Raw genomic sequence first — 108,704 nt, forward strand, 5'->3', positions numbered from 1 at the left:
AGATTATTTCTTTAAAATCAACGAGTTAATTTTAAGGCTGAGGGCTCATAATCCGTTGGTCCTAGGTTCAAGTCCTAGTGGGCCCACCAATAAAATCAAGTAGTTACGAGTAGTTTTAAAAAAACTATAACCTCCGTGGGACACTCACGGGGCACTTAGAAATAAAAAATAGCAACAACTCACAACTATTCAATATTATTTTTGCTCATCGTCCAAACCATATTGATGTCTTCTCAGCGCTTCATCTTCTGATGTACGTTGTTTTTCTGCCTCAATTTGCCTCTTAAGTGATGCTATGTAATCTTTAGCGAAAAGAACGACTTCACGATTTTTATCCTCTAGCCACATTTCGATTTCTTTCATTCTTTCTTCATAGATGTATATAAAACCTTCTGCACCCTCAACAACTCCCGTTGATTGCAAAGCAATGGCTACAGCATTAAGTAAATCCTCGTTGTTATTCGAAACCTTGATCAACTCTTTGCATATTGGATATATGGACTTATTACCATCATAACCACGTAATATATCGGCAATAAAAAAGAGAGTAAGGTCATCACCCGTATTCACAAGCTGAATCAGCGATTTTTCAAAAGCAGGATGTTCTTCAAGCTTTGGAAAAATTAAATTTAACAGCCTCGCAGCATTATAAGTAAACAATCTATCGTTAAATTTCTTATAAGATAGAATCAATTCAATTATCTGCTCTGGAACCTTAGAAAGAGGCTCAGAAAGCGCGCTAAATTGAAATGGAAGAGCCTCAAATCTATCGTCAGACTCCATAGGGAGGATGATGCGTTCACAGAAAAATTGCACTATCCTTCGAGGTACCTGTTCAGCAATGGGTAATAAGATCTCTTCAGCTTCATGACCAATTTTTTTTAGCCAAAGTAGATTTGTTAAAACAACATTATAGTTACCTGCATCCATTTTATCGAATACACTGACATATTCTTTACTGAACCACAGATCATATATCCAATTTGGGTATCGTAGTTCTGTGCATTTCTCAATGGCAGGTATCATAACCTTACTAATGAGTTTATTATCACTGTTTTTATGTTGTGCAGCTGAAGTAGCAATTATTTGACTTAAAAGATGAGTATTATTTAAAGGATTGGCTTTATCAAATAGCTTTTTTAGAGTCGAGTATTTAAAGCTCGTGGTAAACTGTAAGAACCTTGCAACAGCAAGAAAAAAAACACCTTCTTTAATCCAAGAGGTAATAAGTTGAGAAAGCTCATTCCTTTTAGAGCTTTGTTCAATTCCTCGAAGAATTGGTACGCTAAAACCTTCAAGATCTTGAGGAAATTCTGATAGCAGCTGTAACGCTATATCAGGTGATTCTTTTCCAAAATATTCTAAAAATTTCCCAAAAGAAGGAAAGGTTGCCATATCATTTGAACGAATGGACGCGTATTGGAAGATTCGCCTTTTCCATATTTCATAATTCTGTTCATTAATACTACGAGCCAATTCAATAGTCTGATCTTCCCTAATTTTTCTTCCCTCTTCAAAATAATCTTTTCCCCGCTCTCCTTGCCAGTCATGAAAAATACTTTCAAACCCAATAAGTACACGAAATATTTGAAACTCTGCATTACCATCCAGTTTCTTTTTGATTTTTAATGCCGCTGCCTCAATATCAGGACTCAAGCTAGCTAAATGATAATAAAACCAGTAGGCATCATGCTCTATAGTCTGTAATAATTGAAGATCTTCTGATTCAACAATACAGTCGCTCATAAATTGAAGAACAAACGTTGTATTATCTATTATCATTTGCTCTATTTCTTTTGTTCGCTTTGAGGCGCTAGAAAATCTTGTAGCTGTTTGCATTACATCCAATAATTTTTTTTTGGTCTCAAGATTAGGAAGGTCGCAGTAAATTTCTTTTAAAAAATTTAATGCATTCTGGCGTAATTTGATTAATCCTTCTTCTGGGGGTATAGGTGCAGTTTGGAATGCGACAGTATTATATCCCCACACAACTCCTTCAATTGAAGGAGATAGAATTTTTTGAATACACGTAAAAATAGCATTCAAATATATTTTTCTTTCATCTTTAGAAAAAGATTGAATTTTTTCAACGGTTTTTTCTTGTGGCCACCATCTTAACCTATTAAAGACATCTAAATTATATTGAGCGATGGCTTCAAGTCCTTTAATTGCTTGCTTCCTAACCTCTTCATCTTCATGAATAACATATTCAAAAAGGATATTTAGAATTTTTTCAATGTCATAATAACGTACAGTTTCTAAAGCATTAAATACTTGAGTGATTAACTTTTCCTTAGTGTATATGCTTTTTAATGTATCTAATGGAACATTAAGGATATCTTTATAGCTTAACTCAATGGAATTTAAGCGAGGAAGTAATTCAAGATATATCGATATGACTTCTTTAGGGAGGCGCTGAGCTATAATCTTTAGGAATGCAATTTGTTCTGATATAACATCAAATTCAATGCTCGATCTTAACTCTTTATCGGCTTTTTTTAGCTCATTTTGAATTGCATCAAGAGCACGCAAGTCTTTATCTGCCTTCGTAATCAGAAAATTAATAATTTTCTTTTTTTGTTTAAGATCCATGATCACTCGTACTCCAACAGTCCAATGATTTCATCCATTACTCGTTCACTAGCAGCATGACAAACTTCTTTATCTCCGACGATGTAATGAGTGCCGAGATCTTTTATGTACGGATTGGGCTCCCCAGAAAGCATCACAGCACAAGCCTCTACTCTCTTGGGATTATATCCCTTCAAGCTTACTGCCTGTATGAGTGTGTCATGTGTTGGAGAGTCAAATGCCACTAGATAACCGAGTAGCCTCAAATAAATTTCGCTATCTTGTTTATAAATCACTTGTTCAAGTAGCCGATCAAGAGAAGTCATTTCTACATTATCCTTCTCCATCTGAACATTTAACTCTAATTCTTGAGAAACTATATCTATTTCTGGTTGTGATATCCCTGCTTCTTCTTTATGCAAAATATCAAGGAGCTCCTCAAGCTTTATAGGGTGATAACCCAAGCTTTGGAGAGCCTCTGACATAGTATTATCATTAGATAAAGAGTATCTTAACTCATATCTTCCATGCTCTGGTGTCTCTAAAACATTCTTCGCAGCCTCATATATCCACGCATCTGGTATATCATTCCGATTCTTTATCCCTTTAAATGGAGGTCTGCCGTGAAAATAAGCATCCCAAACCGGATCAATATGTTTTTCTAATGGTGGATAATTTTTTATACTATTTTTTTCTAGAAACTCCTGAACAATGTTTTTACTTTTTTCGGTAAGGTAGGCAATATCATCAAGCTCTTCAAATATAATTGTATTCAGTAATAATTTTGAGAAATAATTTGTACCTTGATGTGAGGATATAGTGTGCCTAAACGTACGTAGATTATTTTCCAAATCCCTTATTTTTTGTGTCCGCCATTCTTCAAGACATAAGCTGGATGTACATAAAATAATTCCACCATTCTTAGCATAATTAAATAAAGTGTTATACCCCTCATCTGTAGATTTATATCTTTTGAAAAAACCAGTCTCTAAAAATATTATACAGTTTCCCAACAATGGCATATGTCCCTCATACTTTCTCAAAGAGTGCACTGATTAAGCGTCTATAGTTCAAAATGTTATTAGCCCTATAGGATAATGCATTAAATTTTAAATCACGATTATTGAGTTTTTAAAATTACTGTCCCACTAGTGCCCCATGGCTTCTTGTATATGAATATATATTTCAATTTTTCATAATCTTACCACAACTATCCATAGGATTAACAATCTTATGTTGCCAGGATCTTACATATGTTGTAATGTGCATCTATTAAACTGTATTGATCAATATTTCATATGGCTACTATAGAAGAACGAATTAATAAAGATGGCAAATCTAGTTATCGAGTTAAAATTAGACTCAAAGGTTTTCCAACTCAACAAGCAACTTTTGAAAGAAAAACTGATGCACGACGATGGGCTCAGCAAACTGAAGCAGCGATTCGTGAAGGTCGACACTTCAAAACTACAGAAGCTAAGCGTAGGACCCTTAGCGAAATGGTTGAACGATATATTAAAGAAGTTATTCCTCTCAAACCTAAAAATAGTAAAAATACTATTCTTCATCTTAAATGGTGGCAAGAAGAATTAGGACAATATAGTTTAGCCGACATTTCTCCCGCCCTCATTGCAGAAAAAAGAGACAAGTTATCTTCTGGTATAACAGCACGTAATAAATTGCGATCACCCTCTACTGTTGTTCGTTATATGGCTGCTCTATCACATGCATTTACTATGGCGGTAAAAGAATGGGGATGGATTGACGATTCTCCTATGCGTCGCGTTACAAAACCCAAAGAGCCCAGAGGACGTATTCGTTTCTTGTCCGAAGATGAACGTCACCGTTTATTGGAAGAATGTAAAAAAAGTGAAAGCCAATATCTTTATATCGCTGTTGTACTAGCTATATCAACTGGTGCAAGAAAAATGGAAATTCTTGGCCTAAATTGGAAGGACATCGATTTTAATCGCAAAATTATTACACTACACGAAACAAAGAATGGTGAACGACGCATATTAGTTTTAGAGGATCTTGCCTTGGAGTTAATTTTAAAACTGTCGAAAATTCGCCAATTAAACTGTGATTTAGTTTTTCCTAATCACAGCCTTAAAAAACCAATTGATCTTAGGACTCCTTTTGAAAATGCTTTAAAACGCGCCGGAATTAGCGATTTCAAATGGCATGATTTACGACACAGTTTCGCATCTTATCTTGCAATGAATAATGCAAGTCTCGCCGAAATAGCTGAGCTATTAGGCCATAAAACTCTTCAAATGGTTAAACGATACACTCACTTATCAGATACTCATATCAGCATGGTAGTGAAAAAGATGAATAAAAAAATTTTTAATACGACGAAATAAGGATTTGAAATGGAGCCAAATCAAATAGAATCTTCTCTCACTTGGAAAAGAGATTTTATAAGGTCAATAGAAAAAAAATATGCCTTTGTTGACTCTTTTATAAATAAATCTGGGATAGTAACTGACCAACAAGCCCCCATATCTATCTGCACAGCAATGATATCAAACCTTGTCAAATTGGAAGATTTATGGTCTGACTCCATTCAAAAAGAAATAATCGCTCCTTCTCCTACTCTTGAAACTAATTCACAAACACCTCAAAAGAAACCCAAACATCGTCGACAACATTATTTACTTGAATTTATCAAGGAGATTTATATAGAAACGCCAAACAAAGCATATACAGTATATTGGTCCTACTTAGGAAAACTTGCGAGAGAAGGACATCCAATAATAAAGAAAGTGCCTATATTGACAGATACATTACATGAAAAAATCACTTGGTTGTCTCATACGGGAAAAATAAGACACACTGGATGTAGACGATTTCAAAATATTATTTCACAGCTAAGTACAGAATTTAATAAAAATCACGCCTAACTCAACAAATTTCACAGCTTAAATTAGCCGTGAATTTATTTGTGATATTCCTCTGTTAACACATAAGAATTCACTTATGTGCATAAAATCAACAAGAGGCATATATGAACAATACTCCATTAAATCAAATTCAAAATACTCGTTACATCCCAGTCCCTAATTGGGAAAAGCATCACGAATGGCCACGGATTGGAGGGCTACGAAATCTTATCTTCAATAAAGATAAAAATGGATTTGATAAGGTTGTAAAAAAAGTTGGCAAGCGCGTTCTTATTGATGAAGCAGCCTTTTTTGAATGGGTAGCAAACCAAGGGAAAGGGGTATAATCATGATTAAAAAGAATCGCCCAGTCAAACCGGGCAACCCTTCTAAAAATTGTCACGAATATAATAATTCAAAATCCAATAATCAACAAACAAGAATGCTTAAAGCTTTCAAAGAAAATCCAAGGAGATCTACATTTGCCTTTCATAACATGGGAATTGTAAGCCCGCCCCCTCGTATAAAAGAGTTAAAAGAAAAACACAATATCGCCAAAGAGTGGACCAAGGAACCGGATCGGAATGGCATTATTCATAAAATTGCTTTGTATGTTTATCTAGGTCTTATTACTCAGGGGGATAATTAATATGTCTCGAATTAGAACAATTAAACCCGAATTCTGGACAAGCGAGCAAATTTTATCTTGCTCACTTAATGCCAGATTACTTTTTATCGGTATGTGGAATTTTTGTGATGATAATGGCGTACATACTGCATCCTACGTGCGTCTTAAAACAGAAGTTTTTCCAGCAGATGATTTCTCTCCTGCTGAAATAGAAAAACTCATCAATGAGCTTATTCAAAATAATCTATTATGCGAATATGAGAAGGATAATGCCCTATACTGGATGGTCACGGGCTGGAAAAAACATCAGCGTATTGATAAACCAACATCACGTTACCCCCTTCCTCAATCTGAGTTCAATAAATTCGCCGATCATTCTTCGAGTACTATTAGAGGAATACACGAATTATTAGATAGTCCTCCACAACTCCTCTATGAGCCTTCGACTACGGAATGGAATGGAAAGGAAAGGACTAGAAAGGATATCAATATATGTGAGGTCGAAACCTCACAAGTTGTTGCTTCTCAAGTTAGCTCTATGGAAGAAATTTTCCAACATTGGCAAGTTACCATGGATCGCCCAAAAGCAAGACTGGATAAGAAACGCCAATATATTATCAAATCAACTTTAAAATTAGGTTATACCCCTGCTGAGCTTAAACAAGCAATTGATGGCTGTGCTAAAACACCTTACAACATGGGAAAAAATGATCGGAATCAAACCTATAACGATATCAGCTTAATTTTTCGTGATGCGGATCATATTGAGCGTTTTATTAATAATGCCAAAGAATATAGCACGTGGCATGGAGTTCAAAGCACAGATGACTTAATGGCGGGGGTAATTTAACATGGTAATGGCTAAAGAAATTTCACAACAACTTGCGCAACGGGTAGAGGAGGTTGCCAGATATTTACTGCCTAACGGTAAGAGGTCTGGGAATCAATGGCTTGTTGGTAGCATTCATGGTGAATCTGGAGAATCACTTAAAGTATGTCTTAAGGGTGAGAAAGCTGGTATTTGGTCAGATTTTGCAGAAGGTAGTAAAGGTGATTTACTTGATCTATGGGCATTGACGCATAATTCAACGCTATCTAACGCAATTAAAGAAGTAACTCGTTATCTAGGTATACCGTCCCAACAAAAGTTTGAAGGTCATAAGAATTCTAGCTTTGCTAAACCTAAATTAAATAATATTGGAGAATTAGCTTTATCATCCTCTGTTATGAGCTATTTGGTTAATGAAAGAAAACTTACAGCTCAAACCCTTCGAACTTATCAAATTGGCGAACGGAATGGAGATATTATTTTTCCCTATAGGCGTAGTGGAGAGCTTATATTAGTAAAATATCTTAAATTACTCAGAGTGAACAATAAAAAGAAAATTTCTGTTGAACCAAATTGTGAGCCTTGTTTATTTGGTTGGAACCAGATACCAACTAATGCTCGCAAGGTAATTATTTGTGAGGGGGAAATTGATGCAATGTCCCTATACCAATATGGCTTACCAGCTCTCTCAGTGCCATTTGGAGGAGGCGGTGGTGATAAACAACGTTGGATTGAATATGAGTTTGATAGGTTAGCTATTTTTGATCAGATATATCTCTGTTTAGATAATGATGATGAAGGTCACAAAGCTAAAGTTGAATTGATTGATAGATTGGGGCGTCATCGTTGCCACATTGTTACATTACCATATAAAGATGCAAATGAATGCCTGCAATCTAATGTTTCTAGAGAAGTTATTCATCAATGTTTTGATGAAGCAAAAACTCTTGATCCAGAAGAGCTAAAATCAGCTCGTGAGTTTGTTAATCAAGTAATTGGTGAATTTTACCCATCTCCTGATGTTCATATTGGATATGATGCTCCTTGGGAAAAAACAAACGATATAATTCTGTTCCGTCCAGGTGAGCTTTCAGTTTGGACAGGAATTAATGGGCATGGGAAAAGCCAATTTTTAGGCCAAGTTATCCTTCATATGATGAAACAAGGAGCTCGTGTTTGCATTGCCAGTTTAGAAATGAAACCCAAACGTCTATTGATGCGCCTAACCCGACAAGCCAGTGCTCTAGCTGAACCATCCATTGAATATATTCATGCTATTCATGAATGGCTTGGAGACAAACTATGGCTATTTGATCTAGTTGGTACAGCAAAAGTAAAGCGGTTATTAGAGGTTTTTCAATATGCTCGTCAACGCTATGGCGTAGATGTTTTTGTTATAGATTCACTGATGAAATTAGATATTTTTGAAGACGACTATAAAATGCAAAAGGCTCTCATTGAGCAGCTCTGTGATTTTAAAAACCAACACAATTGCCATATTCACCTTGTCATACATCCAAGGAAAACCGAGGACGAATCAAAAGCTCCAGGAAAACTAGATATTAAAGGAACAGGGGCGATCACTGATTTGGCCGATAACTGTTTTAGTATTTGGAGGAATAAGAAAAAAGAGAAATTAATTCAGAAACACTTAACAGGTTCAAAATTAGATTATGACGAACAAAAAATTGTTAAGGCTTCAGATTGTAAATGGATTTGCAATAAGCAACGTAATGGCGATTGGGAAGGAACGATTGGTTTTTGGTTCGACCCAGCTTCACTACAATACTTATCTCAACCCGATTGCAAGCCCAGTAGAATTGTTGAATATTCAAAAATAATCACAAGTTCTATTTAACTACTATAATTTTTGATAATCGATTAGAAAGGAAAATAATGAGCTTCGTGTTGACTATATTTTCAGCAGTTATTATATTCATTTTAAGTCAATTTATTTTACGACTTATCTTAGAACCAGTAATTGAATTAAAGAAAAACATCGGACTTATCAGCTATACGCTTCTTTATTTTCACAGTAAGTTAACAAATGCTGCAGCTGATAATAAAATTTCAAATGAAATTAAGATATGCTCCTCAAAGCTCCTTGCTGCATATAGCTCTATTCCTTTTTATAGCTATCTTCACAAGATACTTTATCTGCCTCCTTATAAAGATTTATTAGAAGCATCTCGAAATCTTAATTTAATTCATGCGTATATGTTAGAGGGGCATAAAGAATATATGAAATCTTGTAATCTTAAAAAACCCATACATTTCCCTATTGAGATATCTAAAGCTATGGATAAAATAGGTGAGTTATTAAGCATTACAACCACATACCAAGAAAAAGCAAGCGCGTAATTAAGTAAAATCAATGGATAACGCCTAATTTCTTTATGCTCTATATATTATGCTATAATTGGTGCTATCTATGAGGAGAATAAATGAACACTGTATTTCAAGTTGCTGATTATTTTTTAAATAAAGCATCTAAAGAAGAAGATGACAGCGAAATTATATCTAACCTCAAACTGCAAAAGTTGGTTTATTATGCGCAGGGGTTTCATTTAGCAATGTTTGATGAACCCTTATTTGAAGAACCCATAGAGGCATGGACACATGGCCCTGTTTGCCCTGCTCTATATCATGCTAAAAAGCAGCATAAAAATGGTGCTGTAGATCCTAATCCTGACTTTGACGCGTCTGTTTTTAGCGAAGAACAGCTAGACTTACTTAATGAAATTTACGAAGTATATGGTCAATTTTCCGCATGGAAATTACGAAATTTAACTCATGAAGAAGCTCCGTGGCGAGACAATATCGACACTGATAGCAATAATATTATTTCTCATGAAGATTTAAAGAATCATTTCAACTCACAACTCAATTAAAATGGCAAAAAATAGAAAGATTAAATCTCCTTCTATACAGCAAGGAAAAAAAATCTCTGTGAAGAGTGAAGTTTCTTCATTTAATAAATTAAAACCAATTTTTTCCTTGGAGCATATACAAAAAAATTACTGTATATCGAATTGCACGAAAGACCAAAAAGCAGCATTTGCAGATGCATTAAGAAAACGTAGTCAAATGACTTGGAATGAAATAACTCAAGCTCATCGTCATGGCTTGGGCCAAGAAAAAATTGCACAAACAGCTATAAAAGCACCTCTTCCCAAAGATATAACTCCAGAAACAAATTTAATTGCATTGAGATTTGATGGAAAAGCAGCTATGGTTGGTCGAAAAGAGGGTCGGCTTTTTATTATATACTGGCTTGATCACGATTTTAGCTTATATGATCATTAGGCTGTATCAGAGTAATAATAATTTAGCATAACAGATTTAGTTTTCAATAAATCATCCATAGTGGTTAATATTCAACCTATACTAATTGGATCACTGTGAGCCGGGTTTTGTAACTCATGTAATGGCGGAATAAGCTCTCCTACACTTACATTTAGAGCAAATGCAATTTGGATTAAATTTTGAATAGAAATATTTTGCTCACCTCGCTCAACCCTACCCATATATGTACGTCCCGTAGATGAAGCATCAGCAATACTCTCTTGCGAGAAGCCTTTTGCCTTTCTAAGATCTCTGATTCTATCCCCTATTTTTATAAGGTTTTGATGTTTTTCTTTCATTTAATGAGTTAAAACGATCACACCCTATAAGTTCCACACCCAATAAGTGGCATTAATTTATGTTAATCGATATAATCCGGTTCCCATTGAAAATTTGGGATCTAAGGAATCAATAAAAATAAAAAGGAGTGGAAATAACTAATAATTAGCGGAGTTGTTGTATGAGTTCTTCAAACGAAAGTGTTCTATCCAAGCCTGAAATATATATTTTGCTCAGCATAATGAGCAGCCAATCAGAATCTGGCAGAGGTGTATTAAAGGACATTATCAAAGACAATTTGAGATCTACAGGTGATAGTGACTTTCTAAATTTTATCGATTTTAAACTCAATCTAAATATAGAGCATTTAATAGTAAAAAAACTAATTGAGCGATCAAATGATTCGCATGATCCTTGTTATGCAATTACATCTGCAGGAACAAACTGGTTATTTACAAATGAATACCGCCTAAAGGAGCTAGAAGTAGAGGCTAGTAGCTCTCATATAAGCTTAATTGAATCTTGCCCCTAAGACGAACGTTCATTTCTTTCGTCGACGATTACTATCCCTAATTGCTTGCCGACCCGCTTCTGTTTTAGGCCCCGTTGACAGCCCGCCATGCAGTTTACAACGCCCATTAACTGCCATGTCTCTTATGTTGTCCCAAGAAGGCGGAGCCTGACACAAGCTATTTTTTCTAGTTTGAGCATTACATGTACCCCGTTCAGATTTTCGAAGCTTCGGAGAATTAGCAAATAATGAAATGCAAACATTAAAGTTCTTATCAAAATACACTGCTACCATATATTCTACCCCCTCAATTTTTCTTTAAATCCAGACCCCATGATGCGCGCGTGTATAGTGTCACCCTTCATTGATTATCTTAAACCATTAGCCCAATTCATCTACTGCAAACTAAATATTCAAGTTTCCAAGAGCTGTTAAACATCGTTGTTCTGCTGCCGCGTAAATTTATAAATTCTGTTTAGGTTGAAAATTCGATTCAATAATTACTTCACCTGTAGTTTTGTTAAGGGATGTAACTTTGGCCTCTATCATCCCACTTTCAGCATGTTTAGTATGAATTTCTATTAATTTAATTTCTGAACCTTTTGATATTGCTTCGAGGAAACTATTATTTTTTGTTTTAAAAGTAATTTTGAAATTCTCTCTATTCAAATCGTATATATCAGAAAGATAGTAAATATCACTTTCAGTTATGATCTTTGTAAAATCAGCATTCTTTTTAACCCGACAATTATCTAAATGATTTATAAATGCTTTTTCATCAATTAAAGGAGAGCGATTTTCAGCGTATACAGATTTATCCGCATTCAAACACATCTGGGTATTTAATTGATTAACATAAATTTGCCCATTTTCTCTATCTAGCACCGCACTTTTTTCTATAAAATCACAGGAGATAAAAGCCCAAGATCTGATGAGATTGGCATATAAAACAGGGGTTTTTCTATTGAATTATCATACGTACTAATTAAGAAATCTTTTCCTATTAGATTTGACGCTTGTCTCCAATTTATTATTTTTCGTACAACAGGGTTATCTGAAGTAAGGAAAGCTTGCCCCGTATTATTTGAAAAGATTAAAGATGCTTGATTTAATATCACATTATCTTCGCTTATGCCTCCTATAATTAATTTTTTGGAAAGATCTATCACTTCTTCTGTAGCATCATTATTTCCACTAAAATCATCTACGCATTTTGCAACTTGTGAAAATGATTTTTGCATCATTGACATAAAGCTTGGTGCTCTGATGAATTGAAAATAAAGAAAAATTTTAAAAATAGTTATATCATTTTCCGTAATTTCACCTTTTTTTATATTATTTAGCGTCTGATCGTAAAAATGCTCAATTTTAGAAAGGTATTTTTCTACAACTAATCTATCATTTTCATCTGCTACTTGTAGGCTATAAAAATACGAATGTGTAAATATAGGATTGTCTAATCCCTTTTCTTTCCACTTTTCCTTTAATGATTTGTTATTTACAAAAATTCCGTTTTTGTGATGCGGATTTGAAGTGTTATTTTTTGGGCTAACAAAATTTTTTAGATAACACCTTGGAACAATATGTTGATTTTTATGAGCCATATGAGAGTTCCTTGTTATGATTAGAAATATTCTTCCCTTGGCAAGATGTATTCAAATTCGTCAAGACATAAATCGATTATTTTTCATAGTTCATATCGACCGATTGGATAAAACCTCAAGGATTGTCGTCTCAATTTAGTAACAGCGTATTTTTAAGTAGAAAGGAACTAACGTGTTTATAGCAGTCACACTTACTTAGCTTTGTGGGGCACTGGTGGGACACTCAGAGATAAAAAGTAGCGATGATCTACAATAGACAAGAACAACCGTTTTGAGCTAACCTCTTGATTGATTTATTGTTATTAGTTGGCAGCGATGGTCATTTGTTAATCACATATAACTCATAATCCGTTGGTCCTAGGTTCAAGTCCTAGTGGGCCCACCAATAAAATCAAGTAGTTACGGTAGTTTTCCGAAAGTTCGAAAAAATCATGTAGACGCAATGTAGACAGATTATAAAGGGATAGATGCGAAATGGATGTCAAAATATACTTTTCTGATATTTTCGATGTGTCCCCAGAAGCCATGGAAGAATATGGCGCCTTTAATATATCACTAATTAACGATTTGCCTCTTTTTATAGATCCTTTTCTTTTATTTAACAGCGATCTAAAAATTTATCGCGATCTACATGACAAAATAATTCAATACGTTCATTTCTTAAAGCAAGTTTCAGAACGAGAAGGGATAAAACCGGGCCTGCTCAGAGCATGGTTTCATTTTCCTGAAATAAAACAAACATGGCTCGGCTACAGCAAGACTGGAAATAAAGGAAGTGGGCTCGGAAAAAAATTTGCAGAATCATTGAACAACAATCTTCATACTGTCTTCAATAATTTTGGATCGGAAGAAATTACAAACGGAAGTCATTTAGAGAAACTCTGCTTAATCAGAGAGGGTGTTGGACGTGATAATATAAGTGACTTTACGAGCAATCTTATAAAAGGTTATCTTTTAGAATACACTCAGGTGTTTGCCCAAAAATATATTTCTCCTAAGTATATTCAGTCACACACAGTAAGTCATGTGGAATTCAATTATCAAACACAATCGTGGGTAACTAAAAAATTTCAATTACCAACATTTTGTGGTGACTATGTTCTATTAACTCCTAAAGACATTTTAACTAAAGATAATACATGGATTAATAAACCAGATATGATAAGTGACTTCGATAGGGTAATTGAAAGCATTCCAAATGAGCAGCTTCGTGCGCAATTAAATCAATATTTTATAAAAGTTTTGCCTACAGAGCCTGAAAAAGATGACATTACAATCGCAAAAACTCAGACTATTACGAAGTTCCCAGAGTTCATAGACTATTTTATAAAGCTTAAAGAAGAGACCGGAGATCAAGCATCAGCAATTAGTAATTCAAGAGTTCAAGAAATAGAACATATATTCATACAAAAAGTTCGTGAACTTGTTGATTATTTGAGCGAACAAAGCGACTTCTACGAATATGGTTATGATTCTTTAGAAGCAGCACATAGGAGGGTACAATTTCTTAAGGATGTCATTGAAAACAATGATGGTTATAAAATATTCTACAAAGATGGCCATCCAATTAAGAGAGAATCAGATCTCCAATTGTTATTTAAATTAACATGGTATGGTACTAAATTTGATGTTAATGCAGAAGTAAATAACGGTAGAGGCCCTGTCGATTTCAAAATATCTTTTGGAAAAGCGGATAAATCACTTGTTGAATTCAAGCTAGCCAGTAACTCTAAATTGAAACAAAATTTACAGCATCAAGTTAAAATATATGAACAGGCAAACAAGACGAATAAATCCATAAAAGTAATTCTTTACTTTTCCGATAACGAATATGAAAAAGTTATTAAATTATTTAATGAACTTAATTTATACGAGAATGAAAATTTAGTCCTAATAGACGCAAGAGCAGACAAACCTTCCGCATCAAACGTTAAAAAGTAAGTATCGTAGCGGTATAATTAATTCAGCCATTCTCATTTTTATAAATTATTGTAAGAATGTCTGGGCCCCTTTATTGGGTCTTTCCCAATTTAGAGCCAAATCTTAATTAGGAATACTCCTCCTTTTTCTTGATTTTTTCACACTCGTAGTTTGCTTTTCATCTTTGACAAAACAAAATTCTGCATCTATTCCCATACAGCTCAGTTCCTTGATTGTTCTTTTAAGACTTATTCTTGAAAATAGGGGTAAATTAGAACTTAAACCATTCTGCCCTTTTGAAGTAATAATTTGGAAACTGACTTTGAATTTTTGTTCTCTAGATAGATTTAGATTATTTTTATATCTCAAACTCGAATTCAAAATTTTTTTCTTCAAATTGTCATACGCGTCATCATCACTTCGGATTAATCGAATGGAGTTTAATCCTTGGTTAAATAAATGGCTAAGAGATGAAGAGGAAGTACTTCTTTTTACATGATGCAAAATTATAATTTCGCCACTAACTTCAAGAATGTCACATGGCTCAATTTGTGATTGTCTCCTGGGAGAAATGTTGCCTTTGTCTAAACATAAAAAGGAAGAAGATAACCTATGAGCACATTCCTTATTGTAATGTCCTTCATCGTCATGATTGAAAGGAGGCAGCAATGTATCTTTACAAAATTTATCTAAGTATGTATTAAGTTCCGTCACGAAATCTCTATTAACTAGATACCAACTCCCCTCACATAAATGATACGTTTCATTTTCAAGCTTAATATCAAAAAGCAAAGATTTATAAACACTTAAACGAACACCACGAGCAGCTCCTTCCTCATTTGTTAAACACAAATGGTGCTTTTTTAAGGTATCAATATCCATATTATCAAAATCGAAATTTCTGCTTCTTAAATATTCATAGTATAAATTTATTTCCAAATCATCATGAATTTGATCTGTGCCCTCTCCAGAAAATGTAATATAAAAACCCTCTTTATAATCGATAAGTTCTGGAAAAGCTAAAATAATTGCCTGATTTCTAGTTTTAATCTCATCTACAAGATTTTCATTTAATCTTTGTATTTCAGTGGGATCTTTAATTGGGGCTATATTATTAATCTGGGGAAACTCTTCAATATATGAGTCATCTTGATATAACGTTAAAAGCTCTTTACATAGAAATTGTAAACTTTGTGGTCCCCGATCCGAACTGATTCTGATATTGTGAGATCCTGTAGAATGTTTAAATAAATGTTTAAATTGATCCTTCACATTACAAGTAAGGCTTTTCAATATTGTATTATCCCGATCAAAATCAAAATATGTAAGATCAGAGTTTGAAGGTAACTGAATGCGTTGTCGCTTAGAACTTGCTGGTTCAACCATATCTAAACTTTTAAGTTTTAATGAATCAACAGAGTTTAATGTTATTCTTATCCCAAAATCATATTCATAACTTTCTTCTTTTAAATTGTGTGATACATGACCGAAAGTTATTGCAAACCATCTCATTTCTACGGGTATGAATACAATAGCCCCTTTTAAAACCTGTGTAAGTTCTTTGTTAATTCCAAAATATTGTCGCCACCAAGGCGGGGTTGGTTTGCTGTCAAGAAGGTAAAATTTAGCATCTGGTGGTAAAAAATCACAATCTTGTTCCTCTAAATTATTTTCCTCTTTTAAACAATTTGTATAGTCAAAATTTTGTTTCAATAAAAAAATGGAAAATGGCCTTGATTTACTCATAACTAGTTATCCCTACTTTATAACTAAGTGTTTAAGTATAGTAACGTTTTGATATTATATCGTATTCTCATAGGATTGAATTGCCTCAATTGGTGTATCAGAGTTACTGATCAAATGTTAGCCACAAAGATGCGAGCATAGACTATAATTAAGTAAAGACTTTCAAGGATGAATTATGGTCAGATTCCATTTACCAGCACAAAAGCTTTATCATACACTCGATGCATTGGAGTTCTCTGAAAAAACTTTCCATCTCTTAGGCAATTTTAGATCCTGTAAAACCAAAAAGGAATTTGGAGAAAGAATTGAAAATCTTGGGGGTAAGATAAGAGGTGAAGGCCAAACAAAATCTTTAAATTTTAAAGTTACAGATTATTTTGTGGTCGGTGATAATCATTATAAAGAAGGTCAAAATGGGAATAAAATCTCCAAAGTAGATGCGCACAATTCTCGACATCCACCCCAAAATCAAATTCCCAAGATATCAGAATCACACTGTAATGAACTCATGGAGAAATATCTGCAACTAAAACCCAAATAATTCATTGCAAATCAATTAGATAAATAGAAATTATACTTTTATTGTAGATTGCAAAAAATGCTGTTACAAATACAGGATAGCTTCATATGGAAAATGAATTAAAAAATTGGATAGAAGATAGAGTTAAGTATCGGAACTCAATACCACTAAATTCTAATAATTTTCTAGCTACCTCCTCTTTCGGGCAACATGATGAAAATAATCTACTTTTTGATTTTTCCATCACCTTAAAGCGAAACAATGCAATAATTGATGGAGAATGGGAGGTAATTGAAGATGTAATTTCATTCAGAAATCCCTCTATATTTATAAAATTAATGTCGAAATATTCCAGTACAATAATATTGGAATCTTAATCATCTCAAACAGCACAAATCCAAAGGTTTAGTTAAGACTATTTAGTATTCTTATACTAAGATTAATTAATCTAATCATAAATAAAGACAAAAGCATGGTTAAATATTATATACCGAAAAATCAACTTCCAGACTTAACTAATGAATATGTGTGTTGGTTAGATCTTATGGGTACAAAATCATTGATGGATAGGTCTCCAACAACTTGTACTATAAAAATTAGTCAGTTTCATTTATGCCTATCATCTTCTAAAATTGACGGAATCAAACTCTATCCAGTTATGGATGGAGCCTTTATAACTACTCGAAGTCAAAATAGTCTAAAATCTTTCTTAAGAACTGTTTTTGAATCCATGTCCAATGATTTTATAACTGAGGGAGAAAAGAATAATCATTTATATCAATCAATCATTAGAGCATGTATTGCCTACGGTCCTTTAGGACATGGGAGTAACATTCAATCAGATAAAATTCCGGTGGAATACAAAAACTCTCTTCTTTTTGGTTTGCCAATGACTCAAGCTTATTCTTCCGAAAATAAAGCACCACCTTTTGGTATTTACGTAGACAAATCGGCTAGAGCATTTTCTTCAAGTGGAGAAAAACCATTTAGTACAAGATGGCACACTTGGTTTGATACAACCTATAACCCTGAAAAACTTATAATAGAAATGAATAAATTTTATGACTGGGCTAAAGAAATGTCATTTTGCTTACCTTATGATGAAGATAATATCAGCTTACATCAAAAAATTAGTCAACAGTATTTAAATTATTATAAAATCAACCCTACTAAAAATAGCGCTGAGGGAAACTAAAAATATTTTTCTAAGCACTTATAAATACCTTGATGTCTCACTATAGATCAGATACATGAGTCCCCTGAACGATTGTATTGAATTAAATAATAACTAAATAACCTTTTATCAATATTGGAAATCATATACTTTTAAAGGATAACTAGAATAATCTAAAAAATTTTAAGTTAGGGCACTTACAGATGGATCTATTATCAAACTTTATATCAGGGATGGCGGGTGTTCTATTTGCAATATGTTGGGATAGCTTAAATAAAAAAGCATATTTTTCAAGGGAAGTAATTTGTTCTTCACAAAACGGTACTAATCCTTATCCATATTTAATTCTTACTAATGCAGGTAATAGGAATGCTACTTATTTAGAAGTTTCTGGTTTTATTAAAAAGGGGGATAAAGAGATTCCGCTTTTTGATAAATATCGAAAAAAAATTACGTTCACTATAAACATTCCTCCACAAACTAATGTTGCTTTAAGATTTAATAAACTCTTTGATGAGTTAATGTCATCAAAAGAAATCCATCTAATAACTATTACATTGAAATATAAATATAATTTTGGACCATTTGGAAGATGCTCTACAGAAACGATTAAATTTAAGTTAGATAAACATGCACTGTACAATCTTAATAATGCGATTATATATGATATTGAAGTTGTTAAATCTCTGGATTAAAACAAAATGAATTAGTTCTTATTTGACAGCAAGTCTGGGTGTAGGCCCAACAGGGGTAAAGGGTATGGTTTACTATGAAAAAAGGATTGGAATGACAGACTTAATAAAAATATTAGATGATTATTTTAACAAAGCACGAGAGCTTGAATCGTATACTATAAATGATCTTGAAAAACATTTATGGTTGGTTAACGCTTCTGCAGCCACTATAACAATAGGATTTATACAGTCAAAAGATGGGGTAGGTTATTTGCAAATTTTAGGTGCTTGGTCATTTGTATTGGGCATCATATCTCTTTTATTAATGAAGTTTGTATCAGCAATCAATAGCTCAAGAGATAAGAAAAGATTTCTTGAGGCCACTCTCAATATATCTGCAGAAAATGCTGCAGAAAAAATACGCGGAATAAAAGATAAAAAATTTAGTTGTTTGAGAATGACATACCTAATTTTGCAGTATGGGGCTGGGGTTCTTTTTGTAGGCGGGTGTATTTTAACCATACTGAGTGTGAAATAACCACTCACCATCCTTGCCTTTATTTATCAGCAAGCCCGTTTGCTTGCAATCGGGAAAACCAACCTATCATTCCCAAACAAAATAATAATTTATTTGCAAACATGTAAAAAATACACGGGACAATCGGGACAACTAGAACACGCTCATAAACAAAGGAAGAAATGCGTCCCCAACTTATAAATTGAAGAAGGGGCATAAGGGACAAGTAATTGTTTCGGTATATTAATAAAAGCTCTGTTCTTTTAGCACAAGACCAAACGATCACAATAAATCTTTCATATTGGGGATAGGATTATATGTAAATGAGGGTATGGTGATATCTCTTTTCCTACTGGATTGATTCTCTACAGACCTGTTAGTTCCAGCTCCAACAGAATCCTTTGGAGAATATCCGAGCTTTTGACCATTCAAGTATTTCAATACATATAACCTAAATGTATTGTAAGTTGCTGTAAAGCTCCCCTCATCCCTAAGCGTTTCCCATATGATGGTAATTGACCACCCCTTTTCCAAGGCTTCGGAAATGTCTTCGCGCATAGCCAGGAATGTCACTTTATTTTTTCTAGCGCTCGTTCTTTGTTGACTCTGTTTAGAGGTCATTATATTTTCTGTTAAGGATTTTTTCATGGTCTACTCTCTCCATATTACTGGTTATTCAATCCTTTGATTTTTATCGTTTATTTTTATTTATTTTCGACCTTTTCAGTAACTGTCAAAGCCCTTCTTAGGTATTTTCTGTAATTTATTATTTATTTCTGTTTATTTTTGATTATTTTCGTTACTAATCGTTATATAACGAACAATTACGAATAATTACCAAATTGCGGTTCCTAAATAAATTTCAAAATACAGGGCAAGATAGGTGAAGTTAGCTAACCTGCAAGCAGGTTACCTAATTCACTTAGCTTATTCGCACCTGCGGTGCTCAATGTATAAAACATAAAATCCTCCCAAAAAGTGCCTAAATAATTAACTATTCAGCATCCAATACTTTATTTGAGAAGACGTACAACCGTGGCGTACCTACCCCTTTGATTCTTGGCTTGTGGGATGCTTTACCGTCATTGGTTGGAATCAACCAACCGCACTCTAATAATATTTTGGTTACTGTACGTTGATCAAAGCCCTGACAAAGCTCATTTTTATACACTTCAGTCAATACCATAAAACGGCGAAAACCTTCATCATCAGTTCTATAAAAGCCTGCTCGATTAACTACTTTCTCATTATTAGGAGCGTTAGCGTTATCAAACCGGCTGGCACCATGTAGCTCAAAGAATGCCCTTACCTGCGCTTTAATGGCGCGGTCTTCTCGATTACCCTTATCACCAAAAGCAAGCAACCATGCTTTAAAGCATTTCTTTGCCGCGGCGTAGGATTCCCCTTTCTGCCAACCAGTCAGATTAAATTGTGTAGCAAGCTCACCCGCAGCGCCCACCAAAGCAAAACGTCTGGCAACGCGGATGACTTGACCGGTTACATCTGAATCAATAACAGTATCGACAAACTGCTGAATCCCTTGGTTAAGCAACCGAGCAAGAACATCTTGGTTTGTGACCACTTGCTGTAGCCATGCGTCACCCACTGCCCCATAATACTTGCTTGAATAGTTCTTCAGCGTTAGCGCAAGGCTAGCCGGGCTTAGTTGTTGATGTAAGGTTTCAAATAGTCCCATGCCGCAACCAGCATCAGCTTCAATATCCGCTAAGCGAATTTCTTGCCCTGCATTACAACGCTTGCCAATTCGTGCCATTAAGGTAGCAAGAGATTCTTCACCTGCTGATAGAAATATCAAAGCCCACTTATTCGCGGCTTTGATCGTACCTAACTTTGAAGCTCTATTTTTACCTTGGCCATTTGCAAGGAGATAAGCCGCTTCACCCGCCTCACGAGGATCGAGCTGACTGAGCTCATCAAGAATCAATAAGCCATCGTTATGCATTGCCGCCAATCCTTCTAAGCCATTAGCAGTGGCACGCCATAAGCGTATATATGAATTAGGTTTACCCCATACCGATGCAGCCACATTCAGTGCCGTACTTTTGCCAGAAGATGAAGCACCCCGAAAATGAAAACCACCAGAGTCTTCACCAGCAAGTCGTGCAATGGTTGGAGCAAAGGCACTGGCAATAGCAAACACCAGTCTTGAATTACCTATGGCAAGCTTGGCTATAGAGTTTTTCCATTCTTCAGCACTCCCTGATATTGATAATGATGATTCAATGGCATTGGTATTTTGAAAAACGATTTTTTCTTCCGATTGGCCAATAGCATGCTTAGGTGTAACAAATACTTTGTTATGCCAACCTAGCTTATCTACACAACGTGCTCGCGCTTCTACCGGAAAGACTTGCACATAAGATGTTAATAAATCCCGTGCATGATGACCTGGCGAAATGGTTAAACCTAATCTAACTAACTCACGCCGTACATCTGAGGCATCCCCTTGTAATAAGGCTAGTGGCATTGCCCATTGGTGGGTTATACCATCATCATCTTGCCATTCTAATAAGCGACCCCATTCACCATTATGCGTATCACGAGTTTTTGCAGTTACGTATAGTGGCGAGCAAATCCACCGTGGTGCAAGTTCATTGCCATCTTTATCTATACCCAAATAAAATACGCCCTGATTGTTTATATGAAACTTGCCACCGGCATAGTCACAATAGGTTATTTGCGATTGATGGTCTGCTTGTTTGGCTTTTGCATCAAAAGCGATGATTTGATTGTTGCTCATAATATTCTCCAACACATGCTTGCAAAGACGACACAAGGCAACCTTTGCTGATATTTACTTCCAGACAAGTTGATGTGTGCTATGAATAGCTTTGTTGGCTAGTTGAGCTATAAATTTTCTGTTGAATATATTCGAGAACATCGCTTTTGCGATATAGAACTTTACGACCAATTTTGATGTAGGGGACACAGCCACCAGCCCAACGATTACGTTCAAGCAAGTGAGTAGAACAACTAAGAACCGCGGTAATGGTTTGTTGATTGAAAAGAGCTGATTGGGGGGCTAATTCAAATTCATTTAATAGGTGTAACCGAGATGTTTTTTGTGTAGACATGAATACTTCCGTTTCATAATACATTCAGCATAGAGCTGACTTTTTAATGTATTTTTCATTATGCAATCCTTTGATTAATATTATTCAACAAACACAGCACACCGTATTAAACAGTTGAGCGATGCTTGCGACTCTTTCCTGCCCATTAGGAATGGGTAGCAGGTCTGGCTTTAACTTCAAGCTCGACCAGAGTATTGCTGGTTTGCTAAAACTCTGTGAAGCAAAAAAGCTCGAATTAAAAGAGGTGTTATCAAATGATATTGATTGATACTGAAAATCTCTTTAAAAATGAAGGTGTCCCATGCGTCCCATGGTTGAAAAATAAGATGGGGACGTGTCTAGCCCAGTAATGACGCGGATGCCCTACTTGTCCCTTTCGCCCCAAGTATTTTTTAATTGAACCAAATGTATTTGCAATCCATTTTGGACGAACCTATAATCCATATTAGACGGACTTATAATCCATTTTGGACGAACCTATAATCCATAATGGACGGAATCATAATCCATATTAGACGAAATTTAGGATACCTCATTGAAAATGAACAACAATAATTTTCCAAGACCACTTAAAAGTCGAATGGAAATTGCCATGAAGGATACACCCGTTGTTTTAATAAACGGGCCTCGGCAATCAGGAAAGACTACTTTAGTCAAAGAATACTCACCGCCCTTACCCTACTACACATTGGATGATGACAATATCCTTAATGCAGTAAAACAAGATCCTGTAGGCTTTGTTAATCGAATCGATACAGCAATCATAGATGAAATTCAACGCGCTCCAGAATTACTACGTGCGATAAAACGTTCAATTGACGAAAATAGACAGCCCGGCCGCTTTTTATTAACTGGATCAGCCAATTTACTCGCATTACCTCAAATTGGAGATAGCTTGGCTGGTCGAATGGAAATATTAACCTTATTCCCACTTTCTCTGGCTGAAATCCAACGTAGAGAAAATCACTTTATAAAATATGCCTTAGATCAATCCTGGCCAAATCAAGCAACACTTTCAGAGCAATCAGACATTATTTCACAAGCTCTGACAGGTGGATATCCCGAAATGTTAACGAGACCAACTTTTGAAAGACGAAATGCTTGGGCTAAATCTTATATCAAAGCAATAGTAGAACGAGACGTAAAAGATATCTCATCAATAGAAAAATTAGTGGAAATGCCGCGATTACTGGAGGTATTGGCTCAACAATCAGGAAAATTAACCAATTTTACTCAAATTGGTGGGCAATTAAATTTAGATACCAAAACAGCGCAGAAGTATGTCGGGTTACTGGAAACACTATTTTTAGTGCATCAATTAAGACCTTGGCATGACAATACCTTAAGCAGGATAGTTAAAACACCAAAAATTCATTTTATTGATAGTGGTCTTTTAGCATGTCTGAACAGAGTTACCATCGAAAGCATTGAACAAGATAAATCTTCTTTTGGAGCTTTACTAGAAACTTGGGTATATAGCGAATTACTGAAAATGTGCACTCTAGCAAATGAGCCTTGGAATATTTATTATTATAGGGACAAAGACCAAGTGGAAGTGGATTTTATTCTTGAAAATCATGCACGCAAGATTATTGGTATTGAAGTTAAAGCAAGTCAAACTATTCTTAATCAAGATTTCCGTGGTTTGAGAAAACTGGCTAGTTTAGCTGATAAAAATTGGGTAAGCGGTATAGTTCTATATAGCGGAGATAAATGCCTGTCATTTGGGGATAATCTTTGGGCAATACCATTTTCATTTCTTGATTGAGACTAGTGAGGAAAATATTGAATGCTTGAGCATGTGAATCAAATACACAAAGTCACAACTTTAATTCTTGTACTCTTTGTTTTTGCATTATTTGTTTTTAGCAAATTTACATTAGTAGCACTACATCCCTTGATAGTACTGATAATATTGTCTGCGATTTTTATACCAGCAATGATTAGTAGTGCATTATTTGCAATAGCGTATGTTAGCGGCTTAATACGAAATAAAAATATGTACTTAATTGGCTGTTACTCTATCTTCTGCCTTATAAATTATCAAATATCAACTGTTTATACAAAAGACTTAATCTATGAGGCACTAGGATATAATCCGCAGTATCTACCCCATACAACGTCTCTTATCTCTACATTTATACAATTACCGATAGGGTTATTTCTAATCGCTAATTTAACAATTTTTTTTTGTAATGCAATGTTTCTTTTAGTAATGCTAATACCACCTTTGGTAAGGTTATTTCCTTTTTATGAGAAGGAAAAATCTAAAGAATGTCGAGATAAACTCTTTCATATAGGATTTGGAGCAACCACTTTGGCTGTTTCTGTTATACTGGTGTACCCTCTAGTAGGCTTAATTAACCATAAGGCTACAATTCGCAACATTGCACTTATGGCAGATTATTATCCTGTTTATCAATCTACATATATATGCAAAGAAGCAAGAGCATATGAGCTGTTTAATTATTTAGACAAAAATATGATTTCTGTTTACAAATACGATGAATATACCAATGAGCATATTTTTAAAACACTAAATTGCGATAATGTTTAGAGATAAAGATAACGAACACCACTGATAAACACTATACTTTATGCCTAATATTGAAATGGGATATAGTAGAACATTAGGCGTGGGGTAGATTGCTATAAATTTTTTAGGTAAAGCCAGCATTTCATCAACTGTTGCTGGCAAAACCAGTACGCCCCTCTATCTAGTCATTTGGATTATCGGATTTTAAGTATGAACTGGATTAGCAATATAACCAAAATATATCGTGGTAGCAGTGGCGGCAAGTTATCAATGCCCGTATGGTGGGGTATGGCTGCCGTTTTTGTGAATTCATTTGGTACAATGGCAATGTTGTTCCTATCTCTTTATTTTGTTACAGAGTTGAGTCTCAGTGTTTCAGAAGCAAATGAGTTAATCAGTTTATATAGCGTTGGGGCAATATTCGGTGCTTATCTTAGTGGTCGGTTATGCGAAAAATATTCGTCAAAAACTGTTTCCAGTTGCTCGTTAATATTGAATTCTATTGCTTTGATGTCAATACTACTTTGAGAAAAATTTTATTTTTTACTATGTGTGACAAGTGTTATGGGTGCTGCAAACTCATCATTTATTCCAGCTAATCGTATTTGGTTAATGAAGCAATGCAAAGAAAAGCAGAGAGCTAGGGTGAATAGTCTTCGTTTTATGATGGCCAATCTAGGACTGGGTATCGCTGTTGTTATTGGAGGTATTTTAGCCAAATTGAGTTATCAAATTTTATTCATATTCAATGGTACAGCATTCCTGCTTTCCGCGATTATATTGTTGTTATTGAAAACGAATAATGGGGAATTAAATGTGGTGCAGAATAACAACTCTGTACTAAAAGCAAATAAGAAATTGTTGACTATTCCCCTCTTTTTCGAAAACAAAGGGTTTTTCTGGATTTACCTGTTACTATTATTAGCAACATTAACATTTTCCCAGTTATGGGTGAATTATCCTATATACATGCGCAATAAATATCACCTTGATGAACAGGGATTCAGCAGTATTTTTTTGATTAACACTCTGCTGATTGTTCTATTTCAAGTCGTTATTGTTGATCTCACTAGCAAACATAATCTTTTTGTTAGCGCCGCTGTTGGGGCATTTCTTATTGGTTTTGGCATGTACCTACTTATTATGGGTAGCTCATATTTTCTGGCAATAATATCCTGTTTTATTTGGACAACTGGGGAGATATTAACGTTCCCAATTCTACAGACCCTATTGTACAACAAAGCTAAAGACGATAATAAAGCCAATCATATGGGACTTTATCAAGCTGTCTATGCTTTCGCTAATGTCACAGGCCCGATATTAGGCAGTATGGCGTATCAATACAGGTCTGGTGACGGTATATGGTTGCTTTGTGGTGGGATGGGAATTATTTGCCTTTGCATTGGTTTGATCCAATTCAAAGACAAAACATGGGGCCAATTTGTTAAAGTAAATTAACAAACTAATTCACTACTTCAATCATTGAACACATGTTGCCCAATCGATATACACAATCGTTCTATGCTTCTGTGATTGTTTCGATTACTGGTGGTAAGCTAATACGTTTACTATTCTTATTCTCGTAAAAGCCCGTCCTGTAGATTTTCTTTAATGTATTCATTTTGGTTTTGATTTATATATTTATTGTTTTTGTAATCTACAAGCGAAAAATGGGGTTCAAGTTTTAAATAAACTGACACAGACAAACGGTCTCGACACAAAGGTGGACTAACTCTATGCAAAACAGATTGATATTCTCCGCCTGTAATTACTTCTAGGATTTTCCCTATTATTAAGACTATATGACCTGATTTAGGCACTATACTATGCCACATTCCATTATTATAAACTTCAAGACCAGGCTCAGAAGAAAAAATCATTGTAAGGAGCGTGATGTCTTTATGCGCTACTAATTTATTTTTAGGTTCAGAAAGAGAATACTTATAGAAGTTATATACTAAAGTAGGTGAACAATTATTTAATACCTCCGGGCAGTATTTACTAATGCCCTCTTGTTCAAAGATTTTTTTTATTAAAACAGAAGCTACTTGAGATTTTAATTGTTCTTTTACGTTATCCATAGTCGATTGTTCAATCAATAATGGTTCAGTTAATGGGCCACCTCTATAGGCATAGCGCTGCAGAACCATATTTTTTTCTTCACAATTTTGGAAACCTTCAGATTTTTCATCAGTAAAAGCAGACAGTAGTTTTAGGTTTTCAGTTTGATTGAAAAACCGGTGTCCAACATCTAAAAGTCGTATTAGATTTAACTCTGCCTCTTGATTTATTTTTACATAACAATATCCATTTTCTTTCAGACTATTAATTTGCTGTGTAGAAATCTCGTTCAGTGAGATAGTAACGGGGGTAGTAAAGTCATTCATGAATCAATTCTCTTAAGCCATATTCTTAAAAAGTTATAGGTTGTAGTAATCTGGAGGTTGCCGCTTAATTTATGCGTTAAAGTTGGGATGCTATCATAGGTTAAGCTAAGTATGTATCAAATATAATTATTGATACACATTAAGGTCTTATCAAAATTATGTTTAAAAATCATTGGATGGATATAGCGAATTTTGCACAGATAAATAGTTTACGTAGTGATAATCTTATATAATGTGCTTTTTATCTGGGGGGCGTAAAGTAAATGGCAAGCAAAAAAATATTACTAACAGGCGACACTCCGACAGGACAGTTACATCTTGGTCATTGGGTTGGCTCATTAGAAAATCGTGTGCAACTGCAAGATGATTATGATTGCTTCTTTTTGTTAGCCAATATGCATGCGTTCACAACTCGACATGAGCGCCCCAGTGACATAAGGCAAAGTGTATTGGATATCACCTTGGATTACTTAGCTGCGGGTATAGATCCTAACAAAAGCCATATTTTTATACAATCTGAGGTGCCAGCCATTTCCGAGTTAACATTTCTCTTTAGTATGTTAATTCCTTTTGCTCGAGTTATGCGCAATCCAACGATTAAAGATGAGATCAGAGATAAGCAATTAGGCGAAAGTTATTCTTTTGGATTTCCATTATATTCTGTGGGACAAGTCGCTGATATATTGGCGTTTCGTCCTGAAATTGTTCCTGTTGGGGAAGACCAAATTGCTCATCTTGAAATGACCCGTGAAGTTGCTAGACGGTTCAACCAACTCTATTGTGGTGTGGACTCTCATGCGACTGACGATGAAAATTTAGCACTAGGGGGATTGTTACCGATTGTAAATGCGAAACTTGGAAGGGTAAAAAAATTAGTGGGTACTGGTGGACCTAATGATGAGGGGCGTTTATTAAAAATGAGTAAATCGCTTAATAATGCCATCTTATTATCAGATGACAGCAAGACTGTACAAAAGAAAATCATGGGCATGTACACTGATCCGAATCGGTTAAGCGCTACGGACAAAGGCACTATTGAGAATAACCCTCTGTGGATTTTTCATGACGCATTTACACTAGATAAAGACTGGGTTGAAGAAGCTAAACAAAAATATCAAGCCGGTACAATAGGTGACGTTGAATGCAAAAGAAAACTAATCGACTCCATTGAACAAATATTACAACCTATGCGACAACGACGACAAGAGTATGCTGATCATCCAAAAGAAATTCTACGCATTTTACAACAGGGAACAATCAACGCAAATGAAGTGGCAAATGAAACACTAAATCTTGTTAAGAAAGCCATAAAGCAGGATTTTTTTATTTGAGACAAGAAATTTGAATAAAATTAAGTTTGAGCAGGTTGTTAAAACCTGTCCAAGACTCAAAATTAACTTAAAGCATAAGCTAAAGTTAATGTAACACATCGAATAAAGTCAGATGAGACACCTCTTCGACCTTCCAAATCAACACATGAAGAAGTTCCATATTTTGATGCAAGAGCATAAAGCATATCTGGAGAAATATCAGCTCCAAATGATCGCAAAACAGCAGATGCTGTTTCTGGATTAAAATTCATCTGAGCTGTATATTCGGGTAGCGCTTCCCTAATACGTTGAAAAACATCTTGATGTGCATCTAATATGCTTTGTATATTCTCGTTAGAAAAATCGGACAGCGCGTGATCAAGATTGGTTGCTCCTCTCAAAGCAAGCAAAGTCGCATCAATGGCATGCCAAGTCGCAAGAGGCTCATTAAAAGTTGTCTGGCTCTCTGTCGTGGCATACTTCAATTTCTTAATTTCTTTGTGGATATTTTTTGCAATTCTTATATCAAAGCCCACAGCAGTAGCAACTTTCTCAACTACTTCTTGGCTTAAGACGAACATCACACCAGCCCATGAATCAGTCAGCTCCATAGCCTTTTTGCTTATTGCCGATGCATTTTCTTCAATTAACCTGATGTCACTTTCAATAACTGCGCGAGGTCTTACCAAATTAACATTTATTCCATGCTTCAAAAATACATTTTCCATAAGTAATCCTTAAAAATAATTACAGCTGCGGCATTTTAATGTCGATAAAAACTAAATGCAAGCTGAATCTTATACCTTCCATGTCTACTTTATAATTTGCATTAATGTCCTGATCTCGCTAATTAAAAGTGTTGTCTGCTTTGCAGTACTTTCAACCGCTTTTAATATAAAGAGTATCCAGGACTCCCAATCTTTCTAGATGCCAACGACAAGTGATCTCATCTTGCATCGAACGATAAAACCCTTTCTCTTTTAGTTTTTCCTCAAACTTATAATACTGGCCTAACGACAAAACATCGATGATGCAGTCAACATCCAATGTTGTGCGAACATCTAATGACAATGGATCATTGATAAACAAAGCCGTGGTGCAGCCACCAAGATAGACAACTTCATCGTTCAATTCCCCGAGTTTCCTCGCAACCAACTCCAGCATTCTTAAATTTGATGTCGCTCTTTCGTTTCTTTGATGCATAAAACTCCCTTAATAACTCTATTGCTATTTTGCGCTCTCTTGCTCGACCTGAGCGAATTGAATCAATGAGAACCAGTAGTTCGTAAAAGGTTTGATCTGGATGTTTCGCTAAGGCCTCAGGCACGGATCGATATAATGGTTCCAAAGCTAACCCTCGATGATCGCCCTCAGCATAAGGCCATACTGGTATAGGATCATCTCCTAACACAATATGTTGTTTAAATAAGGGAGCTGCATAACTTGTAGGGATACCCCTTGTATACGATCCTAGTTGCACTGGGAAGAAGTATTTTACCCCATAAATTAAGCACTCCTCACAAGCAGCGTGTATGGGCATCCGAATGACTTTACTTGAATTGGAATTTTCAGATTTACGATATACAGGTGCAATCAATCCAGATAAATCCAAACGCTTCATCCCTTCATGAACTTCAGATGCACTCATACAAAGATAGGTTGCCAAATCTTTTTGAAGTAATTGATCCGGATGCTCACTAGCTAATATTTTTAAAAGTATCACGATGTCTTGTGGCTTTAACATGTATCGTTCCAATGTGACTTCTCTAGATAGAGTATAGCACAAATTCGCAATTCGCGAATCGCGAATTAACGATCGCTCTTTGGTATTATTATTTAAGTGAAGAAATGTGCTTTGCCCATGTTAAGAAAATTCGATTTCTTTAACATGAAAAGTAAATCATGTTAAAATTCTAAGTTTTCTTAACATGAACATTTTGTTAACTATAGGTAACAAATCTATCCTTATTACCATTCCGTAGGTTTATTGAATACCTGTCCCTGGGATGTTTTCTGGAAGTAACGACTTACTTAAAACATTAGTACGAATATGCTTAATAAAGTTTGCATATTGAGATAGTTCTCGAGAAGGTTTCCGTTTGCTGCTTGTATTTGGAAATATTAGACCTATTGTCTTATTATTTTGGCTCTTAACTAAACGCAGTGATTCCGCTAGATCGCTGTCATTTGAAACAACAACCGCGCAATCATATTCATTCAACCATGCGTCATTTAGAACATGTAAGCTAAATTAACATCAGATCCTTTTTCTTCTGTTTTATAGACTTTTATAAAATCAGGGGGTGGTTTTACCACTTTTGCAATAATTTAATGTGTTAAATAATGTCCATAATAAATTTCAAGTTCAGGAATATATTTTTGTATTGCTTGAAGATAATACTTTTGCCTCAACATTGAGTCATTTTTACCTGAGCGACTGGAAATATGGGCAGTGTAATATTTTATCTTAACAATTTCATGCGATGAGTCTAATAAATTAGAGAAAAGGGATTTTAGATCTAACCACTTATAAGGACTATTTTTTAGGCACCCATAATACAAATTAAATCCATCAACATATATAGTAGTGCGTTTTTTATTCATTTTTGAAGGCCAGAAAAAACAAGAGCCTCCGAAGAGGCTCTGCGCCCTAGGAGAGAAGTCCTAGGGGAAGTAGTAAGTTAATTATACTAAACAATAAGCATTTTCGTCAAATCACTATGACATTTCGAATCAAGAGGAATACGCCCCCTCCCTCACTGCTTGATTAACCACTTGCTAGATAAATATCAAACAGCTTATTCCAGGATACTCTTTGCCACTATAGAATTAGCGCGAATTTTGCACTTCATGAGAAACATATGTCGAAAGCCATCAATGAAAAATTAAATAACCTGAGCAAAGAAGCGCTTATTGAGATCATCGTTAATATTGCCAATGAAAACAGCGAAACCAGAAAACTTGTAACAACGTTTGCAGCAGCCCATGATCCCAATGAAATATATAAAACCTTAAACAAGGGCATCACCAGTATAAAAAACGGGAAACGATTTATTTCTTATTATGAGGCGAACGCATTTACAACTCATCTAGATTCAATTTTAACTAAGGTTAATGACTACCTGGCAACACAAGCCCCCGATTTAGCAATTAAACTATGCAAACGATTTATTGAAATAGATGAAAAGCTATTTGAGCGAATAGATGACTCTAATGGCTGTCTAGGGAACTTTTACCTGGATGTATTTGAGGTATTAGACAAGGCTTTTAGCTATTCAAGCGAAGTACCACAAGCAATTGCTGATTACATTTTATCTATTTACTTTAATGATGCCTATGGCAATCGAGGGGCAATAGTCGATTGCTTGAAGCTGTGTTTAACAGAGCCAGTAATAAAAGCATTAGAAACGACATTACCAGATATAAAATCACCCGATACCACACCAGAATTAAATCGTGATCATTCCAGTTGGGATTTTGACGCCTATATGCATAACCATCGAGTCATCAGCATACATAAAAAAATTGCTGATAAACTGCAAGACGTGGATCGTTATATTGAGCTTATAAAACTGGAAAGAGTCGATGAGAAGGACATCTGCAATATTGCTAAACGATTGAATGCCGCATTTAGAAGTGAGGAAGCCATATCTTGGCTGAAACAAATAAGTGACAACAGTTTTGAGTCATACAAGCGTGATAATCTACTTATAGAAGCCTATATGCTTGAAGGCGATGTACAACAGGCAAAAAACGTACTCTGGAATAACTTCAAGAAAAATTTAGCAGTTGAAACCTATTTCGAGTACCTGAAACTGGCCAATGATAATGAAAAAGAACTTGCAATTGAAGAATCTTTACAAATCGCAAAAGATAGCCCAAACCTTGCCAGTGCATTCAAATTCTTACAAGACATACAAGAATTTGATGCTATTGAGCAATTGTATTTTGCCCGGGAAGAGGAAATCAATGGTAATGATTACTCGATTTACCGAAAATTATCAACCGAGCTGAATAAACAAGGCAAAAGCTTAATCGCAACGTTATTAAGAAGAAAACTTGTTGAAGACACATTGTCAGCAGCACGATCCAAGTCATACAAATATGCAGCAAGTGACTTAAAATTAGCCTCAGAATTTGCAGCGAATATATCTGACTGGAGAGGTTACCCTACTCATGCTGATTTTCTTAGTCAATTAAGATCGCAACACGCTAGGAAAATAAGCTTTTGGTCTTTAATCAACAATAATAGTTATAAGTAGCATGCTTTGATTCGCAGTCGCTGTCATAATATATATTACTCACCTTTTGTCACGAACTATATTATAAAGCGTGACAAAATTAAAAATTAAGTTCGAGAATGATACGCGCCCCCCAAGTCCCAATATTGAAAAGGCAGGTGGGGACAGAACTAGTCCAGTAATAATGCGGATGCCCCACTTGTCCCCTTGGCCCCAGATATTTTTATATATCTGCATATGGAGTATTTAATTACTGAATTTAATTCCGCTAGAATAGGTCTCTAGGGAAAATTTATCATCTTTCAAAATTAAAAGAGCGTGTCCATCAGCCACATCAGGAAGATTAATATTCCACAATTTTTTATACCAAGAATCATCCTTATCGATAGGCTTTTTAATTAAATCATAAGAGGCTATCCGGAAAATCCCTCATTCTTGCAAGAGGTCTGTTTGAGAACCTCAATAAGGCGCATATTATCACATAATTGCTGAAATTTGATTCAGTCCGGCAATTCAGATGCAAAGAAAGCGCTACGCCAGTGATTTGACAGGCGGCCAATGGGCTTTGATAAGCCCGCACCATCCTGCAGAAAATGACAGGGGTCGTCCACGGGAAACTAGTCTGCGTGAGGTAGTTAATGCCCTGCTTTATATTTCCAGAACAGGTTGCCAGTGGTCCATGCTGCCAGGGGATTTTCCTCCCCGCTCAACGGTTCATGACTATTTCAGTGCATGGAGGGATGGCGGAACGCTGGATGAAATATCCAGGGTACTGCGTGAAAAATATCCGGGAAAAAGCCGGTCGCAACAGACTTCCCTCTGCGGCAGTCATTGACAGTCAATCTGTAAAAAAGGCTTCAGTAGCAGAGCAGATTGGCTATGATGGGGCAAAGCAAATCAAGGGATGGAAACGCCATCTGGCTGTGGATGTACTGGGTCTTGTACTGGCCGTGGTGGTACATTCTGCAGGAATTGATGAAAGCAGTGGGGCAAAACTGTTGATGCGGCGTCTGTCAGTCTGCTTTCCAGGCATTCTGAAGGTATGGGCTGATGGAGGATACAGTGGCAATCCATTGAAGGAATGGTTTTTATCCCTCTTTCAGTGTGTGCTGGAAATTGTCAGACGCCCGAGAAAAAGATTCCAGATTGTGAAATGGCGATGGATTGTGGAACGTACCTTTGGCTGGTTTAACTGGCAGAGACCACTCAGCAAGGACTATGAATATTATGAATCCAGTGCGGAGGCATGGGTGAAGATTGCCTCCATCAATGTCATGGTGCATCGATTGCGGCCGGGATAGATCCTGAACGGGAGAATCCATAAATGGCGTTTAACCTGCAATACAGGTTGAATCCCCACACCTGAAATACAGGAACACATCAACAACAGGGGGTATTTTTCTGGACCATCACGGGGGGGGGCGAGGGAATGGAAAAAACCACAGCCTGAACCTGTTTAAAAAAACAGATCTGCGTCTGGCTGGCGAAGCCAGGCATTTATCGGATAGCCTCTTAATAAAATAATCACTTTTTGCCTGTTCATGCCAACATTTTTGAGCTTTTTTACATGAGGCATTTATCTAAAACAATATAGCTTTAAAATTAATCAATAAAAGTAGCTGGTGTAACATGAAATCGCGCTGCTAATTTCTTGATATGAGAAAGATTGAGCTGTCGTTTACCGTTTAATATTTCAGAAACGACCCCCTGACTTCCAATTTCATTTTTAAGAGCATTTTGATCTAAACCGTGCTGTTCCATGAGAAATTTTAATGCATCAATACCGCTTCCTTTTTGAAGCTGTTCATCATGGTTTTCATCATACTGAGTTATCATATGGCTGATTACATCAACTAACCCAATTAACTCATGAGATTCATTGTCACCAACGATATCCAATAATTGATCGAGCATACTGGCAAGCTTCTCATACTCATCGTCATTTTGAGGAACATGAATAACGGGAGAGATATGTTTCCAATGCTGGATTGTCTCTTCTAAATAATGATTGTGTGCTAAAGCAGTCATATTTCACTCCTTCCACTTATTTTTGTCATATTCTTGATGGGTCAAGATATGACGTATATACAATTTTTGTCGATTAAAATGGATGCTTGTTATTAAACGGAGTTTATTACCCCCTATATCAAAAACATACAAATCACCCACTTTATCAATGATGTTAAAAGCAGCCTTTAACTCAGCAAAATTTTTAAAGTCATTCTCTTCGATAACCTTCAACCACCCTGCAAGAGCAGATGCACATTGAGGAAACAAAGCCTTTGCCTCTGTAATTCTTCTTCTAGTTATTATATGCATAGCAAATACATATCCTCGTTAGATTAAATTATATCTCATTTTGAGATATTTGCAAAATAATCATTGTCCCTTCTGCCAAAACATCATGTGCTTATGAGTGAAATTAGCAAGTGTAGGTCGGGCTTTTCGTCCTTAGATTGAGGGTTATTGGCGAAGCCCCTGACCTACGCTTACTTTCTTTCGTTGGAAGACATTGAGTCATTATACCTGCTTACAGTTATTTGATATGTACTCATTTAGGACCATGCATGCTAATAAAGCGGTTTAATAGTCAAAATATTGGATAAAGAACACCACTGATGAACACTATACTTTATGCCTAATATTGAAATGGGATATGGTAGAACATTAGGCATGGGTCAAATTGCTATAAATTTTTTAGGTAAAACCTAAATTTTATCACCTGTTGCTGGCAAAGCCTGTACGGCCCTCTATCTAATCATGTGGATTATCGGATTTTGAGTATGAACTGGATTAGCAATATAACCAAAATATATCGTGGTAGCAGTGGCGGCAAGTTATCAATGCCCGTATGGTGGGGTATGGTTGCCGTTTTTGTGAATTCATTTGGCACAATGTCAATGTTGTTCCTATCTCTTTATTTCGTTTCAGATTTGGGACTCAGTATTACGGAAGTAAGTGAGCTAATCAGTTTATTTAGCGTTGGGGCAATATTCGGTGCATATCTTAGTGGTCGCTTATGTGAAAAATATACAACAAAAACCGTTTCCATTTGCTCGTTAATATTAAATTCGATTGCTTTGATGTCAATACTTCTTTGCAAAGATTTTTATTCCTTACTATGTGTGACTAGTCTTATGGGCGCTGCGAACTCGTCATTTATTCCAGCTAATCGTATTTGGTTAATGAAGCAATGCAAAGAAGATCAGAGAGCTAGAGTGAATAGCCTACGTTTTATGATGGCTAACCTGGGAATGGGTATCGCTGTTGTTATCGGCGGTATTTTAGCCAAATTGAGTTATCAAATTTTATTCATATTCAATGGTACAGCATTTCTGCTTTCCGCGATTATATTGTTGTTATTGAAAACGAACAATGGAGAATTAAATGTGGTGCAGAATAACAGTACTGTACTAAAAGCAAAGCAGCAGAAATTGTTGACTCTTCCCCTCTTTTTCGAAAACAAAGGGTTTCTGGATGTACCTGTTACTATTACTAGCAACATTAACATTTTCCCAGTTATGGGTGAATTACCCTATATACATGCGCAATAAATATCAACTTGATGAACAGGGACTCAGCAGTCTCTTTTTGATTAACACTCTGCTGATTGTTCTATTTCAAGTTGTTATTGTTGATCTCACTAGCAAATATAATCTTTTTGTTAGCGCCGCTGTTGGATCATTTCTTATTGGTTTTGGCCACCTATTACAACTGGAAAGCTAAATATGGCGGGATGGAGGCCTCAGATATTAAACGAATGAAGCAACTTGAGGAAGAAAATGCAAAGCTGAAACGGATGTTCGCTGATTTGTCGCTGGAAAACCGTGCGTTGAAGGATGTGATAGAAAAAAAGCTTTAAAGCCGGCAGAGAAAAGGGAAATGGCTGATTATCTAGTAAATGAATACGGCATGAGTCTTAGACAGAGCTGTGCCGCTTTAAGCCTGAGTCGCACAGGTTACTATTATCAGCCGGCAGTAAATAAGGATGAGACGGTGATTAAAGAGCTGATGGAAGTTACCGAACGCTATCCGCGTTATGGCTTCAGGAAAGTGTTTGTCAAACTGAGGCAGGCGGGTTTACATGGAATCACAAAAGGGTTTACCGGGTACTGTGAATTGCAGTTGAATATCCGCCGTAAAGGAAAGCAGAGATTGCCTACACGCAACCCGGAGCCTCTTGCGGTTTCCGCTACAGTTAACCATACTTGGTCTGCTGATTTTTATGAGCGACGCATTGAACTGTGGCAGACGATTCAGGACATTTAATGTGGTTGATGATTTCAACCGGGAAGCACTGGCCATTGAAGTGGATCTGAGCCTGCCTGCCCGACGGGTTACCCGGGTGCTTGACAGCATTGCTGCCAGTCGAGGATATCCGGCAAAACTGCGGCTTGATAATGGGCCTGAGTTTATCTCTCTGGTATTGGCTGACTGGGCTGAAAAACACGGAGTTACTCTTGAGTTTATTCAACCCGGAAAACCTACTCAAAATTCATTTATTGAACGGTTTAATCGAACTTATCGCAATGAAATACTGGATTTTTATTTGTTCAGAAATCTCAATGAAGTTCGGGAAATAACTAGGAAATGGATGAAAGAATATAACGAAGAAAGACCGCATGAATCTCTGGGAGATCTGTCACCATTTGATTATATGTAGTAGACTCGACTTAGCTTCGCCATGGCCCGACATTGTTCCAGCTACTTTCCAAACAACTGTAGGCTACAGAACGATAAATTTCCGACGAATAATATTTTTCTGATTTTGTAATGGAATAAAATATTTTCTGCATATTTTCCAAGGTCAAAGGTGTAATTTGCTCAGCAAATTTTTTAAAAATCTGTTCTGCCTTAATTATTTCATTCCGATATAGTTCGGTATTTGATTTATACTCCTCATCAGCATCAGGTGCGACATAGTCTATTGGCTCAAGGCTTATCATAAAATCGATTGCTTCCTCGACCAACTCTCTTGTAACAAATCCTCCATCATAACCTATGATATTTGAAGTTAAATGATGTGATTCAGCAAGTACTAAAAAATCATATTGTTTATATGATTGGCTTGGCCTTGCTTGAGTAGCTATAATAATTTTTTGGGTTACTTCTTTGCCCATTGAATACATTAAATGTATGATTTCATCTCTAATATTGTTGAAATTTGGATCGTGTCTTGGAATAAATCGTTCCAGTATGTACCCAATGACACTTCCATTAATGCTAAATTTATACCCAAGATGCCCCTCTGAAGTCAAATATTCATTCCATATATACTGCAATGGAAAAGTATTCCCAAACATTTCTGTTTGTTTTTCATTACTCAAGCCACAAATATAAGCCGGTTCTGAAAGTTTGGGATCATTTAATACAATGGATAAAACATTCTCAACTATGGTTTTACGCTTATTGGGAGGAGGACGCTTCATATCATATTTTTTATTACTAAGGCTGCGAAAAATACTTTTTACAACATCTATAACTGCCATTTGTTATCCAAACTGATTAAATTAATTTATAGTACGCCTCAAAATGGATTGCGAGTTACTCAAATTCAACTTCTAAAAAATTATCAACACCACATTCCAATCGCATATGATGAAACTCAGTTTCAAATAATCCATTAATTAGAGCTTTTTTTATTTCTTCAAAACTTACTTCATAAATAACTTTAATATCTTTGTGGTAAACCAACTTAAGGGTTTCTAGATATCCTAACCCTTGCGTTCTATCTGTCAAAACGTAAAACTCAGCGGATTTAAACATGTCCATCATAGGGATAGAACCACAAAGACCAATGTGTACAATACTGACAAAATCATTCAAATGTTCTTCAAATATCCGCTCCTGTGAAGTATCTAATCGACGTGCTTTTCGTGCCTTTAATCGTCCAGAAAAAGATTTTTCTAATATATTACTAGCGAACGAATAATCATTCCATGCATGCTCATACCAATTAATTTTCGAAAAATTTTGGACTTTATCAACAATACAATCTAATGGAGATGCCCCAGCTTCATCCAACTCTTTTGCTTCTCGAGTATCTTGCCCCTTTGTTGGAACAGCTAAGCTACTATTCGCATCAGAATTTACTAATATTTGACCATCAATTTCGAGGTCATCAATCCATTTTGCTAATCCAGTATCACATTTAAAAAGCTGCTGACAAAATTGATTAAGTAAATTACCTGCCTCATTCGAATTCTGCTCAATCTTTTCTATTGCTGTTTCTACTTCATAAGAGAAATTACAATTTAACTGTTCTTTGTCTGGGAGACTCGAAATTTTTTCATATACCGCCGCTCCATTTGAAGCTAGATATAAGAAGCTCCCATCTTTCAATAACAACTCATTTTTTACTACCGAGTTTAAGGCTTTGGCGTATGTAGATGGCCTAGCTACTTTATACGCTACCATACTATCAAGCAATGAAGAGTATGTTAGATATTTCTGAGGTGGCGTTTTTACCTGCACTGTTATGTTGGCATCTTCAGAAATGGTAAAAACTATATGTTGAATTTTTGAGCTGGAAAACAAACAATTTTTATTATATTTCGGAATTGCAAACGGCATATCTTCATAACTAAGATATGATGTCGCTCCAAAGTATACGCCAGAAAAATCTGTTGAAATTACATTACTCCATCCAGGCTCTAATAACTCTTGCCATTTTAAACATAGAGATAACTTATCACTTACTATTGTTCTCAATTGGTGGGCGCGGGTAACTGGTCCCTCAAGATTTGTAGCGATTGCTGCCCGCCATAACAGCTCATAGACTTTCAAATGATTTCCATCCAGGAAGCTGCTTGCAGTTTCTGGATCTAAATCATAATTCAAAGGTTCCAGCATGGGATGTGCATGGTTAGGATATGTCATCGTTATTCTTCTAAAGATCTATTGAGCATAAATTCGAACATGGCCTCTGGGTCGTCAAACTCTACCCATGCTGTCTCACCAATGTACTCTATTCCTTGATATATATCTGTATTGGGATTATAAATGTAAAGCTCTTCGTCTCTGTTTCCAAAATAAAAATAGTCTTCATTGAATGTTTCACGTAAGTTTGAATTTGCCTCGGCAAAGGATTCTTGAAAAAGCCAATATTTTTGGGTGGGCCATATAATTAACCCATTAAACATTACACCATTTGAATAAGATAATAACTTTTCAAATGCCAATGGGATTGTATAATTAAATTTCTCTTTAATCTCTTTTTTGAATTTAACTAGCTCTTCATCATCAGTCGGAGAAGGTATACCAGACGTTTCATATTCTTTTAATTCATCATTAATTTTATCAATTAGAATTTCTATCGACATCATATAACTCAACTAAAGTACTGTTTGGTATAGGGTCACTATAATAACCACTCTCAAGATTGGGATAAACAATTGCATTCTCAGGTGGAACAGGTAATGCAATCTGAGCTTTTTCAACCTCGGCCATTAATTTAATTTGTAATTCTCCGGGGTTGTAAAACCCATGGATCGATCGGTGTTCGACATTATCTTTTATCAAAATTAGATTATTAAAATCATTTGTTCCACCATCATCTAACGGAATTCGATGATGAACTTGATAACCTAAAGGAGCTCGCCCTTTATCTTTCATAAGATTAATCTGACTATCCAAAAACCCTGCTTGTTTTAATTCATTATAATGCGTACTTGCTATTGTTTTAAGCCACTTAACTCGATCAGTTTTTGAAAAATTAGCTCGTTCAGATTTATATATTTCTCTGTCTTTTTTCTGGTATTCAATTAGCTGATAACGAAACCCATGCAGTGCTCTTGCTCCAGTATGATGATACACAAATACTGCTGATGGATGTTGCTCATGATCTCTGCTAGCCTGCCATTCAAGAAGTCTTTGATTTAACTTTTTTAAGTACTTTTTATCATCTTTCTTTTCCATTAAGAAAAATTTCATAAACACTTGCAACCTTACCTTTAACTTTCCATTCTTTAACTTTTCTATGACTTTTTCAAAGCCAAGGCCCACAAGACTTTTTATCTCAGCAGCTGTTCTTAAGTATGATATCAATCCACTCATGCCAGTTGCTCCAGTTCAATATCACCTTTTACAGTAGACTGGCCTTCGTAAAGATCTTGAAGAATATTCATAACTTCAGTTGGAGACAGTTCCAATTCGGTGCAAGCTAATTTTAAAAACTGGGCCGTATTTAACGCCGGATATTCTGGTAATTGTTGCACAGTAGCCTGCCAGTCAACTGTTATGCCTCTTTTCATATCAATCAAACTCTTTAACTTTATAGCTGCTTTATTGGCAATTAGAGGATCATTAAAAATGATTGGTTTATTTTCATCATTATCATAAAGAATAAAACTACCTAAGTTTCTTAATTCAGCATTTGGGATTTTTACCTCAATACAATATTCATCCACTTGATCAAAATACTTTTGTGCAATATCTAATATGGAGAGCTGCACCCTGCCAATTCCAGCATGAAAACCATTGTTTACACCCAATCCTAATTTTTTCGGGTAATGACGACTAATGATTTGATCTAAAAATGATCTAAACAACGCTCCCTTAACCAATCCAGCATCAAGTCCATCACTTGCATTTACATAAGCGTTTTGAATTTCCTCCTCTCTCAAGTTATAAAATCGCATACGCTTAATAACGGGCATACTTTTTTTCTTATTAACTTGAGGTAAAAATTCTTTAACTCTATTAATAAAATGCCATGCAATACTTTCTCCCTCAGCATCTGGATCGGTTGCTATATAAAGAATATCCAAATCTGACCATAATAATGCGACTCTTTCATAGACTTGAGCTTCTTTATCAGAAATTGCTGTCCATTTGGGTTCAGTAGCTGTCATTGGATCCCAAGATGAACTGGTATCTAATTGTGCCAAATGCCCATTTGTAGCTAAAATTTCTAATTCCATTCCTTTCCCTAAAGCCTTTTGCAAATGCCCGCTTTTATGGGGCGATTCGATTAGCATTAATTCATTGGAGTTTAGTCTTTTTCCCCTATTCATTATGTGATAGAAAAGATAGTCGCTAGGTTTTTTTAATTCTTGCCGATTCAAATTATGACCATAATTTACAGCCTTCTGATCTACGGCAATAATAAATACTTCTTTTGCTCTCGAGATAGCAACATTTATGAGACTTGAGTCCTCATCATAAAAGTGTTTTTCTCCTGGATTGACTGACTCTACCATTGAAAAAATAACAATAGGACGTTCTGAACCTTGCAAAGAATGGACTGTACCTACCACAAGTTGATTTGCAAGCGCATTTTTATCACGAAGATCTTCAGAAAACTCATTAGCAATAGCTTTTCGTAATGCATAAACCTGGCCTTTAAATGGTGTTAATATCGCAACTAAGTCAGCGAGACTCTTTTGATTATTATTTGAATTGTAATGCGAGAGGATAGAGTTCTTCTGCTCTTTTAACCATTTCGCAATTAATGTTGCCTCTGCCAAATTACATCGTGAGCCACCATTCAATTTAGTTGATTCACCAGGAACAACCAGAAAGCCCAACGGTGCTCGCCACTCTTTTTTAGGCTCCGTGGCTGCTTCTACCACATTTAATGCTCCAGAATAGACCATCTCATTACATATCTGGATGATTGGATCTCTACATCTGTAATGGTTGGTAAGCATGACACCAGGAACACTTTTATTTTTATCATAAAACTCCGTGGCGTTTTGAGCCATTAACATGATGCTGCCAGACGACATCATTAAGCCATTTTTTTTGAGCATTTCTTTATCATCAACCATTTTTAAATGGCGTTGAATTAATTGATCAATCGTTTGCTCAATATTCCAAACAGGTTTTATTTGCTCTGTATCACCAACAACTATTGCTCGTTTGGCAAATGAAAATATGCAAGCCCCAATTTCAGGTGTTCCTTGCCCAGCTTCATCAACGATCAATAGATCGGCCCGATCATACAAATAATCAAACCGACGGTGACTATCATTACATTTCATCAATTTTGGCGCAGAATAACTAGTCGTTACAAACACTGGGGCCAGCATTGCCAGTTCACGAATTTTTTCTAAAGACGTTTGAGTGTGATCAGGAAATTGCATTACCTGTTTTCGATATAGAATATATCTTGCTTCCCAATAACGAGCACTTAGATGAAACAGTTTAGGTCTGACATACACATCTAAAATATCCTGTATGTCTTGTAATAATGTAATATGAAAATCGTTCCAGCTAATGGTTAAATGACTTCTCGAACAATTGATGGCATAAATAAATCGTTTTAAAATCCCAACTTGAGGTTTTTCTGTTAGATTCTCAAGTTTACAAACAATCTCTCCTTGTATGTCTTTCAAACTTAGGTGTAATTGCTCAATTTCCGATTGGGCTGCTTCATATTTAGTTATAAGGTCCGAATTCTCTTTATAGTGATTATATGAGGTATTTCTTTCCTGTATTAACTCATTTTTTTTAAGCAACAAAATTTTCGTTTTATGACGTACGAGATTAAGAATTTCATTTAAATTAACATCCTTTTCCGATAAGTTGATACCCAGCATATCTAACTTATTTAACCAATATTTATTATCTTTCTCCTCCAGCTTCTTTAGAAACCCTATACACTTCCGCCATATCCTGCTGAATAAACTGGGTTCAAAATCTCTGCAAACTTCATTCTTTAACGTCTTGAAGTCAATTAACTTATTATCTAGTATCTCAATTTCTCTATCATAGGTAGCAATTGATTGCCTATGGGCTTTAACATCAAATGCGGACTTAAGGTACTCATACTTATTTTTGAGCTTTAATATCTCATCCTCTTTCCCTGCAAATAAAACAAAACCAGATGACCATGATTTTAATAAATCAGTAATCAGCCCCATCTCTTTGTTTATTTCTTTTATCTTATTTCTAAATAATTTGGCTACTTCAGCAACTTCCAGGCTTTCATTAAAAAACTCTTTAGCCAAGGAAAGATAACTGTACTCAAGATAAGATATATTATTAACGACCTTCCCAAAGTCTTTAGCAGCAAATTCAAACTCCCAGGGTATAGATGGAGCTCTTCGCGTTATAATTTGAAAGCCCTGATATTCGACCTTATCCTTGTTCACGGAAGCAGGTTGATACCATCCATATGAAACCAAATGAGGTATCCAACGACTCTCAATACAAACTTCATTTTCAGTTCTTTCACCGTTTATATCCCTAAGAGGAGGACCCGGAACAGAGTCAAAACTTGAAATAATGTTCGTTACCGCTTGATTCGTTGCTGCACAGGCAATAATGATTGGACATTCTGGGTTCTCTTCATCGGAAATTAATGGACGTATCCATTCATCAGCTATAACCGCTCTTAACAGGCTTGTTTTACCAGTTCCCGGAGGCCCATTAACGGCCAATGTATTACCATTATTTATTTTTTTAAAAAGAGACAAACTTATTCGTTGAGATGGATCTAGTGGATAACATATTCTTTTCTTATTAGGGCTAATACTGTCCATGTGCCCTAAATAAACACTTAGATTATCCCAGGTAAGCTTTTCCTGATCGGCTGTAAATTCCTTTGATAAGTCTTTATTTTTGTTAATAATATTTTTGAATAATGGTAACAAATCATCGCTAGATTGTTTCATTACTTTTGATAAATCGCTAAAGCAATTTCGAATGTTTTTAGTTGCTCCAGATACAGCACTTCCATCAACCAGTTTAAACCTGACCTCTTTATTTCTCAGTCGCGCAACAGTATTTTTTGATTCATTATATTTTTCAATCCATGCTTTGCAACCACCTTCTCCATCAGTTAATGCATCAAAGCATTGATCAATAAAATTCAAACATTGATCTAAAGGCGCACCATCAGCCAAAATTGCTTCAACTGATGACATTTTAAATCCAAAGGCTTCTTTGTTCGAAAGCATTAATCCCTCAATTTCCGCTTCCTCACCCATTATTCTATGATTGAATAATGGAAGTTCATCCGTAGCTTTTACCCAAGAATAAGGAACTTTTTTGATCTCAGAACCTTTTGAGTCATCAAAGTTGAGAGCCAAAGGGAAAACATAAATGACTATATTGTTGGAGTTATTTGTTCTTGCATTTTCTGGTTCTAAGAGCATAACAAGGTGACGAACACATTCTTCTTGCTGTGCAGAAGATATCCCAGAGACGTTTTTACAAAAAAACTGTTCTAATACAAATTTGATCTTATCAATACTGAAGCTTTGAACATCCTGAAGCTCACTTTCTAGATTTCCATAACCGTCAAACGCCGTCCTTTCAAGACCATCTTGCCAATATTTGATTACTTTCTGTTCAAATGTATTTTTTGGGGGTTCTTGTATCTCACTCTTAATATTAGGAGGTGTAGTTTCTACATTTTTTTGCTCAGGGGTAGCAGCGTCAATTGAGCCCCTTTGAACAGTTACAGACCCAATTGCCCTATAAAATTGTACTTTATGTTTAGCAATAAAATCACCACAACCTCGGGCATCCTTTATCGCGTGAGGTGGTAATTTAATTTTAAGCTTCTCTGCAATATCTTTAGCAAATTTTAATTGATTGTCAGAGGGTAACATCCTTTAAATCCATATAAATCATAACAGCAAAAAATTGGCAGATAATACAATAAATAATCTTGCAAATCTATTGGTTACATTTACCAGACTTATCAACCCCTTACGTTTTTTTACGCCAGAAATTTCCCGTCGCACATGGTTATCAGATTGGAGTCTTTGCCGCTCCAACTGATCATGTGCATTATCCTGCAATAACACTTTACTTCTTCCGGTGAACTGAACCATATTGAGTTGGGACACGTCTCGCAAGCCGTTTTGACCTTTGGTTGGTGGGCCTTGTCTAATGCTGAAAGCGTCGGACTTTGTTGTGGGAGGAATGTCTCTATGGCTTTTCTTTCTCCAAGGGTTGTTCCAGCAACATCAGCGCCTCTTGAAGTTCTTCTTCCATCATTAAATCCGTATCGTTTTGATTGTTCATGGTGTTTCCCCTGTTCTAAACTCATTTTTTGGTGCTGAGCCTCCATCTCTGGGTCAGCAAAGGTTATTGAGATATTGTTCTGCACTGTTATTTGAAGAATGATCTTTTTAAAAAGTGGCGAGCCGTTGATATGGATACAGTTACCATATTGCTGTTTTGCCATTTCAATGGCTTTTTTCAGTATGGCAATAGAGCCCCCTTTAGAAACTTTAATTTCATTCCCGCTATTTCTGATGACTGCCTTATCCAATCTATAAATCTCTGTTCCTTCTTTGGTAATGGAGTCAATTCGCTCGATAATCGTTAAAGAAATGTCGGGCGATATTCCAGATAAGGCATAATTACTTTGTTTTTTTCGGTTTCGATAACGCAAAGCTGTTATTGCTTCTGTGTCGCCTTGCTGAGCTTTTTGTTGTAACCAATCAGCCCAGGTTTTGTTCTGATGCAAATCAATCAGCTGCTTTTGTTATCCCCCTACAAATTTACCGCGATAACAGTAATTTTTAGGTATTTATAATAAATAAATATGGGAAAATCAAAAAATCAATCAAATTTACCGCCATAACAGTAATTTATGGTAAATTAATGCAAAGAAATGCAATAATAAATTTATATTTATCATTTTTACTGCTATAACAGTAATATATAATTAATTTCTGGTGTTCCATGCCCACACACGAAATTGCCAATTTAGTCCATTACTACCGCAAACACAGCGGCTTATCGCAACAGGAATTAGCTCGGTTAGCTGGGGTCGGTAAGACGGTTATCTATGATATTGAAAAAGGGAAAGAATCTGTGCGGCTAAATACATTGCTAAAAGTATTAGATGTTTTAAATATCCAAATTAAATTTGAAACGCCTTTTCCTCAAACAATGGATAATAATTCATGAGAAAAGCATACGTATCAGTGAATGGCATTAAAGCTGGAATATTAGAGGAGTTAGAAGGTAAAAAATATCAATTTACTTACCTAAATGATTATCAGGGGGCACCTGTTTCTCTCACCATGCCGTTAAAAAATAAGGTCTATGATTTTGACGTGTTTCCCCCTTTTTTTGAAGGATTACTTCCTGAAGGCATTATGCTTGAAGCACTATTACGCAAATATAAAATCGATAAAAATGATTATTTTGGCCAATTGATACTAGTGGGCCAAGATGTCGTAGGTGCAGTGACTATTGAGGAACTAAGATGAAACGCTGCCCTATTACTTATGACGTAATTAGTGACCAAGAAAACTATTCGCAACGTGGATTGCATTTGCTTTCCCCTCAATTAAAAAACCTTAGCCCATTAGATTTAAGTGCTGATGAGCAGCGACAGGAAGCAATTGCTCGTGTAGGAAAGATGTCTATTCAAGGCGTCCAAAAGAAACTAAGTGCCAAACTAAAGATTAAAGAGGAATGTTTTGAAATCGTTGATCAAAAAGGCCAGTACATTTTAAAACCACAAAGTGATATTTACCCAGAATTGCCGGAAAATGAAGCCATTACTATGACCCTTGCAAAGGCCATTGGCCTCGAAGTTCCGGTTCATGGTTTGGTTTATTCTAAAGACAACAGTTTAACCTACTTCATTAAACGCTTTGATAGAATAGGCAATAATAAAAAGTTAGCTTTAGAAGATTTTGCACAGCTATCAGGTGAAGATCGACATACAAAATATAAAAGCTCTATGGAAAAAGTAATTGCAGTCATACAGCAGTTTTGTACATTCCCAAAAATTGAATTCGTAAAATTATTTAAGCTGACGTTGTTTAACTTCCTGATCGGCAATGAAGACATGCATCTAAAAAATTTTTCCCTGATTACTAAGGATAGAAAAATTTCCATATCACCAGCCTACGATTTACTTAACTCAACCATCGCTCAAAAAAATACTAAAGAAGAACTGGCTTTACCTTTAAAAGGGAAAAAAAATAATTTAACAAAGAGTGATTTTCTTAAATATTTTGCCATTGAAAAATTAGGATTAAACCAGAACGTCATCGATGGGATCGTACAGGAGTTCCATCAGGTAATACCAAAATGGCAAGAGCTGATTGGTTTCAGTTTTTTATCTCAACCGATGCAGGAAAAATATCTCGAATTGCTAGAGCAACGGTGCAAGCGATTAAATTTTTTTGATTAACTAATATCTTGATTTTTGTAAACCGTTTACTGCATCATGGCATATTTGTCTATGAGGTGCATACCATGACCAATCCTGTTAATCACCCTGGGTATTATTTATCACCTCATAAAAAATATGCCCTTTGTGGCTTGAAGATAGAAAATAAGGCTCGGTAACAAATTCCTTAGGCTCTGATTCCGGTCGCAAAGGATTTTTTGATAAAAGCAAACGATTTCATTATTCCAGTTTTGCTCTACATCCATTTCCGCATCATATTGGATAATCTCAATTTCATTTAATAACCTGTTGAGATCAACCGAATTAATATAATCTTTAAGAAGAATAATCCCATCTTGCTTATAACAGCTGACTGTCTCGTTTAAATCGGATTAATGATCAAAAGCTTTTAATACACCTGAATTGACAATAGCATTCATTTTTCACCCCAGAGATTAAATGATTTCGGACGGGCTAATGACTTTTATATCCAAATCAGGGTGTTTTTTTCGCTGTATGGTGTAACTCAGGGGCGTAATTGCAATTTCTGTAGATGCAGCAGCTTCTGCACTGATAAGATGGCCGCCAAAGACAGATGCTATGTAGAAATAGAAACCATTTCAGATGGTATTCATTATGGAACTTCAGAATGTCATGAGGATTCTTCATCACCTGTGAGTCAAAGATATCATGAAGATCCTGCAGTGTTTATAAACGGTTATAATTTATTATTAGAAAAAGCAATTAATCTTTCTATAAATCCTTACATTGGACCTGGAGGCATGATATCACGTCATGCCGAATGGTTGAAAATTATATATAGAGGACACACTTATTTATGCATTGTCGAAGCTTTATCAGATTCGGGTGCCGGTGCAGCTCGTGTACAATATTATATCACTGAAAATGTGATGCCTTTTGATGTTCCAACAGCCTATTATTATCTGTTTGAAACTGACGTAATGCCCTTAACAATGAGCTGGCCTGAACAACAAAAAATAATGAAGGAATTTCCTTTTTTCAAATTTTCAGAGGTGGAAACTTAAGCTAGCTAACATAAACAAGTAGTCTTGCCGCAGGCAAGCGTATCACCAGGTTTTATCCGCCTTCACATTTTGCAATGTATTATAAGTTGCTGTGAAACTTCCCTCATCCTAAGGCTTACCCATATGAGTATTGAATAAATCGAAAAAATTCATGTGCTTTCCATTTTGGACGAATTATATTACATACCCTCGTAAATTAAGCGCAATTTTTTCAATTGACAAATAAAACTATTTTTTATAACTTACAAAATAACGCTTTTCCTAAGCGAGCCCCCTTCCAGTGCAAAACTCTCAGTGAGTAGGAAATTCGATTTTTATATTTAGAAAAATAAATATTAGGAAGGGAGTGTTTATTTTTCGCTAATATGAGGATCGAAATAATGTCTTTGCCTAAAAGTATTCCTTCAATAAAGTCTCTGAAATTATCTGCAAAACAAATAGCCTCAGCTAAGAGCATTCCGCTAAGCCAATCTCTTGATCTTATTGCCAATGATTATGGATTTACTCATTGGACATTACTGCAGAAATATTTTAAATCAGTACGCATGAATAGTCTTGAGTCTATTTGGCAATCATTTCTTCCTGGAGAAATGTTATTGTTATCTGCTGCACAAGGGGCAGGAAAATTATCTTTTGCTCTTAACCTTGCTTTGTGTGCATCTCAATTAAAATTCCCGGTTAAATATTACTCTTTACATGTTAATGCATCCTTCATTTTTGAGCGTTTAAATAAAATTTCATTTTTCAATGTTGAGTGTGATTTGCAACAAGAGCAATACATAGAGATAGTGGAAAACTGTTTTGATCAAAAAACTATAATTGAAAAAATTAAAAAAGATAAGCCTGGTTCTTTATTAATTGTTGATTATTTACAAGCTATTATGTCCCATAAAGAAATGGATCCATATAATGATTTTGTGCGTGAGTTAAAATTAATTGCACAACAACATGCATTGAGGGTATTAATACTCAGCCAAGTCAATAAAGAATTTAATTTTGAATCTTTGGAGTTTATTGCAGGAGGACGTTCAATCAGCAAGCATTTCACGCACGTGATTCATATGGAGCCTCAGCAACAAGAAAATAAAGACGACCGCGAAATTGTTTTAGTTAAATCAATACATTACCAGAAGCAAAAATCCTTTTTACAGTTTGATAAAGATAATTATCGTTTTCTTTAATCCTTTAACCTGCGTGAGATTTACGCGTCTTGAGTACAACACTGTTATACTCATCTTTTGAACCCCGGAGAGGAACTGATGGGGATTTGAATAACAAATAGTGGCACACAATGGAAACAACGCGCCTCGTCCGAAACGCAACCAAAATTTTGGTTGGCATTTAATGATGGCAAGGCGCAGAAATGATTGGTTCTGGTGTAGACCCAGACAGCTCGTATTCAATTATTGGCAAAATCCCCTATGTAACGTAATATACAAAAAAATAGAACTCGCATTTATGAAACAGCATTATCAGGTGTAATGATGGACAAAACAAAGAATCCTGAAGGTATCAATGGATGGCTGATATTAGTGGCTATAGGAATGGTTCTGGCTCCGATAAGGATTGTCTTTACCCTCTTGACTACCTATCCCCAAATATTTTCATCAGGTACATGGGAAGCGCTGACCACTAAAGGAAGTGAGGGATATAACCCACTTTGGGGACCTATTATAATCGGAGAATTATCAATCAATATTATTTTGCTCATGCTCTTGCTTTATCTTGCATACCTGTTCTTTTCCAAGAGCAGAAACTTTCCAAAATGGTTTATTGGAATCGCTATTTTTAGCATAGTATTTATTGTTGCAGACGCGTTTGCAGTAAAGATGGTTGCACCAGACGAACCTGTATTTGACTCTGATACAATCAGGGAGTTTGCGCATTCGGTAATTGTGGCTGTTATATGGGTACCCTACATGCTTGTCTCAAAAAGAGTTAAAGCAACATTTATAAAATAAAACTGTCTAATAACCACATACGCTCGCTCAGAATTCTTATCTGTTAATTTCATAGATTGGAAATTCTGATATTTAAGGAAAAATATGTTTGCTGTACTGTCTCATCGATTAAGTTCACTGCCCCGACTTTCAAAAACCTGCTATTTGCTTCTTCTTTTTTCGTTCCTGGAATGTGCGGCAGGAGGAATTGCTTACTACTTATCATTATATTTAGGAACGTCTACACCATTAACAAAAATGCAAATTGGTCAAGTTGGATCAGTGGTTGGATTTGGAGCATTATCAGGCGCGCTATGCTCCACATACTTAGCAGACAGAATGAGTTGTAAAAATATTATTATCATCAGTTTTCTCGTTCTGGGGCTAAGTTTTTTCTGCCTGCCTCAAAGTACTGATTTTCTAGCAATATCTGGCTGTGCATTCATTATCGGGATTGCAACAAGTATTTTTCTCACCACGAATAATAGCCTTTTATTGCAACACGCTCCGCAAGATCAAAACAGCCTTCGCTTTGTACAAAGTATGAAAGTGGTAAGTGAAAACCTTGGTAGCAGCTGCTCTATACTATTGATTATGTTTTTTGCAGCCCAATATTATGGACAAATTTTTGAAATAATTGGTCTGTTTTTCCTTCTTTTTGCTCTGAATGCAATGAAGTATCTGCATATAGAGAAATACTCTCTTGCGAACTCGCTTCACGAAGAAAAAGAAACAAATCAGCAGCACGGCAACAATAAACGGCTTTATATTACCGTTAGCGCAGTGTTTGTAGCAGGAATTATCTACGCTCAGCAACGTATTGCTTACCCGCTTTTTCTAAATGAAAGGTTTTCAAATTTTACTATCACTGCAACCCTTTTCTGGCTGGATCCTATTATTGTTTCCTTATTTCAAGTCAAAATAACAAAAATAGCATCCCCCTTAAAAATCAATCATCAATTGGCAATTGGCGGATTTTTATTAGGTGCAGGCTTATTTGCATTGCTGATAGTAAACAATATTGCAGCAGCAATGCTGGCCTGCTTAACGTTTATCCTGGGAGAAATGTTATTCATGCCCACATCTTTTGTGGAATGCTATGAGTCTGCAGGAAAAAAAAGAAAAGGGATGGCGGCCGGTGCCTGGAGAAGCGCATATACCTCAGGCCTGATTGTTGGACCCGTCGTATCAGGTCTCTTAATGGAATATTATAGCTATAATGCATGTTGGATTTTAGCTGGTATACTTGGTTTTTTCTTATTTATTTTATTTATTTGCCAAGAAAAAGATCCAGGGTGATAAAATGTTCTGCCGAATTAAATGTCTGATGAGTTAAAAATGATTTTACTTGCCCGACCTTGCGCTCAGGATGAAACTGTATTTATTTCTACAATGAAAAATAGCCGGGATTTTCATTTCCCTTTTGTGACTGCGCCCTGTACCCCTGAAGAATTTCAAACTTATTTAAAGAAGAACAAACAAGAAACGGAACAATACTACATTGCCTGGAATGATGACCAAAAAATAATAGGCGTTTTTAATGTCAGTGGCATTATGCATGGCTTATTTAAAAGTGCTTATTTAGGGTATTACGCCAACGCAGAGTATGCTGGAAAAGGATTGATGAGTCAGGCATTAAAATTAGTACTTAGTGAAATATTCACAACATTAAATCTTCATCGAATTGAAGCGAATATCCAGCCTACAAATACGGCATCGATACAACTGGCAATAAAAAACGGTTTCATCAAAGAAGGATTTTCCCCACGTTATTTGAAAATTAATGGCATCTGGCAAGATCATTTTCGTTTTGCACTCACCTATGAAGATTGGTTGGCAAATCCGCAGTCGGCAGCAATTAACTCTTTTGTCTTAGGGTGTTGAGCCAATAATAGCAAGACACTTTCTAACCAGGTTCAAAACTTTGAATTCTTGATTTTTAATTGGCGAAGCGACTAAAAGACGCCCATGCCATCAACATTTGGGCAAGCGAAGGAACGTTAGGTGTCCTTTGCAGCGATACACATTGAAAAATGTCTGGGCAGCGCTCATTTTTCCTTAGATATAAGGGCTGCCACATTCTATACACACGGTTATCCACAGATTTTGTGGATAACTGGCAAGAGTATTTTCCCCACAGAATGCCTGACAGGCCTTTATGGTCAAGAGGTTATGAAGTAAGCGAGACGTTTGGAGAAGGTGATGAGGGCAGGATACGGAAAACTTATCCACAAAGCCAGGAAAACAGGTATATTTTGGGGAAGTGCATTGTATCTCCTTTTTTTTAGAAGAACCAGTCTTGACATTTTGACACTGTCTTCTTTAAATGCATTTACGATGTTATGCCATTGAAAAGTATTAATAAATTAATTTAAACACCATACCACTCCTCTCATTTGTTAGAAGAGAACGAAATTTCTTTATCAAAACTCTATATATCGGTATAAGATATATTTTTCTAATCGACTATTGTTGCACTATGACACCAACCAGCGAAGCGCCAGCGCACCCCGGAGAAGTTTTATTGAAGGATTTTTTGGAGCCGCTTAATTTGTCTCAAAAGCAATTTGCTGAACATTTAGGCTGGACCTATGCCCGTCTTAATGAAATCGTTAATATGCGTCGAGGAGTCACTGCTGATTCCGCTCTATCATTTGCAGAATCCTTAGGCACAGAGCCAGAGTTTTGGCTCAATCTTCAACAAAAATGGGATCTCTGGCGAGCCAGACAAAACCATACGACGGTTAGTCCTTTGCCGCAGATTGAACGTTAACCCTATCGATTCATCGGGAAGGCCATTGTCCACTCCATTAGATTTAAATCGAATATCGGTATATGATACAATCCTGTTAAGGATACACTTCTACCAATAAATTAGTGTCCCAGAATCAATTCATCAATTGTTTTATTTTAAAGCACTGTTGATGCACCCTGCTATCTTAAGGAATATCATGTTTTCGGCATTCACACGACCTAATCGAAATGAGAAAGATTTTTTTGGTGATGCTATTATTTATCGCACCAGACTCGATTTAGAAAACAAGCTAAACATTAAGTTACTCACACTATTCAAGCGGATTACCCGAGTATATTCAGAGAAATACTGATTCAGGCAGAATAATATCCTGCCTGGGTTCCAGTCTGATGTAAAAAACACCTAGGTTCAGTGCACAAATTTTTCAACAACATGCATTTATTCATATTTGGGATATTTAAGTCCAAATCAATTTGGAACAGAGCGATTCTTTAATGAAATTTGATTAACCGTGATGTAACATTTTGTTTGGCCACGTCAAAGCCTTAAGGCTCAATTTAAGCTAGCCATAATGCATAAACTTATCGGGGCCTCAAGTGTAACTGTGTGATTTCATGCACCTGTTTGCAAAAAGTCTCTTTTATAAAAAATATACTTAATATGGTTCCACTGAAAATCAATGCTATAAGTAATAAAAAGCTATTTTGATAATGGCTTAGCATTGATATACATAACGGTTTTTTCTCTAACACCCAGCCCAGTAATGGCGCACTAAATGCTGTATAAAACATGATGACTGAGTTGTTAAACGCTAATCCGATGGTAAGGTAGCTGGCTCGACAGTACTCGCTCATTACAGCAAAGCCAATACTTTGCCCACTGGCACCGAATCCAAAGATAAAAAAGCAGGCTAATAAGAGCCACTGATGTGATGAAGAATATATAATTACTAATAAACTCAATAAAACGCATAGGATACTAAATACCATGATTGGTTTTCGGAGTTGGTATTTGTCGGATAGATATCCTAAAAATGGGCATCCTAAAGCATAGCCCAACCAGGCAACAGATATTAAATAAGCCGAAAATCGTATTGACAATCCTTTGGTAACCAAAAAAGTAATTCCTTCATTTTCGGAAAAATACTCCAGTGAGAAATAAACCAGAGCCGAATAAAAACCTATATACCATACTTGTTTTTGTTTTAATAATTGACGTATGTTGAAATAAAATGATTCGACTCTTGATAAAATAATAAATGAATCATGTGGTTGCCTGTTAGATTCTACAAAATAAAAGATCAAGGCGGTCAACCCTCCCCCCAAACATGAAAGCGAGAAAAATAAGCTGCGCCAGCCTTGTAAGTTTGAGGCCAAAATAGAGCTCAAAGGACCGGCTGCGAACAGAGGCCCCATAGTACCAATAAATTGAGACAGACCAATAAACAACGCAATATTCTTTTTGGGTAACCACTCATAAACAGAGAGTAAAAGGCATACAAATCCAAAAGAGGAACCTAATCCCATTAAAAACCTAAAAAAAAGTGCTGAAACGTAGGTTTGAGAAATAGCGAATCCTAAAGTTGCAATAGAGCAAATAATAGCGGCCAAAAGCAGAGTTTTCTTTAGCCCGTAGCGAACGGCTATAACTCCTACTGGTAATTGCATAATTCCATAAATTACCTGATAAGCGGTTGTGCTCAAGATTGCAAATTGTATAGCAGACAGATTAAGCTCATTCATAAGTGGTACTTGAAATATTCCTAATACCGTCCGCAAAAAAAATTCGTAAAGAAAAAATAATGCGCAAATAAACCATATGATAAGGCCACGAACAGTCATCTCTTATCCCTTGTTAATGGTAAGTAATTCAATACTTATTTTTCATTATATTGTTCCCCCCAGGCTTCAATGACAGTTTCAGCTCTGTTGTTGTCCAGGAACGAGGCGATTTTAAAAATGGATTGACCTTCGTAAATTAATGGATGGCGGTTAATGCCAACCACAATTCCATCAGAAGGGGATTTTATAGTCTCAGCGCTTCCAGCCCCAAAAGGATCGTTAATGAAGCCAATTACTTGTTTTTTTTGAATTAATTGCCCTAACTCTACCTTAGAGGTTAAAACTCCGCTTTTGTGGGAGTAAATCCAGTCTTGATCTTCTGAAAAGATAGATTTAAACGAATCAGATAACAACTTAGGTGCAGTATGCAGCATATCTAGGGCATGTAATATTCTGTATATTCCGTTAAGCCCCACATTAATGGCTGATTCATTAAAACGCAAAGCTTCCCCTGCCTGATAAATAAGTAAAGGAATATTCAGTTTTTCTGTAGTCTTGCGTAAGGAGTTTGATTTTACGGGCGTATTGGTGATGACAGGCGCTGCGAAATGCCGGGCTAAAGTCTTACATTGAGTATCCGTAATATTACAATATATTTGAGGCAAAATGTCGTGATTTATTGCACCGCTTTGTAATTCAATGCAATAGTCAGCTTTTGTTAGTATTTCTTTAGTGAAAATATGAGCTATTCGTTCCCCATATGTCCCATCAGCCTTACCAGGAAAGCAGCGTTCAAGATGAATCTCATAAGATAAGGTTTTTAAGTGACTGACTAAGGACAATACATTAAGTACAGGGATAGCAATTAAAGTACCTTTTAAATGTTGAAGCCTCCCAGGCTCAAGTAAACGATTGATGATTTCCAAGCCATTCAGTTCGTCACCTTTTAACGCAGAAAAAACGAGAACACAGGGCCCTGCCTGTTTTCCGCGCACTACTTTGATAGGCATGAAAAAAGAGGTACATGAATAAAGTTCTGGAAGGGGTAAAGCTAGATTTGCTATTTCACCAGGATGTATTGTTGCGTCACAGATCGTTAAATTTGAATTTTTCATAACAGTAAAATAAAAGGGGCTACCTCATAAAGTTAAAGTGCTGTTGAAAATATTCTAACAAATTGAGAGGGATGGTGCAAAAAGTGGTAATTTGACACTATTGCATAATATGTTTAGCTTTGCTTTTTGTATTGATAAACGAGAGCTGGAGGTGTTTTGTGTTGATTACGTTAAAAAAATATGTGGATAATTAAAAAACATAAGGTATTAACTTTAATTTCTATAATGGCTAGACTCGTTTTAACATGTTAAGGTAAGTCTAGCTAAAAGCTTAGGAATGATTATATGCCAGAAAATAGAATAAGTACTAAGATAACGCCTCATCTTTATCTATTATTAGCTACAGTTATCGCTATCTTACTTATCTGGCATACGATTGACATATTTCTTCTAGCTTTTGCCGGGATTTTAGTAGCAATTATCATTAGATCGTTAAGCCAACTTGTTAGCAAGTATAGTAAATTCCCCCCCTACATAACAGTGACAGTGATACTTATTGCCATAATTTCGCTATTTACTGGTGTTGGCCTAATAGTGGCTCCATCTGTCAGTAAACAGATATCACAACTCTATACGGATATACCCGAAGCTTGGAATAAATTTAATAACGACTTTTTTCAGTATCTTAATATCAGTACAAACACAACTACTTCGCAAGCGCTAGATCTGCCAAAAACACTAGCTAAAGTCAAAATGTTCCATCAAAAGTAGGCACTATCTTTACCAGCACATTTGGTTTTATCGCCAATATTTTTGTTATTTTGTTTTTTGGTATTGCTTTAGCCTACCAACCCGAGATCTACACGAATGGGTTAGTCAATTTATTTTCTAAGAAAAGGCAAAGGAAAGTAAAAGAGATTTTAAATGATACAACTGAGACGTTACAATATTGGCTAGCTGGCAAAGCTTTCTCAATGTTGATTATCGGCTTATTAACTTGGGCAGGACTCTGGCTTTTAGATATTCCGCTTGCCTTTACACTTGCGCTTTTCGCTGCGCTTCTTTCTTTTATTCCTAATATTGGTCCTATTTTCTCCGCTATTCCGGCGATATTACTTGCCTTACTCAAGAGCCCAATGTTTGCGCTTTACGTTGCTCTTTTGTATGTGGTCATTCAAACTATCGAGAGCTATTTAATTACGCCACTTATTCAACAGAAATCAATTTCACTGCCAGCAGCTTTAATTGTCTTTACGCAGCTTATTATGTCCATATTAGTTGGTATTTTAGGCTTAACGCTAGCTACTCCGCTACTTGCTGTAATCAGTGTGGTCGTAAAACATACTTATTTGAGTGAAGATTAACTATTGAGATTAGTTTTTTTAGCTTTAAAATTAACAAAGTTAATGTAGGATTAGGCCAATCTCTTTACGTGTTAAAATCATAAGAAACATTATTGAAACAGCTTTACCACAATGCATTCAGCTTACATGAAAATAACAAAAGGAATGAATGTAGTGGGCGCAAGATTATTAACATTCCAGAAAGTATTAACATGTCTAATGTTATCGTAAAGTCGGTGAGGAATTAAATCAACAAACTGGACAGTACTACAGACGATATCACAAATAACGTTTAATAGTTGAAAACTACATACAATACTCTTTTTAAGCAGTCGCTTTTCTTGAATTGCTATTGTTAGCGAGTAAGTTATGCTCTTGATCTACTACTTTATGTTGGCGAACTTGTTTTTCCATTTCTTCCGTTTCACTACGAAGCTCACCTTCAGCATGGGTTGCAATAGTTTCTGATTCTTCTATTTTTGGCTCATTTTTACGCTTAGATATGGCACTATCCCCAGGCAGAACTTTAATAGCCCTATCCTTATGAATATTTAAATTCATTCCTGGTTCTGGCATTGAAATATTCGCCTCTTGAAAAGCACGTTTTATTAAGCGAATCGCTGACGATTTAACTTTTTCCCAGCTATATTTCTTGCCATTTACCCAAAAATAGACACGAATATTAATTACACCAGCTACAAAACTATCCACTAATATCGATGGCGTAGGTTCCTTTAAAACGGCTGGATGTCTGCTTAGGGTTTGCAATGCAATTTCTTGTGCTTGCGAAATGCTTTCATGACAGCTAATTCCAATTAGAAAGCTTTCACGCCGTTTAGGAATTTTAGTAAAATTCGTAATATTACTTTGATAGACTGTAGAGTTAGGAATTTGTACCTGGTGTCCGTCTTCTGTAATTAATAGTGTTGCGCGAATTGTCAATCCTTGTACATAACCCGTAATTCCTGCGACTTCAATCAGGTCATTATTACTAAATGGTTTTTGTATACTCAGTAGAATGCTTGCCAAAAGGTTCTCAGTGATGTTTTTAAATGCAATACCTAATACAATACCAATCACACCTGTACCACCAATTAAAGTAAGTGCAATGGTTGTTAGGCCGAAAAGTTGTAAAATTAAATAAAACCCTAGTATAAGGCATACAAACGCGATAGCACGAGCAGCAACATCGGCCAAGAGGGGATGCATGCCTCGAAAACGCAAGGTTTTACGAATAATTTTTGCTATAAAATGCGCTACAGCCCAAGCAATAGCCATGATCAATAAGGCAAAAATGAAGAATGGCAGGGCTCGCAAAAGCTGGCGCCATTGTTCTTGTAGACCCGAGCTAATTTGCTGCAGAATATTCCATATTGATGGGTCAACAATGTCCATTCGATTAACAACCGCCACTACATCCTGTGTCTTTCGAGCCAGATTCTCAGCCCACTTTCGATGGTCAGCAGTTGTAGCACCACCTTCCAAAAAAACAACGCCGTCATTTACACTAACTTTTGGCGCAACATACCAAGTGGTTGCTTTAAGTATCCCTTCAAGCCTTTTTTTAATTTCATTATCCCGTGCCAGGGGCTTTACATCTACCTTGTTAATATCTTCTGCTGGTTTGGCTGTTATATCTTGCCCCGGATTAGGTGACACATTCTCTTTACCAAAAGCTAATGCAGAAAAAAGAAAAGTTGATATTAAAATGTAAATTAACTTATAAATTATCTTTTGCTTTTTCAACGTTATTCCTTTAACTTAAATGAAAAAAATCATGAGATATAAATAGCGCAGTAAATATTAGGATAGTACCTAATGTCAATTATATCTAGCTTGAATATCATGTGTGGAATATCACAACGACTAAAAGGATTTATATGTGGTTCGCTAATTGGAGTGTTTTCTACAAAACTATTTTCGCAGCACTCATTAACTTTACTGCATTAGTTTTTCTTGTTCGATTAGCTGGTAAACGAGTTTTATCTAAATTAAATATTTATGATTTTATCATAACAGTGTCACTGGGATCAGCATTAGCGTCATCAATTCTGTCAAATACCGTAAGCATCACACAAGGAACTCTAGCTCTTTTTTGCTTAGTGTCTCTTCAAAGCTTAATCTCCTATATAACTACGCGCTTCAAAAAAATACGTAGCTGGGCTAAATCTGATCCTACACTACTCTTCTTTAATGGCAATTTTATTGCGGAAGCAATGCAAAAAGTAAGAATTAGTGAGGAAGATATTTTAGGCGAAATAAGGATATTTGGCATAAGTGATTTAGAAGAGGTTAAGGCGGTAGTTTTAGAAACAAATGGTAAGTTAAGTGTTTTACCCATAAAACCGAACCAATCACTTACTGCACTTTATAAAGCTAAAATTAATTACCTAGAGCGATTTAGACAATAACGCTCAGTTAGGGGTAAAGAGTCTTAATCGAAATGAGAAAAAATTTTTTTTGGTGATGCTATTATTTTTCGCACCAGAGATCGCTGGGTGAAATACTCGTCATTTGCAGGCCCCTCTCACAGTGGCAATTATATTTTATTTGCTCGAAAAAACCGTGGAAGCCCACTAAGTAAATACCAAAAGAATGTACTCGATTTAGAAAACAAGCAAAACATTAAGTTACTCACACTATTCAAGCGGCTTACCCGAGTATATTCAGATAAATACTGATTCAGGCAGAATAATATCCTGCCTCGGTTCCAGGTCTCACGTAAAAACGTCTAGGCTTTTTTCACAAACTCTGATTTGAGTTTCATTGGCCCAATTCCTTCAATTTTACAGTCTATATTATGATCTTCATCAGGAGCCAGACGGATGTTTCTTACTTTTGTTCCGACCTTAAGCACTTGGGAGGAGCCTTTGATTTTTAAATCTTTAATCACACTAATGGTATCGCCATCGTTTAACACCGTCCCATGCGCGTCTTTAACCACTTTTGTATGATCCTCTTGCTTTTGTTCCGTCTCTTGAGGCCATTCATAGGAACATTGGGAGCAAACAAATAGCGTACCACTGGCATAGGTATATTCTGAATTGCATTCTGGGCATAGTTGGGTCATTGGGTTTATCCTATTTTAAAAATGTGAATCATAAGCAAACATCGCATTTCACTCGAATGAGAGAATTTCTCATTCGCAATGAAAAAGCAGGTATTGAAAAGGTTTTCAGTGGCAAATTTCATCCTTGAGTATATCATATATCCTGTATCGATTCATGATATAGTTTTGACTAACCAATCTCGACCCGAAATTACTGTCATGGGAGTATTTATTGAAGTTTTTTTTCTAAGCGACTGGAATTTAAAACTATCTCTTAAACCCCCATACCAGACTCTCAAGATCTTCCAGACTTTGAACCTGCTCTTCCCAGTTTGCAATTCTAATCTGAACTTTCAGATTACTGTATTGGTGAAGCAGCATTAATGCGGTCAGCTGATGACTTAATTTGCCAGTTAATTCAGAGGAGGAATATCCATAAGCCATTATAAATGTCTCTAGTAATTGTTTGTCGCCTTGAATTAGAAAAGCGCCAGGGCCCAGCAAATCATATTCTGGCAAACCCAACATTGCATCGCCAAAGTCAATCAATCCACTGATATGCCACATATCATCTTTGTGATTAACCAGGAAATTCATTGGAGTATACTCACCCGTTAAAATAACTGGCTTTTTAATGGATGTGACTAATTCCTTAGCCGATTCAAGATAATCAGGAAGCTGCTTCAGCAGCACTGGTGGAAATCCCTTGTTCTGGTGGTTTGTTACGCATTGGGCAATTTGTTTTTCAATAAATTGCGGCCAATGGCAATCAATCGCCTCAAGCCCTTCTGTGGATAAAGTATGCACTTCCCGAATGAGTTCTCCCAGCTCATGAAGAATCACGATTTTATTATTTTTGGACATCGTTTCCCAGAGAGTCTCTAAAAGCGTTCCCTCAAGTCGGCTGATAATCAGATAAGGCCAACCGAATAGCTCTCCCTCTTCTTCAAGCCTGGGTGTTCTTACTGATAACTTTCCATCCAGATGCTTTAATATCAGGCGTTCACTTTCAAACTGAGTTTGATGTACAGGCGGAAAAATTTTAATGACCTTAGCCCCGAACGAAAAAACAATATTGGTTCCATCAGGAAATAAAGTTAATGCAGCCTCGGGCAATTGGTGTTTATTTATAATTGCTTTCACCAGATCATTTTCAATCAAGGATTTGAGCTTTTCATAATCTTCAAAGCTATGAATTGTCGAAAGTAGTTCTTTTAAAGTTAAATCATTCATAACGAGTCTTGGGTTTAAGCTTTGCCCATAATAGCATTATTTATAAATCAACCCCATACCCAACACTTTGCTTAAGAAAAGCGCTTCCCCAAGCATTTCCCCCTCTGCATAAATGTATTACAATGCTTGCGATAAAATGATTTAAATTCAATGGCGTGCGCAGTAAGGATTTAGTCGACAGCCTCTAAAATCGGAGTTTTAATGAAACAAAATGTCTCTTATCTGCCAAGAGAGCTTGGCCGTATGGTTTCATGGTCACTTTCTCGTTTAGGGAAGGCCATTGAAGACGTGTATGGAATAGAGGCCTTTGAACGATTTGAGCATATCCGTATTGCAATGCAGGACACCATTGGCAGGGACGCGTTAACGCTAAAAAATGCCCTGCTTGAATTACAAACCAGTCTTTCCACATTAAACCGACATCAGCTCTATCAAATAGCGCATGCGTTTTCGCTGATGATGGAGCTGATTAACGCCTGCGAAAGCGCCTATCGTATTTTTCGTATTAATCAGAGAGAAGAAAGGGTTTATCCTGACAAGCCTCAAGGGATTCATTATGTATTAACGGCACATCCCACCGAAGCGCGGACCAATGAATTTTTAAAGCTTTTCAAGTCAATTCGCGATTGTCTTGTGGAATCACTCAAATCTCCCTATCTGGTCAATGAATCCTGCTTTGATCAGATGCTTAAAATTTCACTGCAGATTAGCATTTCCTATCACGAGAAGCCCAGCGTGGAAGATGAAGCGCGCTATATTTACCAGTACGCGCTCAATCCGCATAACATTAATCTGTATCATTCCTTTCTGGCGGAAGGCATTCCCGTTCAATTACGGACCTGGGTAGGTGGAGATAAAGATGGTCATTCGGGTGTCGATGAGAAAATTATGGTGAAAAGTCTCGAGCTCTCTCGATCCTTTTTTATTCGCCACATTCAGGAATTACTGAAAGAAATCATTGAAATTGCCAGACTCTCGACCGCATTAGCCGAAAACAAAGCCTTAACTAATCAATTGCTTAAGCTTGTCAAAAGCGCGCAGAATCTTGGAAAGATTCGCGAAAAAGATAATGAAAAAGTATCCGCATTTAAACATGATTTAAGCGATCTTCAAGCCAATAGCACGGCGTTTTTTCATTTCATTCCCGAGCAATTTTCCATTATTTCAAGCATTTTTCAGCTCTATCCTGCTTTAGTCATTCCCTTAGAGCTTCGAGAAGATTCAGCTATCGTAAAAGAGAGTTTAATCAGCCCCAAAAAAACTACCATCACCCGAATGCTTGAACAGGTTTATTCTATAACTCATGGCACAGATCCCAAAAATTATATTCGCGGTTTTATTCTCAGTATGGTTGAGTCCGCTGAAGATATAAAAAATGGAATCACGCTGGTCAGACACATCTTCAAAACTTATGCCCTTCCGGTTGTTCCCCTTTTTGAGAATCAACTCGCCTTAACCAGCGCTGATGCAATTCTAAATGAGTCGATCACCGAAGATATCAGGCAAAAGCATATTGAACAGTGGAATGGAAACTACGAAGTCATGCTGGGGTACTCCGATTCCTCCAAAGAGAATGGCGTTTTACCTTCACGGCTTATGATTGCTCAAAGTTTGGGACGCATTCAATCCACTCTCGAAAGCAAGGGGCTCTGTCCCATCTTTTTTCATGGCTCCGGCGGCAGCATTGAGCGAGGAGGCGGGGATATTAAAGAGCAAACGGCCTCCTGGTCCAAGGAATTAATGTCTAATTATAAAGCAACCATTCAGGGTGAAATGGTCGCAAGGCTTTTTGGTTCGAATTCAATTCTTAAGAGCCAGATTGATAAATTTCTTGATATTTACGCGCAAAAAGAAACAAACACTGTTAATGAATATCCTGAAGCTTTGCAATCATTTTCAGCCAAAGTGAGTCAGAAATATAAAGCACTGATTCAAAGCGAATGGTTCTGGCCTACAATTGAACAGGCATCCCCCTATCATTTTCTAAACGAGCTTAAAATTGGCTCGCGGCCCACCAAGCGCAAATCAGGGCCTGATCAGAGAAAACTTCGCGCGATTCCCTGGATTTTGTGCTGGACACAAACAAGGCTTCTTTTCCCAACCTGGTGGGGTATTGGTTCTACCTGGCTTGAACTTGGCGATGAGGAGCAGAACGAGCTAAAAGCTCTTTATAAAGAAAATGCCCTTTTTGCAGCCTTTGTTAAACAATTAGGGGTCACCCTTTCCAAGGTATATTTACCGGTCTGGGAACAATATTTATATCAATTAACCGGCTCTGATGAATATCTTAGGCCTTTTCAAACCGAACTGGACTCAAGCATTCTGTTCTTTTATGAAATAACCGGCGAGAAAGACTTTTGCTTCCATCAGCCCTGGCTTGGTGAAAGTATACAATTGAGATCCACAATGGTTCATCCTTTAAATCTCATTCAAATTGAGGCTATGAAAAGAAAAGATTTACCTCTGTTGAGAATCACCGTGACTGGCATCTCCTGCGGGATGTTGACCACAGGATAAACGAATGACGGTTTGAACAGCTGCTTATTGAATTGGCAGCTGAAATTAAAATAACATCTTCTAGTCACTTTGATTCCATTTTGCACGCAAATAAGGCATAGTTACTCGGGCGCCGGAATAGTTTTCCTTATAGGGATGCTTAGGTTCACAGAACCTGGATAAAGGCTCAATCGAATAAGTTAATAACCTTTTGTTTATTAAGGAGTAATTCATGTATACCTTTGATTCCCCTGCGGGCATGCAAAATGACGAAAGCGATTCTGGAGCGAGCACCTATACGATGCTGGTTCTCTTTGCAAGCTTTAGTGTAGGCATGCTTGCACTGGCCGCTAAATACGCCGAATCCAATAATCGATTAAATTATGAAAGCCGTTTGGCTCGGATTATTGCCGGCGCTTTAGTATTTATCATTAATATGTGGCATACCAAAGCTGACGACCTGACGATAAACAATACTGAGAAAGACTTAATCGCAATAGGACCTCATTGCACCAGCGTCGAAGCCCTGGTTGTTGCATCCAAAATGAAGGGCAACCCTCCGCAATTCCTTGCCACAACTAATTTTAATAGCATCCCGGGTATTGCTTCCACCTTGAAGATGTTTAAAACCATACCAGTTGAAGGGGATAAAGCAAAAGCCAGTGATGGACGCTCTGCCAATTTTGCGGCACTTGAACGCGCAAGCCAGGCATTAAATGAAAATGGCTGCGTTGTGCTTTTCCCTCAAGGTAACTTTCGCCTGCTAGGGAAGGAGCCGCCAATGATTTACTCAGGAGCTGCCAAACTTGCCATCGAGCACAAAATACCCGTAAAAGTGCTGGGACTTAGTGGAATCTGGTGTGTAAATAACTCCCTTCTTCCTGTATGGCTGCGAGATAATAAAATCTACCGTGCTTTGTTCTCTTTAATCCACATGAATAATATCAAAGTGACAGAATGCGGTACTATCGAATTTCATCTCTTAGAGGAAAATAAAGACTTAAGTGAAGAGGAAAAAATCCGAGGGATTTGTGCCGAGCTTTATTCTCATTTTCGACACTTTGAAATAAGTGATAAAGAGTTAAAAGTAATTAAAAAAGAAATTGCTGATAAGACGCATCTCACAATCTGGGATACAAAAGTCAGGGTGACTAGTTTAGAACGACAACTTTTAAGCTCAAAAAAGGAATTAGCGCAACTCGAAGAACCCACTGCAGCAGGAATGAGTTTAAGCTCCTGATTGCAAAGTGGATTTGGCCGTATGCTGACGTACAGCCAATTCTCGCCAAAAACTATACCGGATTCATAGATGGAATAATCCCAGGAGCGAGCGAACTTTGTTCGCTCTGAATCCTTATTCTGTGCGCCAGGGAGATGCATTGGTTTCAACAATACTTCGGAATGTTAAATTCACTCGTGGCAGATGCCTGGCTTTCGTCGGTGGCAGGCGGTGAAGCCAATGGGTCTGGGTAACACCTTTCATCACCAGCAAACTGCCATGCTCTAAAACTTTAGAAACAATTTCTTTGCTTTTCTTATGTTTAAAACAAAATTTCCGTTCAGCGCCAAAACTCAGTGAACCAATAGCACCGTTTTCTAGTAAATCTTTTTCGCCATCGCTATGCCAGGCCATGCCTTCACTGCCATCATGATATAAATTAAGCAGACAGGAGTTATAGGTTTCCTGGCTTTCTTTTTCGGCGATGGTCTTCAACTCCTCCAAAACAGGAAGCCAGGGAAGAGCTGTTTTGGTAACTCCTGAATAGGTATACGAAAAAGCTTTATCGGCATACCAGGCCACTTTGCGCCTGGTAATCACTTTTTTTCCAAAGATTATCGCTTCATCATTTTGCCAGAGGATCTCATCTATTAATGCCCGATAATAGGCATCTGCCATTTCGCGGGTCAGAACTGAACCGTAATAATGCACTATACCGTCATAAGGCAGTAAATTGTGCAGCTGATTGTTGATTTTTTCAATTAGATCCACGCCAACACCTCTTCTATCTATACGTCTGTTTTGGCGGCTTCCCATCCTATCATCGCTTTTTTCCTGGTTTCACCCCACATATACCCGCCCAGTTTACCGCTGCTCTGGATCACCCGGTGACAGGGGATAAGAAATGCTATCGGATTACTCCCAATTGCGCCCCCTACCGCTCTTGAAGATTTAGGCTTACACAAACTGCGGGCAATATCGCCATAGGTTACGAGAGATCCCATTGGTATTTTCAGAAGGCTTTCCCATACCTTCAGCTGAAATGGGGTTCCCGCCAGATGCAGTTTTATTGTATCAAGCTGCTGCCAGTCTTTTTGAAATAGTAATAAGGCATCTTGCTGGAATTGGTCAGTCATTTGCCGATAAACTGCCTTGGGAAAGCGCGCTTTTAAAGCAGATAGAGCGGCTTGCTCATTCGCTTCAAACGCAATGCTGCAAATTCCTTTGGGCGTTGAAGCGACAATTATTCGTCCAAATGGGCTTTCAGCAAAGGAATAATTAATACTGAGTTCCGCCCCGCCATTTCTGAACTCCCCGGGGGTCATCCCCTCAATTTTCACAAATAAATCGTGTAAACGGCCGCCGCTGGAAAGGCCTGTTTCAAAAGCGACCTCCAGCAAGGGCATCTTATTTTTCAGTAAATGTTTAGCATAGTTGATGCTGAGGTACTGCATAAATTTTTTTGGACTGATGCCTGCCCATTCAGTGAACATTTTTTGAAAATGCCAGGGACTGAGATGAATCACTTGGGCGATTTCTTCCAGTGAAGGTTGGGCCTTAAAATGCTCATCAATATAATGAATTGCCTTCTCAATACGCTCGTAATCGATCTGCTGCTGCCTTAACATGCGGCACTCCTCACTCAATAGCTCTTCTGCTTATCATAGAGGGCTTAAGTATTTAAGTGGACCCGTTTCTTGCGCTGTTTACCCTGATTCTGGATATAAACCAAGTCAGTACGAAAATACATGAGCAAATAAAATTGCCTCTGTTATAATTATGCGCGAATAACAGCCTTGATGAAAGCGGGGGTTTTATGTTTCCGGATACAGCTCATTTTATTTTCTTTCTCACAGCAACTATTATATTGAATATTACGCCTGGCAATGATGTTCTCTACGTTGCAAGTCAAAGCCTGAACAGCTTCAGGCATGGAGTCGTGGCAACTATTGGCATTGGCACTGGTATTGCGATTTATGCTATTGCCTCAGCCCTGGGCCTTTCCACCATATTGCAGGAATCCCCCTTTGTGTTTAATCTGATAAAAATTGTGGGAGCCTTTTATTTGTTCTATCTTGCCTGGCAGGCATTACAGTCAAAAAACAGGCAGTTCACTGGCGACAAACAAGCTGTTTCAGTCTGGAAATCCTATCAGAATGGCGTGCTTACCAATCTTTTAAACCCCAAAGTAGGTATTTTCTTTTTAACCTTCCTGCCTCAGTTTGTGGATGTTGAACGTGGCGCAGTATGGCTGCAGTTATTGTCCTTAGGCTGCTGCTTTGTAGTGTCGGGAACCCTGGTTAATTTTCTCTATGTTTTCTTATTTGTTTATCTGAAAGAACGCATTTTTTCTAACGATGCCGTGCAAAGACTATTTAACCGATTAACTGCCTTTATTTTTGTTGTATTGGCTTTAAAAGTGCTGAGCGCCCAGCAACGTTAAAAGGTCTGTTTATGAAAATACTGGTATTTTATCGTTTGTGGCAGGCAGACTATCTTGCTGATCGCTGACTAGCTGGAAATTTTATCTTCATACTGCCAAAATAGGCTCATTTTGACTCACTGCGAACTGCTTTGTCCCGTACACAACGCCTTTTAGAACTTCTTCAGATTTTACGCCAGCATCGCTATCCAGTCAGCGGAAAATTGCTGGCGGAAAATTTGGGGATTAGCCTGCGAACCCTTTATCGCGATATTGCCACGCTGCAATCCCAGGGCGCCGATATTGAGGGCGAGCCTGGTTTGGGTTATATCCTGCGCCCAGGATTCATGCTGCCTCCATTAATGTTTTCCGAAGAGGAAATTGAGGCACTGGTTCTTGGCTCACGCTGGGTGGCCAAACGGGCGGATCACAAGCTTAAGCTTGCTGCCACTAAGGCACTGACTAAAATATCCTCGGTACTTCCCCCTGATCTGCGCCAGCAATTGGAGTCATCTGGCCTTCTGGTGGGTCCTGCAAAAACTCAAAGCAATGATGATTATGAAAGCTTGATTCGGCATGCCATTCGTAAAGAATTCAAGCTGAAAATGACCTATTCAGATGTCAACGAGGAAAGCAGCACACGTATCATTCGCCCGCTGGCTCTGGGCTTTTTTGATAACAGCCGTATACTGATCGCCTGGTGTGAATTAAGAAATGATTTTCGTCATTTCCGCAGCGATCGGATTTCTTCGCTGAGTTTAATAGAAACAGGTTATCAGCAAAAGCGCCAGGCGCTTTTAAAACAATGGCGCACAAGATTCAATATTCCGGAGCAATAGTTTCAGACTGCTGACAGAAACTGTCACAACACTGCTTTAAATTTCTCCCTGTTACTTTTAAGGAGAAGAACATGTTAGAACCGAGCGCTGTAATCATCTATGTAAGCAATGTCGCCACGAGCAGTTCCTTTTATCAGGATTTGCTGGAAATAAACCCAGAGGAACTCTCCCCAGCCTTCAGTGCATTTAAGATGCAAAATGGTGTGACTATTGGTTTGAAAGACAGAGAAACAGTCGAGCCCGCAGCAGAGGGGAATGGAGGATTTGAATTGGCAATCACTGTTAGCACTAATGAGCAGGTTGACGCCTTGTTTGGACAATGGAAGCAGAGGGGAATACCTGTTGCCCAAATACCCATCACTCTGGATTATGGATATACTTTTGTCGCACTGGATCCAGATAATAACCGGATTCGCGTGGTGGCTTTGGAGAAATAAGGAGAATTAAATGATGATTGAACCGGTGAAAAAAGAAATTGCCAGTTTTATTGTTAAAGGATTTAGCGTCAGAACAAACAATCAGGATGAAATGAATCCGAAAAGCGCAAAACTACCCGCGCTTTGGCAGCGATTTTTTGCCAGTGAATTGGCGAACACAACCAGCATATTTGGCGTTTATTCCGATTATGAGTCCAATGAGGACGGTTTGTATACGGTCACCGCCGGGGTTTCCCAGGAAGCCAACACCGACAACCTCAATACGGTTACGGTTTTATCCGGATCATATCTGGTGTTTGAAGCAAAGGGGCCAATGCCTGCAACCGTGATTAATGTGTGGAAATCAATCTGGGAATTTTTTGCGGCGAATCACCAGTTTCAGCGAAAGTTCGCGACCGATTTTGAACTGTATCTGGGAGCGGAGCAAATTGCGGTTCACATAGGGGTTTTCTCTTAAAAGAAATCTTCCCTAAAGTCCTCTCTCCCTCAGGGAGAGAGCTAGAGAGAGGGATTTAAAAGCAACCCTCACTGCCATTAAGTTAAGGACTTATGTCATTCCCGCGAAAGGCGGGAATCTATTCCTCAGTCGGCATTTTAATTAGCTCAGAGATGGATCCCCGCCTTTCGCGGGGATGACAGTTTAATATACAATTAAGCTTAACTTAATGGCAGTGACCTCCGCCCTCTCCCAGCTTGTGAGAGGGGATTCACTTGTTATCATTTCGTATATTCCCTTCCATTTCTTGATAAATTTTTAGTCAGATCCTATGCTAGAAAGGCGAGCATAGCTAGTCATAGGAGCATATTTATGTCATATAATGCCAAACATGAAAAATTGAACAAAGTTTCTGATAGTGAATTGGAAAATCTTTCAGGGGGATACGCACCCATTGACCCTAGTCAAATTGAAAAAGCGATGGCTCAAAACGCGCCTCACATTGGTTCATCACCAGGTGTCAGCGGTAAAGATAAGAAGGATAAAAAAGACAGAAAGAAGAAACATAAATAGTCATGAAATGCTCATCGTTATGCTTCCGGAGTAAGGCATTCCGGAAGCTTGAGAGAAGTTTTAAGCAACCCTAGCGTGACTTAATAGTTCCGCTGCATACATCACCCTCCTCAACCCCCTCATCCCATAGTTTAAGCTGATCCACTCTGGCTTTTGTTAGCTGGTATAAGGCATTACAGCGGCACATAGAACTTACACTGCCATTATCCGCTTCATTTGGATACAGGGAATCCAGGTGCGCATCTCTGAAGGCCAGCCATTTTTTCTGGGCAGTGACAAAACTGGCAATAAATGCTTTATCATCCTGATAGCCCTGTAATATGCGTTTGTAGATGGAGTTTAAGGAAGTATCCATTGCCTTGTATTGCTGGCAGGCATCTTCTGTCATCTCCGATTGCGTTTCAGCAAACGCGCTTGTCATCAATAACATAAGCATCATGCAAACTATTCTTTTCATTCTATTCCTGATCAGCATCCATTCGCCTTTTTAGTGTAGCTCAAAATTTGAGTAAATTAATCTGCAAGTATTCTCAATCAATAAGCCGCGAATTGTTATCATTTCGTAAATTGTCTCTGTTTTCTTGATATATGTTTAAACAGTTCCTATTCTAATAAAGCAAGCATACTCTAGCTAAAGGAGATATTTATGTCAGAAAAATCTACTCCAAAAGATAAAAAACTGAATAAGGTTTCAGATGGTGAACTGGAGAAACTTTCAGGAGGTTCCGGCCCAATTTGGCTGCAAATGGCGTTAGACGAACGTGCTAAAAACGGTATGACAGCAGCACCAGCAGCACCTGAAATTTCCGGTGGTGGCGGCAAAAACAAAGACAAAAAGAAAAAAGACAAAAAGAAACACAAGTAAGCCTCAATTGATGCTCATCTTTTGCTTCCGGAATAAGCAGCACCCCGGAAGCTATAATTAATCAGAACTCATGCTAATCACTTATGGCAGGAAAATGATCCACTGGCCCGTTCCCTTTACCCCCTCGATAAAATTGCCCCAGCCTCAATTAATTCAGGCAAAAGCCCGAATACAGCGCACAGCAAGTGGTATAAAGTCCTTGTTAAATCCCGATCCATCATTGCCTGAGGGAAAGTGAACAACCCAGGCAACATAGAAGTTTAAACCCTCCTGTTGCGTGGAACTCCAATAATAGCCTCCGAATGCGCCAAAATTACAGGGAAATTCTTCATTAGAGCAGAGCGCGCTATGGATAGCAGTTAATTCACTTCTTGCCGGAAGATACCAATCTGGCCCAATATCTCGACAACGTTGAGCCGCACAATTTCCTGGATCGTTTGAGCAAGATGCATTCACAACAATGGCATTCGTATTGTCAAGCCCATCGTCATAGCTGGTTGAACCCACTATATCACTAACAGTACCCGTCCATCGGCTAGAAAAACCATCGGCTTGATCAATAACAATCTTCCCTATACCGTCGCTCTCCTCAAAGACCAGGCCTCCCAAATGATAAAAAGCAATCAGGGTTTGCGGGCTGGTAGTATTGCTGCCGCTAATAGTAATCATGCAGGGTGCATAGGGGGTGCTGGAACTTAATTCCAGCGTACAGTGCCCCCCGGCGCAACACTGGCGCAATCGCTGTCATTTACAGACAAGTTGGGGCAGGCGGCGTGGTTGCTGACAGTAATCCCATTGGCGTGATCTATACTGTCCGCACTATTGGTGATTTCTAATGACAAAGGGGTCATTCCTGAAACTGTCACAATCCGGCCTTGCTGCAAAGGATTTGTAATACTGATCTGCACCCGATTGGACACAGTGACATCAACACTGGTTGTATTGGTATTGTCTCCTGCGATACGAATCGTTGTAGGCCCCTCCGGCGTACCTGAAGCGAAGGTAATTGTGCAGCTTGCCCCAACGGCAAGGCTGTTGCCACAGGTTGTGCTTTGTATGCTGATAGCGCTGCCATTAGGGATGGTTGCTGCAATATTGATGGCGGGCGACAGAGAACTTGCATCATTGGTGACAATGACATTGCCTGTTGAATTTTGTGTAAAACGCAATGTGGTTTGGCTTAGCTTAAGCGTGGCTGGTGGAACCTGGCTGCGGGTAATTTGTAAGCGATTGTTAATTCCTGGCTGGTAACATTGATTGGGATTCGCTTGCGTGCAAACCTCAGGGCCTTCTGTAATCACGCTGTTTATCTGAGAACCGTTAATCTGTAAGGACAAAATACAGGCCGTTTTGCCGCTGAGTACAAAGGGATTTCCGCAAAGACCAGGGCCTGAGGTGATTTGTGTAATGCCCTGGATAGGCCGCATAGTTAAGATGTGGGGTCTGGCGGATTGATTAGTCACCCGGTATTGCACAATGGCGTTGCCATTTGTCGGCACTGTAATTGTGGTGGCAGTGAGCGGCTCAAACGTCCACAAAGGGCTGCCTGCAAAAGCATTTGACATTAATCCTAATAAAATAACAATCAGTATCTTCTTTATCCCAAATAGTTTGTAATTGCTTTGCATGGTTTAGTCCTTTGTGGCCATAGTAAAAGTGAGATAACAACAAAATGCTAAACATGATACTTAGTAAAGACTGAAAATCAAAGCCTTAAATGCTGAGAAACTTACCGATCCTGAATAAAGAAATGATCTACCGGGCCATTCCCCTGCCCTATTTTTAAGTGTCGACCCGAAACAATAGCAGCAGTTAAATAACGTTTTGCCTGTTCAATAGCAGAATGCAAATTCATTTTCTGTGCAAGAAAGGAAGCAATGGCTGACGACAAGCTGCAACCTGTCCCATGTGTATTATTTGTGTTAATTCGCTTTTGATGAAAGAAAAATATTTGCTTAGTTTTGTGTAAGCAGAGGATATCTGTACTATTTTCTCCTGGTAAATGGCCGCCTTTGATCAGGACATTCGTCTCATAGTGTTGACTTATTGCCAGAGCAGCTTCCTGCATATCGTCACAGCAAGTGATTTCTTTCCCGCAAAGCATTACCGCCTCAGGAATATTGGGGGTGATTAAACTCGCCAGAGGCAAAAGCAGTGTTTTGAAAATGGAAAGGCTTTGTTTATTCATTAAAGAAGAATTGTCCTTGGCAAACATAACCGGATCAATCACTAGGTGAAGTGGTTTCACCTTTTGCAAATAAGAAGCGATAACCTCGATAGCTGCTTCCGTGTGGACCATGCCAATCTTGACTGCAGCAACTTCCAGATCGCTAAAAACAGCCTCTAATTGCTGCTCAATAAAATGGGCAGGAACCGCTTCAACCGCAATTACACCGCAGGTGTTTTGCGCGACCAATGCGGTGATTACCGAGGCAGCATAGGCTCTGGTTGCGGAAATAGTTTTGATATCTGCCTGAATACCAGCTCCACCTGAGGGATCGGTTCCAGCAATGCTGAGGACAACCGCTATTTTTTTCATGCAACGAGCCTCTCACCATTAGCCAGATAATCCAGGAAATGCATTTTGAATAAACCTGGTCCCGACGCATCCTGGGCCGCCCGCTCACCGCACAAGCTGTAGAACCATGTCGCCGCACAAGCAGCCTGATAAGGGTCTTCCCAGAGAGCAATAAAAAGTGCAATGACCGCAGTAAATAAACATCCGGCGCCAGTCACCTGCGACATTAGCGCTGAGCCACCTGACAAACATTCAACCCGATTCTCATCAACAATCGCATCGCTGGCACCGCTAACGACGGTAATTAGCGAGTAAACCCGCGAGATCTCTCTCGCACTTTCTATAACTTCTTCAGTAAAAAGGCGAGTATCCACTCCGCCACTGCTTACTCTTGAGCCGGATAAAGCAGCGATCTCACTGGCATTTCCACGAAGCAGTTGAAAATTGAATTGGCGCAGCAGGCTCAGGCAATGGCTAGTGCGATACTCACTGGCTCCTGCTCCCACAGGATCTAAAACCAGTGGTTTGTGGCAATCATTCGCCTGACGAGATGCCCGCTCAGCAAGCTTTATAAACTCCTCGTTTAAAGTTCCGATATTAATCACTACAGCTTCGGCAAGCGGTACCAAATCATCAATTTCCTGAATCGCCTGCGTCATTATTGGCGAAGCCCCCAGAGCTAGTAAGCCATTTGCGACAAAATCCATCGTCACCTGATTACTGATGTTTAAAACCAGCGGACGCATGATTTTTATCTGCTTGAGGATGGCATTGATCGTTTCAAGCATAATCGACTCCCAAAATAAGACGATGAAGTGATTTCGCAGCCCCTTCGGGATTATCTGCATCAGAAATTGCAGCAATCAATGCTACGCCGAAAGCTCCCAGCGACATAACGGAGGAAACATTGCCGAGATTAATTCCACCTATGGCGATTACCGGATGCCTGGATAATTGCACCAGTTTTGCAAGCCCGTCCAAACCCCATAGGGTTTTAACATCCTGTTTACTGCTGCTTTTAAAGACTGCGCTGGCTGCTACGTAATCCAGACAATCCAGATGATTAGCAGCTTCCAGCTGCGGGATACTCTCAATAGATAAGCCAATTAGTTTATCAGGCCCGAGCAGGCATCTTGCCTTCTCCGGGCTTTGATCCAATTGCCCAAGATGAACACCGACGGCGCCAATTTCCTGAGCCAGCAACACATTATCATTAATAATCAGGGGAATTCTAAGGCGATCCAATTGATATTTGAGCTCTTTCGCCTTCTGATAATGCTGCGTGAAGGATAGGTTTTTTTCACGATACTGAACCGATAAAACGCCCCCTTTAATGGCGGAAAAAAGCAGCGATGGCTTGGAATAATCAGTGATATAACAATATTTGAGCGCAGATATCATCAATCTTCCTCGCGAATACAGCAGGCAACAGGCTCTAAAGCGGAATAAGGCTTTGCGGGTAAAAACGAGTTGGTATAGCAATCAGTAATTGCAAATTGTTTATTCGTAATCCCCAAGTGCCGGGTATATCGGCCTACTTTATCCCAATCTCTCTCGATATTGAGCAGATTACGAGAAAAGAATGGCAAACTGCGCATAAAAATAGTTTTATACAAAGCACTGCGCAATTGTGGCTTTTGCTCACAAAGGCATTCAAATGCTTCTTCGGGGTTTTCTACAGTATAAGCGGCACCTCTCTGAGTGGCCTTCAGGAATCCTTTAATGATGTGTTCCTGCTGGAACATACGCTCATGGACAATGAACTGGATTGAACAAAAGCAGCAACAGCCTAAGCCAGCCAATTCATCCAGGCGGAGAAAAACGGTTTCTCCTGCCAAATGTTCAAGCTCAACTCGTTGAAAATTAATAAACCCAATGCCGGCATCAATGATGCCTCGATGAATCGCATCCGTAACATTCATACCGACACGCACTGTCTCATAGCGCGCTGAAATTCCCGCCAATTTGGCCAGATCATCGATTATTTTTTTACCAAACTCACCAATATAACCAATACGCTTACCGGCAATGTCCTGAAAACTGCGAATGCCGCTGGATTTCAATGCGATTAATCCGGTAGGCGGCTCATCGAGCAAAGTGCCGATTGACGTGACTGGGTAGCCCTTGGCGCGGGCAGCCACTGTATGAATCATCGCTTTTACACCAAAATCAATCTTACCCGTACCCACAATTTCAGTGACATCACTGGGATCGCTGGGCTCTAAAATGGCTAATCTGATATTTTCGTCCTGATAAAATCCAAGTCCCTGAGCCACAAAAATGGGGCAGTGATAAGGATTGGCATACCAGTTGAGTAATAAAGTGGTTCTTGATAGTTGGTTTGACATATTGCCATAACTCCTGTTAAAAAAATAAACAAAAGATGGCAAGCAAGAATCTCGCTTTCGCAAAGAATTTTGAATTGAGGCAGTCCTTACGCTGGTATGAACCAGTTCAAGTTCGACGGGTAATTCTCAGCCGTTTTACCGACACCCCGCGCCATCTGTTTTCTGATAGTAAGATCTGAAAAATTGATTGTCAACAATGAAATTCAGAGAGATGTCAGCCTGCAGGGCTATCAAGCAGGCTGACAGCAATGCATATTAACTCAACCACTCCTCTAACAATTGAACAAATGTCTGCCTTGCAGCCTTCAAGGCGGCGGAGTCAGTCTTTTGCGGCGTTCGCAGATCGTCACAGTGGGCCGCCCCATCAATCAGGGTATAATTTAATTGCGGGTTGCCGGCATTCCCATTCGCCACTGACAGAGACAGTTTTGACCAGGGATCATTACTTCCATTAGTAAAATGAATTCTCGATACGGCGGATTCCAATAAGGGCCAATAAAAATTCTGATTAATGTAGGAAGTATCCACCTCAGCATCGATTCCAAATAAACGCCTGCAGACTTCACGATGATAGTCTGCATTGATTCTCGCAGAACGTGTGGATTGGAGGGGATCAGGATGAGCATTTTGCCAATAGCCATATTCCGTACAGGATTGGTAGTACCATTGCCGCGCGCCTACACCTTCACTGTAATATTCACCGTCCTCACTAAAAGCGCCCTGGGGCGTCATGTCACTTGCAGTAATTTGCCAACGTCTGAAAAGGTTTTTAGTAAACGCAGCATAACCCTGAAGCGCGCTTGGACTTTTCACCAAAGAAGAACAAAACTCCTCATGCATACCATACTGCACTGCAGCAGCACCCACATCAGCAATCATGTAAAGAAAATCGGTATTATCCTGTAGTTCACTGGCTGAAAATTGCTCCTTGACCTGGGCGATGCTTTGCATATCATCCTGTTCAAGAATGCCCTCCACCTGCTTTACTACCTCACGCATTTTACCAGCGCATTCGCTGCCAGCCACCCGGGTTACATGCTGATCGTAATCACTAAAGTCATCCTTCGCCATCACCGGTGCAGAAGATGCCAAAGACCCCACAACCAGTTCAGGATGCTGCAAACGATAATAGGCGGATAGAGAACCAGGATAAGACCCGCCGAAAGCAACCCATTTTCCCTGCCAGTGCCTTTCCGTCATCATCGCGCTTTGAAAACTGGCTAAATCATCCAGTGCGGCCTGAGTAGATAGATATTTAAGATTATCAACAGAAAGCCTGCCAGGGACACTTTTTCCATAAAAACGATGTTCCAAAGCCACTAATTTGGCGTGAAATTGCTGGGCGTAAGTACGAATGGCACCATACAGAACAAATGGTGAGCAAGCCGCTTCACCACAGATATAAAAAAATACCGGTGAATCCGCTGATTTGCCATAGGTTTCATCCACATAATACCGTTGAGAAAAACTGCCGGCAGCAGGATCCTGATGGTTAACCCATTGTGTAAAATAGTCTTCGCGAATTGGCTTGTTTAAATTGATCTTGTTATGTTTATCAAGATAACGCTGATGATAATAATCCAGTGGATTGGAAAATCCTGTCAAGGGCAGCAACAACGCTATAGTCATCAGGCTTTTTTTGTGTAAATCCATTTATTTACTCTCCATAAAGAATACGTCTTATCCTAACCCGATTTACGATAGAAGCCCAATATTCTCCTGAACTTCTTTGTTGCCTTGACCTCCATAGCCAGAGACAGTAATAAACAATCAAAGCTCTTTTTTTAACCAAAATGAGCAGTAAAAGGTTCCCAAAAATCCATTTCTTAGATAGAATGTTCTTCTGCCTAACAATTAGAGCGCGAAATGTCCATAGAGATGGCTCGTTTTATATATCAGGATCCCTACTATTCTGACTATCGTCTGGCTTTTAGCGCGGATGCACTAGTGAACAGTTTTCCATATAGTATGCCCTCTCGCCAACTGGATATTACCACAGAGCGTATGGATTCTTTTACCATAATAAAGACTCCTGTAGGACTGAATCCGAATGCCTTGTTCAAAAATATAAACCCGAGAGATGCATTTTGCTCCACTAATAAACAGTGGATTTTGAAAGGCAGAATGTCCATTTATAATCCGGTCGGCATTCGGCAATTCAGCTTTGTATAGCCAGTTGATGGATAAACCCTGTTCAATATTTATTTTTTAGAGACTTATTATGCCTTCGATAGATGAATTTCAAAGCCATATCAATGGACTTAGAGAAGGAAAAAAAAATAGCTTTAACTTAAGCCGAGCATCGATCAATAACCTGCTTAAAGAAAATCTATTCTATATTAGTGGATACGTCATCGGCTTGCAGGATAGTGTTTATCAAGCGATCTGGTTGGACATTCTGCAGGGCTGGAATGAAGCATTGAAGGATATAAAGAATAATCAACTGCCGCCTCCCGCTGAGCTTGGCAATCGAAAGAACTATTCACCTGCAAAAACTCTGGGTTATTTACGGTGCTTAGGCGTCAGTTACTCGGTGCATCCTTACTATGAGGAGCAGCTGCAGACATTGGCCCTGCAAGCCTCCCAGTCTGCTTTGCCAATTGAAATATCAGCTCCCCTTTTAATCCATCCAACCGCTTCAGTTCTGGATACTACCGCTGAATCGACCTCATTTAACCAGGAAAATGTAGAATTATTGCTAGCAGGCCATTCTGATGCAAAATCACATAATCCACCTCTTCCTTTATCTCAATTATTTGATGGAAGAAGCTGCTATTATATTCAAGGTTATATCAGTGGCTTAAGCAATATTAAGTATACCAGGATATGGGAACTTTACTTATCCGGATGGATCAGCGCAGCAAACGATATAGCAGTTAGCCAGCAAAAAGATCTCCTTTTTCTTTATTCAAGAAAAACGGAAGACAATATCTCTTATATTTTGGGATATTATGATTACTGCGGATTCAGTGTTAACGATTCAAAATACAGACAACTGTTAATCGATCTGAATAGTCAACAAACTGTTTATGGACAAGGGATGCGTGCCGCCATGCAATGGTCAACGATATCCTTTCGCCCTGTAACTCCTCCAGCAAGCGCTATATTAAGCACAGCAAGCTCATCTCATACTCCTGCAACCTCTATCATCACCGCTGCCTTGGCTGATGCATCTGAAGCCAGTAGCGTATCAACTGAGAAAAGAAAGATTTCAAAGGATATGAAGGCAGATGCTCAACCAAGAGCGAGTAACGAAAAGCTAATACAAAAACGCAAAAAAATACTGTCTGATGTCGCTATACCTCAATTTATCACCGAGGAAATGGGAATACTGTTCTTACAAAGATGCGATACAGCTCGAGTACGAGTTTATGAAGACTTACATGGCAAAAAAATTGATGTTAGCAGTACGCCACTCAAAAGCAAAAAAGCTATTCATGACCTTGATTTGGAACTAAAACAAGAATTACACGATCTGGAGCGCTCTCAGAATTTAACAGAGGAGCAACTTTCTTCTCGCAAAAATAAGCTGTCATTGAAAATAATTGCTAGCCTTGCTTACTATCTGGCTTATCATGGCAGAAACTATCGCGGCGATACTTTGAGCGGCGCTGAGATTCTTTCAATGATTTCCATGGAATGTGAGGAACAAAACATTAATTCATTACAAGAATTAATCAGGCATATTGCCGCTGGTAACATGCCCTCCTTTTATAAAGCCGAATCCGCTGAGATACAGTCGGTCCAAAAGGCAAGTGTACCCATTCAGCCAATGACCGCATCTGCCACAAATGAGACATCCCCTCCACTGCCAGCAGCTGCTCGTGATAAAGTATCTGAAATCAGGCGCCAGGGAACTCATCCTAAAGCCTCCCAGCATCGTGTTTTTGTTGATGCCCAATTGGGACTGAAACGGAGATCAGAAAACGTAATAAGAAAACTCAAGGCAATATTTGATGATACTGGTTTACCCCAATTTATCAGCGAGGAAATGGCGGGGCTTTTCTTTCAAAGAGCCCATTCAGGTCGACAAAGTGCTTATAATGACAAACAAAGCGGCAAGCCAATCGATACTGGCCGTATGCCGCTAAAGAATCCAAAGGCTGTTCATGACCTGGCTTCAAAACTAAATAATGATCCATTTAATTCTGTGCATCAGGACATAATGGGTGACCTTGCCTTTTACCTGGGTTATCAGGCCAAAAGCATTTACGGCGAAAAATTCACGGCCTCTGCAATTCTTTCAATTATTTCCAGGGAGTGTCAGGAAAAAAATATTAATTCAGTACCAGAATTAATCAAGCATATTGCCGCTGGAAAAATTCCCTGCTTTTATAAAGCCGAATCACCCGAGAAACAGCCGGCTCGAGAGGCAACATTACCCATCCAGCCAATATCTCCTCCAGCAAGTTCTTGTTCAAGCACATCAAGTTCATCTTACAAAAGGTTTGCATCTGCCTTAAATTATGCATCTGGAGCCAGTAGCGACCCAACTAAAAAAAGAAAAACTTCAGCGGAGACTGATACCAATGCACTTCTTTTTATTAATGGTCAATCGGTAGCGAATCGCTCAGCAGAAAACGCAATAAGAAAACGTAAGGAAGCACTGGAGGGTATCATTCTACCCCCATTCATCAATCAGGAGATGGCGATAGAGTTCTTGCAAAAATTCCATTCGGGTCGATCAAGAGCTTATGATGCAATACGCGGTGCCGAAAAGCCCGAAACTGGCATTGCGCCGAGATGGCGTGAATTATGGAAGGCAAATGCCATCCATGATTTGGCTGCGGAGCTAAATAAAAAATTAGACGATTTATATGATAGCTCTCTGGATTATTTTGCAGAGAAGGATTTCCCTTCTCGTCAAAATGATCTGTTGACGGAAAGCATGAGGAAACTTGCCTATTATCTAGGTTATCATGGCAGAAACGATCACGGCAAACCATTTGGCAACTCTGAGATTATTTCAATCCTTGTCCGGGAATGTAAGACAGAGAAGATTGAGTCAGTACAGGCATTAATCCGGCATGTCGCTGCTGGTCGCATGCCCAGCTTTTATAAAGCTGAACCGATTGAGAAAGCGCCGGAGCCGGAGCAAGAGCATTTGCAAAACCTAATGGCTCCCTAAGCCCCTTGCGGCAGCGGGATGGCCACAAAAAACCGTCTTTGCGAGCGTTTGCGAAGCAATCCAGATCATAACTTTGTTCAAGCTTCGATCTGGATTGCTTCACTTCGTTCACAAAGACGACAAGTTAACTGCTCGATTCTATTGATGCACAATGCCCTTCGGCAAAGCGACAAATAATAGGCCCGCCTGATTGTGCTCATTGGCCTCTATACCGGCCAAATCCCCTTCTCCCTTATAAAGGTCGACATGAGCCCCGACAATAGCACCACCGGTATCCTGGGCCACGCACCAGGATGTCCGGTTTTTAGTGTTATAAATAAAATTCATTCCCACGGGAATCACCCGATGGTCCGTGGCGCATGAGGTGTGTGCAGTTAAGGGAATATTTTCTGACCCATAAGGTCCGCCATGTTCTTTAGCAAAAAATACATAGCTTTGATCTCGGTTTCGCAGGTCAAAAGCTTGAGCCTGATTGCCGAGACTATTCAGATAATTGCGAATCAATTTTTCTGAAGCAGCACTTTGCCTGATTTGATCGGTGAGATTACAGCGTAATTTAGCCTCATCATGACAGTTGGGATCTTTGGCACATCGCTCCATTGCATCCAGATTGCCGCCACAGCTGGGGTCTTGCGCACACTGAACAATGCGGCCTAGCATGGTGCGCGGCCTGCCATTGTATCCGTCGTAATTAATATGAAATAACTGACCGTCAAGAAGCAGGGAACCAGAACCTTCAACCATTAAAAAGGCGGGATCATTGGGATCTTTAACATAGCCAATCACATGCTTCGGATGCAAGGCGCCATGTTCAATTTCATTGCGATCCGGAGCCACTGAATAGCTACCATCGGCGTTTTTCATACAAAATCCACGCGCTATTTTTGTGAGCGGGTCCACTCCACAAAGAGGCGCTTTAAGTTTACGTCTTCTGCATTCCAGAGCGACATTGACCACCCCCGGATTTCCATAGATTGGATATAGGAAAACCGCCTGTTTTTTACTTCGCGCTTCAATCGCTGCGGGGGCATAATAAGCAGTAAACTGAAACTCGCCTCGTTTAAATCCGGCATGATTTTCTGGCCAGCCCTCACTCTTATACCAGTCAAATTCAGTTTTTATTTTTGAAAGAAAATTATTGAAATCCCCATGAGCTGCTTTGGCAAAAGCAAGCATTTGCTGATTGGTATGCAGGCACCATTCTTCACGCTTGAATCGATGGCCGGCAATGGTAATTGTCTGAAACTCTCCGCGGCTTTTTTTGCAGTTTTTTATCTGAATATTTAAAGCATTAATCACTTCATTCATGTTACCTGCGGGATTCTCCAGAGGCAGCTCAGCGGGTGAGATTTTATGGAACTTGAATCGCAGCACTCCCGGCTCTTTGGCAGCCATCTTTTGCCGGGCTGTAAAATCCACGAGCCTTCTGACGTCCAGACAGCGCTGAATGGGGTCTTGTGGAAGAGCGGCCTGAGTGACAAGGCCAAAACTCGTTAAGGCTAATAAAACAATCGACTGAAACCTGGACATCATAGTTCTAGCGCACTCTTTTCCTTGAATAATATAAGCAATAATTATATCGATATTGAGGTGGATTCAAAACTGAAATATTACAGATCACAGCAAGTTTTCTATACTTAAAGAGTAAGGATTATTTTTAAAGAAGAAAGAGGACTGTTATGTGCCGACTGGTGGCCTATCTAGGAAAAAAAATACTACTCTCCGAAATCCTGATTAAGCCAAAGAATTCGATTATTAAGCAAAGCCTTCTGGCGCGCGAGTCCACTACCCTGACTAATGGAGACGGATTTGGCCTCGGTTGGTATATTCGGCAGGATGAAACTCCAGCATTGTTCACCTCGCTTTTTCCAGCATGGAATGATAGAAATTTATCCTACTTATCGACAAAAATAGAATCATCAGTCTTTTTTGCACATGTCAGAGCAGCCAGTACAGGTGGGATCTCACAGTTTAACTGCCATCCTTTTTTATTTGAGCATTGGATGTTTATGCATAATGGATGGATTCCACATTTTGATAAAATTAAACGACAACTTCAGGACTTGCTGGATGATGACATATTTAGCTGGATCAAAGGGAGCACCGACTCCGAATTAGTATTCGCTTTATTTTTGCAGTTAGCGAAAAAATATGATTCGCCAAATCTTGTGGATATTGTCGGCACCATCCAGGAAACATTTCGTATTATTAATTCTCTGGTGAAAAAAAACACGAAAAAAAGCTCCCATTTAAATATATGCATTACGGATGGAAAGCGCCTGGTTGCAACGCGTTATTGCAGTTCCAAGCGTGTTAAGCCTGAGACTATGTATTTGTCTCTGGGCAAACGGGTTAACCCCCAGAAACGGCAAATCATTTTAGAAAATAAAATAACAGCTCCCTACATTGTGATTGCATCTGAAAAGCTATCCAAGTCTGAACTAGAGTGGCAACCAATCCCTGCGAATAATTGTGTGATTATTGAATCCAATTTGAAATTGTCTTTTCACGCTTTAGATTAAGCGAGGTAAGAGGATCTGGTTAACCCCGGGGAGATTAACTCGAGGGATATCATGAAAACTGAAATAGCAGCACATTATGATTACAACAAAAATGCTTTTAAAAATTATCTAATATCAGAGACTGAACTATTAAACATCTGGTTCAAACGCGAATATTTCAAGACAGAGGGTTTAAAAGTCGGCGCAGAAATTGAATTTCTCCTTCTCGATAACAATTATCAATTAGTCCCTCAGAATCAGTTATTTACACAGCAATTAAACGATCCCAATGTTATTCCAGAAGCAGGGGCCTCTCAACTGGAAATAAATACTGCGGTGTTTCCACTATGCGACAATTTTTTATCGGATCTGCATCAGAGTGTTTTTTCAACATGGTCAAAATGCTGCAGTCTGGCGCATAAACACAATGTTCACCTGGCGCTAATCGGCTCTATGCCACAAGCCGAAGAATGTCATTCCGCACACGAATATATAACCCCCCATCCTTCATATCGGCTTATGAATGACAATGTGTCTAAATATCGGCAGGGGCTGCCTTTATCGTTAAAACTGAATGGTGCCGAGGAAGAATTCATTTTCCAGCCGCAATCTTTATCAGTCGAAGGGCTCATTTCCTCGTTGCAACTTCATCTGGAGGTTAGCCCTGAGCAATCCGTTACATACTATAATACCATGCAGATGCTTTCTGCTCCTTTGCTTTCACTTTGCGCTAACGCGCCCTTTTTTTATGGTAAGGAGCTATGGAGTGAATCAAGAATCGCAATTTTTGAACAATTATATAGGTTTCCTTCTCCTTATCAGAATTGCGCTTTCTTTGAGCCTCATTATCTTAAGAATAGTTTTTTCTCATTATTTAAAGCTAATTTAAATAACTACCCGTATCTTCTGCCCGAAGTGGCAAAAGGAGAACCCAGCCACCATCTTTTCCACTTACGAAAGCAAAATAGCACGGTATATCGCTGGAATCGGCCAATTGTTGATTTTAATACTCATAATGAACCTTACTTAAGAATAGAGCACCGACCTTTATCTTCCGGGCCAAGTATTGTCGACATGATTGCTAATGCCGCTTTTTTCTATGGCCTGGTTTATTTCTTTGCAAATCGTGATGAGCCTGAAGCCTCATTAATTCCCTTCAAAGAGAGTTATGCCAATTTTTATCAGGCAGCCTGTTTTGGTCTTCGAGCACGGCTTATGTGGAATGGGATCGAAGTTGATGCGCTTCATCTTTTAAATGATTTTCTACCTTTAGCCAGAAAAGGTCTGGAAGGTTTGGGCATAGTCAGAGCAGATATCGATTTTTATTTGGAAATTATTCATCATCGTCTGCTTAAACAGCAAAATGGCAGTATCTGGCAACAAAACTTCATTAAGCGCTATGGTTATGATTTTGAGAATTTGCTTGGGCATTATTTAGAGAATCAGTACCGGGAGATCCCAATATCTGAATGGCTTATTTAAGTTAGCCGGTTAGCGCAATCGAGTAAAATAAAAAAGCCCTGCAGTCTGATCCTGCAGGGCTTCTAAATGACGCGAATCAGGCTTTGGCAGCTTTCTTCTCTTTTTCTTTGGCAATTACTGCTTCTGCCACATTAGCTGGGCAAGGAGAGTAGTGAGAGAATTCCATTGAGAACTGGCCTCGACCTGAAGTCAGGGTACGTAAGGTACTGATGTAACCAAACATTTCTGAGAGAGGAACATCGGCTTTAATGCGAACACCCGCAGCACTTGGCTCCTGACCAGAAATCATGCCGCGTCGTCGGTTCAAGTCACCAATCACATTACCAACATCTTCTTCAGTGCTATACACGTCAACCTTCATAATAGGCTCAAGCAGCTGAGGACCCGCTTTAGGTATGGATTGACGGAAAGCGCCTTTCGCCGCAATTTCAAACGCGATTGCTGAAGAGTCTACCGAGTGGTATCCACCATCAGTCAGATTAATTTTAACGTCTAATAAGGGGAAGCCGGCCAATGTACCTGAATCCATCATTGAACGAAACCCTTTCTCAATCGCAGGGAAGAACTCTTTAGGTACGTTACCGCCCACAACAGAAGTTACAAAAGTGAATCCACTATTCGGCTCACCTGGTTCAATCGTGTAATCGATTTTACCGTACTGTCCAGATCCACCTGATTGCTTCTTGTGAGTATAGCTGTCGTGAACCGTTTTAGTAATGGTTTCACGGTAAGCAACCTGAGGTTGACCTACTATCAGTTCAACGTCATAGGTACGCTTCAGAATATCCACTTTAATATCAAGATGCAGCTCACCCATACCACGAAGAATCGTTTCACCGGAATCTTCATCAGTCTCAACCCGGAAGGTAGGATCTTCAGCAACCATCTTGCCAATGGCAATCGCCATTTTTTCAGTAGAAGTCTTGTCTTTCGGTGAAACCGCAATGGAAATCACTGGCTCAGGGAAAACCATCGCTTCCAGTGTACATTCGTGATCCGGATCACAAAGTGTGTGACCTGTACGAACGTTTTTCATACCGACGATAGCAATAATGTCGCCTGCTTCCGCACTTTGCAATTCATTACGCTCATTCGCCTGCATTTCAACCATTCGGCCAACGCGTTCTGTTTTGCCGGTAAAGGAGTTAAGAATAGTATCACCTTTATTCAATCGTCCTGAGTAAACCCGGATGAAGGTCAGCGCGCCATAACGGTCGTCCATAATCTTGAACGCCAGAGCACGGAATGGTTCATCAGGAGAAACGATAGCGAACTCACCATTTGGCTCACCTTCAGCATTAGTCAAAGGCTGCGGATTCACTTCGTGAGGAGCAGGCAAGTAGTCAACGACTGCATCCAGTAATAATTGCATCCCTTTATTCTTGAAGGCCGAACCGCAATAAGTCGGGAAGAAAGCAAGTTCAAGCGTACCTTTACGGATACAACGCTTGATATCTTCAATGGACGGCTCTTCTCCTTCCAGATAGGCCATTAATAAATCATCATCCATTTCCAGCGCAGTTTCGATAAGCTGAGCGCGGTACATCTCAACATCATCGTGCATATCAGCCGGTACATCAGTAATCGTATAATTTTCTGGCTGTCCTGATTCATCCCAGACGTAAGCTTTACGGGTTAATAAGTCAACTACCCCTTTGAAACTGTCTTCAAAGCCTATCGGCAGAGTCATAATCAGTGGGTGTGCACCGAGTACCTTTTTAACCTGCTCAGTGACATTGATAAAGTTCGCGCCGATACGATCCAGTTTGTTTACAAAAATCAAACGAGATACTTTAGAATTATTCGCATAGCGCCAGTTGGTTTCTGATTGAGGCTCAACACCACCTGAACCACAGAATACACCAATACCTCCATCAAGTACTTTCAGTGAGCGGTAAACCTCTACAGTAAAGTCGACGTGTCCTGGGGTATCGATAATATTGAAACGAGTACCTTTCCAGTAGCAACTGACTGCTGCTGACTGAATAGTAATTCCGCGCTCGGCTTCCTGTTCCATGAAGTCGGTTGTTGACTCCCCTTCGTGGACTTCACCCATTTTGTGGATTCTGCCGGTGAGCTTGAGGATCCGTTCGGTAGTAGTGGTTTTTCCAGCATCAACGTGGGCGAAGATGCCGATGTTTCTATATTGATTTAAATCAGCCATAGCAGTCTTATACACTTTAAAAAGGGTTAAAAATAGTCCGGCATTATACAGCACTTTATTTAGATTTACAGCATAACTTTATCTAATCAGTTCATTTTTTTCCGAACGGTGATATGGATTCAAATCTGGCCTTGCCAAAAGGTGGTCAAGGAAGATTCTGGCAGCCCTGTTGAGTAATATATGGGCGATGTGACTTAATTCAAACCCCTGTCACCCTTACAGTAAAAACTTGTTTAAATCTTGCCGAAACAAACGCTCTCCAGATAAAATCGGGTTTTTATTTTTGATAAAAACTTATGCGCGCTTCAAATCCCATCAAAATATTATTTACGGCCATTGCCGGCACAGGTCTTCAATGGTACGACTTTGCACTTTTTGGTTATTTCGCCCCGATTATCGCCTCAAACTATTTTCCAAAAGAAAACCAGTTCGCAGCGCTGCTTAGCGCCTTTGGCGTATTGGCGGTAGGATACCTGCTAGCACCGCTAGGCTCCTTATTTTTCGGTTATATTGGCGATCGCTTCGGCAGGAAATACGCCTTAATGCTAAGTATCCTGGCAATGGCCGTTCCTACTCCCCTGGTCGGATTAGTACCCTCTTATTCTGCTATCGGAATAGCGGCGCCTATTTTCATTACGATGTTGCGAATCCTGCAGGGTTTTGTTGCCAGCAGTGAATACACAGGCTCAACGCTGTTTTTAATCGAACATGCGCCGGCAAACCGAAAGGCCCTATACGGCTGCCTGTCCAGTTCCGCCTATAGTCTGGGCTCTATTGGGGCAGGGCTTGCCGCTTCTTTCTTTACCGCATCCTTTATGCCCGACTGGGCCTGGCGTCTGGCATTCGTGCTGGCCGGCATTTTAGGACTGTTCATTTTCTACTTAAGAAACTCACTTGAAGAAACCCCCGAGTTTATCCAGATTCACGAGGCAGAGAAACAAAGACAGCCCTTTCTGGCGGCTCTTCGCGAAAAACCCCTGGCCATACTGGGAGTGATTGGACTCGCCTGGTTAACCGGCATTATGACATTTGGCACCTATGTTTTTTCAGCGGCTTACCTGCATCACTATTTTAATATCCCACTAAGCTTCGCCACCCTTGCGATCAGTTTTGCGTTATTAATCGACGCATTGATTGAACCCTGTTTCGCCTGGCTGGCTGATAAAACGGGGCATTTAAAAATTATCATCGCGGGAATGCTCGGTATTATAATTTTAGCAATCCCTGCCTATTATTTATTATCCTCAAATAACAGCTTATTCATAGTACTGGCATTAGTCATTCTGACTCTGCTCATCGCCATTACGTTCTCGCCTTTGAACGCCTATATGACCTCCCTGTTCCCCCGTTCCTATCGTTACAGCGGTTTTGGGGTCGCCTTTCATATCGGTATTTCGGTGTTTGGCGGCACGGTACCTCTGGTTATGATGTGGTTAACCGAGAAAACCGGGAATCTAATTGCCCCCGCCTGGTATTACATTTTTGGTGCCGTTATCGGTCTTATCTCTGTAGGGGTTTGTGAGTTAAGCCGTTCGGGGCAACCCCGGCAACAGGCCGAATTAAAGTTACATAACCGCCAGGGACTATATGATTAAAATCGTCCTGTTAAAAGATCAGCCGGAAAAACTCTCACAACTAGCTCAAATCTGGCATAAGGAATTGGCCTCGATCTGGGCTCCTGAGTTTTCAATTGCTCAAGCCAAAGAACGCTTTACTACTCATTTAAATGATAGTGAAATGCCATTGACCCTGGTGGCGATTATTAATGATCAGGCAGTGGGCATGTGCAGTTTGCGGCAAAATGATGGAATAAGGCCTGACTTGTGCCCTTGGTTAGGGGCATTGGTAGTTGACTCTGATTACCAGAGACAAGGTATTGGACGCATGCTGATTGAGGCAGCAAAAGAGAAAGCCCGCAGCATGGGATACACGGAATTATTTCTTTTTTGCTTTGACCCAACAATCCCTGCTTATTATGAAAGACTGGGCTGGAAAAAAATTGCAATGGATCACTGTCGAGATCTTCCGGTAACGGTTATGGAGATTTGTTTAAAATAAATGTAACTTCCCCGGTACGTCATCCTGCCGGTACGTCATCCTGAGCGCAGCGAAGGATCTCAAACTGCCTGGAACTGAGCCAGATTCAGGAGATCCTTCACTGCGTTCAGGATGACGTAGCGAGGAGTTACAAAGACCACAGTTTCTATTGTTTTAAGGGAGTTTAAAGATGGAAGTGAATCAACCGATTGTATTAATCGCAGCGCCTGAGGTGCTGGCTGTTCCAGTTGTGGAAAATCACAATCCTCTGATTGATATTAAAGGGGACAATCGAATCCTCATTGGCCCGTCACCGGAGATCCCTGATAATACCGATTATACTCAAATGCGGGAGGAAGTGTTTCACCGGCTGCTCAAGGCGCAAAGTTTGTTACCCGCCGGACTTCAGTTCTGTCTGTATGAAGCCTATCGGAGCCTGGATTTACAGAAAGCGCTGTTTGATGAGCGCTACGAGCAGCTACAGGCTTTACATCCTGATTGGTCTCACGAAGAGCGCTTTAATGAAACCATGAAGCTTATTTCACCTGTAATTAATCTGGATGGAACTAAAAATGTTCCTCCTCATGGAACTGGCGCGGCGATTGATGTCTATTTGCTTGATGAAAGGGGAAATCCTCTTGACATGGGTATTCACCCTAAAGACTGGATGACGGATATCGATGCGCATATTTCAACAACCAACAGCCGCTCTATCTCCGAAAGGGCCCGCGCCAATCGCGACATCATGAGCAGGGCTTTATTATCTGCGGGTTTTGTCAATTATCCAACGGAATACTGGCATTGGTCCTATGGAGATCGCTACTGGGCATTTATGACCGGCCAGTCACAGGCCTGTTATGGCTGCGTGTCATCGTTGGGCCGCTGATTTCATTTATCAAGGCTTACGACAGGCCTTGATAAAGAACTTCCCTTTTCTATCAAAGCAATAGTTCCTCCGCATCAATTTCTTCGAGATATTGATGATAGGACTGTACCCTTTCCTCATGGACATCAAACAAAATTGGGCCTGACACATAGGAATAGAAGTAGGTATGATTAGCGTCCAGCCTTTGAGCAGGCACCAGGCAGGAGAACCAGTCATTCCATTCGGGCATATTGTCATCTTTCTGCCAGTAACATGGAATTTTCAAACCCCTCGACAATTCATCCAACACGGTTCTGCTCGCTCCATTGCGCTCAGCCAGATTAAAATGGGTCTCCAGATCAGCAAGTGTTTTCATGACTAGGAAGCTGACATTCGCATCGTCGTCTAAAAGCATAAAACTGCCCGAGTAATCCGCAAGATAATATTCCACAATCCCTTTTTCTCTGCATAATTGACGGAAAAAATAGCTGAATTTGGGATCGCGCAAGCAATGGGGAACAGGAATATTAAGCATTCGGACAAGATTATCTGACATCGCCTGAAAATATTGCTGTTGCAGCTCATTAATACTTTTAGTAATCAATTCCGCAGCCTGCGCATCACTTTTATGGATGTAGCGATGAATTAATCCTTCATTAAAAGCCTGAATAGCCAGCTTCTCATCCGCTTTTCCAGTCAAAAGAATTTTTTTGATATTGGTGTTGGCAAGACGACGGCAGAACTCCAGCCCATCCATCCCTGGCATCGCATAATCGACAACTATAACCGACACTTCGGTAAATCGGTTACGGTTGTAGATCTCGGCATGAATTGCCGCCAGATTATCATTCATATTCAAACTGGTGGAATGACCTTCTCTTATCTCTTCGACCTGATCAGTACAGCTCTCGTTCAATGCCTCTAACTGGCAACGTTTTTTATCCAGAAAATCGAGTGCGTCGAAAGGAGAATCAAATATGCGATATGCCAATCCCTCATCGAGTTGCAATACAAAATTCAGCAGAAAATCCCGGCTATCATCGATAAACAATGCGGTGCTTGGAAAATAACAGGTAGGTATTGAGAGATGTTGCATGGCTCCTCCTGAGCAAGCGTCCTTTATAAAAACCTACGTACATGGTGAGTTACAAGAGCCATGTCCCTTAATTACTATTGTTCAGCGAATGGTTGATAGCGGCAATTTTCGCTTTTACTCAACCCGCTAACACTAAAATTCCTAATGACTGTCTATAAAAATAACATGATTGTTCAATTTTTCAAATAAAACAGGCGATTAATTTTCACGATTTGGATACTTATGGGAAAACTATTGATTTAGTATGTCTCCTGGCTAATCGGAAAAAACAACATAAACTGGGTAAATTCGCCCACTTTGGCTTCACATAAAATATCGCCTCCAAATCGATTCATAACCAATTTGCAAAAAGACAATCCCAGGCCTGTTCCCATATAAGTGGTGGTATAAAAATGATTAAAAAGCCGATTTAATTGTTCTCGGGTCATTCCTTTGGCCGTATCTTTAAAATAGAGGCAATTATACCGCTCGCCACTTACAGCCCAGATATGGATATCCCCTTTTTGGGCGGTAGCTATCGCATAAAGGGCATTTTTTAATAAATTAAATAAAACATGCTGCATTAAAAGCTTCGATCCCTTAAATGTGAAATTACCTTCCCAGTAAATCTGATTACGCTCGGCAGCTGATTTAAAAGGATATCGTTGCAATGCTTCCATTACACATTCAGCTATTGAACACTCTTCAAGCGCACAGTTTTCAAGTGATTTTTCGCGGCCTGCTTTAACCAGCAGCATATCAATAATGGTATTCGCATAATCAATCTCATGAATAATACGCTCCTGAGTGCCGGCTATCTGCGCAATACGGGCTTCACGAGCCACAGGTTCCAGCAGATTATGCTGTCTCGCTAAATAATAGCCCTGAATTAAAACAGGTAGATATTGCTCAATAGCCTTGGTACCGCTTTTTATACCGAGAAGGGGCGTTCTGAGTTCATGAGCAATCATTCCTGCTGCCGCAAGAATCCCATCCAGGCGCTGCTGCTGGAGTAAAGAGGTTTTATAGTTAACTGTTGAGCCGGCAATAATCACAAAAATGATCATCACCAGCATTTCTATATGTTCCTCCCCAAAATAGGAGATCGGCGAACTAAAATAATGAAGCAGCAAAGCCGCACTCCATCCAATCGCTACCAGTAGCAATAACACCGGCAGCTCCACCAGAAGCACCAGCAAAAAAATGCTGCATAAAAGTGACATGGCGGAAATGACACTGGCATTGTTCATTAGAAAGAAATAGGCAAAGAAAAAAGACAAGGCATACAGCAAACAGAAAAACCAGTAGGCAGGCAGAAAGGGCTTTAAGCGAACAGGCCAATAATTTCCCAACATGAGTCCCAAGCCTAGCAGACTCCCAGCCAAACGCCATCCCAGTGCTTCATAAGGTTGAGGAAACCACTCAGTCCAAATCCAGTAAAACACGGGAAAACTGACAAAAATAATGAGGCCTAAGGGGAACAGTTGATGTGTGGCATACAGCGAGTTGTACTGAATCGCCTTCTTAAAATAAGCAGTTAATCCTCTGAGCTTCATCACAATACTTTCAATCCTTGAAAGAGCCTGTTAACTGGAAATCCCTTTCCAACTCCCTACGTCTCTCGGCTTGTCCGATGGACGTAGCTTAATAGCTTATAGCAGCCTGTAGGTTGTGCCCTTGGCCCAACATTGATTTCTGGAGTGGTCAAACGCTTGTTGGGCCAAGGGCCCAACCTACATAATTCTTTAACTAAATGGCTGTGTCTCTAACTCTCTTACGGACAAGCTTTAAATTGTTAAATAAGCTGTAAGCCAAAGTCAACTGGCGGATTGTAGTCAGAGTTAAACGATTTGTCTTTAGCGCTTGGTCTTCTCTCATGTTATCATAGACTTTTGGATGAATTTCACGAACATGGCGAGAACTTTACGTATTGCAACCCGAAAAAGTCAGCTGGCCTTGTGGCAGGCTAATTTTATAGGTAAACAACTTCAATCGCACTGGCCAGATATTTCCTACGAACTGGTGCCGATGCTCACCTCAGGTGATAAATTTACCCAGAGTAAATTGCAAACTCTGGGCGGGAAAGGCCTGTTTGTTAAAGAGCTGGAAGAGGCTTTATTGGACAAGCGGGCCGATTTAGCGGTTCATTCGCTCAAGGATGTACCGGCAGAGCTTCCCCCTGCTTTGCACCTTCCTGTTATTTGTAAACGGGATAATCCTCTGGATGCGCTGGTGAGCACGCAATTTTCCAATATGAATGATTTACCCGGGACGGCTCGAATCGGTACCAGCAGCCTGCGCCGGCAATCGCAGCTACTGGCCTGGAAACCCGGTCTGGAAATCGTTCCCTTGCGTGGCAATATTAATACTCGTCTGGAAAAGCTGCAGAATGAGTCCCTCGATGCAATTATTCTGGCAGCCGCAGGCCTGGAACGTCTGGGCTTAGAACATGTCATCTGTGAAGTCATTAATCCTGCGCTGATGTTACCCGCTTGCGCCCAGGGCGCGCTAGGAATCGAGTGCCGGGAAGACGATCAGGAGTTACTTGGCCTTTTAAGCCCTTTAAATGACGAATTGACGGCGGCTTGTGTGAAAGCGGAGAGACAAGTCAATGCACTGCTTGGCGGTAATTGCCATGTGCCTCTGGCAGTTTTCTGTCAACCAGCAGGTGAAGGCCAGTTGCATCTTCAGGCCAGAGTTCTAAATCTCGATGGAAGCCAGGTTATTGCCGATGAGCAATCAGGAGCTATTGAAGCGGCAACAGCTATCGCAGAGTCCTGTGCTGAAAACCTTCTGAAAAATGGCGCTCGGCAATTACTTTTAGTTCACTCCTGATAGACTTGTCCGGTTTAAGGGTTTACCACTCACCCTGTCAATTGCTGCGGGTATGGCAGAATAGTGAAGTCGATATTATACTGTTTACTAGTCAGCAGGGAATGTACAATAGTTCTAAGTTATCTGGCCAACTGGCTCATCATTGCTTAAGAACGATTCTCTGGCTGGTGATTAACCGCCGATTGGCAGAAGAGGCCTGTAAATCAGGTGCAGAGAAATAATCACAGCCATAATAAAATTCTGGATAGTCTGTATCAATTCAAACAAGGATTCGCCAATGACCACGAAAAATGAATCTCCTCAACCTAAACCCCTTGAAGCAAGCCCGCAGCAAAAGGCTAAAACAGCCTCTCCTTCAGTCTACGAGCAACATTTTGCAACTCTGATTATTGGCCTGGCTGCAGCGATTGCCCTTATTTTATCGCTGATTAGTTTTTTCAAGGTGAACCATTTCCAACAGTCTGCAGGCGATCAGAAAGGGAAGTTACAGACAAGATTTGCAGCCCTTGAACAAGAGCAGACAAAACTGACAGCCAATTTGGCAAATCTCGGCCAAACCCTGCAGCTCTCAAAAGAAAGCATTCAGCAACAGGTCAGCAATTTAAATCAAAGCCTGCATAAAGCCTTGCGGCAACGCCATTACCAACGTCAGGACTGGCTGCTTCAAAAAGCGAAATATTATCTGGAACTGGCTCAAATTAATGCCCACTGGAGTGACAGCCAGGAAACAACAATCGCACTTCTGCAAGCAGCGGATACCGTTTTGCAGGATGTGTCTGATCAGCAATTATTCAAAATCCGGCAAACCATTGCCACTGAGATTACGGCAATCAAGGCGATCCCCAAACTGGATTTGGCAGGACTCCTGAGTCAGTTAGATGCCGCTCAGCAAATGGTTTCCACCCTTCCTCTTAAACAGGGAATTAATAATCTTTCTGAGGAGAATGTGGCCCCTGCTGATGAAGACTCATCCAGTGCCTGGAAATCCAAATTACGTGAAAATATGAAACTGCTTGAAAAATTAATTGTCGTTCGTAAACACGATGATGATGTAGAGCCTATTCTTTCTCCGCTGCATCAGGAAGCATTGCGAGAAAGCATTCGCATGAATCTTCAGGAAGCACAATGGGCTTTACTGGAGCATAATAGTGCCGTCTACACCCAATCACTCAAGCAAGCTATTGAGGAAATTAATCGTATTTTCGATGTTTCCGCAAGTCCAACGCAGGCCTTGCTGAGTGACTTGCAAAAGCTAAGAGGAATTTCGTTGGAAAATCAACGCCCTCTGGTGAATGGATCACTTAATTTGTTAAACCAGTTCATCGATAACCAGAAAAACTCTACGGTCAATCAATCGACCCCGGATGGAGCACAGCCATGACACGACTAATTATTGGGCTGGTCGTTTTACTGCTTGCAATAGTTCTTGGTATCCAGTTGAATCATGATCCAGGTTATCTGCTAATTGCTGTGAATCACTGGACTATAGAAACTACCTTATGGTTTGCTATTTTGGGAATCATTCTTTGTTTCTTTCTTTTGCACTGGCTGATTCTTTTTGTACAAAAACTATGTCATTCGCGCTCGAACTATCGTGCCTGGCGTGCCCGCCGACGCGCACAGATTGCACAGGCCAAAACGAGAAAAGGGCTCATTGAGTTTAGCGAAGGATACTGGGATGCAGCGAAGACCCATTTAATCAAAGCGCTTCCCGATACCGATACCCCCTTACTAAATTATTTGACCGCGGCCAGAGCTGCCCAGGAAATGGGCGATAGCCAGTTAAGAGATGATTATCTTCGCGAAGCACAGCAGTCCATGCCTGAAGCTCGAATAGCCGTGGAACTGACCCAGGCGCAGTTACAACTGGCTAATCAGCAGTGGGAACAGGCCCTGGCCACCCTGCGACATCTGCAGGACCTGGCACCACGTCATCCCTATGTGTTGAAACTACTGATGCACCTTTACCAGGAAGTTCGTGACTGGCCACAACTAATAGCGCTGCTGCCGGAGCTTAAACGAAATAATATTGTTTCAGCCGCAGAATATGAGCAGTTACAGCTACATGCCTACAAACAGGCGATGGCTGATTGCATTCGTCTTTCCCAACGAAAGGAACTGGATGCATTGGTACAAAGCCTGCCGAAAGCGATTAAAGATTCTCCCGATTTGATGGCACAGTACTGCAGTTATCTGATTAAAGACAATCAACAGGCTCAGGCAGAAGCCCTTTTGCGCCGCAGCTTACGCAAGCAATTTAATGAGCAACTCATTAAACTTTATGGCCAGATCCATGTGAATGAACAGCAACTACCGTTCGCTGAAAGTTTTATCAAGAAGCATCCGAACTCCTCTGTCCTATTGTTGACCCTGGGACGTTTATGTATTGCCCAACACCTTTGGGGTAAAGCGCGCAGTTATTTTGAGAACAGTCTTGCTTTGCATCCCAGTCCGGAAGCCTACGCAGAAATAGGCGCCTTATATGAGCGCTTTGGGGAACAGCATGAGGCCTGTCAGGCATTTCGGCAGGGATTGAAGTTAATTGATGGAAGCTTTTTCAACGAATAGTTGCGGTTATTTAAGCCTGAACAGCAATCCAGAATTAAGTCTGGATTGCTTTATTCATAAAGCAGTCTGCTTGTAGGGAATTAACGCTCATTCGGTGAGCAAGCATCCTCGCAATACTCAAGGCTGCTTTCTACCTGTATGGTGACATGAGTAATATTATGGCTTTTTTCCAGCATGCTAACCACTTCCCGACGCCGTTCATCGCTCAACACTTGCTCAGGCATCCACAAATGCACCGAAAGCGCATTTTCACGAGTACTCAAAGCCCAGACATGTAAATCATGCACCTGCTTTACTCCGGGAATCGCTTCCAATTGATCCCGCACAGCAATCAGGGAAATGCCAGTGGGCACACCATCAATTAATAATCGGAAACTGTCTTTAAATAATGACCAGGTTCCTTTAATGATGATCACTGCAATCAAAATACCCACCACGGGGTCAATCCATTGCCAGCCGGTCCAGTAGAGAATAGCCGCAGAAATGACAACACCCACTGAAATGAAGGCATCATACAAAAGGTGCAGGAAAGCGGATTTAATATTCAGATCGTCGGTTCCTTTCATAAACAGGGCGGCAGTTGCCCCATTGACCAGAATTCCAATCGCGGCCACAATCATGACCGAAACCGCCTGCACTTCTGTTTCTGAAAATAATTTATAAACCGCATCGGTCGCAATAATTCCGCAGGTGAAAACCAGCAAAATCCCATTGGTCAGGGCTGCGATAATAGAGGTCTTTTTCAATCCATAAGTGGTTTTATCGGTCGGACTTCGTGTCAAAAGACTATTGGCTATCCAGGACAATATCAGGCCAAGCACGTCACCCAGATTATGGATAGCATCCGCCAGCAAGCTTGATGAATTAGCGATAATAGCAAAAATAATCTGGCAAACCACAAAAATGCCGTTGGCAACTATCGCAATTAAAAAGGCTCTGCTATAAGCGGGAGCAGGATGGCTGTGCCCATGTGAGGAATGATCATGGTCGTGGTGAGAGTGGTTGTCCTGAGTAGTCATTTTTCATCCTGTGGTTTTGCACTGTCATTGATACTTTCATTTTCATAATAGTTTATGCCGATTTTGATTCGCTCACGTTCATTTTTCTTTCGCCAGGCATTAGTATCTCGCAAAGAGTACACGCAGCCGCAATATTCCTGTTTATAAAAATTTTCACGTTTGGCAATTTCATACATGCGCGCGGCTCCGCCGTCCTTGCGCCAGTTATAGGTCCAATACACCATTCCAGGATAACGGCTGGCTGCCCGGGTGCCTGAGTCATTGATCTGATTCATATCTTTCCAGCGGGATATCCCCAGCGAGCTGCAGATCACCGGAAAATCATGCTCATGAGCATAAAGCGCTGTGCGTTCAAAGCGCATATCAAAACAGGCAGTGCAGCGTTTACCACGCTCAGGCTCCCACTCCAGACCTTTAACGCGTTCAAACCAGTTATCCTTGTCATAATCGGCATCGATGAATGGAATATTATGCTTTTCTGCGAACGCTTTATTTTCCTGCTTGCGAATTTCATATTCCTGCACAGGATGAATATTGGGATTATAAAAGAAAATAGTAAAATCAATTTCTGAAAAAACCAGCGCTTCCATCACCTCCCCTGAACAGGGAGCGCAACATGAGTGCAACAATAGCTTGCCGGCCTCATTGGGAAGAGTTAACTGCTCACGTTTATACATGCGTGTCACCTGATAAATTAATAAAGTGCTGCCGATAATAAACCAGCTCGGCTATTGAATCTTTAATGTCATCGAGCGCCAAGTGCTTGGATTCTTTTATGAGGCCATCCATTAACCGGGGATTCCAGCGCTTGACTAACTCTTTTAAAGTACTGACATCCAGATTGCGATAATGAAAAAACTCAGCCAGATTTGGCATATATTTATAGAGAAAACGCCTGTCCTGGCAAATGCTGTTCCCACACATTGGCGATTTTCCGCGATCCAGATATTGGCTTAGAAAATCAATAGTTTTCTGCTCAGCCTGCGCCTCGGTTATTTTGGAGTCTCGTACACGCTGTACCAGGCCTGACTGATTATGCTGCCTGGTATTCCATTCGTCCATTCCGAGAAGCAATTCTTCACTTTGCGAAACAGCAAACACCGGCCCTTCTCCAAGAATGTTAAGCCTGGAATCAGTTACAACCGTTGCGATTTCGATAATGCGATCAACCTCTGGATTTAAGCCAGTCATCTCCAGGTCAATCCAAATCAGATTATTGTTATTTCTCATTATTTTTCCAAAATTTTACAATTAAGTCGACACAAGCCACTCGATGCGCATGCAATCCAGTTTTAATGTCTGCCCCTGTGTAGCCTTGCTCAATTAATTTCTGAGCGGAAATTTTAGCACATTGTTGCAAGGCATATCGCCAGTTTTCAATTTGTTTATATTCGCTTTTCTTGCCTCGGCCCTGTGCATCAGCCTGACAAGCCAATAGCAACTGCTCAAATAGTTGTGGTCGTCGAAAGGCATCAGCCCGCTCCAGTACATTCACAATAGTGACCGGCCTCAATTCTCTGATCCGATGGATCAATAAATGCAATCGAGATACCTGAACCGCTAATTTGCGATACTCAGCCGGAATTCTCAGGCGTTGACATAATTGTTCAATTATTGGAACGCCCCGCTCCTCATGCTGACGGTGTTTGGGCCACTCTTCCATTGGCGTCGCTGTTTTTCCCAGATCATGAACCAGAGCCGCGAAACGAACCAGCGGATCGCTTGTTAATTCAGTTGACCTTGCCAGAACCATCATGGTGTGCACACCGCTATCAATTTCGGGATGATGATGCGGCGGATTAGGCACTCCAAACAAGCGATTGATTTCGGGCAACACGATTTCCAATGCCCCACAGGTCCGCAATGTTAAAATAAAGATCTCGGGATTTCTCTCCGTCAGGCTGCGTTGCCATTCCTGCCAGACTCTTTCGGCAATCAAATGATTTAACTCGCCATTTTTGGCCATTTTATACATTAACAACCGCGTTTCATCCGCCAGCTTAAACCCCAGGTGATGATATCTTGCCGCAAAACGTGCGACTCTGAGTACTCGAACGGGATCTTCAATAAATGCTGGCGACACATGCCGCAGGATTTTTGCTTCAAGATCACGTTTCCCCTGATAGGGGTCAATAAGCTTGCCGGCTTCATCCATCGCCATCGCGTTAATGGTTAAATCCCTGCGCTGTAAATCCTCTTCCAGAGTCACTTCGGGTGTAAAATCACACTCGAATCCATAATAGCCATGCCCTGACTTACGTTCAGCTCTTGCCAGTGCATATTCTTCGCGCGTTTCGGGGTGTAAAAACACCGGAAAATCACGCCCGACTCGATTGTAGCCTTTTGCCAACAAATTTTCCGGGGTTGCCCCAACTACTACCCAATCTTTCTCAGCGACAGGATAATTTAATAACTGATCGCGGACAGCGCCTCCTACTAAATAGATTTTCATTAATAAATCATCCTGGATGTTGTATAATAGCTAAATGATAAACAGCGTAAGATTGAACAACTACCATGTAGTACCTCTCATAATTATAATCCAATTATTGAGTGGCTATTCAGGATAGCGAACCGTTCAGGATTATACATCAGCTTTCCCTTATGAGTAAAAGACGAATAAATAAACAGCAAGCAGCCCGTATTCAGAAAATTCAGGCTGATTTCCTGGAAGAAACACATCCGCTGAACGACTTGAATCATCAGGGATTAGTGGTCACGCGCTATGGAAAGCATGCCGAAGTGGAAACCGAAAAGGGCAAAATTATTCATTGCCTCATCCGACCTAATATCGACTCGCTGGTTGCGGGTGATCAGGTTATCTGGCAAGTACAGGGAGAAACGCAAGGCGTTATTGTCAGCCGGTTTCCAAGAAAAGTGGTTTTAGAAAAACAGGACAAACGAGGATCAAAGCCGATTGCGGCCAATATAAGCCAGCTAATTATCGTGGTCGCCCCCAAACCAGCGATTACCTGGTCGCTGCTGGACAGCTATCTTGTGATTACTGAACATTTAGGTTTGAACCCCATCCTCTTGCTTAACAAGACTGATCTGGAATGCGCTGACATTAAAACAGCCTTCGTTTATTACAAATCCATAGGCTATCCAGTCCTCTTTCTTAGCAATACTGAGCCTGACAGTTTTTCTTCTCTGGAAACGCATCTGATAAATCAGATCAGCGTGTTTGTAGGACAATCCGGGGTTGGTAAATCATCAATTATTGCACAGATTTTACCGCATGAAAGCATTCAAACAGCCGAAATCTCGCTTAGCTCCGAATTAGGATGCCATACCACCACAAATTCCCGATTTTACCATCTGCCCAAAGGCGGTGCTTTAATTGATTCTCCGGGAGTACGGGAATTTGGTCTTTGGGAAATGCCGCGGCAGGATATTATTTATGGTTTTCGAGAAATTCGCAATTTAACATCCAGTTGCAGATTCAGAAATTGCGATCATCAGCAAAGCCCCGGCTGTGCAATAACACAAGCCGTTTACGATGGAAACATCTCAGCTAAACGTTATGACAGCTTTTTAAAAATACTAACGCAATATGCAGTGGATCTTTAAGTTCTTCTGACTAGCTGTACACCATAGTCGTTTGGTTAACAGCAAGAGTACTTTTTCGATCAGGAATGGGCTTGGTAAGAAAGGCTGCATACTGAAAGCTAAATGTTTTTTTATCTTCCATCTTTGATTCACCCAAGGTCATGACCTGATCTTTAAATGAAGCCGGGCTAACCGGTTCATCGCAGTTACTTACTACAGTATTATCCTGCACTGCATTAGAGAAAAATCGGGGGCTCGCGGCTCTCGTTTTAACTACCTGAATTTCACTTCTCATTTTAAGAAACTGACTGCTTAGTATGTTAAAGGTTGATTTCACTTCAGTTATAGTCTGTTGTTTGTTCGCTGTTCGCAGCTGTCGCAGAATTTCATTCTGCACATCAGGTTTTAATTGATGCAGGAAGTTCTGAAATTTAATATTGATGCGAATCCAGATTTTATTTTCATTTTCCTTTTGCAGCATGGTCTTTAAAATCTGATCCAGGAAATTCAATAGTAATTCTGGCTCGGCCTCTTTGGTTTGCAGACGCGGCATCAACATATTAAACAATAATTCGGGCTCGAAACAGCTGACTGTAGATGGACTGAATAACCTTCCCGTTTGTATACTTTGAAGCCAGGCTTTGGTCTCAGGAAAGCGCAACCAGGTAGCTTTTGTCAACGCGCCTGAAACTATATCCAGTACCATGTAATAATCGAATTGAACGTGTTCCTGTTCATCGTAGTTAATAAGATGTTTTAATTTATCAAATATCTCTTCACCGGTGGTGGTAACATTGTTTTTGCAATCCCAGAGATCCAGCCGGATCTCAGGACCATATTTATGAAAAGTATGAGTCATTAGCGAGACAAGAATGATTCGGATCCTTCTTAAGCATTCGTCTTCCGGTAAACTGTCTTTATAAGCGCGTTTCCAGGAATTGTTTCTAAGATAGGGCATATCCATGCTATCAGACTGTTCTAACTCATCATTGAAATACTTAAATGAATGGTCACTAACCAGCTTTGCAAAAAATCGGCCACCGGTGGCCATACACAGGTTTTGTTTCTCCCAATCCCCATTGTCCTGCCCCCAAATCTGCTCAAAAATTTCCTGGAAGGTGAATTCATCACGCTCCAAAGTGATGCGCTGTGCATTAAGATTTTGTTGCTCGTCTTTCGGCAATTGCTTAAAAAAATCACGAAAAGTTGCATAAGCCTTAGCAGCGTTCTGTCCCTGCGTTCTATAATCATCTACTGTGTTAGCCAAAAGCCCATTATTATAGACACTGCCTTTAACAAGCTCCCTCACGGCGTCGACAGTGGATTTAAGTAATGGAGGGTTAGGATCCTTCCTCACCTCTTTATTAAAATAATTCATATACTCACTGGCGGCAAAATTCAGGCGTTGAGTTTCTTTTGGAGTTAATGGAAGCGGGGGCTCGATGCTGCAATTTAAAAAAGTACGCCGCGCAGTGTGTTGATTGACACAATTACTGAGATAAATCAGGTAACGGCTATTTTCAGACAAAATATAATGAGACAAGGGATAATGGGTTACTGGATCACCGCTGATTAGCTCAATATCACTTTCAGGAGCCAGGCTAGGAATTAAGAATCGATAATAATTAGATTCTATTAAAGCAGCACCCGCCAGATTCTGTGCCAGAGCAATCCAGGGCTGATTAACTCCATTCTGTAGCCTTAAATAGTCATGCTCCTTATCAACTACCGCTTTAAAGCGCTCAGCATATAAATCTCTTAGCTTTTGCACTAGCTCCTCACTGGGCAGAGCATCAGGCAAGGCTTCGGCAGTCTCCGATATTAATTGATCTAGCGCTGGTGAAAGCTCCGCTGGACAACTACTATGCAATTGATTTAGGAATTTTTCCAATGCGGCATTGTCAAAATAGGGACCTAATTTACGCGTCCTGTACACTGAGTCCAGGGCGATATTTTTAACGATTAATGAACCATCTTTACATAGCCAATGACTCATGGCCACTATCCAGCAAAAATCCAGTTTTTGTTCTGATGCATCAAGGAGAATATCCAGCAAATATCTTTCTTTATTTTCGGCTGTAAATTTGAGACCGTAAAAATGATTGGCATCTTCAACACTGGCTAATTTCAGTTGAAGCGATAATTGGCCATAAGCCTCGTTGAATCGCAGTGTCGTCTCCGCATGCTCTGCATCCAGCAGCAGATAAGCTTCCAGAACCCGGAGCAATAATGGTTTGAGAGCCTGGAGAATTTTACCTTTCTTTTTCCATTCTGGTGCGGCTTCTCTTATTATATAGTCCCAGATACTCTGGTAGATCTGATCTTTCCACTCAAAGGATAGTTCCCCTTTTCGGCTTCTCAGCCTTAAGAGCTCCTTCAATGTCATGGGGCGAGGTCTTAATTTATTGTAGGTATCATAGCTATACAGGGAATGAGCATCCTTATGTATTGTGTTGAATAAACCCAATACCCGATGCCAGGATTTATCGTCATCACCTATAAAAATAGTACGGGGATCCAGCTCATTACTTAAGCGCGTGAGCAGATCCGGTTCAATATGATCAATCAAAACTGGAATCAATATTTTCAGATAAGGAATGTTAAGCTCAATGCTTAATTCTCTGGCAAGTTCCACCCAAGGCAAATTGGCCCCAGTAGGATCGAAGGTGTAATTCAAATCCTTGTCGATGACTTCCTGCCAGCGCTTATTGAAGTAGCCCAGCAAGCAGTTGATCTGGCCCTCATTAAGATGTGCTGGGGGAATAGTCTTAGGTGATTCAGCGAGTGTTTCATTTGCCTGAACCTGTTCAAGCTCAAGTGTGGCGTTATTAACTTTTTCAGTTTCAGAGGACGCATTTAACGTGGCGAAATCCTCTTGCATGGAGGTAAGCAATTTCATATCGCAAGGTTCTGCGATAGATCTTAAGTCTTCAAAGAATTGATGCAAACGGCTTACTAGCATACAAAACACATCCCTTTGTAATGATAACCTATTCTACTTCATTCGATTTTTAGATTCGAGTAGCTATCTAACTATTTTGAAGTGGATTACAAGACAAATGATAATGATAATCATTATCATTTGCAATACCAGATAGCTTTCCGTAATTTAAAGCACCATTTTTACCTGTATCTGACTCAAGGTTTGCCGGGCTTTGGCGCGTGCTTCATCTACAGAATTTCCAAGCGCCAGGCAAACGCCCATACGCCGCTCCCCATGCAGTTCAGGCTTACCAAAAAGTCTGATTTGTGTATCAGGGAGTTCCAGTGCTGATTGAAGATCATATTCGATATTCTGACTATTACCCTTAACCAGCAGAGCAGCGGAAGCCGCCGGTCCATATTGTCTGATATGTGGAATTGGCAAACCTAAAATAGCCCGAAGATGTAATGCAAACTCCGACAAGTCCTGAGAAATTAAAGTGACCAGTCCCGTATCATGGGGCCGCGGAGAGATTTCACTAAAATACACCTCATTTCCTTTAATAAAAAATTCAACCCCAAAGAGACCAAATCCGCCCAAGGCGTCGGTAACTGTTTTGGCCTGCTGCCGGGCTTGTTCAAGAACCTGTGCAGGCATTGGATGCGGCTGCCAGGATTCCCGATAATCTCCCTGAATCTGCAAATGGCCGATGGGTTGGCAAAATGAAGTGCCTTGCCGATGACGAACGGTGAGCAAGGTGATTTCATAATCAAAATCAAGAAACTCCTCTACGATGACACTGCCTTTCATACCCCTTGCCCCTGCAAGAGCATCCACCCAGGCAGCCTCTATCCCCTCCGAATAACGAATGATGCTCTGCCCTTTACCAGAGGAACTCATGGTGGGCTTCACTACGCAAGGCAATCCAATCTTTTGGATCGCCGCATGATATTCTTCCTGAGTATTGGCAAAGGAATAACGAGAGGTTTGCAATCCTAACTGTTCCGCGGCCAGACGGCGAATACTTTCCCGATTCATTGTGGAATGGACCGCCTGCGCAGTAGGGGTAACCACATAGCCTTCTTTTTCCAATTCGAGCAAGGCGCTGGTGGCGATCGCCTCAATTTCGGGCACAATGAAATGCGGATTTTCTGCTTTAATCAGGCGGGTCAGCGCTTCTCCATCCAGCATGGACACAACATGCGAACGATGCGCTACCTGCATCGCCGGTGCATGCGCATAGCGATCCACTGCAATTACTTCAATACCTAGACGCTGCGCTTCAATAGCAATCTCTTTGCCCAACTCGCCGGCTCCCAGCAGCATTAAACGAGTTGCAGATTCGGTATGCGGTGTACCTAACAGGACCATATTCTCTCCATGAGTCAGTCGAAGCTTTAAGAAGATTATCTTACTGCAAGCAAATCATTTAGGAAACGGGAATCAAAGTAAACTCTTCAAAGCTATTGGAAACTGTATGTTCTATGGCTAAAAAGGCGAAAATATTACGGATGAGCGCATTCGTGCTCTATCAGCAGGCGCTGAGCCACAGACTCCATTAGAAGAGTTTATTCAATGGGAAACACGAAGCGGCAAGCCCCTGGCTCCACACTGCAAAATGACCAATTTTCATCCAAACACGCTGGACTCGCTGGAAAGTAAGTGGGATAATCCGCTGTGCAAATTTATTACTTATTGAAGAATAAGAAAAACCTATATCTAATTTTTTACCAGCTGACAATCAATTAGCAAAAGAAGACGTATTAAGAATACTGGAGAGATTACCTGTGTTAGTAAATTCAACCTTGAGACTCGAAGCAAATAAGCAAACTATCAACCATGCCGTATTGTGGTCTACCGGACAAACAACGCAGTCGAGTGCAACTGTAACGGTTATCTCATATAAGAATACAATTTATCTCATAACGAATGCCCATGCTGTTGTGAATGCCACGTATATGAAAGTTAAATTTGACAAGGGTTCAGCACAAGTGCCTGTTCGTGCCTGCTGGGTTGATCCGGTAATGGATCTGGCAACTCTTGAAACAACTAATACAGAAGATAAAGCCTTTCTTGAAGTAAAATTAGTGCGTTAACAATAGAAACAACATTTCAGACTAAGGGTAAAGAAGTGAGTGCCTATGGTTATCCGGCGGGTGGAACGAGCCTGTCATTCACAAAAGGACATATCTCAAGAACCCAGATATCTACAATTGCACTTTCTGGTCTCCCAGGTATAACCGTGCAAACCAGCGCACCAATTAATCCAGGTAATAGTGGAGGACCAATCACTATACAAGAAAAAGAGAGTGGTCAAGAAAAATGTATTGGAATAGTCACACAGGGGTACAGTTCACTTAGTAGTGTTGCATATTTTATCCCGGCAATCACTGTGGTGAATACTATAAATGCCTATAGAAAATTCGGCAAACTTAAATCGGCAGGGTTTATTGATTATGTCACAGTGCCAGCGCTATCTTTTAGTTGGCAAACTTTAAAAAATGCAGCTTTGCGCGCAGTACTTGGGCTAAGTGATGCCAACAGCAAGGACTTAACCGGTATATATGTTAATGGGGTTCCTCAGACCTCCTGCGCATATGGTATATTAGAGCCTGGCGATATTATTTTAAAGATAGACGGGCATTCAATTCAATCAGATGGCTATGTTGAAGTGGAGGAGTTAGAAAATTCGATAGATTTTCGTTATCTTATCCAGCGCAAAGTATATGGCAGTAAATTGGATCTGGTAGTCTTAAGAAAAGAATCAATCGTTGAAAGAATTGATGATGCGGTAATAGACGAGTTGAGTACATCATCGGCGCAAGATTTAAATGTTGAAGCATCTGCCAATGATAAGAACAAGGGGCTTTGTGAATTAACACTCACCGTTGTATTAAACCGACAATTAGGCCGTCAGAGACTGCTGGGATTCAGACAAGACAAACCCATTAAATACCATATCCAGCCTTCTGGAAAAGATGGCGCCTTTGTTTTTAGCCACTGCACGGCTTCAATGATAGAAGGATTCACAACCGGTTATAATGCTGGGGGTACGGTGATTAGCGATAACTCCAAAAGGCCCCGGATGTTCGATGATTTTGAGGCTCTAAGCCGAAGTAAAGATCTCGGCGAGATAGTTGTATTACATTCCATACTAACTTCGGAAGAAACCGATGGCTATGAGGGTTTTGCCCTAAGCAGCGGTGCAAATTGCATAAGTCATCGCATTGTTCGTGTTAATGGCCAGCCCATCCGTTTTTTAGCTGATTTAGTGCTAGCCTTACAAAGTGATCCCGCCAAACCTGCAACAGTTGAGTTTGATAATGGGAATATCCTCTGTATCGCGCCCGTGGCTGACGAGAAAACTATAAGCCGAATACAATCGAAATATCAAATTGCATTCTTTACGAGCAAAAAGCTTGCAGACACGCTTAAGCCTATGAATAAAACAGAGCATACGTCCCTATTTGAGCAGATTAAACAGACTGGTAAAAGCCAAAGGAAACGTTCAGCAGATCAGTTACATGATTCCTCTGGGCTGTTTATAATCCCAGGTGAAAACCAGGATCCGGAGGGAGAAATACTTGAATCAAAGATAAGCCGATTAAGTTACGTCTGAATCTATCCAATAGCCGATTAAACAAATCAGGATGGTGCTGTTTTACATGTAACACATGATGGTCCATTTACTGCCGGTGGCAGGAAGTTGATTCTGGGAAATGGAATTACAGTAGGCCATCAAGCCGTTCTGCATGCCTGTCACATTGAAGATTACTGTCTGATCGGCATGGGAGCATTAATACTGGACGCTGTTCATGTGGAGCATCATGTTATGATTGCTGCAGCAGTGTAGTGTCACCCGGGAAGCGCCTTTTATCCGGCAATTTATATCTTGGTAATCCTGCGCGGCAAGTTCGGCCGCTCACTGAGCAGGAGTTGGAACAACTCGAATATTCAGCGAAACATTATGTCAGATTAAAAGATATGTATCTGAGAGACTGATTTGCCCTCTCCCCAACCCTCTCCCAGAGGGAGAGGGGGCAATTTGGGTACAAGCCGAAGTACATAGGTACTGCCATCAAGCCAGACTCAACTGGATATACACCGTGAATAAAGAGATACAAAAAGAACCGACATTGCGAGCGTTAGCGACGCAAAGACGACAGGATTTCCGTCTGCAGGAAGGTTTGGAGTTTTTTTTCAGACAAAAAAAAAGCGGCTCGAAAGCCGCTTTGCAATAAAGCCCTGGCGATGACCTACTTTCACATGGAGAAACTCCACACTATCATCGGCGCAAGTCTGTTTCACTTCTGAGTTCGAGATGGGATCAGGTGGTTCCA

103 protein-coding genes, 1 rRNA gene, 4 pseudogenes and 1 riboswitch are annotated in these 108,704 nt (G+C 39.3%); of the genes and pseudogenes, 59 read left to right on the forward strand and 49 right to left on the reverse strand.

All coding sequences use genetic code 11. From position 1 onward, the window contains the following. Positions 1–195 precede the first annotated feature (195 nt). Together E1O89_RS11200 and E1O89_RS11205 are read right to left on the reverse strand one after the other, a co-directional pair. Positions 196–2,592: a hypothetical protein gene (locus E1O89_RS11200; protein WP_133140236.1), complete on the reverse strand. Its 2,397-nt coding sequence runs from the start codon at positions 2,590–2,592 to the stop codon at positions 196–198. A 2-nt stretch (positions 2,593–2,594) separates the two neighbouring features. Then, positions 2,595–3,593 carry a PIN domain-containing protein gene (locus E1O89_RS11205; RefSeq protein ID WP_133140237.1) on the reverse strand — a complete coding sequence of 333 codons (999 nt, stop codon included), beginning with the start codon at positions 3,591–3,593 and terminating at the stop codon, positions 2,595–2,597. A gap of 276 nt (positions 3,594–3,869) precedes the next feature. On the opposite strand from E1O89_RS11205, the gene E1O89_RS11210 reads away from it, so the two are divergent. The 9 genes from E1O89_RS11210 (at position 3,870) to E1O89_RS11250 (ending at position 10,219) form a co-directional block, all read left to right on the forward strand. Then, positions 3,870–4,937, forward strand: a complete 1,068-nt coding sequence (locus tag E1O89_RS11210; RefSeq protein ID WP_133140238.1) for a tyrosine-type recombinase/integrase — start codon at positions 3,870–3,872, stop codon at positions 4,935–4,937. A 9-nt stretch (positions 4,938–4,946) separates the two neighbouring features. Further along, on the forward strand, positions 4,947–5,477 hold the full coding sequence (locus E1O89_RS11215) for a hypothetical protein (protein WP_133140239.1): 531 nt from the start codon (positions 4,947–4,949) through the stop codon (positions 5,475–5,477). 104 nt (positions 5,478–5,581) lie between these two features. Further along, positions 5,582–5,803: a hypothetical protein gene (locus E1O89_RS11220; protein ID WP_133140240.1), complete on the forward strand. Its 222-nt coding sequence runs from the start codon at positions 5,582–5,584 to the stop codon at positions 5,801–5,803. 2 nt (positions 5,804–5,805) lie between these two features. Then, positions 5,806–6,105, forward strand: a complete 300-nt coding sequence (locus E1O89_RS11225; protein WP_165483140.1) for a helix-turn-helix domain-containing protein — start codon at positions 5,806–5,808, stop codon at positions 6,103–6,105. Between the two features lies 1 nt (position 6,106). After that, a complete protein-coding gene (locus E1O89_RS11230; RefSeq protein ID WP_133140242.1) occupies positions 6,107–6,934 on the forward strand; it encodes a hypothetical protein in 828 nt (275 codons plus the stop codon). A 7-nt stretch (positions 6,935–6,941) separates the two neighbouring features. Continuing rightward, the gene (locus tag E1O89_RS11235) at positions 6,942–8,771 is read left to right on the forward strand and encodes a bifunctional DNA primase/helicase (RefSeq protein WP_262337502.1); all 1,830 of its coding nucleotides are present in this window, start codon (positions 6,942–6,944) and stop codon (positions 8,769–8,771) included. Positions 8,772–8,818: 47 nt separating this feature from the next. Further along, a complete protein-coding gene (locus tag E1O89_RS11240) occupies positions 8,819–9,274 on the forward strand; it encodes a hypothetical protein (protein ID WP_133140244.1) in 456 nt (151 codons plus the stop codon). 83 nt (positions 9,275–9,357) lie between these two features. Beyond that, complete coding sequence (locus E1O89_RS11245) at positions 9,358–9,804, forward strand: Panacea domain-containing protein (RefSeq protein WP_058461122.1); 447 nt, start codon at positions 9,358–9,360, stop codon at positions 9,802–9,804. 1 nt (position 9,805) lies between these two features. Next, positions 9,806–10,219 carry a hypothetical protein gene (locus E1O89_RS11250; protein WP_133140245.1) on the forward strand — a complete coding sequence of 138 codons (414 nt, stop codon included), beginning with the start codon at positions 9,806–9,808 and terminating at the stop codon, positions 10,217–10,219. A 71-nt stretch (positions 10,220–10,290) separates the two neighbouring features. On the opposite strand, the gene E1O89_RS11255 is transcribed toward E1O89_RS11250, so the two are convergent. Beyond that, on the reverse strand, positions 10,291–10,557 hold the full coding sequence (locus tag E1O89_RS11255; RefSeq protein ID WP_133140246.1) for a helix-turn-helix domain-containing protein: 267 nt from the start codon (positions 10,555–10,557) through the stop codon (positions 10,291–10,293). Between the two features lie 161 nt (positions 10,558–10,718). Between E1O89_RS11255 and E1O89_RS11260 the strand changes: the two genes are divergently transcribed. After that, positions 10,719–11,069: a hypothetical protein gene (locus tag E1O89_RS11260; RefSeq protein ID WP_133140247.1), complete on the forward strand. Its 351-nt coding sequence runs from the start codon at positions 10,719–10,721 to the stop codon at positions 11,067–11,069. Positions 11,070–11,078: 9 nt separating this feature from the next. Here E1O89_RS11260 and E1O89_RS15800 read toward each other — a convergent pair whose 3' ends face one another. The 3 genes from E1O89_RS15800 to E1O89_RS11275 form a co-directional block, all read right to left on the reverse strand. Beyond that, positions 11,079–11,342, reverse strand: coding sequence for an HGGxSTG domain-containing protein (locus tag E1O89_RS15800; protein ID WP_410054771.1), 264 nt, complete (start codon positions 11,340–11,342; stop codon positions 11,079–11,081). 168 nt (positions 11,343–11,510) lie between these two features. Further along, entirely contained in the window at positions 11,511–11,933 is a 423-nt protein-coding gene (locus E1O89_RS11270) for a hypothetical protein (RefSeq protein WP_133140248.1), read from the reverse strand. Positions 11,934–11,944: 11 nt separating this feature from the next. After that, the gene (locus E1O89_RS11275; RefSeq protein WP_133140249.1) at positions 11,945–12,652 is read right to left on the reverse strand and encodes a DUF4238 domain-containing protein; all 708 of its coding nucleotides are present in this window, start codon (positions 12,650–12,652) and stop codon (positions 11,945–11,947) included. 474 nt (positions 12,653–13,126) lie between these two features. On the opposite strand from E1O89_RS11275, the gene E1O89_RS11280 reads away from it, so the two are divergent. Beyond that, on the forward strand, positions 13,127–14,593 hold the full coding sequence (locus E1O89_RS11280; protein ID WP_133140250.1) for a hypothetical protein: 1,467 nt from the start codon (positions 13,127–13,129) through the stop codon (positions 14,591–14,593). A gap of 102 nt (positions 14,594–14,695) precedes the next feature. On the opposite strand, the gene E1O89_RS11285 is transcribed toward E1O89_RS11280, so the two are convergent. Further along, a complete protein-coding gene (locus tag E1O89_RS11285; RefSeq protein ID WP_133140251.1) occupies positions 14,696–16,318 on the reverse strand; it encodes a DUF6119 family protein in 1,623 nt (540 codons plus the stop codon). A 175-nt stretch (positions 16,319–16,493) separates the two neighbouring features. On the opposite strand from E1O89_RS11285, the gene E1O89_RS11290 reads away from it, so the two are divergent. From E1O89_RS11290 to E1O89_RS11310, 5 genes are all read left to right on the forward strand, one after another. Continuing rightward, a complete protein-coding gene (locus tag E1O89_RS11290; protein WP_133140252.1) occupies positions 16,494–16,859 on the forward strand; it encodes a BRCT domain-containing protein in 366 nt (121 codons plus the stop codon). 86 nt (positions 16,860–16,945) lie between these two features. Further along, positions 16,946–17,215, forward strand: a complete 270-nt coding sequence (locus tag E1O89_RS11295; RefSeq protein WP_133140253.1) for a hypothetical protein — start codon at positions 16,946–16,948, stop codon at positions 17,213–17,215. Between the two features lie 95 nt (positions 17,216–17,310). Next, positions 17,311–18,033, forward strand: a complete 723-nt coding sequence (locus E1O89_RS11300) for a hypothetical protein (protein WP_133140254.1) — start codon at positions 17,311–17,313, stop codon at positions 18,031–18,033. A 182-nt stretch (positions 18,034–18,215) separates the two neighbouring features. Beyond that, positions 18,216–18,707: a hypothetical protein gene (locus E1O89_RS11305; RefSeq protein ID WP_133140255.1), complete on the forward strand. Its 492-nt coding sequence runs from the start codon at positions 18,216–18,218 to the stop codon at positions 18,705–18,707. A gap of 64 nt (positions 18,708–18,771) precedes the next feature. Further along, positions 18,772–19,224: a hypothetical protein gene (locus E1O89_RS11310; protein WP_133140256.1), complete on the forward strand. Its 453-nt coding sequence runs from the start codon at positions 18,772–18,774 to the stop codon at positions 19,222–19,224. Positions 19,225–19,485: 261 nt separating this feature from the next. Here the strand turns inward: E1O89_RS11310 and E1O89_RS11315 are convergent, their stop codons facing one another. From E1O89_RS11315 to E1O89_RS11325, 3 genes are all read right to left on the reverse strand, one after another. Then, on the reverse strand, positions 19,486–19,851 hold the full coding sequence (locus tag E1O89_RS11315) for a TraK family protein (protein ID WP_133140257.1): 366 nt from the start codon (positions 19,849–19,851) through the stop codon (positions 19,486–19,488). Between the two features lie 346 nt (positions 19,852–20,197). Beyond that, on the reverse strand, positions 20,198–21,964 hold the full coding sequence (locus tag E1O89_RS11320; protein WP_133140258.1) for a DUF927 domain-containing protein: 1,767 nt from the start codon (positions 21,962–21,964) through the stop codon (positions 20,198–20,200). Between the two features lie 79 nt (positions 21,965–22,043). Then, entirely contained in the window at positions 22,044–22,298 is a 255-nt protein-coding gene (locus E1O89_RS11325; protein ID WP_133140259.1) for a DNA-binding protein, read from the reverse strand. Between the two features lie 592 nt (positions 22,299–22,890). Between E1O89_RS11325 and E1O89_RS11330 the strand changes: the two genes are divergently transcribed. The 3 genes and pseudogenes from E1O89_RS11330 (at position 22,891) to E1O89_RS11345 (ending at position 26,292) form a co-directional block, all read left to right on the forward strand. Continuing rightward, positions 22,891–24,066: an ATP-binding protein gene (locus E1O89_RS11330; RefSeq protein WP_133140260.1), complete on the forward strand. Its 1,176-nt coding sequence runs from the start codon at positions 22,891–22,893 to the stop codon at positions 24,064–24,066. Positions 24,067–24,087: 21 nt separating this feature from the next. Then, positions 24,088–24,855 carry a hypothetical protein gene (locus tag E1O89_RS11335; protein ID WP_133140261.1) on the forward strand — a complete coding sequence of 256 codons (768 nt, stop codon included), beginning with the start codon at positions 24,088–24,090 and terminating at the stop codon, positions 24,853–24,855. A 267-nt stretch (positions 24,856–25,122) separates the two neighbouring features. Further along, a pseudogene (locus E1O89_RS11345) lies at positions 25,123–26,292 on the forward strand (MFS transporter). Positions 26,293–26,408: 116 nt separating this feature from the next. On the opposite strand, the gene E1O89_RS11350 reads toward E1O89_RS11345, so the two are convergent. After that, complete coding sequence (locus E1O89_RS11350; protein WP_133140264.1) at positions 26,409–27,221, reverse strand: 2OG-Fe(II) oxygenase family protein; 813 nt, start codon at positions 27,219–27,221, stop codon at positions 26,409–26,411. A 263-nt stretch (positions 27,222–27,484) separates the two neighbouring features. Here E1O89_RS11350 and trpS point away from each other — a divergent pair, with 263 nt between their 5' ends. Then, positions 27,485–28,552: a tryptophan--tRNA ligase gene (gene trpS, locus E1O89_RS11355; protein WP_133140265.1), complete on the forward strand. Its 1,068-nt coding sequence runs from the start codon at positions 27,485–27,487 to the stop codon at positions 28,550–28,552. A 62-nt stretch (positions 28,553–28,614) separates the two neighbouring features. On the opposite strand, the gene E1O89_RS11360 is transcribed toward trpS, so the two are convergent. The 4 genes from E1O89_RS11360 to E1O89_RS15670 form a co-directional block, all read right to left on the reverse strand. Continuing rightward, positions 28,615–29,259, reverse strand: a complete 645-nt coding sequence (locus E1O89_RS11360; protein WP_133140266.1) for a hypothetical protein — start codon at positions 29,257–29,259, stop codon at positions 28,615–28,617. Positions 29,260–29,410: 151 nt separating this feature from the next. Further along, complete coding sequence (locus E1O89_RS11365) at positions 29,411–29,662, reverse strand: hypothetical protein (protein WP_262337504.1); 252 nt, start codon at positions 29,660–29,662, stop codon at positions 29,411–29,413. After that, positions 29,652–30,275, reverse strand: coding sequence for a hypothetical protein (locus E1O89_RS11370; protein ID WP_133140267.1), 624 nt, complete (start codon positions 30,273–30,275; stop codon positions 29,652–29,654). The genes E1O89_RS11365 and E1O89_RS11370 overlap by 11 nt, the downstream gene beginning before the upstream one ends. Positions 30,276–30,859: 584 nt before the next feature. Beyond that, positions 30,860–31,135 (reverse strand): NYN domain-containing protein, encoded by a 276-nt coding sequence (locus tag E1O89_RS15670; protein ID WP_262337505.1) that lies wholly within the window; start codon positions 31,133–31,135, stop codon positions 30,860–30,862. Between the two features lie 257 nt (positions 31,136–31,392). On the opposite strand from E1O89_RS15670, the gene E1O89_RS11380 reads away from it, so the two are divergent. Beyond that, entirely contained in the window at positions 31,393–32,793 is a 1,401-nt protein-coding gene (locus tag E1O89_RS11380) for a DUF6880 family protein (protein WP_133140268.1), read from the forward strand. Positions 32,794–33,289: 496 nt separating this feature from the next. Beyond that, positions 33,290–34,073 (forward strand): annotated as a pseudogene (locus E1O89_RS11390) (IS5 family transposase). Positions 34,074–34,374: 301 nt separating this feature from the next. On the opposite strand, the gene E1O89_RS11395 reads toward E1O89_RS11390, so the two are convergent. Both E1O89_RS11395 and E1O89_RS11400 read right to left on the reverse strand, forming a co-directional pair. Continuing rightward, positions 34,375–34,800, reverse strand: coding sequence for a type II toxin-antitoxin system HigA family antitoxin (locus tag E1O89_RS11395; RefSeq protein WP_133140269.1), 426 nt, complete (start codon positions 34,798–34,800; stop codon positions 34,375–34,377). 3 nt (positions 34,801–34,803) lie between these two features. Beyond that, positions 34,804–35,091 (reverse strand): type II toxin-antitoxin system HigB family toxin, encoded by a 288-nt coding sequence (locus tag E1O89_RS11400; protein ID WP_133140270.1) that lies wholly within the window; start codon positions 35,089–35,091, stop codon positions 34,804–34,806. 464 nt (positions 35,092–35,555) lie between these two features. On the opposite strand from E1O89_RS11400, the gene E1O89_RS11405 reads away from it, so the two are divergent. Then, a complete protein-coding gene (locus tag E1O89_RS11405; protein ID WP_133140271.1) occupies positions 35,556–36,326 on the forward strand; it encodes an MFS transporter in 771 nt (256 codons plus the stop codon). A 146-nt stretch (positions 36,327–36,472) separates the two neighbouring features. Next, positions 36,473–37,435 (forward strand): annotated as a pseudogene (locus tag E1O89_RS11410) (IS3 family transposase); the annotation flags it as partial. 10 nt (positions 37,436–37,445) lie between these two features. Here the strand turns inward: E1O89_RS11410 and E1O89_RS11415 are convergent. The 6 genes from E1O89_RS11415 to E1O89_RS11440 all read right to left on the reverse strand — a co-directional run bounded on the left by E1O89_RS11415 (position 37,446) and on the right by E1O89_RS11440 (position 46,198). Then, positions 37,446–38,261, reverse strand: coding sequence for a hypothetical protein (locus E1O89_RS11415; RefSeq protein ID WP_133140272.1), 816 nt, complete (start codon positions 38,259–38,261; stop codon positions 37,446–37,448). Positions 38,262–38,316: 55 nt separating this feature from the next. Then, positions 38,317–39,651 carry a DNA topoisomerase gene (locus E1O89_RS11420; RefSeq protein ID WP_133140273.1) on the reverse strand — a complete coding sequence of 445 codons (1,335 nt, stop codon included), beginning with the start codon at positions 39,649–39,651 and terminating at the stop codon, positions 38,317–38,319. 2 nt (positions 39,652–39,653) lie between these two features. Next, positions 39,654–40,097, reverse strand: a complete 444-nt coding sequence (locus E1O89_RS11425) for a YrhA family protein (protein WP_133140274.1) — start codon at positions 40,095–40,097, stop codon at positions 39,654–39,656. After that, complete coding sequence (locus E1O89_RS11430; protein WP_133140275.1) at positions 40,072–40,827, reverse strand: HNH endonuclease signature motif containing protein; 756 nt, start codon at positions 40,825–40,827, stop codon at positions 40,072–40,074. Before E1O89_RS11430 ends, E1O89_RS11425 begins: the two co-directional genes overlap by 26 nt. Then, positions 40,824–45,332: an AAA domain-containing protein gene (locus E1O89_RS11435; protein WP_133140276.1), complete on the reverse strand. Its 4,509-nt coding sequence runs from the start codon at positions 45,330–45,332 to the stop codon at positions 40,824–40,826. The genes E1O89_RS11430 and E1O89_RS11435 overlap by 4 nt, the downstream gene beginning before the upstream one ends. A gap of 110 nt (positions 45,333–45,442) precedes the next feature. Next, positions 45,443–46,198, reverse strand: coding sequence for an LPD7 domain-containing protein (locus tag E1O89_RS11440; RefSeq protein ID WP_262337506.1), 756 nt, complete (start codon positions 46,196–46,198; stop codon positions 45,443–45,445). 218 nt (positions 46,199–46,416) lie between these two features. Between E1O89_RS11440 and E1O89_RS11445 the strand changes: the two genes are divergently transcribed. From E1O89_RS11445 to E1O89_RS11495, 9 genes are all read left to right on the forward strand, one after another. After that, a complete protein-coding gene (locus E1O89_RS11445; protein ID WP_133140277.1) occupies positions 46,417–46,644 on the forward strand; it encodes a helix-turn-helix transcriptional regulator in 228 nt (75 codons plus the stop codon). After that, entirely contained in the window at positions 46,641–46,949 is a 309-nt protein-coding gene (locus E1O89_RS11450) for a HipA N-terminal domain-containing protein (protein WP_133140278.1), read from the forward strand. Before E1O89_RS11445 ends, E1O89_RS11450 begins: the two co-directional genes overlap by 4 nt. Next, positions 46,946–47,884 (forward strand): lpg2370 family Dot/Icm T4SS effector, encoded by a 939-nt coding sequence (locus tag E1O89_RS11455; RefSeq protein WP_133140279.1) that lies wholly within the window; start codon positions 46,946–46,948, stop codon positions 47,882–47,884. The genes E1O89_RS11450 and E1O89_RS11455 overlap by 4 nt, the downstream gene beginning before the upstream one ends. A gap of 557 nt (positions 47,885–48,441) precedes the next feature. After that, positions 48,442–48,909, forward strand: coding sequence for a hypothetical protein (locus E1O89_RS11470; protein WP_133140280.1), 468 nt, complete (start codon positions 48,442–48,444; stop codon positions 48,907–48,909). A gap of 380 nt (positions 48,910–49,289) precedes the next feature. Next, the gene (locus E1O89_RS11475) at positions 49,290–50,090 is read left to right on the forward strand and encodes a hypothetical protein (RefSeq protein ID WP_133140281.1); all 801 of its coding nucleotides are present in this window, start codon (positions 49,290–49,292) and stop codon (positions 50,088–50,090) included. A 303-nt stretch (positions 50,091–50,393) separates the two neighbouring features. Then, positions 50,394–50,870 (forward strand): DUF2569 domain-containing protein, encoded by a 477-nt coding sequence (locus E1O89_RS11480; RefSeq protein ID WP_222845436.1) that lies wholly within the window; start codon positions 50,394–50,396, stop codon positions 50,868–50,870. An 84-nt stretch (positions 50,871–50,954) separates the two neighbouring features. Further along, positions 50,955–52,148, forward strand: coding sequence for an MFS transporter (locus tag E1O89_RS11485; RefSeq protein WP_133140283.1), 1,194 nt, complete (start codon positions 50,955–50,957; stop codon positions 52,146–52,148). Positions 52,149–52,169: 21 nt separating this feature from the next. Further along, positions 52,170–52,733, forward strand: coding sequence for a GNAT family N-acetyltransferase (locus E1O89_RS11490; protein WP_262337507.1), 564 nt, complete (start codon positions 52,170–52,172; stop codon positions 52,731–52,733). A gap of 595 nt (positions 52,734–53,328) precedes the next feature. Beyond that, on the forward strand, positions 53,329–53,622 hold the full coding sequence (locus E1O89_RS11495; protein ID WP_133140284.1) for a HigA family addiction module antitoxin: 294 nt from the start codon (positions 53,329–53,331) through the stop codon (positions 53,620–53,622). A gap of 563 nt (positions 53,623–54,185) precedes the next feature. Here the strand turns inward: E1O89_RS11495 and E1O89_RS11505 are convergent. Both E1O89_RS11505 and E1O89_RS11510 read right to left on the reverse strand, forming a co-directional pair. Beyond that, complete coding sequence (locus tag E1O89_RS11505) at positions 54,186–55,445, reverse strand: MFS transporter (protein WP_133140285.1); 1,260 nt, start codon at positions 55,443–55,445, stop codon at positions 54,186–54,188. Between the two features lie 35 nt (positions 55,446–55,480). Beyond that, positions 55,481–56,500: a succinylglutamate desuccinylase/aspartoacylase family protein gene (locus E1O89_RS11510; protein ID WP_133140286.1), complete on the reverse strand. Its 1,020-nt coding sequence runs from the start codon at positions 56,498–56,500 to the stop codon at positions 55,481–55,483. A gap of 285 nt (positions 56,501–56,785) precedes the next feature. On the opposite strand from E1O89_RS11510, the gene E1O89_RS11515 reads away from it, so the two are divergent. Together E1O89_RS11515 and E1O89_RS11520 are read left to right on the forward strand one after the other, a co-directional pair. Further along, positions 56,786–57,211, forward strand: coding sequence for an AI-2E family transporter (locus E1O89_RS11515; RefSeq protein WP_133140287.1), 426 nt, complete (start codon positions 56,786–56,788; stop codon positions 57,209–57,211). 38 nt (positions 57,212–57,249) lie between these two features. After that, positions 57,250–57,804 carry an AI-2E family transporter gene (locus E1O89_RS11520; protein WP_316043241.1) on the forward strand — a complete coding sequence of 185 codons (555 nt, stop codon included), beginning with the start codon at positions 57,250–57,252 and terminating at the stop codon, positions 57,802–57,804. Positions 57,805–58,107: 303 nt separating this feature from the next. Here E1O89_RS11520 and E1O89_RS11525 read toward each other — a convergent pair whose 3' ends face one another. Continuing rightward, complete coding sequence (locus E1O89_RS11525) at positions 58,108–59,529, reverse strand: mechanosensitive ion channel domain-containing protein (protein WP_133140289.1); 1,422 nt, start codon at positions 59,527–59,529, stop codon at positions 58,108–58,110. A gap of 134 nt (positions 59,530–59,663) precedes the next feature. Between E1O89_RS11525 and E1O89_RS11530 the strand changes: the two genes are divergently transcribed. After that, positions 59,664–60,194, forward strand: coding sequence for a DUF421 domain-containing protein (locus E1O89_RS11530; RefSeq protein WP_133140290.1), 531 nt, complete (start codon positions 59,664–59,666; stop codon positions 60,192–60,194). A 320-nt stretch (positions 60,195–60,514) separates the two neighbouring features. Here the strand turns inward: E1O89_RS11530 and E1O89_RS11540 are convergent, their stop codons facing one another. Together E1O89_RS11540 and E1O89_RS11545 are read right to left on the reverse strand one after the other, a co-directional pair. Then, entirely contained in the window at positions 60,515–60,853 is a 339-nt protein-coding gene (locus E1O89_RS11540) for a zinc ribbon domain-containing protein YjdM (RefSeq protein ID WP_133140291.1), read from the reverse strand. Positions 60,854–61,099: 246 nt separating this feature from the next. Beyond that, a complete protein-coding gene (locus E1O89_RS11545) occupies positions 61,100–62,065 on the reverse strand; it encodes an aminoglycoside phosphotransferase family protein (RefSeq protein WP_133140292.1) in 966 nt (321 codons plus the stop codon). A gap of 201 nt (positions 62,066–62,266) precedes the next feature. Between E1O89_RS11545 and E1O89_RS11550 the strand changes: the two genes are divergently transcribed. Both E1O89_RS11550 and E1O89_RS11555 read left to right on the forward strand, forming a co-directional pair. Next, positions 62,267–64,582, forward strand: coding sequence for a phosphoenolpyruvate carboxylase (locus E1O89_RS11550; RefSeq protein WP_165483141.1), 2,316 nt, complete (start codon positions 62,267–62,269; stop codon positions 64,580–64,582). A 211-nt stretch (positions 64,583–64,793) separates the two neighbouring features. Then, on the forward strand, positions 64,794–65,801 hold the full coding sequence (locus tag E1O89_RS11555) for a lysophospholipid acyltransferase family protein (protein ID WP_262337509.1): 1,008 nt from the start codon (positions 64,794–64,796) through the stop codon (positions 65,799–65,801). A gap of 114 nt (positions 65,802–65,915) precedes the next feature. Here E1O89_RS11555 and E1O89_RS11560 read toward each other — a convergent pair whose 3' ends face one another. Both E1O89_RS11560 and E1O89_RS11565 read right to left on the reverse strand, forming a co-directional pair. Next, positions 65,916–66,551 (reverse strand): alpha-ketoglutarate-dependent dioxygenase AlkB family protein, encoded by a 636-nt coding sequence (locus E1O89_RS11560; protein ID WP_222845437.1) that lies wholly within the window; start codon positions 66,549–66,551, stop codon positions 65,916–65,918. 17 nt (positions 66,552–66,568) lie between these two features. Then, positions 66,569–67,408, reverse strand: a complete 840-nt coding sequence (locus E1O89_RS11565) for a bifunctional helix-turn-helix domain-containing protein/methylated-DNA--[protein]-cysteine S-methyltransferase (protein WP_133140295.1) — start codon at positions 67,406–67,408, stop codon at positions 66,569–66,571. Between the two features lie 188 nt (positions 67,409–67,596). Between E1O89_RS11565 and E1O89_RS11570 the strand changes: the two genes are divergently transcribed. The 5 genes from E1O89_RS11570 (at position 67,597) to E1O89_RS11590 (ending at position 70,487) form a co-directional block, all read left to right on the forward strand. Further along, entirely contained in the window at positions 67,597–68,223 is a 627-nt protein-coding gene (locus tag E1O89_RS11570; RefSeq protein WP_133140296.1) for a LysE family translocator, read from the forward strand. A gap of 131 nt (positions 68,224–68,354) precedes the next feature. Next, positions 68,355–69,041, forward strand: a complete 687-nt coding sequence (locus tag E1O89_RS11575; protein WP_133140297.1) for a helix-turn-helix transcriptional regulator — start codon at positions 68,355–68,357, stop codon at positions 69,039–69,041. A 71-nt stretch (positions 69,042–69,112) separates the two neighbouring features. Further along, positions 69,113–69,478 carry a VOC family protein gene (locus E1O89_RS11580; protein ID WP_133140298.1) on the forward strand — a complete coding sequence of 122 codons (366 nt, stop codon included), beginning with the start codon at positions 69,113–69,115 and terminating at the stop codon, positions 69,476–69,478. A gap of 10 nt (positions 69,479–69,488) precedes the next feature. After that, positions 69,489–69,935, forward strand: a complete 447-nt coding sequence (locus E1O89_RS11585) for a GyrI-like domain-containing protein (protein WP_133140299.1) — start codon at positions 69,489–69,491, stop codon at positions 69,933–69,935. A gap of 351 nt (positions 69,936–70,286) precedes the next feature. Further along, a complete protein-coding gene (locus tag E1O89_RS11590) occupies positions 70,287–70,487 on the forward strand; it encodes a hypothetical protein (RefSeq protein WP_133140300.1) in 201 nt (66 codons plus the stop codon). A 70-nt stretch (positions 70,488–70,557) separates the two neighbouring features. Here E1O89_RS11590 and E1O89_RS11595 read toward each other — a convergent pair whose 3' ends face one another. Beyond that, on the reverse strand, positions 70,558–70,944 hold the full coding sequence (locus E1O89_RS11595) for a lysozyme inhibitor LprI family protein (protein ID WP_165483142.1): 387 nt from the start codon (positions 70,942–70,944) through the stop codon (positions 70,558–70,560). 189 nt (positions 70,945–71,133) lie between these two features. On the opposite strand from E1O89_RS11595, the gene E1O89_RS11600 reads away from it, so the two are divergent. Next, positions 71,134–71,352, forward strand: coding sequence for a hypothetical protein (locus tag E1O89_RS11600; RefSeq protein WP_133140302.1), 219 nt, complete (start codon positions 71,134–71,136; stop codon positions 71,350–71,352). A gap of 153 nt (positions 71,353–71,505) precedes the next feature. On the opposite strand, the gene E1O89_RS11605 is transcribed toward E1O89_RS11600, so the two are convergent. The 7 genes from E1O89_RS11605 to E1O89_RS11635 all read right to left on the reverse strand — a co-directional run bounded on the left by E1O89_RS11605 (position 71,506) and on the right by E1O89_RS11635 (position 77,871). Next, entirely contained in the window at positions 71,506–72,021 is a 516-nt protein-coding gene (locus E1O89_RS11605) for a DUF1566 domain-containing protein (RefSeq protein ID WP_133140303.1), read from the reverse strand. Between the two features lie 26 nt (positions 72,022–72,047). Then, positions 72,048–72,980: a hypothetical protein gene (locus tag E1O89_RS11610; protein WP_133140304.1), complete on the reverse strand. Its 933-nt coding sequence runs from the start codon at positions 72,978–72,980 to the stop codon at positions 72,048–72,050. 101 nt (positions 72,981–73,081) lie between these two features. After that, positions 73,082–73,891 carry a bifunctional hydroxymethylpyrimidine kinase/phosphomethylpyrimidine kinase gene (thiD, locus tag E1O89_RS11615; RefSeq protein WP_133140305.1) on the reverse strand — a complete coding sequence of 270 codons (810 nt, stop codon included), beginning with the start codon at positions 73,889–73,891 and terminating at the stop codon, positions 73,082–73,084. After that, positions 73,888–74,658, reverse strand: a complete 771-nt coding sequence (gene thiM, locus E1O89_RS11620; RefSeq protein WP_165483143.1) for a hydroxyethylthiazole kinase — start codon at positions 74,656–74,658, stop codon at positions 73,888–73,890. Before thiM ends, thiD begins: the two co-directional genes overlap by 4 nt. Continuing rightward, positions 74,651–75,271 (reverse strand): thiamine phosphate synthase, encoded by a 621-nt coding sequence (gene thiE, locus E1O89_RS11625; RefSeq protein ID WP_133140307.1) that lies wholly within the window; start codon positions 75,269–75,271, stop codon positions 74,651–74,653. Before thiE ends, thiM begins: the two co-directional genes overlap by 8 nt. Further along, the gene (locus E1O89_RS11630) at positions 75,271–76,218 is read right to left on the reverse strand and encodes an ABC transporter substrate-binding protein (RefSeq protein WP_133140308.1); all 948 of its coding nucleotides are present in this window, start codon (positions 76,216–76,218) and stop codon (positions 75,271–75,273) included. Before E1O89_RS11630 ends, thiE begins: the two co-directional genes overlap by 1 nt. Positions 76,219–76,283: 65 nt before the next feature. Then, positions 76,284–76,377: riboswitch (TPP riboswitch) on the reverse strand. A gap of 96 nt (positions 76,378–76,473) precedes the next feature. Next, complete coding sequence (locus E1O89_RS11635; protein WP_133140309.1) at positions 76,474–77,871, reverse strand: S28 family serine protease; 1,398 nt, start codon at positions 77,869–77,871, stop codon at positions 76,474–76,476. 213 nt (positions 77,872–78,084) lie between these two features. Here E1O89_RS11635 and E1O89_RS11640 point away from each other — a divergent pair, with 213 nt between their 5' ends. Then, on the forward strand, positions 78,085–78,390 hold the full coding sequence (locus E1O89_RS11640; protein ID WP_133140310.1) for a hypothetical protein: 306 nt from the start codon (positions 78,085–78,087) through the stop codon (positions 78,388–78,390). Positions 78,391–78,439: 49 nt separating this feature from the next. Then, a complete protein-coding gene (locus E1O89_RS11645; protein ID WP_133140311.1) occupies positions 78,440–81,346 on the forward strand; it encodes a hypothetical protein in 2,907 nt (968 codons plus the stop codon). A 138-nt stretch (positions 81,347–81,484) separates the two neighbouring features. Here E1O89_RS11645 and E1O89_RS11650 read toward each other — a convergent pair whose 3' ends face one another. Beyond that, positions 81,485–82,879, reverse strand: coding sequence for an MltA domain-containing protein (locus E1O89_RS11650; RefSeq protein WP_262337510.1), 1,395 nt, complete (start codon positions 82,877–82,879; stop codon positions 81,485–81,487). 146 nt (positions 82,880–83,025) lie between these two features. Between E1O89_RS11650 and E1O89_RS11655 the strand changes: the two genes are divergently transcribed. Both E1O89_RS11655 and E1O89_RS11660 read left to right on the forward strand, forming a co-directional pair. Further along, positions 83,026–83,868: a class II glutamine amidotransferase gene (locus E1O89_RS11655; RefSeq protein ID WP_133140312.1), complete on the forward strand. Its 843-nt coding sequence runs from the start codon at positions 83,026–83,028 to the stop codon at positions 83,866–83,868. A 51-nt stretch (positions 83,869–83,919) separates the two neighbouring features. Continuing rightward, positions 83,920–85,329 (forward strand): hypothetical protein, encoded by a 1,410-nt coding sequence (locus tag E1O89_RS11660; protein ID WP_133140313.1) that lies wholly within the window; start codon positions 83,920–83,922, stop codon positions 85,327–85,329. A gap of 76 nt (positions 85,330–85,405) precedes the next feature. On the opposite strand, the gene fusA is transcribed toward E1O89_RS11660, so the two are convergent. Continuing rightward, complete coding sequence (fusA, locus tag E1O89_RS11665; RefSeq protein WP_133140335.1) at positions 85,406–87,493, reverse strand: elongation factor G; 2,088 nt, start codon at positions 87,491–87,493, stop codon at positions 85,406–85,408. 296 nt (positions 87,494–87,789) lie between these two features. Between fusA and E1O89_RS11670 the strand changes: the two genes are divergently transcribed. The 3 genes from E1O89_RS11670 to E1O89_RS11680 all read left to right on the forward strand — a co-directional run bounded on the left by E1O89_RS11670 (position 87,790) and on the right by E1O89_RS11680 (position 90,416). Next, a complete protein-coding gene (locus tag E1O89_RS11670; protein ID WP_133140314.1) occupies positions 87,790–89,088 on the forward strand; it encodes an MFS transporter in 1,299 nt (432 codons plus the stop codon). Next, positions 89,081–89,551, forward strand: a complete 471-nt coding sequence (locus E1O89_RS11675) for a GNAT family N-acetyltransferase (RefSeq protein ID WP_133140315.1) — start codon at positions 89,081–89,083, stop codon at positions 89,549–89,551. Before E1O89_RS11670 ends, E1O89_RS11675 begins: the two co-directional genes overlap by 8 nt. A 169-nt stretch (positions 89,552–89,720) precedes the next feature. Continuing rightward, a complete protein-coding gene (locus tag E1O89_RS11680; RefSeq protein WP_133140316.1) occupies positions 89,721–90,416 on the forward strand; it encodes a M15 family metallopeptidase in 696 nt (231 codons plus the stop codon). 52 nt (positions 90,417–90,468) lie between these two features. Here E1O89_RS11680 and E1O89_RS11685 read toward each other — a convergent pair whose 3' ends face one another. Next, a complete protein-coding gene (locus tag E1O89_RS11685; protein WP_133140317.1) occupies positions 90,469–91,491 on the reverse strand; it encodes a response regulator in 1,023 nt (340 codons plus the stop codon). Positions 91,492–91,730: 239 nt separating this feature from the next. After that, positions 91,731–93,026: a sensor histidine kinase gene (locus tag E1O89_RS11690; protein ID WP_233013939.1), complete on the reverse strand. Its 1,296-nt coding sequence runs from the start codon at positions 93,024–93,026 to the stop codon at positions 91,731–91,733. A 340-nt stretch (positions 93,027–93,366) separates the two neighbouring features. Between E1O89_RS11690 and hemC the strand changes: the two genes are divergently transcribed. Genes hemC through E1O89_RS11705 form a run of 4 tightly spaced genes read left to right on the forward strand, consistent with a single transcriptional unit; the run spans position 93,367 to position 96,873 of the window. Continuing rightward, positions 93,367–94,305, forward strand: a complete 939-nt coding sequence (gene hemC, locus E1O89_RS11695; protein ID WP_133140319.1) for a hydroxymethylbilane synthase — start codon at positions 93,367–93,369, stop codon at positions 94,303–94,305. Between the two features lie 5 nt (positions 94,306–94,310). Further along, positions 94,311–94,526, forward strand: a complete 216-nt coding sequence (locus E1O89_RS15460) for a hypothetical protein (RefSeq protein WP_165483144.1) — start codon at positions 94,311–94,313, stop codon at positions 94,524–94,526. 56 nt (positions 94,527–94,582) lie between these two features. Beyond that, the gene (locus E1O89_RS11700) at positions 94,583–95,686 is read left to right on the forward strand and encodes a uroporphyrinogen-III C-methyltransferase (protein ID WP_133140320.1); all 1,104 of its coding nucleotides are present in this window, start codon (positions 94,583–94,585) and stop codon (positions 95,684–95,686) included. Beyond that, on the forward strand, positions 95,683–96,873 hold the full coding sequence (locus E1O89_RS11705; RefSeq protein ID WP_133140321.1) for a heme biosynthesis HemY N-terminal domain-containing protein: 1,191 nt from the start codon (positions 95,683–95,685) through the stop codon (positions 96,871–96,873). The genes E1O89_RS11700 and E1O89_RS11705 overlap by 4 nt, the downstream gene beginning before the upstream one ends. An 80-nt stretch (positions 96,874–96,953) precedes the next feature. On the opposite strand, the gene E1O89_RS11710 is transcribed toward E1O89_RS11705, so the two are convergent. The 4 genes from E1O89_RS11710 to E1O89_RS11725 are packed head-to-tail and all read right to left on the reverse strand — an operon-like array spanning position 96,954 to position 100,344. Further along, the gene (locus tag E1O89_RS11710) at positions 96,954–97,892 is read right to left on the reverse strand and encodes a cation diffusion facilitator family transporter (RefSeq protein WP_133140322.1); all 939 of its coding nucleotides are present in this window, start codon (positions 97,890–97,892) and stop codon (positions 96,954–96,956) included. Further along, the gene (locus E1O89_RS11715; RefSeq protein ID WP_133140323.1) at positions 97,889–98,569 is read right to left on the reverse strand and encodes an epoxyqueuosine reductase QueH; all 681 of its coding nucleotides are present in this window, start codon (positions 98,567–98,569) and stop codon (positions 97,889–97,891) included. Before E1O89_RS11715 ends, E1O89_RS11710 begins: the two co-directional genes overlap by 4 nt. After that, entirely contained in the window at positions 98,562–99,122 is a 561-nt protein-coding gene (gene orn / locus E1O89_RS11720) for an oligoribonuclease (protein WP_133140324.1), read from the reverse strand. The genes E1O89_RS11715 and orn overlap by 8 nt, the downstream gene beginning before the upstream one ends. Continuing rightward, the gene (locus E1O89_RS11725; protein WP_133140325.1) at positions 99,112–100,344 is read right to left on the reverse strand and encodes a multifunctional CCA addition/repair protein; all 1,233 of its coding nucleotides are present in this window, start codon (positions 100,342–100,344) and stop codon (positions 99,112–99,114) included. Before E1O89_RS11725 ends, orn begins: the two co-directional genes overlap by 11 nt. A gap of 152 nt (positions 100,345–100,496) precedes the next feature. On the opposite strand from E1O89_RS11725, the gene rsgA reads away from it, so the two are divergent. Next, entirely contained in the window at positions 100,497–101,462 is a 966-nt protein-coding gene (gene rsgA / locus E1O89_RS11730; protein ID WP_133140326.1) for a ribosome small subunit-dependent GTPase A, read from the forward strand. Between the two features lie 10 nt (positions 101,463–101,472). Here rsgA and E1O89_RS11735 read toward each other — a convergent pair whose 3' ends face one another. Continuing rightward, a complete protein-coding gene (locus E1O89_RS11735; protein WP_133140327.1) occupies positions 101,473–104,403 on the reverse strand; it encodes a hypothetical protein in 2,931 nt (976 codons plus the stop codon). 147 nt (positions 104,404–104,550) lie between these two features. Continuing rightward, positions 104,551–105,735 (reverse strand): formate-dependent phosphoribosylglycinamide formyltransferase, encoded by a 1,185-nt coding sequence (purT, locus tag E1O89_RS11740; RefSeq protein WP_133140328.1) that lies wholly within the window; start codon positions 105,733–105,735, stop codon positions 104,551–104,553. A gap of 416 nt (positions 105,736–106,151) precedes the next feature. On the opposite strand from purT, the gene E1O89_RS11745 reads away from it, so the two are divergent. From E1O89_RS11745 to E1O89_RS11755, 3 genes and pseudogenes are all read left to right on the forward strand, one after another. After that, positions 106,152–106,460, forward strand: coding sequence for a hypothetical protein (locus E1O89_RS11745; protein WP_133140329.1), 309 nt, complete (start codon positions 106,152–106,154; stop codon positions 106,458–106,460). Between the two features lie 35 nt (positions 106,461–106,495). Continuing rightward, positions 106,496–107,983, forward strand: a complete 1,488-nt coding sequence (locus E1O89_RS11750) for a S1C family serine protease (RefSeq protein ID WP_165483145.1) — start codon at positions 106,496–106,498, stop codon at positions 107,981–107,983. Between the two features lie 27 nt (positions 107,984–108,010). Then, positions 108,011–108,366 (forward strand): annotated as a pseudogene (locus E1O89_RS11755) (gamma carbonic anhydrase family protein); the annotation flags it as partial. Positions 108,367–108,607: 241 nt separating this feature from the next. Here E1O89_RS11755 and rrf read toward each other — a convergent pair. Next, positions 108,608–108,704, reverse strand: a 5S ribosomal RNA gene (gene rrf / locus E1O89_RS11760); the annotation flags it as partial.

The organism is Legionella genomosp. 1 (assembly GCF_900640215.1).
Classification (GTDB): domain Bacteria; phylum Pseudomonadota; class Gammaproteobacteria; order Legionellales; family Legionellaceae; genus Legionella_C; species Legionella_C quinlivanii_A.

Excerpts from the sequence above, each read along its gene's own strand:
- E1O89_RS11735 (WP_133140327.1), bottom strand. The coding sequence starts at position 104,403 with ATGCTAGTAAGCCGTTTGCATCAATTCTTTGAAGACTTAAGATCTATC.
- thiE (WP_133140307.1), bottom strand. The coding sequence starts at position 75,271 with ATGATATCTGCGCTCAAATATTGTTATATCACTGATTATTCCAAGCCA.
- E1O89_RS11550 (WP_165483141.1), top strand. The coding sequence starts at position 62,267 with ATGAAACAAAATGTCTCTTATCTGCCAAGAGAGCTTGGCCGTATGGTT.
- E1O89_RS11470 (WP_133140280.1), top strand. The coding sequence starts at position 48,442 with ATGGCCGCCAAAGACAGATGCTATGTAGAAATAGAAACCATTTCAGAT.
- E1O89_RS11530 (WP_133140290.1), top strand. The coding sequence starts at position 59,664 with ATGTGGTTCGCTAATTGGAGTGTTTTCTACAAAACTATTTTCGCAGCA.
- E1O89_RS11250 (WP_133140245.1), top strand. The coding sequence starts at position 9,806 with ATGGCAAAAAATAGAAAGATTAAATCTCCTTCTATACAGCAAGGAAAA.
- E1O89_RS11480 (WP_222845436.1), top strand. The coding sequence starts at position 50,394 with ATGGACAAAACAAAGAATCCTGAAGGTATCAATGGATGGCTGATATTA.
- E1O89_RS11230 (WP_133140242.1), top strand. The coding sequence starts at position 6,107 with ATGTCTCGAATTAGAACAATTAAACCCGAATTCTGGACAAGCGAGCAA.
- E1O89_RS11715 (WP_133140323.1), bottom strand. The coding sequence starts at position 98,569 with ATGTATAAACGTGAGCAGTTAACTCTTCCCAATGAGGCCGGCAAGCTA.
- E1O89_RS11220 (WP_133140240.1), top strand. The coding sequence starts at position 5,582 with ATGAACAATACTCCATTAAATCAAATTCAAAATACTCGTTACATCCCA.
- E1O89_RS11590 (WP_133140300.1), top strand. The coding sequence starts at position 70,287 with ATGTCATATAATGCCAAACATGAAAAATTGAACAAAGTTTCTGATAGT.
- E1O89_RS11595 (WP_165483142.1), bottom strand. The coding sequence starts at position 70,944 with ATGAAAAGAATAGTTTGCATGATGCTTATGTTATTGATGACAAGCGCG.
- E1O89_RS11515 (WP_133140287.1), top strand. The coding sequence starts at position 56,786 with ATGCCAGAAAATAGAATAAGTACTAAGATAACGCCTCATCTTTATCTA.
- E1O89_RS11690 (WP_233013939.1), bottom strand. The coding sequence starts at position 93,026 with ATGAAGCTCAGAGGATTAACTGCTTATTTTAAGAAGGCGATTCAGTAC.
- E1O89_RS11640 (WP_133140310.1), top strand. The coding sequence starts at position 78,085 with ATGTCCATAGAGATGGCTCGTTTTATATATCAGGATCCCTACTATTCT.
- E1O89_RS11565 (WP_133140295.1), bottom strand. The coding sequence starts at position 67,408 with ATGTTAAGGCAGCAGCAGATCGATTACGAGCGTATTGAGAAGGCAATT.
- E1O89_RS11400 (WP_133140270.1), bottom strand. The coding sequence starts at position 35,091 with ATGCATATAATAACTAGAAGAAGAATTACAGAGGCAAAGGCTTTGTTT.
- E1O89_RS11645 (WP_133140311.1), top strand. The coding sequence starts at position 78,440 with ATGCCTTCGATAGATGAATTTCAAAGCCATATCAATGGACTTAGAGAA.
- E1O89_RS11235 (WP_262337502.1), top strand. The coding sequence starts at position 6,942 with ATGGCTAAAGAAATTTCACAACAACTTGCGCAACGGGTAGAGGAGGTT.
- E1O89_RS11445 (WP_133140277.1), top strand. The coding sequence starts at position 46,417 with ATGCCCACACACGAAATTGCCAATTTAGTCCATTACTACCGCAAACAC.
- E1O89_RS11325 (WP_133140259.1), bottom strand. The coding sequence starts at position 22,298 with ATGTCTACACAAAAAACATCTCGGTTACACCTATTAAATGAATTTGAA.
- E1O89_RS11300 (WP_133140254.1), top strand. The coding sequence starts at position 17,311 with ATGGTTAAATATTATATACCGAAAAATCAACTTCCAGACTTAACTAAT.
- E1O89_RS11490 (WP_262337507.1), top strand. The coding sequence starts at position 52,170 with ATGTCTGATGAGTTAAAAATGATTTTACTTGCCCGACCTTGCGCTCAG.
- E1O89_RS11200 (WP_133140236.1), bottom strand. The coding sequence starts at position 2,592 with ATGGATCTTAAACAAAAAAAGAAAATTATTAATTTTCTGATTACGAAG.
- E1O89_RS11545 (WP_133140292.1), bottom strand. The coding sequence starts at position 62,065 with ATGAATGATTTAACTTTAAAAGAACTACTTTCGACAATTCATAGCTTT.
- rsgA (WP_133140326.1), top strand. The coding sequence starts at position 100,497 with ATGAGTAAAAGACGAATAAATAAACAGCAAGCAGCCCGTATTCAGAAA.
- E1O89_RS11310 (WP_133140256.1), top strand. The coding sequence starts at position 18,772 with ATGGTTTACTATGAAAAAAGGATTGGAATGACAGACTTAATAAAAATA.
- E1O89_RS11430 (WP_133140275.1), bottom strand. The coding sequence starts at position 40,827 with ATGAGTGGATTGATATCATACTTAAGAACAGCTGCTGAGATAAAAAGT.
- E1O89_RS11245 (WP_058461122.1), top strand. The coding sequence starts at position 9,358 with ATGAACACTGTATTTCAAGTTGCTGATTATTTTTTAAATAAAGCATCT.
- E1O89_RS11540 (WP_133140291.1), bottom strand. The coding sequence starts at position 60,853 with ATGACCCAACTATGCCCAGAATGCAATTCAGAATATACCTATGCCAGT.
- E1O89_RS11570 (WP_133140296.1), top strand. The coding sequence starts at position 67,597 with ATGTTTCCGGATACAGCTCATTTTATTTTCTTTCTCACAGCAACTATT.
- E1O89_RS11210 (WP_133140238.1), top strand. The coding sequence starts at position 3,870 with ATGGCTACTATAGAAGAACGAATTAATAAAGATGGCAAATCTAGTTAT.
- trpS (WP_133140265.1), top strand. The coding sequence starts at position 27,485 with ATGGCAAGCAAAAAAATATTACTAACAGGCGACACTCCGACAGGACAG.
- E1O89_RS11305 (WP_133140255.1), top strand. The coding sequence starts at position 18,216 with ATGGATCTATTATCAAACTTTATATCAGGGATGGCGGGTGTTCTATTT.
- E1O89_RS11360 (WP_133140266.1), bottom strand. The coding sequence starts at position 29,259 with ATGGAAAATGTATTTTTGAAGCATGGAATAAATGTTAATTTGGTAAGA.
- E1O89_RS11280 (WP_133140250.1), top strand. The coding sequence starts at position 13,127 with ATGGATGTCAAAATATACTTTTCTGATATTTTCGATGTGTCCCCAGAA.
- E1O89_RS11605 (WP_133140303.1), bottom strand. The coding sequence starts at position 72,021 with ATGATTACTATTAGCGGCAGCAATACTACCAGCCCGCAAACCCTGATT.
- E1O89_RS11585 (WP_133140299.1), top strand. The coding sequence starts at position 69,489 with ATGATGATTGAACCGGTGAAAAAAGAAATTGCCAGTTTTATTGTTAAA.
- E1O89_RS11225 (WP_165483140.1), top strand. The coding sequence starts at position 5,806 with ATGATTAAAAAGAATCGCCCAGTCAAACCGGGCAACCCTTCTAAAAAT.
- E1O89_RS11205 (WP_133140237.1), bottom strand. The coding sequence starts at position 3,593 with ATGCCATTGTTGGGAAACTGTATAATATTTTTAGAGACTGGTTTTTTC.
- fusA (WP_133140335.1), bottom strand. The coding sequence starts at position 87,493 with ATGGCTGATTTAAATCAATATAGAAACATCGGCATCTTCGCCCACGTT.
- E1O89_RS11370 (WP_133140267.1), bottom strand. The coding sequence starts at position 30,275 with ATGTTAAAGCCACAAGACATCGTGATACTTTTAAAAATATTAGCTAGT.
- E1O89_RS11495 (WP_133140284.1), top strand. The coding sequence starts at position 53,329 with ATGACACCAACCAGCGAAGCGCCAGCGCACCCCGGAGAAGTTTTATTG.
- E1O89_RS11290 (WP_133140252.1), top strand. The coding sequence starts at position 16,494 with ATGGTCAGATTCCATTTACCAGCACAAAAGCTTTATCATACACTCGAT.
- E1O89_RS15800 (WP_410054771.1), bottom strand. The coding sequence starts at position 11,342 with ATGGTAGCAGTGTATTTTGATAAGAACTTTAATGTTTGCATTTCATTA.
- E1O89_RS11475 (WP_133140281.1), top strand. The coding sequence starts at position 49,290 with ATGTCTTTGCCTAAAAGTATTCCTTCAATAAAGTCTCTGAAATTATCT.
- E1O89_RS11255 (WP_133140246.1), bottom strand. The coding sequence starts at position 10,557 with ATGAAAGAAAAACATCAAAACCTTATAAAAATAGGGGATAGAATCAGA.
- E1O89_RS11650 (WP_262337510.1), bottom strand. The coding sequence starts at position 82,879 with ATGATGTCCAGGTTTCAGTCGATTGTTTTATTAGCCTTAACGAGTTTT.
- E1O89_RS11420 (WP_133140273.1), bottom strand. The coding sequence starts at position 39,651 with ATGACATATCCTAACCATGCACATCCCATGCTGGAACCTTTGAATTAT.
- E1O89_RS11705 (WP_133140321.1), top strand. The coding sequence starts at position 95,683 with ATGACACGACTAATTATTGGGCTGGTCGTTTTACTGCTTGCAATAGTT.
- E1O89_RS11380 (WP_133140268.1), top strand. The coding sequence starts at position 31,393 with ATGTCGAAAGCCATCAATGAAAAATTAAATAACCTGAGCAAAGAAGCG.
- E1O89_RS11510 (WP_133140286.1), bottom strand. The coding sequence starts at position 56,500 with ATGAAAAATTCAAATTTAACGATCTGTGACGCAACAATACATCCTGGT.
- purT (WP_133140328.1), bottom strand. The coding sequence starts at position 105,735 with ATGGTCCTGTTAGGTACACCGCATACCGAATCTGCAACTCGTTTAATG.
- E1O89_RS11320 (WP_133140258.1), bottom strand. The coding sequence starts at position 21,964 with ATGAGCAACAATCAAATCATCGCTTTTGATGCAAAAGCCAAACAAGCA.
- E1O89_RS11710 (WP_133140322.1), bottom strand. The coding sequence starts at position 97,892 with ATGACTACTCAGGACAACCACTCTCACCACGACCATGATCATTCCTCA.
- E1O89_RS11670 (WP_133140314.1), top strand. The coding sequence starts at position 87,790 with ATGCGCGCTTCAAATCCCATCAAAATATTATTTACGGCCATTGCCGGC.
- thiD (WP_133140305.1), bottom strand. The coding sequence starts at position 73,891 with ATGAAAAAAATAGCGGTTGTCCTCAGCATTGCTGGAACCGATCCCTCA.
- E1O89_RS15670 (WP_262337505.1), bottom strand. The coding sequence starts at position 31,135 with ATGAATAAAAAACGCACTACTATATATGTTGATGGATTTAATTTGTAT.
- E1O89_RS11685 (WP_133140317.1), bottom strand. The coding sequence starts at position 91,491 with ATGCAACATCTCTCAATACCTACCTGTTATTTTCCAAGCACCGCATTG.
- E1O89_RS11395 (WP_133140269.1), bottom strand. The coding sequence starts at position 34,800 with ATGACTGCTTTAGCACACAATCATTATTTAGAAGAGACAATCCAGCAT.
- E1O89_RS11675 (WP_133140315.1), top strand. The coding sequence starts at position 89,081 with ATGATTAAAATCGTCCTGTTAAAAGATCAGCCGGAAAAACTCTCACAA.
- E1O89_RS11335 (WP_133140261.1), top strand. The coding sequence starts at position 24,088 with ATGCTTGAGCATGTGAATCAAATACACAAAGTCACAACTTTAATTCTT.
- E1O89_RS11275 (WP_133140249.1), bottom strand. The coding sequence starts at position 12,652 with ATGGCTCATAAAAATCAACATATTGTTCCAAGGTGTTATCTAAAAAAT.
- E1O89_RS11330 (WP_133140260.1), top strand. The coding sequence starts at position 22,891 with ATGAAGGATACACCCGTTGTTTTAATAAACGGGCCTCGGCAATCAGGA.
- E1O89_RS11455 (WP_133140279.1), top strand. The coding sequence starts at position 46,946 with ATGAAACGCTGCCCTATTACTTATGACGTAATTAGTGACCAAGAAAAC.
- thiM (WP_165483143.1), bottom strand. The coding sequence starts at position 74,658 with ATGCTTGAAACGATCAATGCCATCCTCAAGCAGATAAAAATCATGCGT.
- E1O89_RS11610 (WP_133140304.1), bottom strand. The coding sequence starts at position 72,980 with ATGCAAAGCAATTACAAACTATTTGGGATAAAGAAGATACTGATTGTT.
- E1O89_RS11505 (WP_133140285.1), bottom strand. The coding sequence starts at position 55,445 with ATGACTGTTCGTGGCCTTATCATATGGTTTATTTGCGCATTATTTTTT.
- hemC (WP_133140319.1), top strand. The coding sequence starts at position 93,367 with ATGAATTTCACGAACATGGCGAGAACTTTACGTATTGCAACCCGAAAA.
- E1O89_RS11415 (WP_133140272.1), bottom strand. The coding sequence starts at position 38,261 with ATGGCAGTTATAGATGTTGTAAAAAGTATTTTTCGCAGCCTTAGTAAT.
- E1O89_RS11680 (WP_133140316.1), top strand. The coding sequence starts at position 89,721 with ATGGAAGTGAATCAACCGATTGTATTAATCGCAGCGCCTGAGGTGCTG.
- E1O89_RS11295 (WP_133140253.1), top strand. The coding sequence starts at position 16,946 with ATGGAAAATGAATTAAAAAATTGGATAGAAGATAGAGTTAAGTATCGG.
- E1O89_RS11285 (WP_133140251.1), bottom strand. The coding sequence starts at position 16,318 with ATGAGTAAATCAAGGCCATTTTCCATTTTTTTATTGAAACAAAATTTT.
- E1O89_RS11700 (WP_133140320.1), top strand. The coding sequence starts at position 94,583 with ATGACCACGAAAAATGAATCTCCTCAACCTAAACCCCTTGAAGCAAGC.
- E1O89_RS11660 (WP_133140313.1), top strand. The coding sequence starts at position 83,920 with ATGAAAACTGAAATAGCAGCACATTATGATTACAACAAAAATGCTTTT.
- E1O89_RS11405 (WP_133140271.1), top strand. The coding sequence starts at position 35,556 with ATGAACTGGATTAGCAATATAACCAAAATATATCGTGGTAGCAGTGGC.
- E1O89_RS11315 (WP_133140257.1), bottom strand. The coding sequence starts at position 19,851 with ATGAAAAAATCCTTAACAGAAAATATAATGACCTCTAAACAGAGTCAA.
- E1O89_RS11655 (WP_133140312.1), top strand. The coding sequence starts at position 83,026 with ATGTGCCGACTGGTGGCCTATCTAGGAAAAAAAATACTACTCTCCGAA.
- E1O89_RS11555 (WP_262337509.1), top strand. The coding sequence starts at position 64,794 with ATGTATACCTTTGATTCCCCTGCGGGCATGCAAAATGACGAAAGCGAT.
- E1O89_RS11600 (WP_133140302.1), top strand. The coding sequence starts at position 71,134 with ATGTCAGAAAAATCTACTCCAAAAGATAAAAAACTGAATAAGGTTTCA.
- E1O89_RS11215 (WP_133140239.1), top strand. The coding sequence starts at position 4,947 with ATGGAGCCAAATCAAATAGAATCTTCTCTCACTTGGAAAAGAGATTTT.
- E1O89_RS11260 (WP_133140247.1), top strand. The coding sequence starts at position 10,719 with ATGAGTTCTTCAAACGAAAGTGTTCTATCCAAGCCTGAAATATATATT.
- E1O89_RS11350 (WP_133140264.1), bottom strand. The coding sequence starts at position 27,221 with ATGAATGACTTTACTACCCCCGTTACTATCTCACTGAACGAGATTTCT.
- E1O89_RS11425 (WP_133140274.1), bottom strand. The coding sequence starts at position 40,097 with ATGATGTCGATAGAAATTCTAATTGATAAAATTAATGATGAATTAAAA.
- orn (WP_133140324.1), bottom strand. The coding sequence starts at position 99,122 with ATGAGAAATAACAATAATCTGATTTGGATTGACCTGGAGATGACTGGC.
- E1O89_RS11580 (WP_133140298.1), top strand. The coding sequence starts at position 69,113 with ATGTTAGAACCGAGCGCTGTAATCATCTATGTAAGCAATGTCGCCACG.
- E1O89_RS11450 (WP_133140278.1), top strand. The coding sequence starts at position 46,641 with ATGAGAAAAGCATACGTATCAGTGAATGGCATTAAAGCTGGAATATTA.
- E1O89_RS11435 (WP_133140276.1), bottom strand. The coding sequence starts at position 45,332 with ATGTTACCCTCTGACAATCAATTAAAATTTGCTAAAGATATTGCAGAG.
- E1O89_RS11630 (WP_133140308.1), bottom strand. The coding sequence starts at position 76,218 with ATGTCAAACCAACTATCAAGAACCACTTTATTACTCAACTGGTATGCC.
- E1O89_RS11485 (WP_133140283.1), top strand. The coding sequence starts at position 50,955 with ATGTTTGCTGTACTGTCTCATCGATTAAGTTCACTGCCCCGACTTTCA.
- E1O89_RS11725 (WP_133140325.1), bottom strand. The coding sequence starts at position 100,344 with ATGAAAATCTATTTAGTAGGAGGCGCTGTCCGCGATCAGTTATTAAAT.
- E1O89_RS11635 (WP_133140309.1), bottom strand. The coding sequence starts at position 77,871 with ATGGATTTACACAAAAAAAGCCTGATGACTATAGCGTTGTTGCTGCCC.